This is a genomic window from Neolewinella maritima, from assembly GCF_923081025.1.
In the GTDB taxonomy this organism is placed as follows: Bacteria; Bacteroidota; Bacteroidia; order Chitinophagales; family Saprospiraceae; genus Neolewinella; species Neolewinella maritima.
The window spans coordinates 115,343-230,685 of sequence record NZ_CAKLPZ010000004.1; the positions used below are offsets into that span (position 1 = coordinate 115,343).

Consider the following 115,343-nt stretch of genomic DNA (forward strand, 5'->3'; position numbering starts at 1 on the left):
GACCAGCAGGGCAATACTTACTACCGCGGTGGCAGTGACCTGCGCATCCGCAGTCAGAAAGAAACCTATCATCTGATCAAGCGTTCGCTGGTGGCCGAACAGCAGGAGTTGGAGGCGGGGGAATAGTTATTGTAAACTTGGTACTACTGCCTAGCGTGCGTGGATGGTCCCTTCCCGCCGCCGCAGGGACACGCCGTCCCGCTGCCGAAATACAGCGATGATCTCAGCCACCACGGCCGCGGCGATCTCTTCCGGGTTTTCGGCTCCGATATCCAGTCCGATGGGGGTATAGAGATTCGGATAGTCAAGCAGCTTAAGCCCGGCTGTCTGTCGCAGTTCCGCATCCATTTTCAGGGCGCGCTTGCGGGGACCGAGCAGTCCCAGATAAGGCGGGGATTGCGGAAGAAATACACGTAGCATCTCCGCATCGCGTACAAAATCATGCGACATGCAGGCTACGGCCGTGTAGTCGTCCACCCTAAACTGAGCAGCCTCGTCGTAGTCGTATACCCCTTCGGCCAGTGCGACCGTAGCGGCAGAAAATTTTCGCTTTAGGCCGATGACGTATACCCGCCAGCCCAGCTGGTGTGCCGTAGTGACCATCGGCAGCACATCGTAGTTATCCCCGACCAGGATGAGCCGGATCTCCGGCCGCAGCAGCTCAAATAAACGTTCCGATACCCTACCCTGCTCGTCGGTGAACTGCCGAACTTCGGACCGCCCGTGCGGGAGGGTGACCGTATCCAGTGGCACTTCGCGCAGGGTACCCGGCAGTTCGTCATCGCTTACCGTAGTCACCGTCTGTACTAATAGTAACGGGGTGCGAGTAGCTAGCCGCTGGCGCAGTACCTCGATTTGATTGAGCTGGTCGTCAAAGTCCAGGGGAATGAACAGTACCTCGATCCGACCATTGCAGCCCAGTCCGATGCCGATCTCCCGGTCGTCCTCCTCGAGGGTATCATAGATACGCTTGGCGGGCCGGCCGGCGTGGATGGCGCGTTGCGCCCGGCGCAGGGCATCGCCCTCCAGACAGCCCCCGCTGATGCCGCCCGTGTACCGCCCGTCCGCCCCCACCAGCAGGCGGGCACCGATGCGCCGGTAGGAGGACCCCTCGATGCGTACTACCGTGGCCAGGGCGCAGGCGGTGCCGCTGTCCCGAAACCGGTCGTATAGGTCAATGATGTTCCTGATCTCCTTCATGGCGCCGGTACTCTTCGGGGGTATCCAGATCGTATAGGGGTGTAGTAGGATAGACAAGGTGAACGCGGTCGCGGTTGTTCTTTAGGTAGCTACCGGCACCTGCGTCCCCGGCCAATTCCAGTAGTGCGGGAAAGTCATCCTTAGGGAAGAGTGCCGGCACCCCGGCCCGCTGAGGGTATGCCGTGGCGACGATGGCGGTTTCCGCGAGTCGGTGAGCAGCTAGTATGCGCCGCAGATAGGCCGCATCCACCTCTGGCTGGTCGGCTAGTAGGACGAGTACGGCTGGGGTAGTGGGATCATCATCCAGGATAGTACGCAATCCACAGGCGATACTACTACCCAGTCCGGACTCGTAGGCAGCGTTGTAACAGCTGATCGCGCCGGTATCCGACAGGTGATCGCGCAGTACTTCGTGCGCCGCCCCCAGCACCACGTATACCATCGTCGACACCTGTTGGGCATGTCGTACAGCGTGGCGCAGCAGCGTCGTATCGCCCCAGGGAAGCAACTGCTTAGGTTGCCCCATACGCTTGGAGGCACCGGCGGCTAGTAGGAGTATGGGCACCTGGTCCATGAGCTACTGTAGAATAATCTCTACTATGGGTACGGTATCGGGTACGCTAGCGAGTGGTCCTGCCGGGGCGTTCATTCCTAAGCGATAGGTGAGGCCGTCGTGGGTGGCGTACACCCGGGCTTCTACGCCCGACCCGTAAGGTGCTAGCTGGCCGAGTCGTTCGACAAGCTCTCCGTAGGTGTTACCGACCCGGATGCCATTTTTGGTCACTACGTCCGTGGACCAAATAACGATGTGATCGATTAGCCCCCCCTCCGCTGCGACATACCCCAGGGTGTCGTTGCTGCGTCCGGGGATGTAGCGCACTGCCAATTCTCCATCGCCGGTGCGTAGGGTGCCTGGCCGCAGGTCTACAAAGGGAGCAATGGGCTGACCCGGCTGCATCTCCAGGAAGCTACTATCGTCGATTTCGTAGGGGTCGTCGGGATCCACGTCGTAGATCGCGGTGTTGCCCGCGTTTGGGTATTCGACCGGACGGGTCTCCGGCGTGGTGGGCGGACGATCCGAGCAGGCCAGTAATACCAGCAGGAACGATAGGTAGCGTAGCATACCGGCCAAGATACCGACTTAGCGAATCACGGTGACCGTACCCAGCAGGTTATCCCGCCGTCCGTCAGTATAGGTAACCGTAGCCCGCCAGGTGTAACTACCCTGGGGGACTGGCGACTGCGATCTGGCATCCATACCATCCCAACGGCCCGTAGGAGTAGTTCCCGTTAGCTCATCCGTCAGGAATACCCGCTGACCCGCCGGACTGTAGACCTGTAACTGATACGCAGCCACGCCCAAGCCCTTTGCGCCCCACTGACGAACCTCAGCGACTCCGTTGTCGGGCGATACTGCCGTCGGAACGAAGAAGCGACCAAAGGACTCCGGACGCACTGGCAGCGTCAGGGTATCGCTGCAGGTCGTGCCGCCGGGGTACATATTGCTGGCCGTCAGAGTGACCGTATACGCCCGGTCATCGGGATATATATACAAGGGTGCTACCTCCGTCGTACTGCTGCTGTCACCAAAGGTCCAGAGGAACTGGGCAGCGTCGCTACTGTAGTTGCGGAACTGTACGTCGCCGAGTACGGTCGGGTCTAGGTCTACAATCGCATCAAAATCAGCGACGGGGGGTGTATCAACGGTGACATCCGGTACCGCTGTGGTAGTCGTGCAGCCATCCGCATCCCACACCGTGAGCACCGGCCGGTAGCGGCCCGCCGTGGTGTATTCGTGTACGGGTGCCGGTAGGCTGGATGGTGCGCTGCTGTCGCCGAAGGTCCACTGGTAGGTCAGATCGGCCGGTATGCTATCGTCAAGGCTGAACCGTGCAATGAAGGGTGTGCATCCCAGACTATCTACCACTACCGGAGTCACCACCGGGGCGGGCAGCACCTCGATCACCGCGCTATCTACCGCCATGCAGCCCCCTGCTTCGGTAGGACGGGCGACCAAGTGGACGACCGACTCACCCGGCTGGGTGAAACGGTAGGCGGGTGTACTGAGCGTGCTGGCTGTCCCATCGGGAAATGTCCACCGCAGAGCGTTGGTGGTATCTCCACTGGCGCGCAGCACGAGCGGTGCCGTAGCACATATGCGTTGCGGCGCGAGGATACTGAGATCGGGGGCCGGCAGCGCTTCTACATAGACCGTATCCGCGTCGGTCCCACAACCGCTTACCTGTAGCACGACGGCATACCTGCCGACTACGTCGAGTGTAAAATTAGGGGTGTCATCCGACGACACGGCAAGCTGCCGCCCGGTAGCATCGAGTAGGCTCCAGCGTAGGGGTGCGTCCGGCGTAGCACCACTCTGCAGGCTCGGCGTGAAGGGAGTACACCCCTGCCGATCGTTCAGTACAATAGCCGCTCGGATATCGGATGGCAGCACCTGCAGCTGTCGGCGGACAGTATCGGCACCGCAGGCATTGGCCGCGACCAGTTCAATATCGAAGAATGCGGTGCTGTCCGTAGGGTTGTAGTAGGTAGGCACCTCAGCCTGCTGCCCTACGGTAATGATACCGTTGCCGTAGTCCCACCGATACCTGCTACCACTGCCCAAAGAGGTATTAGTGAGCTGAGGGGAAAAGGGCCCGCAGCCGATACTGCGGTCGGGTGCAAAATTAGCCCGTGGAGGGGCCGTCACGTGTACAGTTTGCTGGCTGTTGGCGGCACCACACAGGTTACTGACCTCCTGCACGACCACCCACTGCGTATCCCTCCGGCTGGGCGGAAGGAGATATCCGGTAGTGGATCCAATCTGTGCGTTGTGGCCAATCCGGTAGGTGACCTGCGTGGCGTAGGTACTACGATCGTCCAGTGAAAGCAGGAAGGGGCTACAGCCTTCCAGACTATCCAGTGCGAAACCCGCGCGGGGCGGATTTACCACCCGCACGGACTGTTGACTGGTGTCCGTGCAGCCCTCTGTACTACGCACGGTTTGGGTTACCAGGTATGTACGGTTACCACGCTGGTAGGTGATAGTGGGGTCAGTTAGATCGCTCTGCTCGCCATTCCCGAAGTCGTAGTGATAGGTTCCCGGAGACCCGGCAGTGGTGATTGGAATGGTAGTGCCTACGCAGACTGAGTCCGGCAGATCGAAATCCGCTGACGGGCGTGGCGCATAGTGGATCGTACGGGTAGCTTGCTCCCTACAGGCTCCGGACTGCCCGACCGTATACGTATAGGTATATGACGTACCCGGCGTAAGCTGATTTAGATCGACCGTACGCCCCTGAAGTGCCGGCCCGGTAAACGTACCACCGCCGGGTGATGCCCCCTCCAGTTTGATGACGTCAGCCGTTCCCTGGCAAACGGTCCGGTCTGGTCCGGCCGTGAGTCCTTCCGGCGAGGCAATAATGGTCAGCGAGACCGTGGCCCTTTGCTCGCAAGTAGTCTCCTCCTGATAGCGGTAGGTGTAGTCGTACGTTCCAGCCTTCGCCCGACGAAGATCTACCGTGCCCGTAGTGGCATCGACGGCAGGGCCACTCCATACTCCCCCGGGTATACTGGCCTGCAGGGTGTAGTGTGCTGTAGAAAGACACTGTGGCTCCGGGACGGTAAGCTGTACGTCGGGCTGGTCTTCCAGCAGCAGCACCATACTGACCGTACGTGTACAATTACCCAGTGTATACGTCAAGCTAACGGGGTACACTCCGCTACCCGGTAGGTCAGCCACAGGGTTAAGTATGCCGGAAGGATTAGCGCGCCCATCGACGCTCCAGTGCAGGCTACCCGCCCGGGGACTGTAGCTCACGCCCGTGAGATCGAGTAGATTCAGCGCCCGGTCTACCGAGCAGACACGCACAGTGTCCGGTGCCGTGACGCGCGGTAACCGTTGCACAACCACGGTGGGTTGGGCGATGATAGTGCATCCCTGCGGAGATCGGTACCCATACGTCGGTCGGTAGGTGCCGGGCCTGACCGACGCCGGATCGAACAGTCCGGTACTTTCAACAATCCCACTGCCCGACCAGCTACCTCCGGTTTGACTTACTTGAATGCTAAATGCTGCCGCCTGCTCACAGACCACCGTATCCTGTGCGCTCAGTTCTTCACTTTGTACTACGGTGAGCGCCAATGTTTCGGAGTATGGACATACTCCGCTCACTACGGTGTACCGTACCCGCGCACTTCCCGAAGATACCGCGCCGGGATCGAAAACACCGCGGGTGGGGTCCGTAATACCGTCGCCGGACCACAGGCCGCCCGGTATGGATGCGGTGAGCATCACCGGGTCGCTTCCACTACAGTAGGGATCGGAAGCGGTCAGCCGGAGGTCTGCTTGCTGCTCGATGGTCACACTCACCCGTTTCTTCAGGGTTTTGCAGCTTGACGCAGCCTGCAGCGTGATCGTACCACTTTGGTCAAACGTATAGGTCCCGAAGTCTTCTCCACAGATTGTGTCCACCGTCGCTCCGGAAGCGAAGATCCAGCATACTTCATCGTAGTTCCCCCGCAGCGTATAGGCTAACGCTTCCGGAGTGAAGGTCAACTGATTGCAGGCTACGGGTGGCTTCCGAAGCGTAACCGAAAAGTTGCACGGGTTACTACTCTGCGCCCGGAGGAGTCCGGTAAGACTACCTACCGCCAGCAACACGGCAAAGAATGTCCTGTACGGACGGTAAGAAAGCTGTAGCATAGCGAGCGATTCTAGTTCCAGATATTGTCGTAGATCCGGTGACCGGAAGTGGAAAAGTTGTAGCAACTGATGCGTCCGGCACGCTGCTGCGTGAAGTCGTTCTCCCGGCCCATCGCCATGCAACTGACGCTGCGGGCAAAACTGAAGGTGGCCGTCAGTTCAAAGGGTGCCTGCACGTAATTCTTAAGACTGCCGTACTGAAACGACCAGCTCAGCCCCAGATCTAGCCGGGTGTAGTCATCGGGCAGTACCGAGCCGAAGACCGTGCGGACGCTCGTCCAGTTGGCCCCCTCGCCCTCCAGCTGGGCTAGATGGTGGTAGACACCGAGCTCTAAATGGCGATTCCACGACACGCCCGTACCGGCCTCTACGTACGACAATTGGTTCTGCCGCTGCACGATGAGTAGCGGATGCACCGACCAGTAGCGGCGGTTGCGCCGGGCCACTACGGCATTGGCCCGCGCACTCGCCACCCATCGCTCGCTTAGCGGCGCGTCGAGTCCAGAGAGCGAACTGGTCTGTCGGGCATCCTCGGTTACCAGCCCGCCCCAGTTGTGTACCGCCAGGCCGACGTCGTAGGTCAGGGGCCGGTCCGTCCGTTTGCCCGGCCGCTGCTTTATTCCTCCCTTGAGCGATACCCCCAAACTGGTCGAGGAGTACCAGGGGCTCTCGTTAGACTGAGTTGCCAGAAAGGCCGACTGTAACGGCCGCCCATCGGCACCCATATTACCGCCTACATTGGTGTACTGATCGAGAAAGGTGAGCCCGGCGTAGTCGATGCGGTGCTGTCCACGGGATAGTCCCAAACCGACACGCAGATTAGTAGCACGCAGGACGCTCCGCTTCAGGATCGGCACGGCTACCGCCAGGCGGCCACCGATCTCAGTGGTAGTGAGTCCTCCGGCGCCCTGCTCGTTCTGCTGCACAAATAGTCCGTAGTCGAAGAACATGCAGGGCAGGGCCTCTTCGTAGGTGAGGTACCGCCCCCGATAGGCATCCGGACCGGTACCTGAGTTGTCAGTGCCCCCCCACTGCGAGCGGACGCCGGCCGTCAGACGGGTCGCGCCGGTCTGCCCGGTGAAGGCGGGATTAAACGATGACTCATTGCCGTAGAACTGTTGGCGAACGGCATCCTGCGCTCGGATACCTACGCTGGCCCCCATCAAAAGGGCCCATACTACTAGTAACCTCATAGTTAAAATGACCTTACACTATACATGCATAAACATGCGTGTTCATGCGCAAGGGCAAAAGCCCTTACTGCAACAAACGGAGGAAGCGCCAAAATGGTACGTTCAGAACTTGTGAGAACTCACATAACTGAAGATCTCCCGTACTACCCGCCGCTTGATCTCGCGCTGCCGCGGCCGGTCCATACTTACTAATCTGAACTGAAACTTGAGCTCCATATAGTCCTTCTTCACCTCTACGATCTTCAGCAGGTAGGTGTCCGGCTCGATGTGGTCGGCGTAGTCGGTCAGGCAGGCCACCAGTTCCGCTTCCAGTACATCGATATTGGGGATGGCCTTGAGGTCCATTTCGAAGTCTACACTCATCAGCCGGATATCCCGCCGCGTATAGTTGATGATCTCATTCGAATAGACCTTACCGTTCGGCAGGATGACCACATCGTCATTGTCGTTCAGAATCTTCACCTTCAGCAGACCGATGTCTGCTACCCTCCCCTTGTAGGTATAGAACTTCACGTAGTCGCCCACCTCGAACACATCGGTGAAGCTGTAGTAGATGCCTACGATCAGGTCGTTCACGAAGTCCTTGGAAACGATCGCGATCGCCGCCGCTACGATACTCAGGGAGGTGAAGAGCGTGCGGAAGTCGATACCGATCAGCGAGAAGATGGTGAACACGACCACCGCGGCCAGCAGGAGCTTCCGGATATTCTCGACGCCGTAGACGAAGTTTTTCGCTCCACGGCGCTTGGCGTAGTTCTGCCGGCGGTACAGCCACTTGACGAAGCGGGTCAGTACGTTCAGCACCGCCACCGTCATGACGAAGTACAGTACCACCCGCCAGAATTCGGGCCGCCCGGTCTGTACCAGCAGCCGGTCGTCGAACTGGATCACGTAGAGTCCCGCACTCAGCACGAGTAATTCAAAGGTGGCCAGCGCCAGGCTACCTGCAGCGGAACGGTCTCTCATCGATTAGGCCCGCCAGCGTTTAAAGGTGTTGATCAGTCCGTTGGTAGAGCTATCGTGGCTACTTACGGCATCATCGCCCCGTAGCTCCGGCAGGATCGCCTTAGCCAGTTGCTTACCCAGTTCCACCCCCCACTGATCGAAGCTGTAGATGTTCCAGATCACCCCCTGCACGAAGATCTTGTGCTCGTATAGAGCGATGAGTTGCCCTAGGGTGTAGGGCGTAAGCTGCTTCACCAGGATACTGTTCGTGGGTTGATTGCCATCAAATACTTTGAAGGGGACCAGCTTCGCGATCTCGCTGTCGTCCATGCCGTCTGCCGCCAATTCATCCTGCACCTGCGCGGCGGTCTTTCCATTCATCAGGGCCTCCGTCTGCGCAAAGAAGTTGCTGAGCAGGATAGCGTGGTGGTCCCCCAGGGGGTTGTGCGAGATCGCGGGTGCGATGAAGTCACAGGGAATGATACGTGTGCCCTGGTGGATCAATTGGTAAAAGGCGTGCTGCCCGTTAGTACCCGGCTCGCCCCAGATGATGGGCCCGGTATCGTAATCCTCGATGGGGTTACCGTCCCGGTCGACGCTCTTGCCGTTGCTCTCCATATTGCCCTGCTGGAAATAGGCCGGAAAGCGGTGCATGTACTGGTCGTAGGGCAGTATCGCTTCGGTCTCCGCATCGAAGAAGTTGGTATACCACAGTCCGATCAGCGCCAGTTTCACCGGCAGGTTCTCGCTCAGCGGGGCGTGGCGGAAGTGCGTGTCCATATTATGCAGGCCGTCGAGTAGTTCGGCGAAGCGGTCGAAACCGACCGTTAGCGCGATGCTCATCCCGATACTCGAGGAGAGGCTGTACCGTCCGCCCACCCAATCCCAGAAGCCGAACATATTGTCCTCGGCAATACCGAAGTCCTTCACTCCTTCCGCATTCGTGGACAGTGCGATGAAGTGCTTGGCTACGTCCTCCTGATTTCCGCCGTGCTGCAGGAACCACTCGCGCGCGCTCCGGGCATTGGTCATGGTCTCCTGGGTGGTGAAGGTCTTGGACGCTACGAGGAACAGGGTGGTTTCTGGGTCTACGTTCTTCAGTACCTCCGCCAGGTGGGTTCCATCGATGTTGGATACGAAGTGTACCTCCCGTCCGTCGATCCAGTAGGGCTTCAGTGCTTCGGTCACCATGACGGGTCCCAGATCGGAGCCACCGATCCCAATATTGACCACCTGCGTGAGCGGCTTGCCCGAATAGCCCGTATGGCTACCGTCGTGGATCTTTTTAGCGAAGGTCTTCATCCGCTCGAGCACGGCGCGGACTTCGGGCATGACGTCCTGCCCGTCTACCAGCACTGCCTCGTCACCCCGATTGCGTAGTGCTACGTGGAGTACGGCACGGCCCTCCGTCCCGTTGATCGTTTCACCGGAGAACATCTGCTCGGTAGCTTGCTTCACTCCACAGTCTTCCGCCAGCTTGTAGAGCAGGTCGAGTGTTTCCTGGGAGAGTATATTCTTGGAATAGTCCAGCAGGATATCCTCATAGTGCTGCGAAAAGTGCTTGAAGCGGTCGGCATCCTGGGCAAACAGGTCCTTCATGTGCCGCTGCTGCATTTCGTGTGCGTGCAGTTCCAGCTCTTTCCAGGCTAGGGTGGTCGTGGGGTTCAGGCTAGAGAGCATACGCGGGGTGGGATTATACTTGAGTGTAGAAACGGGTACGGTTAAATGTACAGCGGGCAAGACAAAATGTGCGGCCCAATACCTATTGGAGGTGCCGCGACCGTAGCGGGACATACGGTACGCGAACATGATTGCTGCAGTGGTGTTATATAGGTACAATACTTACCGGGCTATTGCACGGCCCCTGCGTTTATTAACACAACCAAACCATCAACAATGAAATTTTCTCTCTACAGTCTCCTAGCCTGTCTGGCGGTGATGCTGCTTATGCCAGTATCCGTCTCCGCACAGGAAGATATGGAGCAAAAGACCATCGCTCAACTCGCTAGCGAGAACGGTGATCTAACCATTCTGGTCGCAGCGCTGAACGCCGCTGACCTGGCCGCTACCCTCGAAGGCGAAGGCCCCTTCACCGTATTCGCACCCACCGATGAGGCCTTCCGTGCCCTTCCCCAGGAAGTGTTCCAGGCGCTGCTTAAGGCAGAGAACCGTCAGGCACTGGTCGACATCCTTACCTACCACGTCGCCAATGGCGCCCTGGCTGCCAGTGACGTAACCGCCGCTATCGAAGGCGCCGAGAATGGCGAATTCATGGCCGGCACCATGAACGGCGACTTCACCGCCTCCCTCATGGACGGTACCGTGATGCTGACCGATGCTAAGGGCAACACGGCCAACGTTATTCAGGCCGACGTAATGGCCAGCAATGGCGTCATCCACGTCATCGATGCCGTTCTTCTTCCCGAAAACCTTGACGTAGACGCACTGCTTGCCCCCGCAATGGAGGATGCCGCTGCTATGACCGATGACACTATGGAAGCTGGCGAAGAAGCCGGTGAAGAAGTAGCCGAAGGTGCCGAAGAAATGGTAACGGAAGCTGCTGAGGAGACCGAAGAGGCCATGACCGAGGCCGGCAATGAAATGCAGGAAGCCGGACAGGAAGTTGTCGAAGAAACCGAAGAGGCTATGACCGAAGCTGGTCATGAAGTTCGCGAGGCAGGACAAGAGGTCGAGCAGGAAATGACCGAGACCGCCCAGGACGTGCGTCGCACCACCCAGGAAGTCGGCAGTGACGTCACCCAGATGAATCGCGAGATGGGCGAGAACATGGACGAGGTGGACAACACCCTGATGGACAGCACTGACATGGATATGGACATGGACGTAGATACCGATATGGACATGGACACCGACATGGAGCGCAGCGACATGGACAACGGTACGATGGGTAACACCACCCGCCGTAGCATGAGCCCCGACAACAACACGATTGTCGACGTAGCCGCTGCTAACACCGACTTCCGCACACTGGTTAACGCCGTAGAAACTGCTGAACTGGCCGACGTACTGGCTAGCGACGGTGAATTCACTGTATTTGCCCCCACTGAGGCTGCATTCGGCAAGCTGGAGTCTGGCACCGTAGAAGGTCTGGATAAGGAGCAACTGCAGGGTGTACTCACCTACCACGTAGTAGCATCGAAGATCTCTGCTGCTGATCTGATCAAAGCCATCGAAGCAAACAACGGTTACTTCCGCATCCAGACCATGGGTGGTGGTAGTCTGATCGCTTCCATGCAGGATGGCAACGTCATCCTCACCGATGGAAATGGCGGTGTAGCTACGGTGACCAGCACGGACGTAGAAGCCAGCAACGGTACCATCCACGTCATTGACACGGTCCTGATGCCCCGCATGTAATTTTACCGGACATTCATCAATGTCTTCATTTCGGGCCACTATCCTCACGGATAGTGGCCCGTTTCGTTGTGGCCCTTCCCGGCTTCGACTTACCTTAAGGCCCAGACCAAACCTCCACGATGCGCGCCATTCTACTCTGCCTTCTAGCCATACTTTGCACCTGCGGCCCCGCCCCTACCCTGTCAGCGCAGGACCGGATGAGTGCCTATACCCAGCGCACGCAATTGCAGGAACAGTCCCCCCTGAAGGGCCTGAACTTTACGAATATCGGTCCCAGTGTCATGAGCGGACGGGTAGCGGATATCGCGGTGGACCCCGACGAGCCGACCCATTTCTACGTAGCCTATGCTAGCGGAGGCCTCTGGGAAACCCAGGATAATGGCAACAGCTTCACCCCCCTGTTCGACGACCAGGCCGTGATGACTATCGGAGATATTGACGTACACTGGCCCTCCGGCACCATATATGTAGGCACGGGGGAAGTGAACAGCAGCCGTAGCTCGTACGCCGGTAACGGAGTATACAAAAGCGTGGATGGCGGTGAGAACTGGACTCATCTGGGGCTGAACGAAACCCACCACATCGGCCGTGTGATCGTAGACAGCAAGGACCAGAATACGCTCTGGGTAGCCGCATTGGGTCACTTGTACGGACCCAATCCGGAGCGCGGTGTGTACCGCTCTACGGACGGCGGCAAGAACTGGTCGCATACGCTACAGATCAACGACAGCACCGGGGTGGTAGACCTGATCCGCGATCCCCGCCGACCGCAGGAGTTGTTCGCAGCGGCCTGGCAGCGCGAGCGCAAAGCCTGGAATTTTCGGGAAAGCGGCCCCGGAACCGGCGTTTACCACAGTACCGATGGCGGCAAGACGTGGCAACTGCTCACTACTGAGCAAGGCGGCTTTCCCACCGGGGAGGGTGCCGGTCGCATCGGGCTGGCCGTGAGCTACGACCAGCGTGGCAAGCGCCACCTGTATGCCAGTATAGACAACTACTTCTTGCGTGAAGCAGAGGAGAACGACGACGAGAGCCTGACCAAAAATCAGCTCCGCGATATGCCGAAGGAAGACCTGCTGCGGCTGGAGAATTACCTGCTGGAAGACTTCCTGCGCACCAACGGCTTCCCCAAGGAGCTAGACGCAAAGACCGTCCGCAGCCGCGTAGAATCCGGGGATGTATCCCCCCTACAGCTGGTCGAGTACCTGGAAGACGCCAATGCCGAACTGTACGATACCGAGGTGAAGGGCTTCGAACTCTACCAGAGTACGGACGGCAAACGGTGGACGCGCACTCACGAAGAGTACATCGACAATGTCTATTCCAGCTATGGCTACTACTTCGGTCAGCTCGCCGTGCATCCCGAAGATCCGCAAACCGTCTATGCCATGGGGGTGCCCATCGTAAAGTCTACCGATGGTGGCAAGAGCTGGGCGGGTGCGAATGGCGATAACGTTCATGCTGACCACCACTACATGTGGATCAATCCCAAGAACCCCAATCACCTCATCAACGGTAACGACGGCGGCGTGAACATCAGCTACGACGGCGGCGCTCACTGGCTAAAGTGCAACGTGCCGCCGGTGGCTCAATTCTATGCCGTGGCCGCTGATAACCACCCGGACGGCTACCGGGTCTACGGCGGACTGCAGGACAACGGTACCTGGCGCGGACCCCACGACTACGCCTCGAGTACCCGGTGGCAGCAGAACGGTAAGTACCCCTACGATATGCTCTTTGGCGGCGACGGCATGCAGGTGCAGGTCGATCCCCGCGATAACGAGACGGTCTATGTAGGCTTTCAGTTCGGTAACTACTACCGCCTAAACCCAAAAGAGGAATCCCGTACCTACATCACCCCGAAGCACACCTTCGGCCAGCGGCCCTTCCGCTGGAACTGGCAGACGCCCATCCTACTCAGCGTTCACCAGCCCGATATTCTCTATATGGGCTCCAACCACTTCCACCGCAGTTTCAACCGGGGCGACGACTTCGAGACCCTCGGTGAGGATCTGACCGGCGGCGGCCGGCGGGGTGACGTGACCTACGGCACCCTCACCACTATTGCGGAAAGTCCGCTGCGCTTCGGTCTGCTGTATACGGGCAGTGACGACGGCCTTGTACACCGCAGCAGCGACGGCGGCCAGCAGTGGGAGCAGCTCTCTGGCTTCCCGGCCGACCTATGGGTGTCGCGCATCGAAGCCAGTCACCACGACGAGGCCACTGTCTACCTCTCCCTGAACGGCTACCGCGACGACGACTTTACGAGCTACGTCTACCGCAGCACCGACCGCGGCGGCACTTGGACGCCCATCGGCAGCGACCTCCCCGCTGAACCCGTCAACGTCATCAAGGAAGACCCCAGTAATGCCGCCTTACTCTATGTTGGTACCGATCACGGACTATATATGAGTATGGACACTGGAGCCACCTTCACGGCTGTCACTGACTTACCCGCAGTGGCCGTACACGACGTGGTAGTACAGCAGCAGGCCCACGACCTAATCGTGGGCACCCACGGCCGCAGTCTCTACCGTAGCCATGTAGGCCTGCTCCAGCAGGTAGCCGGCAAGGCCGAGCCGGGCCTCGTACTGGCGGACGTGCCGGAGCAGCGCTATTCCAGCCGCTACGGTAGTCAGAGCTGGTTTACTGACGATACCACGCCGGAGCTACACCTCCAGGCGTATCATCAGGGCGGGTCCGCCGGTGCAACACTTCAGGTGAAGGCAGCGGATAGCACCGTAGTATACCGGCGCGAGGTGGCGCTGACCGACGGCCTCAATACGCTGACGTACGATCTGAGTTTCGACGCCGATCAGGCCGGTAAGTTGGAAGAACTGGCGAATGCGGACCGCAAGGAAGATACCAAGCCCGTACGCATCAAAGAGGCGGACAATGGTGTATACTACCTACGCCCCGGAACGTACACCCTCCTCCTGGAAAGCGGTGATCAACGGGCGCAAACAGTCTTAGAAATTAAGTAGTAGTGGTCCGTTTCGGTCCGCACGCCTATACCGGTGTTCTACACTACCATTCGTGGGAGGTTCGCCCTTCTCCCTACTTACCAATACCCCTATGCAATCAATAGATAATCCCGAAGCTCTAGCCCAGTGTCCATTTCGCGGCACCCGCATCGGCGGCGCCATCGGCAGTGCCCCCACCACCGATGACTGGTGGCCCAACCGCCTACAGGTCGAACTGCTCCACCAAGAATCCCAGCGGGCCAATCCCCTCCGTGACGAAAGCTATTCGGAAGCCTTTAATAAACTGGACTACGCCCAGCTCAAGCAGGACGTGAAGGACGTGCTCGTCGACTCCAAAGACTGGTGGCCGGCTGACTACGGCAACTACGGTCCGCAGATGATCCGGATGGCCTGGCACTCAGCAGGTACCTACCGCATCGCCGACGGGCGCGGCGGTGCAGGGCAGGCGATGCAGCGCTTCGCACCCATCAACTCATGGTGGGATAACGGAAACACCGATAAATCTCGCCGGCTACTCTGGCCCATCAAACGCAAGTATGGCGCCAGCCTTTCCTGGGCCGACCTCATCGTTCTGGCCGGTACCGTAGCCCTGGAGATCATGAACTTCCCCACCACCGGCTTTGCCGGCGGGCGGCGCGATGCCTGGGAACCCGACCGCAGCACCTACTGGGGACCGGAATTTTGGAACGGCAAGCCCTTCGACGAGTCACAGGCAACTGGCGACCACAAAGGCCATCCCGAAGAGATGGTCAGCCCCAAACTGCGCTGGGTCGGCGGCCCCAAAGAGAACTACCACGACCTGGAGAACCCCCTGGCGGCCACCCACTCCAACCTCATCTACGTCAACCCCGAAGGCCCGGGCGGCAACGGTGACCCCATGGACTCGGCCCGCAACATCCGCGAATCCTTCGCCCGGATGGCTATGAACGACGAGGAGACCGTCGCCCTGGTCGCCGGAGGTCACGCCTTTGGTAAGAGCCACGGTATGGTACCGGCCGCGAAGATCGGCTACGCCCCCGAAGCCGCCGGTATCGAAGAAATGGGTCTCGGCTGGCACAATCCCGTAGGCTCCGGAAACGGCCCCGATACCATGACCAACGGTATTGAAGGCTCCTGGACACCTAACCCGACACAGTGGGATAATACCTACCTGATCAATTTGCTTCGCTTCGAATGGAAGAAAGTGGAAAGTCCGGCCGGTGCGGTGCAGTGGACGCCCGTCGACTCCAGTGCACCCAAGACCCCCGATGCCCACCGGGAAGGCGTGATGAACGACCTTATGATGATGACCTCCGACATTGCCCTAAAGGTCGATCCCGCCTACCGAAAGGTTTGCGAACACTTCCTGAACGACTTCGAGGCCTTCACCGTGGCATTCTCTAAGGCTTGGTACAAGCTCACCCATCGCGACATGGGTCCTAAGGATCGCTACCTAGGTCCCGAGGTGGCCCCCGAAGACTTCTTGTGGCAAGATCCCGTGCCCAAACTCGATCATCCAGTCGTAGATGCAGCCGATGTTGCTGATCTCAAGCGGCGCATTTTGGCCACTGGCCTGCCGGTATCGGCATTGATTTCCGCAGCCTGGTCTGCCGCGAGCATCTACCGCGATTCCGACAAGCGCGGAGGTGCCAACGGTGGCCGCATTGGTCTCGAGCCACAAAATAAGTGGGAGCTCAATCGCCCGGCCGAGCTAGACCGGGTACTCACCACTTACTGGGGCATGCGCGATGAGTTTAACGCTGCGCAGTCTGACGGTAAGAAGGTCTCACTGGCGGACCTCGTAGTGCTGGGTGGTTGCGCGGCCGTGGAGCAGGCCGCCGCGGATGCCGGTACCGAGATCACGGTACCCTTCACCCCGGGCCGAATGGACACGACGGCTGAACTGACCGATGCCGAAAGCTTCGATTGGCTGAAGCCCGTGTCCGACGGTTTTAAGAACTACCACAACGACCAGGTCGGCTACCGCGTGCAACCGGAACGCATCTTTCTGGACCGCGCACAGCTGCTCACCCTGAGCGTACCGGAGTGGACCGTACTGACCGGAGGCCTCCGCGTACTCGAACAGAACTGGGATTACTCCAAGCACGGAGTATTCACCGACCGGCCGGGACAATTGACCAACGACTTCTTTCGCGTGCTCACAAGTATGGACTACGAGTGGAAACCTGCCGACCAAGGCAAAACGGTCTTTAACCTAAACGATCGGGCCACCGGGGTAACCAAGTACACGGCTACCCGCTGCGACCTCATCTTCGGGTCTAACGCCCAACTGCGCAATGTAGCCGAGGTATACGCCGCCGACGATGGTCAGCAGCGCTTTATCAAAGATTTTGTCGCAGCCTGGAATAAGGTCATGATGCTCGACCGGTACGATATTAAGGACGCCTAAGCGGAGTCCTACCTCCCGCTTATTACGCAGAAGGGGCCGATACTACACGGTAGTATCGGCCCCTATTCGGTATCTCCTATGTGAGTCGGGTAAAGCGTGAGTACTACTTAGGGCTTTAGTACCACCTTGATACAGCCGTCCTCCTTATCGCGGAACTTCTTGTACATCTCCGGCGCATTTTCCAGCGGCTCGGTGTGGGTGATCATAAAGCTGAGGTCGATCTCTCCCTTGTTGACCTTTTCCAGGAGGGGTTCCAGGTAGCGCTGTACGTGCGTCTGCCCCATCTTGAAGGTCAGTCCCTTGTTCATGGCTGCGCCCATTGGGATGGTAGCGGTAGATCCGTAGACGCCCGGGATCGACAGTGTCCCCCCCTTACGGCACGACATGATGGCCTGTTGTAGTACGTAGGGGTGATCGGTCTGAAGGTGTGCCGTTTGCTTGAGGGTATCGGCGGCTGCGGCTACCATGTTTGAAGCATGTGATTCCGCGCCTACGGCGTCGATGCAGCGATCCGGACCGCGGCCACCGGTCATTTCCTTGAGTTTTTCGAGTACATCGTCTTTGGAGAAGTCGATGGTCTCGACCTTACAGTGCTCGCGGGCCATTTGTAGCCGCTCCGGTACCTGATCGATGGCGATCACTCGTCCGGCACCCATCATCCAGGCGCTCTTCATGGTGAAAAGTCCGACGGGTCCGCAACCCCAAATGGCGACGGTATCGCCGGCTACGATCTGCGCCTGTTCGGCGGCCATGTAGCCGGTGGGGAAAATATCGGAAAGGAATAATACTTTCTCGTCCGGCAGATCGGATTCGATCTTGATGGTACCCAGATCGGCGTAGGGTACGCGCAGAAACTCGGCCTGTCCGCCTGGGATACCGCCGAGCAGGTGACTGTATCCATATACGGCGGCTGGTGAGTGCCCCATCTGCGCCTCGGCGTTCTCCGGCTTTGGATTGGAGTTGTCGCACATCGAGTAGAGCGTCTGCTCGCAGAACCAGCAGTGGCCGCAGCTGATCGTAAAGGAGACCACCACGCGGTCTCCCTTCTTGATGTTCTTGACGGCGGAGCCTACTTCCTCGACGATACCCATCGGCTCATGACCGATAATATCGCCGGCCTTCATCATCGCGATGTAGCCGTCAAAGAGGTGGAGGTCGGACCCACAGATAGCGGTCGAGGTGACGCGAATGATGGCGTCGGTGGGCTTTTCAATTCTGGGGTCGGGGTGGGTGTCGACGCGTACGTCTCCCTGACCGTGGTAGGTTAATGCTCTCATACGTATGGTTTTATACAGTACGGCGGAGCGCTACTTGGGTTCGTACGTGTGCAGTGTTATACAGTCTGCCCCCTAAAAAGGATAGCCGAACGCAATCACCAGTCGGATGGAATCATCCACCGGGTCCCCTACGAATTTCTGGGGAATGGCAAAATCAGCGACGGTTTCCTCGTACGGAATTTGGAATGGCTTAGCCAGATCCAGGCGGAAGATCAGAAAGGTCAGGTCAAAGCGGAAGCCGATGCCTGCATTCATTGCGAGCTGATCGATGAACTCACTTTGCCGAAAGTCCGTGTCGAGTGGTTCCAGTTCCGTCTTGTAAGTCCACAGGTTACCGGCATCTATGAAGGCCGCCAGTTCGATGATCGGGGTGACCTTCTGGCGCAGCTCAATACTGGACTCCAGCATGAGGTTGCCATAGCCTCCCAGCGTCAGTAAGTTATTGTTTACCGGCGCGGTACGCCCGGGTCCAAGTTGCCTTGGTGCAAACCCCCGCAGGCTGTTCGGTCCGCCAATGCTGTAGAGGTCGAAATAGGGTACGATGACTCGCTCTGACAGCGGGAAGGCGATTCCCCCGTGTATGCGGCTAGCCAGGGTGAGCCCACTATTGACCTTCCAGTAGTAGCGTAGATCGGTTTCCAATTGTGGATACAGGCTTCGCACCGTTTCGGCGTCCTCCAGACCGGGACCGATGGGGAACACGTTGTTGACGTTCATCGACAGGTACTGCTGCCAGAAGAAGTTGTGGTTGTCCTCACCGTCCAGCCGGGTGTCGTAGGTAAGGGTGTAGTTGGGAGAGAAGACAACCATGCGATCGAAGCGACTGGTCTGCGCCTCGCCATCCCCCCCCGCACTCACGCCAAGACTTCGCGCGATCTCCAGTACTTCGTCATTACTGATGACGGGGTTTTGGATACGTACGGAGAAGGGGTTGAGCAGGTGGATCTTCTTGACGCGCCGCTGCCAGGTGTAGCCGTACTGCGCCCGTATCTGTAGCAAACTTACCCGTTCGCTCGCTTCGGGGTCCGCTTCCAGTGTGGCGGCCAGATCAGTCAGACTCTGGAGGGCAATCTCCTGCTCGAACTTGCTCAGGGTAAGTGAGAGGCTTTCGAGTTTAGCACCCAGACTGATCACCGTACCGCTGGTCATCAGCCGGGGAATCAACTTACGCCGTGCGGGCAACCACAGACGGGGTACGTTCAGGGTAGCGGTAAGCCCGTAGATGCCGGAAGTGGGTACCCGAATTTGCTCGCTGTTGCCCAGAAAGACGGCGTAGCTGAAGTCTCCTTCGAGTTGGAAGAGTTCTGCACCTCGCAGCAGATTCCGGTTGGTGTATGCTAACCGAACATTGGGCCCTACGTACTGGGCACTATTGTAGGTCAGGCCGATCTCCCCCTCGATGCGCCGCCTCAGCAGCGGATCCATATATGCATTGAGGATCAGCGTAGAGTCCGATCCGGGCACCTGCTCGTAATCCAGACTGATGTAGCGAAAGGTGTTATAGCTGGCCAGCCGCCGTAGCGTCTTCCGGTGGCGTTCCGGATCGTACAGATCGCCGGCTTCCATAGCGAATGCCTCGTCGATGATACTGGGCCGTAGTGGACAGTCCGCACAGCGGATGTTCAGCCCACCTTCTTCGATCTGGGGTAGCTGTTCCAGATTAGACGTATCCGATACGTCGAAGCGGGGGTACACGTTGATCTCCCTGATTCGCTGTGGGATCAAATGCTCTTTGGGTACGTCCGTTTTCAGCTTCGCCAGCAGCTCAACGTCGTGGTCACCGGTGACGGTGTCGGCTAAGAAGAGGAAGTCATCATCGTCCGCATAAAAGTAGCCGTTGTTCTTGAGGGCCTGCTGCCAGCGATAGCGCTCCGCCTTAATGGCATCCAGATCGTAGCGGTCTCCCGGCTCGATAACTGAGGCGGGCTTGATGGGATCGATGATGTGCGCCACGGCTGTATCTCGCCAGAAATAGGTTATCGAGTCAACCGTATACGGGGTACCTACCGCCACGGTGTATGCTGCCTTTATTGCGGGGGGATCCTGTAGGGTATCCAGGGTATAGCTAGCTTCGTTGTTGAAGTAGCCATTGTTGCTGGCCGTATTTTCCAGTAGATTATTTACAGACTCCACTACCGTCTCGTCAAAGAAAATAGGCTTTTCACCCTTGATCTCATCGGGATCGTCCAGGTACTTATACGGCTTGTTGCGCTTCTTTTCCTCAAACTTGTAGTAGCGCCAGATATTCCGATAGCCGATAAGGGGGATCTTAGAATTGGTGGTCTGATTGAGTTTACCCAGCAGCTCGATTTCTAGCTGTTCGGTATCGACACTATCGGCCGCCTCTATGTCCAATGCACTACCCAGGTAGAGGTACTCGTCTTCCGGCAAGTGCTGGGTGATGCTACACCCCATACTCGATACGACCAGCCACACGAATAAAAGTCGTACGCTCATGCTTACTTGTTCTTGCTGCTCCAGCCCAGGGAGTCGAAGTTCTTACTGAAGGTGAGGCGCCCCCCAAAGCGGATCACATTGCCGCCCACCAGTACATCCCGGTCCCGGTCGTTGAAAAACTTGAGGCGGAAGGTGCCGTCGTCGTTGATCAGGTATTCCGCGGTGATGTTGTCCAAATAAGTCTGGCTGGTTCCCGCCGTCTCATCTGCATCGTTACCCGCTACACCGTCTACGCTCACTACTACCCGGTCGTCGAATAGGGTCTTACGCAGACTTACCCGCAGATTCGTATTGGTGGTGCCGTCGCTGTCCTGATAGCTATCCAGACCAAAGTCGAGATCTACAAAGCCGACATAGTCGTTGGCCAGGTTGTTGAGGTAGCCACCCACTGCATTATTTAGCGTAGTGTTAGCCAGACTGGTGCCGTCTCCCCCACCCTGGTCCAGTACGGGGATGTTGAATCCACCAAAAGCAAGTAGCCGGAAGGTGGTCTCGGTCATGCGACTATCGTCCTGGCGTAGCGTACTGAGAGCATCCCCTACGCTACTGATTCCCAGGTTACCGTACGCATCCTCGGGGTATACGACGTTAGTGGTGAGTGTACTGGAGTTCAGTTCACCCTTCAGCCCGATCACTGCGTAGAACGTCTGCTTACGCCGCAGCGTACTGGCATCTCCTATTCCCTGTCCCAGCACACCCTCTACCAACGGCAGGGCGGAGGTACGTACCTCGTTGCGGATCGTCAGGTCCAGGATCGGATTCTCCATGTCGCCGTTGAAGACCACGCTACTACCGGGCACCACCTGGAACTCCCGATTGATCACCTGAATGATGAAGTCGTACTGTCCTTCCACCAGTTCTACCCGACCGGTAGCGGTCTGGCTTCCGTCGGGGGCGATCTGCAGCGTGATGTTCCCGTCCGCGCGGCCTACAAACGTCTGCCCCGTGGTAGGATCTACTACGACGGTGACCTGTAAATTTGGGTCCACGTCCAGGTTGAGCGTGAGATCAAGTCCGGTCCGCGCCGCACCGAGGCTGTCATCACGTACACTGACCGTATCGCGGCGAATGATATCCGCCCACTGATAGCGCTCCTCGAATTCGATGATTCCCTCGTTGTCTACCAGGCCCTCACTGGGTATGGTGTAGATATAGGTGATGTCGCTACCATCGTTGGTCGTAGCATCTACCACGATTACGGGTAGTATCGCCGTCCCCCCGATCTCTACGCGGGCATCGACCGACATATAGCCATAGTAGTCAGGATTATCCTTGTCCGTAGAATTGATCGCTACGAAGTCTTCCGCCTGGACCAGCATATCGAGTTCGATATCCGTCAGGTCGTTCAGTAAGATGTTACCCGTGAGGGTAGCGGTACCATCCTTACTGTCGTAGATCTGGAGGCCATCCGTGAAGGTGATCCGCTGACCGGTAAAGGTGATGGGATTACTACCCACCCGGAAGCGCTCTCCGAGTAGGCTAATTACCAGACTGGCATCCTGAAACGCCACGCTCCCATTCAGTCTGGGAGCCTCGATGGTCCCTCCAATATTTACTATCCCGCTCAGGTACCCTTCGGTGTTTTCCAGGTAGCCCAGGCTGAAGGGCTCTGCACTTTCCAGCATCAGACGGTTGAGGTCCAGTTTTAGGTCCATTGGTCCGTTCAGCGCGTAGGTGCCTGTCACTTCGACATCATTCCCGGCGTCTTCCAATCCAACGTCCAACGTATAGGTCTGCTCGTCTCCGGTAGTGACCACCGCCGTCAGGTTACCGAGGGTAGTACCGTTCCAGGAGAGGCTGTCGATGGATAGATTGGTGCGTATGCCTAGATTAGTCATCACGTTATCCAGCCCCACGGTACCGTTGAGAATACCACCGGCCACTTCCTCCTCCGAGAACACCAGGCGGCTGGGCGTATCCAGATCGAAGTCTTCAAAGGTGATCGTCACATGATTTGGCTCGTTGGTTTCGGCCAGCAGCGCCTGCGACTCGTGCCGCAGGCTGAAGTTATTGATCAGCAGATTCGGACCGGCGAGGGCGATCACGTTAGAAGCCGGTACCGTCCAGGTTTCGAAGTTCAGTATCTGTTCTTCCTCCAGTACTACGGTGAGGCTATCCCCCTGCTGGTCGATAAACGCCCCCAGGTAATGCCGTAGGCTATCCCCAGGGGTGTATAGTTTCAGTTCTACGAGTAGCTCATCGTCTATCGTCTCTCCGGAGATGACGGTGCGGCCCAGCTCGACCTGATTATTGTAGCTCACATCCTCCCAGTCGGCGTGAATGTTCAGCGCCTCCATATCTCCGATCACCTTAAGCTGCAAGCCCTGCGCTTCCAGCCCGGTGAACTCCAATTCCTGTAGGTCCAAATTGAAGAGAAATTCTGGAGATCCGTCGCGGTAAAGCAGCGACATGTTCATGGGCGACAGCTGCGTCAGCCCGTTGATCAGTCCCCCGGTCAGCACCTGCGGTCGCTTCAGCGCGAAGGTCATATCCACTGCGTCTCCATCTTCTACCGGCTCGGGCTGGGGAATGCTCTCATCGACGTAGGCCAGCAGGAAATCCACCATCTTCTGCGGAGTTTTCAGGGGATCGAAGTAGCCTACAACGTCGCCATCCATCACGTCGGATCGCAGGTAGATCTCATTATCCCAGTCGTGCATGGCGGCGGTGAGCAGTAGGCTATCTACGAAACTGCTACCGTCTTCTCCACGGAGAATAAAATCGTCCATCCGCACGACGGCATCCAGATCATAGGGGTCTAGCCCTTCGCTGCGCGCGACCAGCGTACCCTCTACGTCGAGTCGCTGTTCCGTAAGATCCCACTGTTGCAGTTCTAGATGGTCTACATCCACCATAGCCTCCACAAACACGGAGCTATCCGCATTGATGATATAGCGCCCACTGCCATTGGCCAGGAAGGCGGGGTGCAGCAAATCGAACTCGCCGGAGTAGCGGGTGTCTGACACGAGGGCGGTCAGGTTGACCAGCGAATCACCCCCATTCTCCGCCACAAAAGCACTGATGGACAGGTTCATGCTCGGCTCCAGCTGGCCGGTCACCTGCGCCTGTAGATCGATCGGACCCAGACCAATGGTCTCGAGCGTATCTCGGAATCCGCCGGTAAAGAATTCCGGAATACGGACGTTGGTCAGCGAGGCCGTCACATTGGTGTAGGCAGGGTTGTAGACCCCCCCGATGGTCCAGTCACCATTGCTGGTCTGTACCGGAATATCGAAGGTCAGATCAGTCAGCGATCCGCTCAGTCGGGCGTTCTGGATCCGGATGCTGGGTAAATTGATGTTTTCCGGCAGGAGACTATCCGGCAGGATGGAGCGGACATCAGCGATGTTGATACCAAGGTCACTGACCTCCATATCCAGCGTCAGATTATCCGGATCGAGGGCATTGCGGACGTTGCCATTGATGCGGGCGTAGGTGCTATCCCCCGGCAGCGATAGCCGTAGGTTGACGTCCAGATTATCCATGGGTCCGGTCACCGATCCACTGCCCCGCAAAAAGTCCGGAATAGTGTAGTCCTCCGGCAGGGTGCCCGGTGGCACATAGGCCAGTATGGTGGCCCGCGTAGCCAGCAGGGTATCGAGTTTGACGTTCAACCTGGTATTCGGATAGGCGGACACCCCATTGATGATGCCACTGGTTCTTACCCGGCTATTGAGTCCGTTGCCGAATACCCGGTTTTCCAGCGCGTAGAGATCGAGTTCCAGGCGATCGTTGTCGTAGCTGGCACTACCCTCGGCTACAATGCGTTGTGGCCAATCAATATCGGCGGGCAGCATACCATTCGGTACCAGGGGCAGCAGCGGACCGGGTGTTACACTCAGCTCGCGGAGGTACAGCCGCCCCCCTACCCGATTCGGATCCAGTACGTTGTGCGCACGCCCGCTGGCACGCACCTTGATACCAGGGCCGTCGATCTGAATTCTGGCGATATCCAGTTGGGCTACCGTACCATCAGCGCGCACCGAGAAGTCGATCTGCTGCGCCAGGTTACTCGATATCACCTGCTCCGTGGCCAGGTCCGGCGCCAGTAGCGCGATGTCTCTGAGTCCGATGTGTCCGTCTAGTTGGGCCCGCGCAACTAGCTCCTCAAGGTTTGCAGCGGCAAAATCATACTGGACGGCCGTGTTCTCGCTGCGCAGTTCGCTGTTCTTCGTGCGCAGTAGAAAGTCCTCCAGGCCCAGGAAGGTCGGGGCATACTCCACCACACCTTCCGAACGCAGTATAGCCAGACCGCTCTTCTCCACGCCACCCAGTTGCCGCAAACGCAGGTGCAATGAATCGACGATGTAGGCTATATCTGTTGCCTCAGCCTCTACCTCAGACAGCGCCAGGTGATTGAAGTCGATGCCTGGCCCTTTCAGTGGCGGTGCCGGTACGTCCATACGCAGCGCAAACTGACGGATCTGGAACAGTTCGCCGGTAAAGGCGATACTATCGCCCAGGGCAAGATCGGCACCTTCTAGGTTGACGTAGGGCAGCTGGGTACTAACATCCAGACTATCCATCTGCAGTGCCAGGGTACTTGCCGATATGGTCGCACGACCCAGCGTCAGCGCGATGGGCGCGGTCTCGGTCGCCGTAGTGTCTACGGGCAAACTCGATTCACCGATCCCGATCAGAGCCGCGGCTCCGTCGAGTTCGAGGTAGTCGACATCGAAGGTCATCGCAGCGAGATCAGCCTCGTTGATCTCCCCGCCCAGATGGTTGACCTCGAGATCCGCGAGTAGGCCGGCAGGATCGTCCTGGTAGTAGATGTCGGCGCGATCAAGGGTAAGCTGTGCCCCCGCCAAGTCGATCAGCCAACCGCCGGAGGTCGTCGCTACGGAGTCGGCCTGCGGTGATTCCGCTAGCGCTACCGTGTCTACGGGTACCAGGGCATCCAGCAGGAATTGGATGTTACTGGTCGAGTCCGTAGTAACGAGATTGGCATATACATCCTCGATCTCCACGCTGTTGATGGCTACGGTGGAGCGGACCAGCGCCCACATGTCCAGCCCCACCCCGAGGTGTCCGACCCGGGCAATCGTGTCTCCCTCGGGAGTGTTCACGTACACGTCGCGCACGTCGAGTCGGGATGGAAATTGCAGGGATAAGTCCCCGATCCCAACATCCGTACCCAAGGTCGTCCGGGCGATCTTCTCCGCCTGGTCGGTGATCGCCCGCTGTACAAAGGGCAATTGGATGAGCAGAAATACCAGCACCAGCAAGCCGAGCAGCGAGACAATGAACCAGAAGATGAACCGGCCGATTTTTTTTGCTGTGCTTGTAGCCAAAGGGGAACGTACTTGAGGGGAGGGGTATCTATCGTTAACCCCCCGTGCAAAGGAGTGTTCGCTGGAGTAGCGGGCCGGAGGTTCGGCTGCGCACCGTTCGGCTGACTTTAATCAATTCTTAACACCAGCCCCTTCAGGTACTCTCCCTCCGGGTGATAAAGACTCACCGGGTGATCGGGGCCCTGCCCGAGGTGATGCAGCACCCGCACGGGCCGACCAACCTCCAAACCGGCCGCCACGATGGTGTCGTAGAACAACTGACGATCCACCACCCTACTGCAGCTAAACGTAAATAGTAAACCGCCGGGCTTGATGACCTGAATGGCCCGCGCATTGAGCCGTTTGTAGGCCTGCACGGCTTTATGTCGCCGGTGCTTGTTCTTGGCGAAGGCGGGCGGATCTACCACTACGATATCGTAGGAGTCGGCAGCGGCATGCTCCTTCAGCCAGTCCATGACGTCAGCCGTAGCGATCTCCGATCGCTCCGTAAAGTCACCGTTGTCCGACACATTAAGGCCGGTCAGTTCGGTAGCCGTCGCACTTAGGTCGATACTTTGCACCTGCGTGGCCCCGCCCAGCAGCGCGTAGACGGAGAAGCCCCCGGTGTAGCAAAAGGTGTTCAGTACCCGCTTGTCCTTAGCGTAGCTACCCAGTAACCAGCGATTTTCGCGCTGGTCTATGAAAAAGCCCGTTTTCTGCCCGTTCGCGATGTCGATCCGAAACCGCCGCCCGTGCTCCAGCACCCGCAACTCCTGTACGTCGGGGCCTGCGAGGATTCCGTCTTTCAAACTCACGGCGTAGCGTTCGGGCAGTGACTTACTGCTCTTATCGTGGACCGTAGTGATCACGTCCGGCAACAACTGAAGCAGCGCCGCAGCGATCTGCTGCCGCTGGCGATGCATACCTATGCTATGGCACTGAACGACGGCCACGCTACCGTAGCGGTCGATCACCAAGCCGGGCAGCCCATCGCCCGCGGCGTGCACCAGGCGGTAGGTATTGGTCAGGGGATCGTCCGCCAGACCAAGTTGTTGCCGTACGTCGATAGCTTGCTGCAATTGCCGGGTGTAGAAGTTTTCCGGTAGATCTTCGGTTCCGAAGTGCAGCATACGCACGCGGATACTGCCGGCCTGATAGTGCCCTACCCCGAGAGGCTGTCCCTGCTGATCGCTGACGCGCACCAGATCGCCATCGGCCAGTCCGTCCGGCTCATGATGAATGGCACCGGAGAACACCCAGGGGCTACGGCGTACCAGGGCGCTCTCACGTCCTTTACGCAGGGATATAGTTTGCATGCGGCGAAGGTAAGCCTCCGTCGGGCGACTAAGGTGAATTAGCTGTCCGGCGACATACGCAATCACGCACAGCAGTCGTTTGGTGCCTAGCATTCCTTGTTTGTGCAACGAACCGATCGCTATTTCCCGCTTGTGCGCGAAGTAGTCGTTCCACCAGAACTTCTCATGAAACTACCGGTACCCAACTGCTTTTTCGGCCTTCTATTTCTACTGCTCGCGGTCAGCTGTTCCACGACCACCGAGTCTATCGACTACATCCTGGGGGAAGGTCAGCTACGACTCGAAATCGCCAACACGGTCGTTTCGGAGACCACTCCAGCGGTCACCACGGTACTCACGGTCGCCGATGTGCGTATCGACGGGGTATCCCTCCCGGGCTTCCGGCGGCAGACCATACAGTGGGGCGGCGGCGCGCAGGCTGCAGATGTACTCTACAACGGCAGTATCGCCTCGGGCAGCTACGAGCTGGTAGAGCTTATCCTCGACCCCGGCACGGATGACCAGGGCAGCGGACCGGGCTGCTATACCGTCGATGCCAACGGTCAGAAGCATGCACTGGACATTAGAGCCGGCGGACTGCTGAGCATACCTACCTATGAGCTGGTAGTCGACCGCAATGAGTACGTATCCGGCCTACTGTCCATACAATTAGCTAAGGCTTTACAGCCGCAGACTGCGTCCGGCACCTACACGCTGCAGGCCAACCGTTGGCACCGCAAGTGGGCTACTTACATCCCGCAGGAGTCGCAGTTGGCGTCCAGCCGGTAGGTTTACGCGCTATACCAGCTAAATAGTTCGGTCCTTACACCGTATGGACTACCTCATCATCGGACAGGGGCTGGCCGGCACGCTGATCGGATATCGTTTAGAGCAGGCGGGTCATCGGGTACACTATGCGGACGCAGCCGAGCAGACCGCAGCCAGTAGCGTGGCGGCCGGTGTGATCAATCCCATTACCGGCCGACGCTTCGTGCGCAGTTGGCGCATCGATGAGCTACTCCCGGAAGCCCGTGAGCTGTATGCACAGCTTGAGAACACGCTAGGGGTACGTCTCTGGCATGATCTACCGCTGATTCGTACCCTATTCAACCGGGGGGAGCAGAACGACTGGTTGTCCCGTGGCGGCGACCCGGGCTACGCCCAATACCTAGACGATACCCCTAATCTTGGCAGCTTACCTGAGCTCACGTACCCGGCCTTCTCGTACGTAGGGGTGCGGCAGACGGCCCGCGTCGATCTGCGGCGCTTAGTTCAAACATTTCGCAGTCGGATACTGGCTACCGGCCGGTTTACTGCTTCTGTGATCGACTATGGGGCGCTTCCTCCTGGCTACGACCGCTACATTTTCTGTGAGGGATGGCGTGCCAGGTACAACCCCTACTTCAACTACCTCCCCCACGGCGGTACCAAGGGGGAGGCACTGCTGGTCGATACGGGGGACGCACCCGTGCTAAAGCGTATGTTCAAGCACCGCGTATTTCTGGTGCCTCAGATCGAGGGGGGCTACTGGGTGGGCGCCAGTAGTAGCAACGCCTTTACGGACGACGGGCCGACCGGGGCCACTGCCACCTTCCTAGAAGATCGACTACGGGAAGTACTGCGCGTACCCTATACGGTCACGGCTCACTTAGCTGCCGTGCGCCCCACCGTACGCGACCGGCGTATGCTGCTGGGTCGTCATCCGCAACACCCGGAACTGTACATCTTTAATGGCTTGGGAACAAAGGGCGCTAGCTTAGCACCGCTGGGAAGCAAGTGGCTATACGATCTGCTGGAGCGCGGTATACCCGTGCCAGCGGAGGTGTCTATTGATCGGTTTTCAGATCAGGGTGCAGGTTGAAAAGGGTCTGTATTTGAGAAGAATCTTATCTACTGCTGTCTTATGAGAACCAATTGTGCAATTCGTAGTTTCTAACACATTGTTTGATTATGCACAATTTTAAAAAATGCCCCCCTCCCCCGCCCCCTCCGGTGGGTCTTACGACCTTGTAGTATTCTGTCACCTTCGCTGGGACTTCGTTTACCAGCGCCCGCAGCATCTCATAAGCCGCCTCTCCCAAACGTACCGGACCTTATTTGTAGAGGAACCCTGGCGAAGACCAGACCGGCCTGATAGCCCACTGCGAAAGATTACTGAGCGGCTACATGTCTTACAGCCCAATGTCGATCACATCGATGAGATTTCAAACGTACTTGCGGACTATCTCCCCGGGGGCCGGACTGACATCGCCTGGTTCTACTCCCCCTCCTTCTTCCCTTTACTGGCAGACTTACGCTGTGATACCGTAGTGTATGATTGCATGGACGAGCTTAGTCTTTTCCGCGGCGCTCCGGCCTCACTGGTGCAGTTGGAGGACCGGCTACTGCTGCGCGCGGATGTAGTTTTTACAGGAGGCCGCTCTCTTTACGAAGCCAAGGCATCACGCAACGCGTCCGTACACTGCTTCCCTAGTTCGGTCGACCAGGACCATTTCAGCTCTGCCCAGCGGAGCTTACCCGTACCGGCCGATATCGCCGCCGTAAAGTCACCCATTGTAGGCTATTTCGGAGTGATCGACGAGCGTATCGACCTGGAGCTACTGGCTGCTACCGGGGATCTACTACCTGAGGTGAACTTTGTCATGATCGGCCCGATAGCGAAAATCGCACTGGAGGATCTGCCCCAACGGGAGAACATCCACTACCTGGGCATGCGTGACTATCAGGAATTACCCAACTTTCTGCAGCGGTTCGACGTGGCGATGATGCCCTTTGCACTTAACGACGCGACCAAATTCATCAGCCCCACCAAAACGCTCGAGTATATGGCTGCGGGTAAGCCCATCGTCTCTACCGCCATCCGGGATGTAGTGCGGGAATACGCCGACTCGGTTGCAATTGTAGACAGCCCGGACAGTTTCGCAGACGCGATCCGCAGGGCGCTGGCTACCTCTACCCCACCCGACTACACTACTATTCTTGACAACACCTCCTGGGATGCTACCGCCAAACGGATGCGCGCACTCCTGGAAAAAACCCTGGTATGAACACCGCAGATATCGTAATCATTGGCGCGGGAATTTCCGGTGCCGTCCTAGCCGAGCGCTACGCCAACAACGGCAAACGGGTCACTATACTCGAAAAACGGGATCACATTGCCGGTAATTGCTACGACTATATAGACGACAACGGCATTCTGGTATCTAAGTACGGAGCTCACCTGTTCCACACCAATTATGAAGAGGTTTGGGCGTACGTCAACCAGTTTTCGGAGTGGTACCCCTGGGAGCATAAGGTATTGGCACAGGTCGAGGACAAACTCGTGCCCATTCCCGTAAACATCACCACGGTAAATACTCTGTACGGTACTAAATTGGAGACCGATCAGGACATGCGTGATTGGCTGGACGCCAATCGCCAGGATATCCCGGATGCTAAGAATGGACGGGACGCCGTGCTCCATAAAGTAGGCGATGACCTGTACGAGAAAATGTTTCGCCACTACACCAAGAAGCAGTGGGACAAGTACCCCGAAGAACTCGATGCGTCGGTCCTCAATCGAATCCCGGTGCGCACCAACTTTGACGATCGCTACTTTTCCGATAAGTATCAGGCGCTGCCGAAGGGCGGATATACCCAGCTCTTCGCAGCCATCCTGGATCATCCTAACATCAGCGTACACCTCGGCACGGATTACTTCGACGTGAAGGATGAACTCGGCAGCTATGAGAAGCTGTTTTACACCGGCCCCATCGACCGCTTCTTCGAGTTCAAGCACAGCCTGACGGAGAAGCTGGAGTACCGATCCATCAACTTCGTTTCCGAGACGGTACAGCAGGAATACTTCCAGCACAATTCCGTAGTCAACTACCCCGGCCGCGAGGTGGACTATACCCGCATCGTAGAGTACCGGCACTTTGGCAATCAGACCGGTCCGCAGGTCACCACCATTGTCAAGGAATACACCACTGACGAGGGTGATCCCTATTACCCAGTCCCTAATGCGCGTAATCAGGCCATCTACGAACGCTACCGTGCTGAAGCCGAAGCCCTGAAGGACGTGTACTTCGTGGGACGGCTAGCCAACTACAAGTACTTCAACATGGATCAGGCCTTTAAGAATGCGCTTGCCCTATACGATGAGCTGGAACAGCCAGCTCGACCGGTAGACGCCGCTACAACAAATCAGGTAGCTGCCGAATGATTCCTGACCTACCGTCCTTTTTGATGGGTGGCTACGAATGTGCCGACCACATCAATCGCTCGGGCGAACGAATCAATCTGCTACAAACTACCGAGCACGACCGCCGCGCCGCCGAAGATTTTGCTGCCCTGGCCGCACTCGACATTCGGGTTGCGCGGGAGGGGATCTGCTGGAGCGCTGTGGAGGTTGCCCCCCAACAGTTCGACTTCACTGAAGTAGCCTACCGGCTACGGGCTGCTCACGCCGCCGGTGTTGAAGTGATGTGGGACCTGTGTCACTTCGGCTACCCCGACGGACTCTTTCCCACTCACCCTCAGTTCCTGCCTCGCTTCGTAGCCCTGTGTCGTGCCTTCGCTGCGTTTCACCAGCGGGTGACCACTGCCGTGCTCTACGTAGTGCCCATCAACGAGATCAGTTTCCTTTCCTGGCATTCCGGTGATGTACGCGGTACCGTTCCTTTTGCAACCAACGCGGGGTGGGATATGAAGTGGCACCTTTGTCGGGCAGCCATCCAAGGGATCGTGGCATTAAAGGCCACCGCCCCGACCTGCCGCATCGTCACGATCGAGCCGCTCATACGCGTACACGGCCACGACGGCTCCGACTCCGGTCACATCGCGCGGATGAACAACGATCAGTTCCAGGCGATGGACATCATCGGGGGGCGCTTATGCCCCGAACTAGGCGGACGGGAAGAATACCTCGACCTACTCGGTTTCAACTACTACTACAACGGACAGTGGACCGACGGAGTAGTACCCCTGCCCTGGCCAGAACCGGAAGATGCTATGCGTCGCGTGCCGCTACATCGACTACTACTAAACGCCTACGACCGCTACCGCCGTCCATTTTTTCTCGCTGAGACCGGGCACTTCGGTACCGACCGTGCCCGCTGGCTAATCGAAGTAGCCTATGAGATCGAGCTCGTTCGGCAGCACACCGCCGATTTTTTCGGGGTGTGCATTTACCCTATCGTCGACCGTCCCGATTGGGACGACCTTACCTCCTACTCCAACTGCGGACTGTACGACCTCGACGCGGAGAATAATCGGATTCCACACTACTCCAGTATCGAGACCGTACACCGTTTACAGGAACTGTGGAGTAGGTAAACTAAAAAGCCCGCCGACCTATTGGTCGACGGGCTTTGTATCATGAAGAAGCGGGGCGCTTACTTGCCCTCTACCTCTTCGAATTCTACATCCTGGACGTCGTCCGCTCCAGAGCTACCCGTCCCGGCGCCGTTCGCGTCCGCTCCGGGTGCACCTCCGTCGGCGGTGGGATCACCCTCCTGTCCGGCTTGGTACATATCCTGACTGGCAGCATTCCACGCGGCAGTAAGAGCTTCGGTAGCGCTTTCGATGGCGCTCAGGTCTTCGGCCTTGTGTGCTTCGCGGAGCTTCTCGAGGTTCTCCTCGATGGGCTGCTTTTTCTCATCCGAGATTTTCTCGCCAAACTCCTTGAGTTGCTTCTCCGTCTGGAAGACCAGCTGATCGGCACCATTAAGCTTCTCGACACGGTCACGGGCTTCCTTGTCCGTTTCCTCGTTAGCAGCGGCCTCGGCCTTCATGCGCTCGATGTCCTCCTTGCTCAGTCCGGTACCGGCTTCGATCTTGATCGACTGCTCCTTACCCGTACCCTTGTCCTTTGAAGTTACACTGAGTACACCATTGGCATCCATGTCGAAGGTTACTTCGATCTGGGGTACACCGCGGGGGGCTGGGGGAATATCACCGAGTACGAAGCGTCCGATGGGACGGTTGTCCTTGGCCATCTGACGAGCTCCCTGTAGGACGTGAATCTCCACGGAAGGCTGGTTGTCGGATGCGGTAGAGTATACCTTCGACTTCTTGACGGGGATCGTGCTATTTGCTTCGATCACCGTATCGAAGATGCCACCCATTGTTTCGATACCCAGGCTGAGTGGGGTTACGTCCAGCAGCAGTACATCCTGTACGTCTCCGCTGAGTACACCACCCTGAATGGCGGCACCTACGGCAACCACCTCATCGGGGTTCACACTCTTGTTGGCCTTCTTACCGAAGAACTTCTCTACGGCCTCCTGAATAGCGGGGATACGGGTAGAGCCACCTACGAGGATGACCTCATCAATCTCGCTCTTGCTGATACCGGCATCGTTCATGGCCTTTTCGCAGGGCTTGAGCGTACGCTGGACGAGCTCGTCGGCCAGTTGCTCGAACTTGGCGCGGCTGATCTTCACGACCAGGTGCTTGGGTACACCATCTACGGCCGTAATGTAGGGTAGGTTAACTTCGGTCTCCGTTGTGCTGGAGAGCTCGATCTTGGCCTTCTCGGCGGCCTCCTTAAGACGCTGAAGTGCCATGGGATCCTTCTTCAGGTCCATGTTCTCCTGGTTCTTGAACTCGTCGGCCAGGAAGTCGATCAGTACGCGGTCGAAGTCGTCACCACCCAGGTGAGTATCGCCATTGGTAGACTTCACTTCGAATACGCCCTCACCCAGATCGAGGATCGAGATATCGAACGTGCCGCCACCAAGGTCATACACCGCGATGGTCATGTCCTTACTACGCTTGTCCAGACCGTAGGCCAGGGCAGCCGCAGTGGGCTCGTTGATGATCCGGCGGACGTTCAGTCCGGCGACCTCACCGGCCTCTTTCGTGGCCTGTCGCTGGGAGTCATTGAAGTAGGCGGGTACCGTCACGACGGCCTCCGTTACTTCGGTGCCCAGGAAGTCCTCGGCGATCTTCTTCATCTTCTGCAGCACCATGGCGCTGATCTCCTGGGGGGTGTACTTCCGCCCGTCGATCTCCACCTGGGCCAGACCGTTGTCGCCCTTGACGACCTTATAGGCCGAACGGTCCACTTCATTCTTTACTTCATCGAAGCGCTGTCCCATGTACCGCTTAATGGAAGCGACCGTACGCGTGGGGTTCGTGATGGCCTGCCGCTTGGCGGGCTCGCCGATCTTGCGTTCACCGGCGTCCAGGAAGGCTACGATGGAAGGAGTAGTGTTGCGACCCTCGTCGTTGTAGATCACGGTGGGCTCGTTGCCCTCCATCACCGCCACACATGAGTTGGTCGTTCCTAAATCTATTCCGATAATCTTGCTCATTCGTTGCTTATTGTATACGTTGATTGACATTGATGTCGACCCCAATAATGCAAGCTGCGTGCCAGAGCCACTGCTGGACAAATTCTGCCGCTTTTTCGGGCGGGGCCGCGGGTGCAACGCCAATATGCGAAGGGCGCTGTCACGTAGTTGACATTTTGGCAGACGTCCGTGCCTCCATGGCTCCGCCCCCAAACAACAAAGCGGCCTTCCGACACGCCGATTGGATAGCTATCCAGCCGGAGGTTCGGAAGACCGCTTCGTACGAACGGTTAATCGTGAGGTGCTACTGCACCACGACCCGCGCGGTGTTGATGAGCCGGCCGTCGCTGTTGCGCAGCATCAGGAAGTAGGTGCCGCTCGGCAGCGACGACATGTCCACCGCTACGCGTTGCTCACCCACCCGGGCGTCCACCACCCGGTCCTGTTGCAACTGCCCCAGCTGGGTGTACAGCAGCAACCGACCCGTGAACGCTTCATGGGTAGCGATCTCGTAGGTGAGCGACTGTCCCTCCCGCAGGGGGTTGGGGTAGGCGCGTACCGCAAAGCCCAGGGGCAGGAAGTCGCGGGTGCCTACGATACTGTCGCGGCCCAGCTTGATGCTCACCCCGGCGCTGGGGCGGTAGTTGCTGCCGTCACTGGCCAGTACCCGGTGGTACAGCGTAGCCGTATCCCCCAGATTCACCCCGGCGCTATCGAGCAGCGTCGCTACGGTACCGAAATTGGTCTCGAAGAAGGTGTCCCGACCCGTGTTAGCGGCAAACAGTACCGAGTCGAAGTCCGCATCGGCGGCCAGCTGCCAGACGTAGATGACCGTGTCCCCGTCGGGGTCGGTGGTCGGTGCGTAGTTCACGCGGAAGGGCTGCTGGTTCGACCCGCCGATGGCCAACGTATCGCCGTCCAGGGGAGCCAGGATGCGCGAGGCCAGGGGCGGCAGGTTGAGCTCGCCACGGATCTGACCGCGGGCTTCGCCGCTGCCCACCTCGGTGGTGTGGATGTTCGCGTAGACGCGACCGCTGCGCAGGGCTGTGACCTGTTCGGTCGTCAGCATGTAGGTGTTGCTGTCCACGCTGAAGATCGCACTGCGCCCCGCGTCGAGGGTGTCGGCCGACAGCGGCAGCGTGATGGGTCCGTTCTGGCCGGCGGGGGCCAGGTGCAGGTGGGCGCCTCCGGCAATGGAGTAGTCAAACTCACCCTCCAGCATGGTTACGCTACCCGACAGCATCAGCAGCGAGTCGGTCAGCTCCAGCTTCAGGCCACCCTGGGCCGTAGTCTGGACGTAGTTGGTGGCGTTGGCACCGGAGAAGGTGGTGTGTAGGTAGGTCTGCGCCAGGGGAAGCACCTGGCCGCGGATGGCTCCACTGGGGTAGTCCGCGGTGTGCACGTTGATGTACACCCTGCGGTCCAGCATTTCGGCCAGTTGGGCCTGGGTGAACTGAAAGACGTTGCTGTCGGCCAGTACCACGCCGCTGCGGTTGTCGTCATCGAGCTCGGTAGCCATCGACTGCAGGATGCCGCCGTTGCTTCCGGCGATATTGCGGTGCAGGTGCATGCCGCCGGCGATCGCTTCGTTGAAGTCGCTGTCCAGGTCCTGGAAGGAACCGACCAGCGTGACCGTAGTATCGCGCAGTTCCGCGGCCACCATTCCGGTAGCATCGGTGGGTACGCCCGCCGGTTGGCTGGCGCCCGACAGGGGGGCCAGGAAGTAACTCGTAGCTTCACCTAGTACCTGGCCGCGGATCTCGCCGCCTGGGTGGTCTAGGGAGTGGATGTTGACATACAGAAAGCGATCGGTAAGGGTATCTATTTGTCCTTCGGTAAGTTGGAAGGTGTTTGCTCTGGGGAAGAACCGGCCGCCGCGTGCCGCACTGCTATCGGCCGATACGGTGAGGGGATACAGTACTCCACCACTCTGACCAGGATAGCCGGGATGCAAGTGGGCACCACCGCCAATCGACTTGTTAAGATCACTCTGTAGATCAAAGTAGCTTCCGGTGGCCGTCATGCGGGTGCCCATCAGTTCCACCTTCACCATGCCATGACCGGTAGAAATTACGGAGGGAATCTGCTGGTTACCGTTGAGGAAGGTGGTAAACACAGCCTGTGCTTCGGGTATCATTTGGCCGCGTAGTTCTCCCATGGGGTTGCCTACCGTATGAATATTCAGGTAGACGCCACGGGCAATGAGCAGACTACGCTGCCCCGGAGTCATGGTGTATTTGTTGCTGTCGATGGGGAAGGTTCCGCTCACGGTATCGGTACGTAGGAAGTCCAGCGGAATGATAATTCCCCCATTATCTCCCGCATAACCGGCGTGCAAGTGACTGCCCTTTCGAATAAAGGTGTTGATACGCGATTGCAGTCCGGCGTAGCTACCGATCAGGCGGATCGTATCATCGACTACGTGACTGAGTACCTGTCCCGTTCCCTGCGAAAGGATGGGAGGATACTGATTGGCACCCGAAAGATGGGCCCGTAGGATGATGTTAGCGGGCGGAAGTACCTGTCCGCGGATTTCGCCACTGGGGTACGCACCACTATGAATATTCGCGTAGTAGCGCCCATCGCGCAGATCGGCTACCTGCTTATCGTCCAGGGTAAAGGTATTGTCCTCACTGCGGAACACGCCACTCAGGCCATCGTCCGCTACGGAGGCAGTAAGTGCGATATCAATGCCACCGTTCAGTCCGGGTAATCCCAGGTGCAGGTGAGCGCCTCCGCCGATACTGCTTGCAAAGGTGTCCTTAAGGTCAGCGAATGAGCCGGTGACTACCAGACTATTATCGTCCGCATCGAATTCCATGAGCAAGGCGCCATGAGCGGTAGAAATCACACTGGGCACCTCGTTACTACCCAGTAAGTTGGTGTAGTAAGCCTCCTTACCGTTGCGCACCAGATTGCCACGCAGTTCCCCGCTTGGGTACCGTTCGGTATGGATATTCACGTAAATGCTCCCGACATCAACATCTTCCAGATCGTCCGTCGAGATGATAAAGGTGTTATCCTCTGCATTGATCGTACCGCTGAGACCGTCCTCGCTCAGGCTAAGGGATAGCGGTTGGATGATGCCACCATTGCTCCCAGGGTAAGCGACGTGGATATGACCACCGCCCCTAATGGAGGTAGCCACGGGGGAACTCAGGCGGGCGAAGGAGCCACTCACTACGAACCGCGCGCCGCCATCTACTTCGGTGACGTCCACGGTTACCGAGCCACTAGCCGCAGTAGCTACTGGAAGCGCCTGCTGTTGTCCGCTGAGCATGGCGGTGGCTGAACCATAATTCTGTGCCTGTAGGGAGCACGCTGCAAATAATAAAGCGGTACAGCAAAGGTACCGTAGAGTAGAAAGAATCATTGCGATCGTTGATTAAGCTATATACGTATAAGGATATGCCCCGGTAGGCCATACCCCACCGTTTCTAACTGTACACAGCGGATTTTGTGCAAGGGTTTTTCACTTTATGCTTAGGTAGTGAACATTCTCACGTGGGCGGGCAGCTAGCCTACCTGAACCGGCTACCCATTTAGCCAGGCGATGTATACCTGCCAGGGCCAGTACCATACCGCCGAAAACGCAATTTGGTGCAACTAGAGGAATACGTTACCCCCGATCCTTCGGTATCTCCCCCGCGGCCACCTCCTGCCGCCGGAAGTAGTCCATGACTTTCTTGGCCGTACTCAGATTGGTCACCTCGGCGATCTCGCTGGCCAGGGCGTTTTTGACCTTCTTGGTGCTGCCGAAGTGGGCGATCAGCTTCTGCACGGTCTTCTCCCCTACCCCGGGGATATTGGTGAGCTCGGTCTGCAGCATGCCGATGCTGCGCTTGTTGCGGTGGTGTCGTAGGGAAAAGCGGTGCGCCTCGTCGCGGCACTGCTGAATCAGCCGCAGACTTTCCGACTTCTTGCTGATGTGGATCGGCACGGGATCGTCGGGAAAGTAAATCTCTTCCAGTCGCTTGGCAATTCCCACTACGACCATCTTACCGCGCAGGCCGAGTAGGTCCACACTCTCCATCGCGTGGCTCAGTTGACCCTTACCCCCGTCGATAATAACCAACTGCGGCAACGGCTCCCCTTCTTCCTGTAGCCGGCGGTAGCGGCGGTACACTACTTCGGTCATGCTAGCGAAGTCATCGGGGCCGACGACGGTCTTGATGTTGTAGTGGCGGTAGTCCTTCTTGCTGGGCTTGGCGTTCTTAAATACTACGCAGGCACTGGCCGGATTGGTGCCCTGGATATTGGAGTTGTCGAAGCATTCGATATGCATGGGCAGGTCGTCCATGGACAGATCGGCCTGTAGCTGGCGGAGCACGCGCTCGGCGGGCGTCTGCCGGTTGGCATTGCTGATTCGCTGTTTCTTGCGCTGCAGCAGCATGTACTTGGCGTTCTTTTCGCTGAGCTCCAGTAGCTTCTTTTTGTCGCCAATCTTGGGCACGGTCACCGTAGCCTCCACGCCGGCCAGTTCGAGCTCGTGGTTGAGAATCACCTCGGGCGCAATGCTGTTGAAGCGGTCACGCAGTTCCGGAATAGCGTAGGTAAGTAGGCTTTCCTCGTCATCGTCCAGGTTCATCTCGATCTCCTGGGTGTGGGTATGGATCACGGCCCCGTTGACAATCTTGATGTAATTCAGAAAGGCTTCCTTTTCGTCCATCGCCAGGCCGAATACATCCAGGTCGCGGATGCTGGTACTGACGATGGTCGACTTGCTCTGGTACTTCTCGAAGGCCTTTAGCTTGTCGGCGATCTGCTGCGCCCGCTCGAACTCCAGGTTTTCGGCCAGCTCCTCCATCTCCCCCTGAAAGTGGCGTTTCACCTCGGCGAAGTTGCCCTTCAGGATATTCTTGACCTGTTCGATCTTCTCGTTGTAGTTCTCCTCCGTCTCTTCCCCCACACAGGGCCCCTCGCAATTCTTGATGTGGTACTCCAAGCAGACCTTAAACTTGCCGGTGGCGATATTCTCCTCACTCAGGTTGAGGTTGCATGTCCGCAGGGGAAATAGGGTCTTCACCAGATCCAGAATGATCTTCAACCTTCCCTTACTCGTATACGGGCCGAAGTAGTAGCTACCGTCCCGCCGTACCTGCCGCGTGATGAATACCCGGGGAAAGCGCTCGTCCTTGATGCAGATGTACGAGTAGTTCTTGTCGTCCTTCAGATTGATGTTGTAGCGGGGCTGGTGCGTTTTGATCAGCGCATTTTCCAGCAGTAGCGCGTCGGCCTCCGTTTCTACAATCGTAAATTCCAGGCGGGCGGCATTCTTGACCATCACGCGGGTGCGATTCAGTCGGTCCTTCCGGTCACCGAAGTAGCTGGCTACCCGGTTGCGTAATACCTTGGCCTTACCCACATACAGGATGGCCTCGTCCGGCCCGATAAATCGGTATACCCCGGGCTGTTTTGGTACGGTATCGGCAATACGCTTAAAGTCTTCCGTCTTCATCGCTGCAATAACGGCATCGCGCCCAAATCGTTGGCCGGGGCGCGACGGTCTTTTACGCGCTAGGGCTCCTCACTCAGAAAGCGGTAGAACACGAGGATCAGCGTGACGACCAGTGCTACGATACCGGCCAGTACCAGGTATGCGATGGGTCCGGTACCGCCAAGGATCTGGGGGAAAGCTAAGTAGGGCATACCGGGGAAACACGGCGGACCCGTAAAAGATTGCTCACTCCAGCAGGGACGCCATATCGGTCAGTCCCGACTGCCGTGCGTGATCGGCGGCGGTCAGGCCCTGCTCATCCACAAGCGTAGTATCGGCACCGGATCGCAGCAGCAGCTCCGCTACCTCTACGTGCTTGCCCAGTACGGCAAACATGAGCGCGGTGAATCCCCGCGGACCGCGGATATTGACTGCAGCTCCACGCTCCAGGAGATAGGTAGCCACGGCGACGTGCCCCTTGAAGCTCACCCCCATCAGCGGCGTACTGCCCGTACCATCCTTGACGTTCAGCCCCGCCCCGGCCGCGATGAGCTGTTCGGCGATGGTCAGTTCGTCCAGGTAGCTAGCCAGCACCAAGGGGGTAGCGCCCCGTGCGTCGCGGGCGTGAATGAGCGTGGGATGCTGCTCAAGCAGCTGTACGGCGCCGGTGGCATCAGCACTACGGATGGCCTGAAAGAGTTGTTCGCTGGTGTTCATCCCACAAACATAGGGCGGGGCCGCGGGTGCAGTGCGCCTACCGGTTACCGCCATCACGTTAAGGAATAATAGCGCTAATGTTTGTCCCGTTGGCTTACTGTTGCTATCTTCAGTCCAGATTTAGCATTTAGTTTGTTCAGTTTTACGTCTCTCTCTCATATGAATATACCTACCTTAGTAAGCAGCCCGCTGCCTACTCGCCTGCATACGGGCAACCCCTTCATTCACCGTGGCCTTCACTTACTGCGTGCCTACCGACAGCACGACTGCGAAACCGTGCGCCGGCTTGCGCTCGACTACCTGCAGTTGGCCGAGCAGCACCGCAACTGCGGAAACTACGGCAATGCCATCCATCAGGCGAACATCGTGCTGGGCCTGGTGGCCCTCGAAAACGACCACGTCGATCGCGCCGAGGCATACCTGACCGCAGCGGCCGCCACCCCCGGCTCGGCCCAGCTTACCAGCTTCGGTCCTAATATGCTCCTGGCCAAAAAACTCCTGCTAGCCGGTCGCCGGCGCACCGTGCTGACGTACCTGGATCGCTGCGGAGCATTCTGGAAACTCAGCTTCGGCCGGCTGTGGCGGTGGAAGCTAGAGATCCGCACCGGTCGGATCCCAAACTTTGGGCACAACCTGACGCACCTGCTCGACCCTAAGTCATTCGGCTGAAAATTTTTCCCAGGGGTAGTAATCTATCGCGTAAATTTGGCCACAGTAGATAGTGTCCGATTTATAGCGCGTATGCCGGGACCGTCTTAACGGCGGCCCTTCGTATCATGCAATTTATACAAACCCCTTATGGAAGCTGAATTTGTGTTGCTGGGCCGTAGGCTCCTAAAGGCCTATGCCCGTCGTGATTTTATCAAGGTGAGCCAGATGGCCACCGACTACTTGGCTGCCGCCGAGCGATACCGTGATCATACGAACTACGGAAATGCCATCCACCAGGCCAACACCCTGCTCGGTCTGATGGAGCTGGAGCAAGATCACATCGATCGCGCGGCGGAATACCTCCTCAACTCCGCCCGTACGCCCGGCTCGCGACAGCTGAAGGCCTTCGGACCCAGTATGCTGCTCGCCCAACAACTGCTGGAGCGCAACCAGCGGCGCACCGTCTTACGCTACCTCGACGAGTGCCGCTCCCTGTGGATGCTGAGTTTCGGGAGCCTCTGGAAGTGGCGTCGGCAAATTCTTCAGGGCCGCACCCCTAACTTCGGAGCCAACTTGTCGTACCTCACTGACTATAAATCCTTCGGCTGATCCTCCTGGGTGCAGCGATACACCACGTACTTCTCGTTCTCTACCACTCCTTCGACCCGACGAAATGACCTCCCCAGGTGCGTAGCATAGTTCAGGTGCCGATTGGCTACGACCACGAATACTCCCTCTGGCGCCAGTACCCGCCGCACTTGGTGAAATAGGGCCAAACTCACGTCCAGGTTATTTTCGTGTCCGAAGTGAAATGGTGGATTGGTCACCACCAACTCCTGACTGCCGGCCGCTATCTGCTCCAACCGGTGATCATACAGTACCGAAGATCGATCTGCCGGCAAATTGAGTTTTGCACTGGCTACAGCTAGTATAAAGTCGTCCGTTGCCGTAAGCTGGGCATCCGGATACCGACGCACTAACTGATCGCCGATTACGCCGTTCCCACAGGCTACATCAAGTATGGTTTTAGGGGTAAGGGAAGCGGGTAGCACCTCCTCCCAGTTGTCCAACAGAAACTGAGTAGCATAATCCACGTGCCCCGCTGAGAATACACCGTAGTACTGCCGGTACTCCACGCCAGCGTAGGTCTGGGTGTTCATCAGCACCTGCGGCCCCGCCCCCTCTCCGGTTGGTTTAAAGTCGGACAGTAGAAGCAAGCGGGCCTTCTTTTGTGCACGTGTCTGGGTGACGGTGGCTGCATACTTACCGGCCAGCGTGAGTAAGCGGGGGGTGAAGTGTCGGGTCATAAAACCGATCGCAAGCAGTAAGCCCGGCTGGGCGTGAGTAGCCAGGTAGGCCAGGTAGTACTCCAGCAGGTCCAGCGATTTAGGAAGCCGGAGAACCGCCTGATGGACGGGTTGAGGGTCACTTAGTAGAGACACCGTAGCGGGCAGAGTGCCCGAGGCGTTGCGACGCAGGGCTTCCTCCTGACTGTGATAGGCCGTGATGGACTGTACCGGTTCCCGAAGGCCGTAGGTAAGTACGCCAAAGCGATCGTGCAGTACGGTAGTGGACGTACCGATAGCCAGGTGCTGCTGTGACCATTGCAGCAGCAGCTGGTCGGCCTGACTGCTCACGCGTAGACTGCCGTCGGTGGTGGGGGGATAACGTAGCATGGTTACGGGTTTGGCCTACACCCAAACCCCCGGCAGGCGCGATGTTCGTTACATCAGGGCGAGGACAGCATCCCGGCGCGTGCGGCTTATCGGGATGCAAACGTTACCGATGTGGATACACTCGCGATCATAACGAGACACGTGCTCCAGGTTGACCGCATAACTGCGGTGGGTACGCACGAACACACCGTCTTGTAGCTCCTCCAGCAGATCACCCAGCGTGGCTCGACACACGATGGGGGTATCGTGGTCTTGCAGGTGGATGGCCACGTAGACGTGATCAGACCGTAAGTACTGAATGGTGGACTGGATCAAAATGTGGGTCTCCCGCCCGTCCTTTACCGTGAGGGTGGGTACCGTCTGGGTAGCACGGTAGTTGTGCATCGCGATGTCGATGGTGGTGAGTAAGCTCTTGATCTGTACGGGTTTGGTCAGATAGCCCGCGGGGTAGGTGTTGCGCGCCTGCTGCATGGTCTGCGGATCTATCTGGGAGGTGAGGTAGACGTGCGGGATCGCGGGGGTCTGCTGGCGCAGATAATTGGCTACATCAACGCCGGTTTTCATTCCAGCCAGGCGGATATCCAGCAGCACGAGATCGGGCTGACCCCGGTGGTAGAGGTCGATGGCCTCCTCGTAGGTGAAGGCGTGACCGACCACGGTGTGACCCAGTTTGGTCAACCGCCGGGCGATCATATCACCAATGATAAACTCGTCTTCTACGATGAGAATGCGGAGGGGAAGTGGGTTGATACTGGTGTCCATAATGTCCTAAGTGGTGTAGCATCGGCAAGAAAATATTATGTCATAGCGACCGTACTGGTCGACTGAACCCGGAACCTGATGGTGGTGACGGCACCCTGCTTATTGGTCGTGTGAATTTCGCCCCGCAGTTGGCGGGCCATACCGTGCAGCAGGTAGGCACCCAGTCCGCCGCTTCGGTCTTGTAGTACACCCTGCGGGTAGCCCGGTCCATTGTCCCGGTAGCTCAACTCATATACCCCATCCAGTACGTCTAGCGAGATGTTGATTTTGAGGATCCGGCCCGCCTGCGTGGCGTACTTGTAGCTGTTGGTGAGCAGCTCGTTGAGGATCATCGCCAGGGGAATTACCGTGTCCAATTTAAGCCACAGATCATCCAGGCGGTAGGTATACTGCACGGGCTCGCGCTGCATGGCCATAGCCTCGAAGTGCCGGCACAAGCGCTTGATGTGACTCAGCAGGTTCACTTCCCCGAGCTTTCCCTCCTGATAGAGTGTCTGGTGTACCGAGGCCATGCTGAATACACGTCCGGACATAGATTGCAGGCCCGCCCGGGCCGCCGGGTCGGTAATATCTTCCAGCTGCCGGTCGAGCAGACCGACGATGATCTGCAGGTTATTTTTGACGCGGTGGTGTACCTCCCCGAGCAGAAGTTGTTCGTTGCTCAGAGAGGCCGATAGGGCGTCGTTACGCTGGGATAGCTGCTCGGCGGCACCGGCCAGCGAAGCATTGGCCCGCTGCAGGCGACGGTAGAGCGCCAGCAGGACGGCGGTGCCGAATAGAATAGCTAGCATGACCAGACTGAGCCACCACTCGCGTACCTGCTTGCTGCGTAGGCGCATGCGCTGGGAGGCGATCAGCTGTTGGTTGTATTCACTCGCGTACTCGCTCTCTACTTCCGCAACCCGCTCGGCCGCCAGCTCCTCTGCCAGCTTAAGCTCGCCGGCGTGACTGAGTTGCAGGTAGTAGATGGCTGAATCGTACTCTCCCAACTGCTGAAAGATCTCTCCACGGTATTTATGCAGCGTAGGTGTATAGTGGATGAGTTCCTGTACTTCCTCAGGAGCACTGCGCACAAACTCCATGGCCTTAGTATTCGACTGTAGCGCCTTGCGGTAGGCACCATTCGTTATTTGTACATGGCTGAGGTTGAGGAGTACTACGTAGTAATCGATCTCGCCGCCGGCCTGTAGGTACAGTTCGGCGGCGCGTTCCAGCTGCCGCTCGCTCTCCGCGGTATCCTCCAAGCGCAGTAGAATACTGAGCAACAGGTGGCCAGTCGCCTGATCGGTGGGCTGCGCATGACGCTTGCCCAGGCGCACGCCTTCGTAAGCGTAGAACAGGGCCTGATCGCGGTTTCCGAACATGCGCTCGTAGGAGGCGCTGCGGTTGGCCAGGCGGGCGAGGGGTTCTGTGAGTCCGTAGTCAGCGATGACAGACCGCGCCCGGCCCAGGTACTCCAGGCACCGCTGCGCCTGCCGCTGCTGCTCGTAGATCAGTGCCATATGCAGGTAGGCTTCGGCCAACACCTCACCATCCCGCACCGCGCGCGCCTCATCGACCAGGGGCAGCAGCAAGGCAACGGCCTCCGGGTACTGACCCTTTCGCTCCAGAATATAGGCAAGGTGCAGGCGGGCTTGTAGACCGGTCGCCGTGCTTAGCAATCCGTGCTTATCCAGTCGCGCGTACACGGCGTGCAGGACGTGCTCGGCACTGTCGAAGCGCGCCTGACGGATGAGGCGTGCGGCACGTACCACCTCTTTGCCATGCGCGATCCGGTCCGGGGCAGAGCGTACGGTAGTCCAAGGGGCCAAAAGCAGGCCGATAGCAAAAATAACTACCTGATTGTGCACGAAGAAGGCGTTATAGCATACCTAAAGTAAGACTTACCCAGCGGTTATGCTATAAGCGGACGAACGAACAGGCCCGACAAAAGGACACCCGGATCGATGACGAACCGGGTGTTCCCTTACTTTCCGTGGATCAAATCGTATCCGCCGGTATAAAATCCTGTGTTGTTACGAAGTGTTTGAATATGTGTCTAAGTATGCCTAAGTAGTAGAGAAATCTAAAAACAAAGCTTAACAGGTAAATAATATGCTACAAATGTATCCGCTACTACAAAAGCTACCCCATCTACACCCCCAAATGTTCTGATTGACGCCACCCGTGTGCTAAACGGTAACTAATGGGCGACCCGTAGCTACTTTCAGCCTATGGAATACATCCAATACCTGACCATTCCGGTCGTAGCCACACAGCCACTTGCCGGTGAGGTGTATCAAACCCAACGCCTCACCGATCGCAGTGGAAGGCATTACGTACTCAAGATCGGTGGGGTAGATCAAGATGCGGCCACCTTTCAAGCGGCCTTGCTTCACTACTTAGCGGCTCAGGATTTACCCTTTCACATCCCGCAGCTACTAGAGCAGCATACGGTGGAGGGGCCGGACAGGCCGGTCCAGCTTCGACTCTATTCCTGGCTGCCGGGGCGCTTGCTGGCAGACGTTCGCCCCCGCACCGCGAACCTCTTTCGTTCCTGGGGTAGCAGCTGTGGCGAATTGGCGAAGGCACTACAGGATTTTGACCACCCCCTCGCCCCAGCTACCTCTCCCTGGGATCCCCTGCAATTCGCCACTTCCCGGGATCGACTGGATTATTTAGAGCCTAATGAGAAAACATTGGCTGAGTATTTCTTGGATCGCCTAACTCAGCAGGATTTCACGGTACTGCGCCGGAGCATCAACTACAACGACGCCCACGAACTGAACCTCCTGGTAGGCTCCGACGGAACGGTGAGCGGCGTGATCGATTTCGACGACGCCTGCCGCACCGCCACGGTCTGTGAGCTGGCCATCGCCTGTGCATATGCCGCGGTAGATTTACCCGATCCGCTCGGGGCCATGCGTGAGGTAGTTGCCGGCTACCATGCCGTGTTCCCCCTTCAGGAAGACGAACTGGCCGCGCTCTACGATCTGATCTGCGCCCGCCTGCTGCTCACTGTAACCAAAGCCGCCGAAAACCGCGCGCTGCGGCCCGACAACGACTACCTGACAATCTCTGAAGCGACGGCCTGGTCCCTACTCACCAAGCTGCGCAGCATTCACCCCCACCTAGCCCGGGCACACTTCCGCGTTGCCGCCCAGCTACCCGCCCATCCCAATTGGGACGCCTACCACAGCTGGTGCACCGAAGCCGCCGAGCCTGCGGCAGTCATGCAGTTCTCCAACAGCCGGATGACCCCCCTGGACCTTGGCGTAGGCAGTACCACGCTCGGGATCAACCGCACGTTTGAGGACCTTCCGACCTTCTCTACCCACGTGCGCCGCCACCTGGAAGACCGAGACGCCGACCTGGCCATCGGTGGGTACGGAGAGACCCGCCCCGTCTACACCACCGATGCCTTCCAGAGTATTGGTAACGACGGTCCCCGTTGGCGCAGCGTTCACCTGGGACTGGACGTCTGGTCCCGCCAAGCCGGTCATCCGGTGTATTGCCCGCTCGACGGCACGGTCTACCACTGTGGCGCCGATCCCACCCCGGGGGGTTACGGTGCCACCCTTATTCTCCAGCACTCCCCCACCCCGTCACTCACCTTTTTTACCCTCTACGGTCACCTCAGCGGCTCATTCACCGAGGGGATTCGGGCGGGGGCGCAGGTGCGGTGCGGACAACTGCTGGCTTACGTAGGTGCTACGGATACTAACGGGGGATGGCCTCCCCACCTTCACTTCCAGATCATGCTGGATATGCTGGACCAATCCGTAGACTTTCCCGGAGTGGCCTATCCTGAAGAGCGGGCCGTATGGCTGGGTACCTGTCCGGATCCGCGGACGCTGATTCCCCAGGCGCTACCCGCCGAATCAGTCGCCCCCCCTGCGGTCGAGCAACTGCTCGGCCGTCGAAACCACGTGCTGGGGCCTAGTCTAAGTGTAGCGTACCGCATGCCGCTACACGTGTTGCGCGGAGCCGGCCAGTATCTTTACGATCATACCGGTCGCCGCTACCTGGATACCGTAAATAATGTAGCACATGTCGGACACGAACATCCCAAAGTAGTAGCCGCCGCCCAGGCACAGTCGGGCGTATTGAACACGAATAGCCGCTACCTCCACCCTGCCATCCTCGATCTGGCCGAGCGGCTGTCCGCTACCCTACCCCCGGCGCTCAGCGTAGTGCACTTCGTAAACTCCGGAAGCGAGGCCAACGAACTGGCCCTCCGCATGGCCGAGACCGTAGCCGGTACGCGCCGGACGCTGGCCATGTCCATGGGCTACCACGGCAATACCAGCCGGACCATCGCCGTAAGCGAGTACAAGTTCGCGCGGCGGGGTGGCGGCGGACGACCGGACGACACCCACCTACTCCCCCTGCCGGATCAGCTACGGGGCATCGGTCTCGATCCCACGAGCCACCTCCCTGACCACCGTACCTCCTTTATTCATGAGTCGATCCTGAGTTGCGGGGGCCAGCTTCCCCTCCCTCCGGGCTACCTGCGCCAGGTCTACGCGCACGTACGGCGGCAGGGAGGAATCTGCATCGCGGATGAAGTACAGACCGGGCTGGGCCGGGTAGGCGATCACTGCTGGGCCTTTGAAGGTCAGGGTGTCGTGCCGGACGTGGTGACCATTGGCAAACCCTTCGGTAACGGTCATCCCCTGGCTGCCGTGGTGTGCACGCCGGAAGTAGCCGAGGCCTTTGCCAACGGCATGGAGTACTTCAACACCTTTGGGGGCAACCCGGTGAGTGCTACCATTGGACTGGCTGTCCTGAATGTGATCCGGGAGGAAGAACTACAGGAGCACGCCAGGCACACGGGGGCCTACCTGACTACGCTACTGCGGCAGCTTCAGCAGGAGCACCCTATCATCGCCGACGTGCGTGGGCAGGGCCTGTTTCTGGGTGTCGAGCTTTGTGGGGCTGACCTCGCACCCGCGACCGCGCCCGCCGGCTACCTCATCAACCGGATGCGGGAACTGGGATTTCTGATGAGTACGGACGGACCGTTTGATAACGTATTGAAGATCAAGCCACCACTTTGCTTTAGTGCGCAAAATGGCGACTTCCTGATCGAGTACCTCGATCGAGTACTACGGGAGGACGGCTCCCAAATACACTAACCGATCGTCTTAGAAGCTGCAGTTGCTTTAACGAGATATTACATGTGTTACTTAGCTGGCTACGGTACCGCGCTGGGGCAGCAGGTCGGTTACCTGCATGGCGGGCTCGAACCCTTCGGCCGCGCTGCGCTGGATGGCGATGTAGGTGATCATAAGTCCGTAGATCACCTTGGAGCTCACGTCGGCTACGGTGAAGAATGCCTGCCGGATCACGACGCCGGTGGCACTAGCCTCGAAGTACGGAATGCCGTACGCCAGGGGGTAGAGCGTCCAGGCAAACATCATGAGCCAGAACACCTTACGCATTGGTGAAGCTGCCGTCACGGGCATATCGGGTACCGCCCGGAAGATGCGGGTGCCCACGATCCAGTTCATACCAATAAAGAACACGGTAGAGATCGCTCCCCAGATCATGAGCGTGCTCAGATCGTCTACTTCATACAACTGACCGATGTAGCCGGTGATGATCATGCCCCAGGCTAGCAGGATAAGTAGCGTGGCCGTTCTGAAGAGGTCCGCACCCCGGATGTTGAGCACGATAAGGAGCTGCGTGAGCAGGCAGGGTATCGTGACCATCCAGTTGACGTAACGGAACCCGTTGGAGAATGTAGCCTGCGCGGGTTCGTACACTCCGCTGACGGGGTTGTAGGTAAAGGCTGTCTCCCAGAGGCCAGATTGTCCGTACAGGATCGTGCCAGCCGATACCATCACGATGCAGCTTAGGGCGGTAGCCGTTCGGTAGCGGGGAGCTACAAAGCGGGAGGTGAGGAAGAAGAACACCAGCGCCGCGAAGTGGGCACCGACCCCCATGCTGAGCAAGTGGTCGATGGCCTCGTACTGGCCAACGGTGTAGGTGAAAAGACTTTCGATGTTGACCATAGTATGGATTGATTACAGCAGACAACTTCAGTTTTCTCCTTAATGTTCCGGTACGGCTCGATAGATGATGGGACGGTTTAACTTGTATTGGAAGTAGGGGTCAGGGCACCAGGATGCCGCTACGCGTGAGAAATGTTCGAACCCGGTGGGGTAAATAGAAAAAGGGACATTCGCTACCGCGAATGTCCCAAGTTCAAGTCGGGGCACCAGGATGACGCTACGCGTGAGGGTAGTTCGAACCCGGTGGGGTAAATAGAAAAAGGGACATCCGCTTCCGCGAATGTCCCAAGTTCAAGTCGGGGCACCAGGATTCGAACCTGGGGCCTCCTGCTCCCAAAGCAGGTACGCTAACCGGACTGCGCTATGCCCCGTGGCGGAGACGGCGGGATTCGAACCCGCGGTACCCTGTTAGAGTACGTCGATTTAGCAAACCGGTGGTTTCAGCCACTCACCCACGTCTCCGGATGCGATGCCAACGTCCCTGCAGCTGCGTTTAGTTGCGGGGCGCTGGTGCTAAAGCGACGCAAAGTTACGTAGCCCGTAGCATCCGTAAAAGCATTTACGCTAAAAGTTTGGCGATGCCGGATCGAAGCCCCAGATCAGTGGGAGCAGGAAGTAGCAAAACAGGGTAATCACGGCGATCGAGATCAGATTGAGCCACAAGCCCGCGCGTACCATATCCGGGATCGTGAGGTAGCCCGAACCGAACACCACCGCATTAGGCGGCGTAGCCACCGGCAGCATGAACGCACAGGTAGCGGCCAGGGTAGCCGGCACCATCAGCGCGTAGGGGTGAATACCGAGCGGAATGGCTGCCGCAGCAAACACCGGCATCAACATCGAGGTCGTGGCTACGTTGCTGGTGATCTCCGTTAAGAAGTTGACCGCCGCGGTGATTAGCAGGATGACTACGATGAGGCCTACGTGCTCCGGCACCCGCAATGCATCGCCGATGAAGTCGGCCAATCCGCTACCCCCGAAACCACTAGCTAGCGCAAAGCCCCCTCCCAGCAGCAGGATGATCCCCCACGGCAGTTGCACGGCTTCGGACCAAGTCAGCAGGGGTTCGTCCAGGGACCGGCCCGGGATCAGAAATAGCACGATCCCCCCCACCATAGCGATGATGGGATCGTCAAGTTCCGGAATGAAGGGTTGCAACACACTGGTGCGAAAAATCCACGCCAGGGCGGTCAGCGTGAAAACGATCAGTACCTTCTTTTCTTCCCTGCTCATCGGACCCAACAGCGCCAGCTGCCGCCGCACCTCCTGCCGTCCACCGGCAAAGCCGGCCTGATCGAAGGAGAAGGCCACCCGCGTCAGGTAGTACCAGCAGACTATGAGCAGCAACACCGAGACCGGAAAGCCAATCATGAACCACTGCGCAAAGGTGATCTCCACCCCGAAGGCCTCCTGCACCACCCCCACCAGCACGAGATTGACCGGCGTACCAATAAGACTCGCCATCCCGCCGATCGATGCGCTATACGCAATGGCCAGCATGAAAGCCTTTCCAAACTGACTATTCTCATCCACTTCCGGGGTGGCCGGATCGTCACGCAACTGGGCCACGATGGCCGCCGCGATCGGCAGCATCATCACCGCCGTAGCCGTGTTCGAGATCCACATGGACAGCAACCAGGTGGCTACCATCGCTCCCAGGATGATCAGCCGCACGTTTGACCCAATCAGCGCGATCGTTCCCAGCGCGATGCGGTGGTGTAGGTCCCACTTCTCGATCGTCATCGCGATCAGAAAGCCCCCCAGAAAGAGAAATACGTAGCGGTGACCGTAGGCTGCCGTCGTGGTCTCCAGGTCCAGTCCGCCGGTAAGCGGAAAGAGGGCCACCGGCAGCAGGGCCGTGACGGCGATCGGCACGGCTTCGGTGATCCACCAGACTGCCATCCAGGCTGTCGTGGCCAGCACCGCTACACCAGCCGGCCCCAGCCCTTCCGGACGAAACAGGCCTAAGGTCAAAAAGAACAGCAGGGGCCCCAAGACCAGGCCAATATGCTTTGAAGTCATGCCGGGTGGGGATTAAAGCTCCCGCACCCAGATGTTGCGGTAGGCCACCAGATTGCCGTGGTCCTGTAGCTTGATCACGTCATCGCCGTGCGGCAGGTAGTGCGGCAGACCGATGTACTCCGTAGGACCCTGAATCTCGAAGTGATTAAGTGCTACCACCCCGTTCACCAGCAGCGTCACGGTAGCCGGGTGCACCATGATACCGTCCTTGCTGAACTTCGGTGCGTAGTAGATGATGTCGTAACTCTGCCACTCCCCCATGGGGCGCAGGGCGTTCACCAGCGGCGGGGTCTGCTTATAGACCGAGCCGGCCTGTCCGTTGGTGTAGGTGTCGCTGCCCTCACTTTCCAGTACCTGGATCTCGTAGCGGCCCTGCAGGAAGATGCCACTATTACCCCGGCCCTGTCCTTCCTTATCGGGCTCGTCGGGCGACTTCCACTCCACGTGCAGTTGCACGTCCCCAAACTTGCGTCGGGTAGAAATATAGCCCGATCCAGGCTTCACTACCAGGGCGTCGCCCTCGCTGGTCCACTCCACGGCCCCCTGCGTATCGTCATCGACCCACTCGCTGGCGTCGGCACCGGGGCCGAGCAGCACGATCGCATCGCTCGGCGGGTCGCCTACGGTCTCGCCAGGCTGGACTTTCGGAGGTACCGGCTCGTAGAATTCCGTAGCCTTAGGATCGGTGATCTGTCCGCAGGCTACGGCGGTAGCGAGCAGACCGAATAGAAGAAACGTTTTACGCATGATTTGGCAGTATTGTAGCCGACAAGTTACGCTGTCACGCTCACTACGCCGGCGCTTCCTGTCTGCCCGCATAGAGGACCGCGAAGTGGTACAGGTCCCGCGCCGCCGTACTGTTGGCAAACACCTGCCGGGCTTCCCGTTCATGTTCCACCACATCCCGGTAGCGCGCGCTAAAGTGTCCGAGCAGGAGTTCCTTTGCACCCGCGTCCACCGCCACCTGGGCGGCCTGTTTGGCGGTGGCGTGGCCCTTCTTTGCGGCTTCCTCGGTCATGTCCTCCAGGAAAGTGGCTTCGTGGTACAGCAGATCTACGCCGCGCACGTAGTCCGCCAGCTCGGGGAAGTACACGGTATCCGAGCAGTAGGCGTAGCTCCGGGGCGCGGCCGCGGGTGCGACGAGTTGCGCGTGGGCGATGACCTCCCCGGACGGCAGCCTATGGTCACCCCCCTGCTTGATGGCCGGGATGGCCTGCCAGGGGATGCCGTGGGCGGTGAGTTGATCCTTGCGGATGTTGGGCTCCCGGTCCCGTTCCCGAATCAGGTAACCATTGGTGGGAATACGGTGGCGGAGGGGAAAGCTGTAGATGTCCAGCTCACCGCTACTGGTCAGCAGGCTGTAGTCCGTAGCCGTATGCTCCTCGAAGGTGAGTGGGAAGGGCAGTCGCCAGCGATCGAGCTCGAGGAGCGGGGTGAGTTTGGCCCGCAGGCCGGGCGGACTGATGATGCGCAACGGCATGATGCGGCCTAGTAGAGAAAGGCTGGTGATCAGGCCCGGTAGGCCGAAGTAATGGTCTCCGTGAAGGTGAGAGATCAGGATCGTATCCGTGCGGCCCAGTCCTACGCCGGCGGCCTGGAGTTGCAGCTGGGTGCCCTCGGCGCAGTCGATGAGCAGATCCGTGGCCTCGCTGCGCAGCAGTTGGGCCGAGGCATGGCGCTCCGGTGTGGGCACGGCCCCGTTCGAGCCGAGAATGATCACCTCAAAGCGCATGGGTAGGTAGGCTTACTCGTCGCCGGGCTCGGCCTGCATGTCGCGCTGCAGCTCCTCCATGAAGACGAAGTCTACCGCTTCGCTCTTGGTGGGCAAGATGGTGAGTACGGTATCTACTTTACTGATCTCCACCAGCCGCTTGACGGCGCTGTGCGTTACACCGGTGACGACGAACGTACCCAGGTTGCTCCACAGCCGCCGGGCGGTGAGGATGGCACTCAGTCCGGAGCTATCTACGTACTTGACGTTGCTCAGATCGAGGATCAGGTTAGTGATACCCTCATTGGCCAGGATGACGAATTCTGATTTCAGCTGTGGAGCGACGGCCGAATTGAGGTTCTCCTCGTCGGGGGTGATGACACTGTACCGCTCTTGTTTGTCTATGCTGAATTTCATCTAGGGGTGCTTTGATCGTTGTAGCCGGCAAATGTAGCAAAAAGGACAGTAGGAAAGCCGTCAGCTACCGCTCCTTACTGCCTAACCCGCAGGAAGAAGACACTTACCATCAGCAGGACCAGCATCAGCAGAGCCACCACCCCGAGCCCTACCCGCAAGCCCGCCACGCCGGGAAAAAACGCCATGCCCTGCGGCAGCAGCGCATTCTGGTAGTCTGAGATAAACCCGATGATGGGCGGACCGAACAGAAAGGCCGAGTAGCCGATCGTACTGACGGATGAAATGCCCACCCCCGGCCGCAAACCCGGCACCTTGCTCGCCTCGCTAAATACCACTGGAATAATGTTAGACAGGCCCAAACCCACCAGCGCAAAACCGGCAATCGCCAGCCAGGGAATAGGAAACAGAATCGCCGTCGTAATCCCCACGAAGGCCATAAACGCCCCCACCCGCACCACCTTGATCGAGCCAAAGCGCAGCCGGATCGCGTCGCCCAGACTACGCCCCACCAGCATCCCCCCACTGAGCGCGGCCTGCCCGATTGGGGCCAGGGCTTCCGCACTACCGGTCACTCGCGTCATGTAGATGGGTGACCAGTCCGCCACGCCCCCCTCTCCGATCATCGTGCACAGTGAGGCGATACCCAGCAGGATGATGGCGGTTCCGAACTTACTTACCGACCCAGCGGTCTGCTCGGCGGCATCCGGCTCGTCCTGCAGCAGGTCGCGCCAGGCATACACCGCCACGCACAGCGTAATCGCGGCCACTACCAGCAGGTGCCGGTCTACGTCAAAGCCCAGCTGGATGAAGCCCGCGGCCGCCCCGGCCCCCAGAAACATACCCCCGCTAAAGAAGGCGTGGAAGGAGGATGTGATGGGTGTACCCCAGAGCCGCTCCACATCTACCGCCTGAGCGTTCATCCCCACGTCCATCACACCGGTCGATACCCCCACCAAAGGCATGATGAACAGCAGTACCCAGTAGCCGGGCATCAGGGCGATCAACGGAGCGGTAAGGATAAAGCCCAGGGAGGACAGCACCGTCAGTCGCCGGCTCCCGAAGCGTACGATCAAAAAGCCGGCCAGTGGCATAGCCAGCAGGGCACCTACGGCCAGACAGGTGAGGGCGAAGCCGGTCTGGCCATTGTCCATGCCGTACACCTCCTGCAGGCGCGGCAGCCGACTGGTCCAGTTGGCGTAAATAAATCCGTTGACGGCGAAGAGCAGCGCTACGGCGGTCCGGCTACGAAAGAGGTGGGCGGGGCGTTCGATGCGGCAAAAGTAAATTAAAACGACACCCCCACAAGCTCCCCCGTATGCAGTAGCACGGAATACTTGCGTGTATCGATTCGCTCGATGCGCAGCACCTCCGCCCGGTTGCGCTCCGCCCCCAGATCAATGAATTGTACCGCACCATCGGGATGAAGCAGTTGCAGCGCCGCCGCGTCCTGCCGCCCGATACGTGGCAGTACGTCCAGCTTGTTTCCGCCCAGTAGGAGTCCCATCGGAGTAGGCTCCACCACGTTCAGGGTGGTCGACTGCGCGGCGGTGGGGAGGTCTTGAAGCTCCACTTCACCGTCTGCTCCTACCCGCAACTGCCAGTGCGCCAACGTCACCGCCCGCTGCGGCTCATCGCGCAGGTCCGGGAAGTTCTCTCCGAACGAGCGCCGGCTGAAGGCCCCGTAGCTCAGGTTGTTGCGCCGCCAGGAGGGGAATTGCCGGGTCAGATCATCCTTGTCGGCTAGACTGTACTCCCGCCCGCCCCGCACATAAGTGATCAGAGGATCGATACGACCGTTATCGTCTACATCCTCGCGGTACCGGCGCAGCGGTGCATCCGGGCTGGGCTGACCCAGCGTACTGTTCAGCCCCCAATTGCCTAGCACGAAATTGCGCGGTCCGCTGCGGCTGATAGACTGCCACCAGCCCGTGCTGTTCGCGATCTCCTGCGTGCTCCACACCCCATCCGCTCCGAGTTGACGCACGGTGACCGGCCGCCATAGTCCGGTTTCTAACACCAGACTATCGGATAAATACACCAGTGGCGTTTCGTCTTCCGCACCCGCATAGGGCAGTAGGGGCTGTCGGTCGAACGAGTCGCCGCGGTCGTCGGCTAGCTCGATCGTGTCCAGCACCTCCACTCGGTAGCTCACCTCGTCCCTCACTACCTCACCCCTACCTACACTCCCCAGCGCACCGCGTTCCGACTGCGACATGAATCCCCGCTGCGGCAGACCGACCATTACACCCGCTACGGCAGCAGTCGGCAGACTATCCACTACCCCACTCCCGTCGATCGTACGGTTCTCGTACAGCTGGGCGGGAGCATTGACGTTGTTGACTACCAGGTCCATGTCTCCATCCCGGTCGAAATCGGCCACCGCCGCACCGGTCGAACTACCTACCGCACCCAGTCCCCAATCTGCTTCGGCGTAGGTAAGGGGCGCTTTTTCTACAAACATCTGATTCGCCACATACCCCGTCGGCATCTCGCTGATCACAGCCAGGTTGCTACTTTCCCGGGCCAGGGAGGAGCTGACGAATTTCAGGTAGTCCAGGTCGTTTGGGCGGCGCTCGATGCCGTTGGCAACGAAGACTTCCTGCCGCCCATCCAGATCGAAATCCTCTAATAGTACCGACCAGCTCCAGTCCGTAGCCGCCAGGCCAGCTAGCTCGGCGATATCGGAGAAGTGGCCGCCGCCGCGGTTCCACTGCACGTTGTTGCGCGGTAGCTGGTCGTAGTAGCCGGCCCGGCGCTTGATGCGGTATACATTGTAAGCGTCCGCGCTGGCCGTCGATTTGAGCACCTGCTCGTCGCCCGGTCGCATGTCCAGGGTCACCAGGTCCGGACGACCATCTCTATCCAGATCACCTACGTCGCTACCCATACTGAAGTTGGAGGTATGCCCCGTGCGCTCCCGGATGCTCTCCTTAAACCCCTCCCCTTCCAGGTTCAGGTACAGGTAGTCGTTCTCGGAAAAGTCGTTGCAGACGTAGATATCCGGGTACCCGTTCCCATCGAAGTCCGCCACGGCGGCACTTAGCCCGTAGCCGATCTTCGAACTGTAGAGTCCCATAGCAGCGGTGACATCTACGAAGGTGCCCCCGTCATTGCACAGCAGTTTATCACCGGCCAAGTCGTCGGTGACCTCCCGCGAGCGGGCTTCTCCGTAGCTGGCGTCGTTGTGCACCGAATGCCGCAGCAGATACATGTCCTGGTCACCGTCCAGGTCGTAGTCAAACCAGTAGGCCTGCGTGTTGAAGCCCGTGAACGCCAGACCGTAGTCCGCCGCTTGTTCCAGAAAGGTGCCGTCGGGCTGCTGCACGAACAATTCGTTGCGCCCCGTCAGCTGCTTGTAGCCACCTACGTTGCAGACGTAGATGTCCGGCAGCCCATCGCCACTCACGTCCTCCACGCTCACGCCCGTGGACCAGTTCATCGCACCGGCGACCCCGTCCAGTTCGGTGGCGTCGCGGAAGTGCCAGTCTCCCTCGTTGATGTAATACTTGTTCGGCCCCTGATTATTGGTGAAGTAGAGGTCGGGCAGTCCGTCGCCGCTGATGTCCGTAGCGGCTACTCCTCCACCATTGTAGTAGTACAAGTACTCGATGATGTTAAAGTCCTCAGTAGGAAGGAGTTGATTTACGCTATTTACACCAGTATCTAGCCGTTCTGCAAAGCGCGGCGCGTCTTCGGGGGCGGGGCCGCAGGTGCACAGTAGGAGCACGGGCAGGGCGCATATGGCTAGCGTCCACCTCATTCCAGTACGACGGGGCTAGCGTTGTTGCGCGCAAAGAGGTAGCGGTGGGGGCCTAGTTGGGTGATGGCGCGTACCTCGCCGGGTATGTTGATGCCGCTCGCGGCGGCCGCCTGGCTGGTGAAGTTGGCCGCACCATCATTTAGTAACAATAGGCCGCGGCCGGCGTCGTAGCGGCCGATCTCCGGTTTGGCGTAGTAGAAGTTGCCGCCCAGCAGAAGGTCTGTGTCGCCGTCGCCGTCTACATCATCGGCCAGGATGGCGTGGACGGGGGTTTCTTGAGCAGCTGCGGGTAGGTAGTGCACGTCCCAGCCACCACCTGCAATTTGGAGCAAGGCTAAGGACCGAAACTCCGTAGCGGCGTAGCGCAATCCCCGGTCCAGTGCCTCGGCCCCGAATACATCCTGCATAGTCTGGCTGCCGAAGTCGCTGTACTTGAGGTAGCGCTTGCGTAGTCCGGGCATCTGCTTGACTAGATCATGCAGCAGCGGCATGGGGTATTCCTGTCCGTCCTCGAAGGTGGCGGTGACCTGCTCGGCCGAGCCGTTGCCGTCGAAGTCGTTGACGTACAGCACGACCGGATCGTCCGCGCTGGCGCGAAAGCGGCTGTTGAGTCCGTGGTTGCCGAGGATCAGGTCATCCAGTCCATCACCGTTCAGGTCAGCCACTTCCAGGGCGGTGTACCAGCCGGTGAGGGCGGCGATGTCGTCCGGAAAGGGGACGGGTGTGATCCGCTCGGCTTCGATAGCGTACGCCTGCGGCGGCATGTACTCGCCCACCACCACGAGTTCTTTCTGCCCGTTGCCGTCCACATCGGCCCAGCGGGCGGCGGTGACCATACCGAGCTCCGGCAGGGTACGTTCGCTGAAGTTGCCCCGGCCGTCGTTAATTAGCAGGTAGCTATCGGCGGGGGCCCCGTAGAGACCGGGCCGTAGCCGCGCGCCGACGAACAGATCCACATCACCATCACCGTCCACGTCGTGAGGAGCCACGGTACTGCCGGCTACCGGCTGCTTGCGGGTGGGTAAGATCTGTTCGCTCTTTGTCCAGCGCCCCCTGCCCTGGTTCAGGTACAGCCGGTCGAAGAGTGCCGTAGAGGCCGCTCCGTACTCACTACTGCCGCTGACTACATAGAGGTCCTGATCGCCGTCCCCGTCCGCATCGAAGCAGGCACAGGCTACGTCTTCGCTCGTGCGGTCCGCAGCGAATAGCTCCTCCGCCTGCTGTCGGTACCCGCTGCCGCTGGCGACGTATAGCATACCGCCCTGATTACGTGCACCGCCGATGTAAAAATCTTGCTGCCCGTCGCCGGTGAAGTCAGCCGCACATAGGGCCGGGCCGTCCGCACTCAGCATGTGGTAGATCAGGGGGTCGCGGTCAAAGTCGCTGTAGCGGTTCTCCTGGTGCACAAAATCGATACCCAACTGTGGGGCATCCAGTTGCTGTAGGGCAGCTGTCGGCGCATCGAGGTCACCCTGCCCGGTTTCCACAGCGATCGTCTGGTCTTCGGCTACGGTGATAAGCTGGTCCACGGCCGGACTAATAATGGCCGAACTGCGCCCGTCTGGCCACTCGAGTTCGATGCGGTCGATGGCATCGATCTGGCCGAGGCCGAAGTGCAGGCGGTACTGCATGCTAGACTCGAAGCCACGCATCGGCATGTACTCCAGGTAAAATTTCTGATCACCGGCGATGACCGTAGCCTTCGTGCCTACGCCCAAGGTGTTGCCCCCCTGCCCGCGAAATTCCAGTTGCAGCCAGTGGTTGTCATCGTCGGTATGGTTGCGGTACACGAGGGCCGCGGCGCTGGTGTTGTTGATCACCAGGTCCAGGTCGCCGTCATTATCCAGGTCGCCATACGCCGAGCCATTGGTGAAGCCGCTCAGGTTGAGCCCCCATTCCTTGCCGACCCGGTTGAAGCGGAAGTTGTCCGCCGGCCCCTGATTCTGAAAGGCGATGTTCGGCACCGGATTAGAGGGAATAGCATCGACCAGTACCTGATAATCCACGCTCCCACTAGCGGTCACCCTGCGCTTGAATTCATCGTCGGCGATGTAGTCCAGAAAATCGCGGTTGGTGAGGTCCTGGTAGATGCCGTTGGCTACGTAGAGGTCCTTATAGCCATCGTTGTCCATATCGAAGATGAGTGCCCCCCAGCTCCAGTCGGTGGCTTCTACTCCGCTCAGCCGGCCGATCTCGGTAAAGGTGCCATCCCCGTTGTTGCGCTGCAGCACGTTGCGGGTGAACTGGTGGTAGTAGTCGTTCTTGAGGTTGAGCTGGTAGCGGTTCCAGTTCTCGAAGGTGGTGGCCTCCTTCAGCCGTTGATTGGAGCTCGGCAGCATCTCGGTGACGAAGAGCTCGGAGTAGCCGTCGTTGTCGATGTCCGCCAGATCGGCCCCCATACTGGCTGCGCTGATGGACTGCATAGCTTCGGTGAGCGTCTCCCGGAATGTACCGTCGCGGTTATTCATGTACAGGTAGTCGCGCTCGAAAAAGTCGTTGCTGACGAAGATATCCGGCCAGCCGTCGCGGTCCACATCGCCCACGGTCACCCCCAGTCCGAAGCCGATGATGGATCCGTAGATGCCGGCCTGCTCACTTACGTCATGGTACGTGCCCCCACGGTTCTCATACAGCCGATCCCCCCCCACCGAGTCCCGCTTGGGCCGCTCGTTCTTCTCCAGGTTGAAGGAGCCGATAGCCTGATAGCTATTATTAAGCAGGTAGAAGTCGAGGTCACCGTCGCGGTCGTAGTCGAAGAAGACACCGTGGGTGCTTAGGCCCTCATTGGCCAGACCGTAGTCCGCCGCGGCTTCGGTAAAGGTGCCGTCCTGCTGATTGATGTACAGCTCGTTGCGGCGGTTGTCGCCCGCGATATCGCCGGAATTGCAGACGTAGATATCGAGCCAGCCGTCGGCATTCACGTCGGCCATGGTCACGCCGGTACTCCAGGCCGCGGCACCGGCTACGCCGGCCTGGTCGGTCACGTCCTCGAAGCGCATGTCCCCGCGGTTCAGGAACAGCCGGTTGGCTACCCGATTGCCACTGAGGTAGATATCGGTGAGTCCGTCATTATTGATGTCCCCCAGTGCTACCCCGCCGCCGTTGTAGAAATTTCGGTAGGTATAGATATTGAAGTCTTCGTCGAAGTCGAGCGTGTTAGCAAACGCTACGCCGCTGACTTGTGGGGCTAAAGCTTCAAAGCGGGTTTGTCCGTCCCAGGGGGGTGCATTGTTTTCTATCGTGGAACCTCCGCAGCCCGTCAACAGCACTAGCACCAGCGTCCCCGCCCAGAAAGAAATGAGGGTTTGCATAGGCTACTGTAGAAGTTCCAGGGGGTCGCCGGTGAGGGTAGAAAGGTCCGTGATCATGCCCTTGACTGTACTCTCATCGTCCTTCCAGAGCGCGAGCAGGCGGTTGCCATCGACGGCGGTAAAAAGCCGCTGGAGGCGCGGATGCTGCAGTTCGATAAGGTCCGTGTCGAGGGTATGATGGAAGTATTGCGCCACTTGCGGTAGCAGACTATCGGCATAGGCGCTCTTGTTCCAGGGTGACCACTCGTCGTAGATGAAGCTGAGTTCCAGCGCCTGCAGCGTTCGGGGTTCACCGATGAAGATGGGACTGAACGTCATCATAGCCGGGCGATCCAGCTCGGTGTCCAGTTTGTGGTCTACCGCAGTGCCCCCGCGGCCCATGGTGATGAGCTGCTGCTGGTTAAGCGCGGTGCAGCGGTCGAAAAACTCCCGGGCGGGAATACCCAGTTCAATACCCAACACCGCTTCCGTGGGCGCGGCCGGTGCCTCCAGACCCTCCGCAACGGCGCTACGGTACTGACCTATAGGGCTGGTATCCTCCGGTTGGCAAGCGGCCAGCAGCAGAGCTAGTATGCTGATATAGAACAAACGATACGTCATGGGGTAAGTACTTCAAGCTTCAGTAAAGAATCATCGGATCGGGCGATCCACACCGCCCCGCGTGGAGACGCCGGTGCAAAGGCACGCACGTCCCCACGCAGGTAGATGCCGGACTCTCGTGGTGGCACTGCGTTAAACGTTCCACCGCCCCGATGGATGAGCAAGCTACCAAAGCTACCCGCGTAGATTCCCAGCTCGGGTCGGCCAATCGACTGGTTGCCGGCCGCCAGCAGATCCGGCTGTCCATCTCCATTCAGATCAGTCGCCAGTAAAGCATAGACCGGGGCGAGTTGGGTCTCGGCGGGTAGGTAGACCAGTGAAGGGCCTGCGTCCTCGTTCATCACTACGAGCGAACGAAGCTCTTCCACCCGGTGTACGACGGAGCGCGACAGGATCTCGGGGGGAAAGAGTTCGGCCATGGTCTTACCCTGGTAGTCCGTGTAGCCGGGCACGGTCTTGCGCAGGCCCGGCAACTGTTTGACCAGGTCGTCGCGCAGCACGAGGGGGTACGACCGGCCGTCAGTGGCGTACTGGGTGATGAGTTGCTCGGCCTTCCCGTTGCCATCGAAGTCGTTGATGTACAACTGCAGCGGTTGCTCGGGACTGGCGTGTAGTCGCGAGTTGAGTCCGTGGTTTCCTGCTGCGAGGTCATCGTGGCCATCTCCGTCGAAGTCGGCCGCAGCCAGTGCCGTCCACAGTCCGTAGGTACCGGCTACTGTGTCCGTGCCGATATAGTTCCCATTGGCCGCAACGTGCAGGTAGCGTAGCGGTCCCCACTCTGCGGCTACGGCCAGCTCCAGTTCGGGATCGTCGTCCGTGTTGAGCCAGACGGCTGCGGTCACCATACCCAGTCCCTGGAGCATGGGTAGGTCGGCAGATTTAAAATTGCCTGATCCATCATTGAGGAGCAGATAGCTGTCGGCGGCGATACCGTATGTACCCGGCCGCAGGCGTCCACCGACGAATAGATCCACGTCGCCGTCGCCATCGACATCATGAGGCTGCACGCAGGAGCTGACCACGAAGCGGCGGCGATCCGGCAGCAATTGAGCACTCTTCTCCCAGCGGCTCCCGCCACGATTGAGGTACAGACCGTCGAGCAGGGCGGAGGAAGCCGCCCCGAACTGATTACTGCCATTGGCTACGTAAAGATCCTGATCACCGTCACCGTCGGCGTCGAAAAAAGTAGCCGCTACGTTTTCACTGATCGCATCTTTCGCTAGCAGTTCTTCCATGACCGGCTGGTAGGTACCATCGCTTCTAGCAAGCAGCAATTGACCCGGTGTGCCGGATGCACCGCCCAGGTAGAGATCGCTACGTCCATCACCGTTCAGGTCGGCGGTAGCCAGGGCGGGTCCCTCGTTGTTTATCCCGAGGAACAGCAGGGGGTCGCGGTCGAAGTCGGTCGTAGAGCTTTCCCGGTGCATCACCGATCCGGCTGCCGTTCGAGCCTCGATTATAGCATATGTTACCTGTCCTTCCGCAGTACCTGAAGATAGACCCTGCGCTCGTGAAGTATCCGCAACCTCGGGACTACCGGTCCCCTGTCGGAAGGTGTAGATACTGCTGTCCTGTCGGGGGATGCCGAATACTTCTCGCTGTCCGTCGGGCCACTCGATCAGTAGGTCACTGGCAGCCCGGGAGAAGTGGATGCGTTTATCCACCGTACTCTGAAAGCCACGCATGGGGTGCAGTTCGGTAACGGACTGATCATCAGTGTTTTGGCGTCGCTCGCTTACTCTTGCACCGATGGCATCCGGATTGCCCGGGATAGTACTACGTAGATTCGCCATGGCGGACGCCTCCGTGCTATTGTTCCGGTATACCCCGGCTGGCCCGTCTACATTATTGACTACCAGATCCAGGTCACCGTCGTTGTCCAGATCAGCGTAAGCACTGCCGTTACTGAAGGTCGCTTGATCCAGTCCCCAGTCCGCGGCGACCTCCTCGAACCGCATCTCCCCCGTGTTGCGAAACACCCCATTGATCAGTGCCTCGCTCGGGATCTGGTCAATAATATCCGTGATCCCCTTCCCTTCCTCAAACAACATCCGGCGCACCGCCTCCGGCGAGCCGTTGAAGTTGATGTAGTCCTGGTCCAAAAGGTCCCTGCCCGTACCGTTGGCGACGAAGATGTCCCGCAGTCCGTCGTTATCCATATCGAAGAGCAGGGCACCCCAGCTCCAGTCGGTAGCCGCCACGCCCGCTCCCCGCCCCACCTCGGAGAAGTTCCCTCCGCCGCGGTTCCACTGCAGCACGTTGCGACTGAACTGCTGGTGGTAGCCCTTATCGCGGTACAGCTGATAGCGGTTCCACCCTTCGAAGGCCGCCTTGGTCTTGTAGCGGCGCTCGTCCGCCGGTAGCATCTCGGTCACGAAGAGCTCGGGCAGCCCGTCGTTGTCCAGATCGGCCAGGTCAGCGCCCATACTTCCTTTGCTGATCTCGGGCAGGTGCTCGGTCAGTGCCTCCCGAAAGGTGCCGTCCCGCTGATTGTAGTACAGGTAATCGCGTTCAAAAAAATCGTTGCTTACGAACAGGTCGGGCCAACCGTCCTGATCCACGTCCCCTACCGTCACGCCGAGTCCGAAGCCGATCGCGGAGGAGTAGATGCCCGCTGCCGCCGTCACGTCCTCGAAGCGGGTGGTGCCGGTTTCCGTCAGCAGATTTCTAAAGAGTTTGTTCCCTCCCGCGGTATCCGGCACATTCCGCAGCCCCTCGCGCAGGTCGTAGCCCGTAGTGGCGCGCGTGCTATTGTTAAGTAAGTAGCAATCCAAATCCCCGTCCCGGTCGTAGTCGAAAAAGGCGGCGTGGACGGATAGTCCTACCACGTCGAGCCCGTATTCCGCACCAGCTTCCCGGAAAGTCAGGTCGCCCTGGTTGATGAATAGCTCGTTGTGTCGCACGCCCGTCATACCCGCAATTTGCTCCCCGGCGGGTGGGCCGGCCTTACAGACGTACAGATCCTGCAATCCATCGGCGTTCACGTCCACCACGGCCACCCCGGTCGACCAGCTGTCGGCACACGCTACTCCAGCTGCTGCTGTGATGTCTTCAAACTGAAAGTCCCCTAGGTTGCGGTATAGTTTGTTCTCCACCAGGTTACCGGTGAAGTACACATCCACCAGTCCGTCGTTGTCAAAATCCCCGATGCCTACACCCCCGCCGTTGTAGAAATTGCGGTAGGTGTAGGGGTTGAGCGCATCCGTATACCGCAGGTCGTTGCGGAAGTCAATACCGGTGCGGGTCATGCCCGGGGCCGTCAACCAGCTGAAGCGCTTCGTCGCATCTACAGTAGGTTCGACGGCGGGGCCGCAGGTGCAGAGCAGAAGTGAGGCAAAGACAGCTGCCCACGGTGACCAAGACCGGTAGTCGTGCAGGGGGGTGGACATAGCAAGCGGCTGGGTGAGCGGCGAAGGTAGGACTATTGCAGCGGCGGCAGATGATGCGGAAGATCGGTGGAATCACAAATTTTTTGCGTTCGGGTACCAAAGATTATTTATCTTGTCACGCGCATTTTATCATCAACAACAATCTCCTGTCGGTCTGATGCACGATAGAATGTAGTGTTAACCCATAGCATCGGATCGCTAACTACCCAACTCTTTATATATGCTATTTAACGATATTCCATCGTTTGGCGGACGCTTAGCCCGCCCAACCCCCCGTGCGGTCCTTACCGCCGTGCTGTTCCCCCTCCTGTTCACCGCTTGTGTAGAAGACACCGACGAGGTCATCACCCCGCAGGCCGACGTAGAACAGCCTTCTCTCATCCAGCTTGCTCCCACCCCGGAGAAGTGGATCACCCTGGAGGGTGTGGAGTCGGAGTACGTCGCCACCGAGAAGCGCGCTACCCGTGCCCCCGGCATCGACCGTGGCCGCTACAATATTGACTTCAAGTACGTCGTCCCCGTGACGGCCGAGCAGGAAGCCGTCTTCGAAGCTGCCGCCGCCCGCTGGGAGCGCATCATCATTAAGGATGTTCCCTCCTTTACCGGTACGGTACCTTCAGCCTTCACCGGGTTTCCTCCCGCCATCGACGGCACAATCGATGACATCGTCATCGAGGTAGCCCTTGCACCCATCGACGGACCAGGTGGTATCCTCGGACAAGCGGGTCCCCGCTTTGTACGCACCAGCGATTTGCTGACCCTGACTGGTGTCATGTTCTTCGACGTGGACGACCTCGCATTTCTCGACGAGATCGGCCTCTTTGAGGAAGTCATCATTCACGAGATGGGCCACGTACTCGGCGTAGGTACCCTGTGGGACATTGGCGACCGCGACCTGCGGCGCGACGAAGAAACCGATCCCTTCTTCATTGGTCGTCAGGCCAACGTATTCTGGAACGCCGAAGGTGGTACGGACAAGCTACCCGTAGAAGATATGGGTGGCCCTGGTACCCGCCTCAGCCACTGGCGTGAGTCCGTTCTGCGCAACGAGCTGATGACCGGCTTCCTGAACCTGGGCGAAAACCCACTGAGCCGCATTACGGCCGGTTCCATGCGTGACCTCGGTTACGGAGCCGCTATGGTCGGTGAGCAGTACGACCTGCCCAAGGGCGCTCCCGGTGTAGAGCACAAGAGCCACGGTGAAGGCATCGACATCGCTGCACGCGAGATCATGCTCAGCCCCATTGGCTCGGTGACCACCAAGTAGTCTAACTAGCCGCACGCTGCGGTAGGTACCTACTTGACTAAGAAACCCCCGTACGGATGCTTCCGTGCGGGGGTTTTGTATTTGCTTCGCAGCGCTAGCTTTCTAGATTCCGGACCACTCAGTAGCGCCACATATCGAGCAGCTTACGGAATACCTTGACGGTGTTCTCCGCGTCGTCCAGTGCACGGTGCTGGGCGCCGGTCCACTCGAATCCTTCGTGGCGCACCGCGGCGGCCAGCCCCCGCTTTTTGGGCAGCTTGCGGAGTTCGCGGTATTGTAATTTAAGGTTGATGGATGGATCGAGCCAGTAGTCATCCAGCCGGTGGAGCGCGCAGTCGCGCCGCAACTGGGCTTCGTCGAACTTACCCCAGGCGGCCAGGGTGTAGGGCTCGCCATCTACGTCGATCCAGTTCTGGAAGTCGCGGATGACCCGCGTGAAATCCTTCGCGCGGTTAATGTCGGGCTGCTCGATGTGGGTGAGCCGCCGGCAGAAGTGACTCAGCTGTGGATGAAGAATGGGCTTGATGAGCCGGCTGAAGCAGGGACCCACCTGCCCGTACGAGTCGACCTGGTAGGCACCGATCTCGATGGTTTCCTGCACGGTAGCGGGGGGGCGGCCCTCCCAGCAGGTGGCTTCGATATCGTAGACAATAAACTTCACGCTGCAAGAACGGGTGGCGGGGCATTACGTTGCACGCTGCCCCGCCACCCGGTGGCTCACTAGAGTCGGGGCATGCGGCTTTTGATGTCGGCGTGGTAGGCTTTGCCCATTTTGAGCTGGTGGTCGTTGAGCTCAATGACGCCATCGGCGAAACTGATGCGGTTGACCTGGCTGAAGTTGACCAGCAGGCCGCGGCTGGCCCGTACGAAATCGGTCGATTCCAATTCCTCGGCGATCGTCGACAGGCTACGCTTTACGGCAAAGCGCTTGTCGTTAGTCTGGATGTAGGCGTAGTTACCATCGGCCTGAATGTAGTGGATGTCAGTCAGCGGGATTTTGGTGTAGTCGGTGCCTTCTCGCAGGAAAAGGTGATCCATGGTGTACTGGGAGTTAAACGAGTTCATAACTGGTGGAATCTTGAATTTTACCGGCAACGGTCACAAGGCTGTTGCGCTTAGGACGAAGGGCCCGACGTTTAGTCACGCCGAATATCCTTTAAGTGTACGACAAAGTTCGCTTACTGGATTTATCCCCCCAAAAAGACCCTTAGTATCGGGCTACTTTTTGCAATATTCGCTACACTTGCGACCGCGGTCACTTCACCCCCCTCCATCTCCCCCCCCTCACCTGCCCCCATGCTAAATCTTCCCCTGTACCAGGTTGACGCCTTTACCGACCGGCTTTTCGGTGGCAATCCCGCCGCCGTAGTCCCCGTTCCAGAGTTTCCGGCAGACGCTCTGATGCAGTCGATCGCGACGGAAAATAATCTGTCAGAAACCGCTTTCGTAGTCATCCGCGGCAAGGGCAAGTTTGACATCCGCTGGTTCACGCCTACGCAGGAAGTGCGGCTGTGCGGACACGCCACCCTGGCAGCGGCCCACGTGCTCTATAAATCGGGGGGCAAGGACCTCGATAAGCTACGCTTTCGCACCACCTCTGCTGGTACCATTGCCGTCACCCCGCTGGCGGAAGCAGGGACGTACCGTATGGCATTCCCCACTGACGTGCCGGAAAAGACGCGTGCCGGCAAGAAACTACGGGGCGCCCTGGCTGGCCTCAATCCGAAGGAAGTCTATAAGGGGACCGACGATCTAATCGTTGTGCTCAAGAACGAACGGCAGGTCCGTAGCCTGCAGCCCAATTTCCATATCGTCGCTCAGCTCAAGCGCCGTGGCCTGATCGTGACCGCGCCCGGCGACGAGGTAGACTTCGTCAGCCGCTGCTTCTACCCCGCCTACGGCATCGATGAGGATCCCGTCACGGGCTCGGCTCACACCGTGCTCACGCCCCTGTGGGCGAAAAAATTGAAGAAAAAACACCTTACTGCCCGGCAGGTTTCTACCCGTGGAGGGCAGATCACTTGCGAACTTCGGGGCAAGAAGGTCCACCTGACCGGACAAGCCATCACTTACCTGGCCGGCCAGCTCCTACTTGATCGGCTGGACTGAGCTATTCTGCCAAGCCCCGCAACTCGGCCAGTAGCTCGGCAGATACCACCTGCACGGGCCGATCGATAGCCTGTTCCAGGGAGATGAAGGTCTCCGTCCGTTGAATACCATCAAAGGCCTGTATGCGCTGCAGCACGTCGCGTAGGTGATCCGTATCCCGGCACACGACCCGGGCGAAGATGCTGTACACCCCCGTGGTGTAGTGCGCCATCACCACCTCCTGAATACCCTGTAGGTACTCCGCCGCCTGACTGTACAGCCCACTCCCCTTCAGGTAAATGCCCAGAAAGGCCGATACATCGTAGCCCAATCGGGTGTGGTCGATGCGGAGGGTCTGCCCCTGAACTACACCGGCAGCGATCAGCTTATTCATGCGCACGTGGATCGTGCCGCCCGATACGAAGAGCTTACTCCCCAGCTCCGTGTACGGCTGCTTGGCGTTTTCCATCAGCAGGGCCAGGATCTTGCGGTCCAGGTCATCGAGTACATAGTCAGCGGGCATAGGCGGGGGGGGGCAGTCTGTTATCCCCAATAGTAAGCAACATGCTCAGGCTATCCCAACGACCCGCACCTCTATCGGTGATTTTTCGTCCACTGCCGCTCGGCTACGTGCAGTATGTTGCCCGGCTCGATCCACTCCCCCAGGGCATCGGTGGTCGCCCGCTCGTAGTGCGCATTCCACTCGGGCGTTTCCAGCCAGAGCAGACAGGTCACCTGCCGGGGAGACTGCAATCGCCGCTCCGCCTCCATCCAGAACCAGTAGGTAGATACGGGCCGCCCCGGTAGCCATCGGGGCGGGGCCAGGGTCCACCACCAGCGCAGCACCCCCGTGTACCAAGTCCGTTGGATCGCCCGGTTGACGATGCGGATCAGGCGTTTCGTATCTACGAATTTCTTTCCCACCTGTGCGGCGAGTCCTTCAGGATTGCGCCGCACGATTGCATGACGTCCGGCGCGCAGGCGGAAATTCTTGACCTCGATCAACCACAGGTCACCCTCCCCCACCAGACACAAAAAGTCAACCCCCTTAAGGCCGTGCCCGCTCACACTACGGTAGGCAGCGGTGCGGTCGAAACGGCGCACGATCCAGTCCTCCGGGAAAGTAAATTCCAGATCACTCTCCAGGAATGTAGCCATACGCCGGGTTCCTCTCGCCTATGCTACCACGAAGTTGACCATGCGGCCGGGCACTACGATGACCTTGCGTACGGACTTGCCATCCAGGTAGCCCTGCACCTGCGTATCCGCCCGGGCCCCTGCCTCTACATCCTCGCGGGACGCCCCGGCCGGAAAGTCCAGCGTAAGCCGCGTCTTACCGTTGAAGGCGATGGGATAGGTAAAGCTATCCTCCACCAAGTACTTGTCTACCGCCTCCGGCCAGTTGGCATGGTGTACGCTCCCTGACCCCCCGAGGGCGGCGTGCAGTTCTTCGGCCACGTGCGGCGCAAAGGGTGCGATAAGGCGTACGGTAGGCTCCAGGATGGCGCGCTTGTTGCACCCCAATTTGGTGAGCTCATTGGTGGCTACCATGAAGGCGCTTATGCAGGTATTGAAGCTAAGCTTGTCGATGTCCTCTCCCACCTTCTTCAGCAGCGTATGCAGCACCTTGAGCTCCTCCTTCGTGGCCTCGCCTTCGCTCACGTTGAGCTGGTCGTCGTTGCCCACGAATAGGTTCCAGTAGCGGCGCAGGAAGCGGTAGACCCCGTCGATGCCCGACACGCTCCAGGGCTTGGCCTGATCGATGGGGCCCAGGAACATCTCGTACATCCGGAAGCAGTCGGCCCCGTAGCGCGCGCAGATGTCGTCGGGATTGACCGCATTATACTTGCGCTTCGACATCTTGCCCTGCTCTACGCTGAGCTCGAGGTACGGACGGCCTTCCTTGTCGAGCGTCCAGGCAAAGGCACCGGCCTGCTGCAGGATGGTGCGGAAGTAAGCGGCATCCTGTTGGTCCGATTGCTGGGCTTCCTCTACGGCGTGCTTGTAGAGCCGGAAGCTACTCTCGTTGTTGACGGAGGTCTCGGTGACAAACCGGATGGGCGTAAGCCGCGTGCCACTGCTCTCGTCGAGCACCAGGTAGCCCTTACCTACGCCGGGTACGTCCAGCGGAGTTCCCTCCGCCACGTCACTACCCACCCAGATGGGATGGCGCTGCCCGTCGTCGGCCAGCAGGACACCCAGGTGTACGTAGCTGATCGGTCCCCCGATCATACCCTGATTGAGGAGTTTTTTGTAGGGCTCCCGCGTCGGCACCTTGTCGAGATCGAAGAGAAACTTGTGGATCAGACGGCTGTACAGAATGTGACTCACAGCGTGCTCGGCTCCACCCACGTACAGGTCCACGTCTCGCCAGTAGTCCACGGCTTCCTTGCTGACGAACTCCCCCGGATTATGGGGGTCCATATAGCGCAGGTAGTACCAGTTGGAGCCGGCTGTAGCGGGCATCGTATCGGTCTCCCGTCGTCCACTGGGGGTGTTGATCCAGTCGGTGGCCCGCTCCAGGGGGGACGCACCGCTGACGGCCCGGAAGTCGTCCATCTCCGGTAGGGTGACGGGCAGCTCCTCCGTCGGCACCAGTTGCGGTACGTCATCGGCGTCGTACACGATGGGCCAAGGCTCGCCCCAGTAGCGCTGCCGGCTGAAGACCAGGTCGCGGATGCGGTAGTTGATCTGCCGCTCCCCCCGACCGAGCGTTTCGATGCGTTGGGTAGCCGCCTCGATGGCTTCCGGCACCTCCATCCCGTCCAGGAAGCCGGAGTTGATGAGCTTGCCCAGCTTGTCCTTGAGGCTGGCCCCCGGGTAGTCGGTCTTATCGACTACCTCAATGATGTCAATACCGAACTTTTGGGCAAAGCGCTTGTCCCGCTCGTCGTCGCTCGGTACGGCCATGATGGCTCCGGTGCCGTAGTCCTTGAGGACGTACTCGGCAATATAGATCGGCACGCGGGCCTCGTTCAGCGGATTGATGGCGTAGGCGCCCGTGAAGGCTCCGGTAACTTTGTTCTCACTCATCCGGTCGACCTCGCTACGTCGGCCTACGTAGGCCAGGTAGTCGTCGATCTCCTGCCGCTGCGCGGGGGTCGTGAGTTCGTCGACCAGCTCCAGCTCGGGTGCGATGACCATGAAGGTAGTACCGAAAATAGTATCGGGGCGAGTCGTAAAGACGTCCAGCTGCCGGTCATGCCCCTCGATGTCGAAGTGGACCAGGGCACCGGTCGACTTACCGATCCAGTTGACCTGCTGCGCCTTCAGTCCCTCGCTGTAGTCGACGGTGTCCAGTCCGGCCAGCAGGCGCTCGGCGTAGGCGGTAATGCGCAGACTCCACTGTAGCATGGGGCGCTGCTCTACGGGGTGGTTACCGCGCTCGCTACGGCCGTCCTTTACCTCATCGTTAGCCAGTACGGTCCCCAAGGCTTCGCACCAGTTGACGTAGCTGACGCTGCGAAAGGCCAGGCGGTAGTTCATCAGCAGGTCGCTGCGTTCCTTCGGGCCCATGCCGCGGAAGTCTTCGGCAGTGACATCTAGCGGCTCCGTTTCAGCGGCACGTACGCCGGAAGTCCCTTCCTGTTCCAGCAGGTCGATCAGTTCGGCGATCGGACGGGCGCGGTCCTGTTCGGTATCGTACCAGTGCTCGAACACTTGTCCGATGATCCACTGCGTCCACTTAAAGTAGTCCGGGTCGGAGGTATTGACGCTACGGTCCCAGTCGAAGCTGAGTCCCAGCGTCTCCATTTGCTCACGGTAGCGGGCGGTATTGACGGCCGTGCTCTCGGAGGGGTGTACGCCGGTATCGATGGCATACTGCTCGGCGGGTAGTCCGAAGGCATCGAAGCCCATGGGGTGTAGCACGTTATAGCCGGCCTGCCGCTTCTGCCGGGCGACGATATCGGAGCCGATGTAACCCAGGGGGTGACCTACGTGCAGACCGGAGCCCGAGGGGTAGGGAAACATGTCCAGTACGTAGTACTTCGGCTTGCCGGTGGTCGTAGCCGTCCGGTAGGTTTTATGTTCCTTCCAGTAGCGCTGCCACTTACGGTCGAGGGCCTGTACGTCAAATTTCATCTGCAACTACTTAGTGAGGTTGCAAAGGTACCACCGGGGGGCGGGGCCGCGGGTGCGAAGGTTTTTACCAGAGGTAGACGCGCCGACGCCGGTAGTCGATACCTACCGTATACTGACTCAGAAAATCCGAGCCGAGGATGCCGGCTAGTACCGGTCCGCGTTCCGTCTGCAGGTGGGCCAGATCCATGGCCACCAGCGTAGTAGACAACTGATCGGTAGCAGGGAAGCCGGTAGGTAGGGGCACATTGACCAGCGGACAATCCTGCGGTACGCCATCCAATCCCTGTACGTTGAGCGACTGGCCGGTCGCGGTAGCGGCAACCGCCTCTACGAGTCCGGCCTCGATCACACTCGTACCGGCACCGGTGTCGAGTGCGAAATAGTAAGTGCGCCCATCGAGTCGGATCGCTACGATCGGCAGATGATCGAGCAGGGTAAATTTGAGTACCGCCCGGGGGGCTTGTGTTCCGTGGGTGGGCCGCCGTACGGACCGTAGTAACTGAAAGGTCTCGCGCTGGTAGTCGATGCGCAGTTCGCCCCGATTCAGCAGGTCGTAACCTACGAAACCATCGATGCGGCGTGCGGTGCGGTCTTCGAATTCCCGCAGGTCCAGGCCGATCGCCCAGTAGTTTTCTACACTGCGCCCGCCCATCTCGAAGCGGTCTACCCGTAGTTCACTTAGGGCTACCTCTCCACCCGTACCGAGTCCGGTATGATTAGCGGGTGCGCCGCCCTGTCCCCGGTCATTCATGATCAGGGAGGGTGCCCCGGTATCGAGGACGAATTTACCCGGCCGGCCGTCCACCAAAGCATCGAAAAAGATCAGGTTGCGCTCGAAGGTGAACGACTGTAGCGGGCCCGCCGAGCGCAAACGTTCCTTTGCCGATCCGCCCGGATCGCTGGAGGTGCGCAGAAGACCTACGGATTGCTGCCCATAACTGACTGATGTACACAGTAGTAGCGCGACCCAGAGGGCAGCATAAGTACGGAGTATGTAGCGCAGGCTTAACATTATAGGGCAGGCAGTTACCCCAAGTTAACCATTTATTTACACACAGTTAACATGGCAGTGTGTTTACTAACTCACTAGCACATCAGATTGTTGCCTTTCCAAAGGCTTTAGGGAGGCCTGATCACCCCCTGCATACTGGGTCAGACACCGCACCCGCGAGCGCGCCCTGATCTGCCTACCGTTCGTTTAAGGAAATACGGCAGTACACCCCGGCCCCTATCACCCTACACGCTACCTTTGCATCCCGTAACCATAGAATATGACTAAGTATATTTTTGTTACGGGTGGAGTCACCTCCTCACTCGGCAAGGGCATCATCGCCGCTTCACTGGCTAAGCTCCTGCAGGCCCGCGGCCTTACCGTAACGATCCAGAAGTTCGATCCCTACCTGAACGTGGACCCCGGCACGCTCAATCCCTACGAGCACGGAGAGTGCTACGTGACCGACGACGGGGCCGAGACCGACCTGGATCTGGGCCACTACGAACGGTTCCTGAACACCCCCACCAGTCAGGCCAATAACGTGACCACCGGGCGGATCTACCAGACCGTGATCGAGAACGAGCGCAAGGGCGACTACCTGGGCAAGACCGTGCAGGTCATCCCCCACGTCACCGACGAGATCAAACGCCGTATTCAGCTGCTCGGTAATTCGGGTGACTTCGACATCGTCATCACAGAGATCGGCGGTACGGTGGGTGACATCGAGTCCCTACCCTACCTCGAGAGCCTGCGGCAGTTGCGCTGGGAGCTGGGGGGTGACAACTGTATCACGGTACACCTCACCCTGATCCCCTACCTGGCCGCCGCCAAGGAGCTCAAGACCAAACCGACCCAACACAGCGTCAAGGAGCTGCTGCAGACCGGTATTCAGCCCGATATCCTGGTGGTGCGCACCGAGCACCCGATCGACGATTCGATCCGCCGAAAGCTGGCCCTGTTCTGCAACGTGGAGAAAAGCTGTATCGTCGAAGCGATCGACGCCAGCACGATCTACGATGTACCGCTGATGATGCTCAAGGAAGGATTAGATACGACCGTAATCAGCAAGCTGCGCCTGCCCGACCGCAGGAATCCCGATCTGCGGCGCTGGAAGGACTTCCTGGGCCGACTGAAGAACAGTACCCATGAGGTAACCATTGGTCTGGTGGGTAAGTACAACGAACTACAGGACGCCTACAAATCGATCTACGAATCCTTCATCCACGCCGGTGCGGTCAATGAGTGTAAGGTAAAGGTCGTGCCCATCCACTCCGAGCAACTGGAGGGGGAGCAACGTGTCGTACACGAGTTCCTGGAGCGCTTCGACGGTATCCTGGTGGCTCCGGGCTTCGGCGAGCGGGGTATCGAGGGCAAGATCGAGGCGGTGCGCTATGTGCGCGAGCACGATATCCCCTTCTTCGGGATCTGCCTGGGCATGCAGTGTGCCGTGGTGGAGTTCAGTCGCAATGTGGCCGGCATCGCTACGGCTACGTCCTCCGAGGTAGACGAGCTCTCTGACTATGCCGTCATCGATCTGATGGACGATCAGAAGAACCTGGCCACCAAGGGCGGCACCATGCGCCTAGGTGCATATGACTGTAATCTGGTCGCCGGCAGCCATACGGCCCAGGCCTACGGCGTCACTGAGATCAGCGAGCGTCACCGCCATCGCTACGAGTTCAACAACGCCTACCTGGAACAGCTACAGGACGCCGGACTCACCATTGCCGGCACCAACCCGGAGACTGGCCTGGTGGAGGTCATCGAGCTCAAGGACCATCCCTACTTCGTAGGTGTACAGTATCATCCAGAGTTGAAAAGCACGGTGGAGAATCCTCACCCACTGTTCGTCTCCTTCGTGGCTGCTGCTATGCGGAAGCGGTCGCCTGCGGCGAGGTTGTAGGTGGACCGCTGTCGCAAGTAAACGTATTACCCGTTTGAAAAACGGTCTACTTTGCCGGTAGGCAGTCTACCCGCGACAGCGGTCTACTTAAGGCCAAAGGCCCCCCTAATCTTATCCACATAGTCCAGCTTTTCCCAGGTAAAGGTCTCCACCGTCAGGGTCTTTTCCTCCCCGGAGCCGTTGCGGAAGGTGATGGTCTTGGTTTCCGGTTCGCGGCCCATGTGCCCGTAGGCGGCGGTATCAAGGTAGATCGGGTTGCGGAGTTTGAGCCGCTGCTCGATGGCGTAGGGCCGCAGGTCGAAGAGCTCGGCGACGCGCCGGGCGATGACGGAGTCCGGCAGGTCCACTTTGGCACTGCCGTAAGTATTTACGTACACGTTGGTGGGGTGAGCCACGCCGATGGCGTAGCTGACCTGTACGAGCACCTCGTCGGCCACACCGGCCGCTACCAGGTTCTTGGCGATGTGGCGGGTGGCGTAGGCGGCCGAGCGGTCTACTTTACTGGGGTCTTTACCGCTGAAGGCACCACCGCCGTGGGCACCCTTACCGCCGTAGGTGTCGACGATGATCTTACGGCCGGTAAGGCCGGTATCCCCGTGGGGGCCGCCGATGACGAACTTACCGGTCGGATTGACGTGGTACGTGATATTATCGGTAAAAAGGGCCTGTAAGTCGGGCTTGAGTTGGTCGCGGACGGCGGGGATGACCAGCTCGATCACATCCTGACGAATCCGGGCTAGCATTTCCTCGTCCGCGCCAAAGTCATCGTGCTGGGTAGACACGACAATACTGTCGATACGGACGGGGCGGTGCGTGTCGTCGTACTCAATGGTGACCTGCGACTTGGCATCGGGGCGGAGGTAATCCATACGACCATTTCCCCGGCGCATCTCGGCGAGCTTCCGTAGGATTCGGTGACTCAGATCGAGTGCCAGGGGCATATAATTTTCCGTCTCATTGGTGGCGTAGCCGAACATCATGCCCTGGTCACCGGCCCCTTGCTCTTCGTCGGTTTGCCGTTCTACGCCCTGGTTGATCTCAGGAGATTGTTCATGAATGGCAGAGAGGACCCCACAGCTATTGGCCTCAAACATGTACTCCGACTTGGTGTAGCCGATCTTGCGGATCACGTCGCGGGCCAGCGTCTGTACATCCAGGTAAGTGCTGGACTTGACCTCACCGGCCAGCACGACCTGTCCGGTAGTCACTAGCGTTTCACAGGCGACTTTAGAGGATGGATCAAAGGCTAGAAAATGATCGACGAGGGTATCACTGATCTGATCGGATACCTTGTCGGGGTGCCCCTCGGAGACGGACTCGGAGGTGAAGAGGTAGGGCATGGAGTACGGCTTGGTCAGAAAGTGGCGCAAGGTAGGAATTCAGCAGTGAACCAATGCCGGCTGACCTACCTTAACCAAGGTCACTAAACCATCCCGCCCGTGCCTACCGTATACCCGTTCAATGGAGTGATCCAGCATTACGCCTGGGGCGGCTACACCTACCTCCCGGAGCTCCTCGGAAAATCCAACCAACAGCAGGAACCCTGGGCGGAGCTCTGGATGGGGACCCACGCGAAGGGTCCCGGCCAGCTACTGGGTAGTGTACACACACTGGACGAAATCATTGCGAAGGCTCCAGCTACGGTACTCGGGAAGGAGGTGGCTTCCCGTTTTGATGACCGTCTACCCTTTTTGTTCAAGATTCTCGATGTACGGGAAATGCTTAGCATCCAGGTGCACCCCACAAAAAAAGCGGCGGAGAGAGGCTTCGCCCGGGAGGAGGAGAACGGTCCGGCACGCGACGCCCCGGATCGCAACTACCGCGACGACAATCACAAACCGGAGCTCGGGGTAGCGCTCACCGATTTTTATCTGCTGCATGGTTTTCGCTCGCCGGAAGACATCCGCCGGACGCTCACTGAGGTGCCCGGTTGGGACTCGCTACTTTCCACCTTCGATCAGGGCGGGACCAAGGCCCTATACGCCCGGGTCATGCACGCCGATCAGGCGGAGGTAGATCGGCTACTGCAACCGCTTACCGATCGACTCGTGGACAAGGACTACCATAGAGATTCAGCCGATTTTTGGGCTCAGCGGGCGGTGGATCAGCACACCCACGACGGCCACCACGACCGGGGCATGTTCTCCATCTATTGGTTCAACCTGGTCCACCTGCGGCCGGGAGAGGGCATCTTTCAGGATGCCGGTATCCCCCATGCCTACCTCGAGGGGGTTTGCATCGAGTTGATGGCTAACAGCGACAATGTCCTGCGCGGGGGCCTTACCCCCAAGCACATCGACGTGCCGGAATTACTCGATAAGACGCAGTTCACCCCGGTGGACCCCGATGTGCTCCTCCCGGTAGCGGGTCCGAGAACGTGGCAGCATTACCCTAGCCCCGCGCCGGACTTTCAACTACTGCGGATTGCGCCCGGCGCCGGCACTACATTCACCGTCGACACCGCCGGGACGCCGGCGATCTTACTGTTGCTACGTGGCGCGGTAGCCGGAGACGGGCTGGCACTCGACGCGCAGGCCCGGACTACCTTTCTGCCCGCTGACGGCAACTGGACGGTAGAGGCCGCGGACGACAGTGAGATCTATATGGCGACGGCCGGGCACCAAAATTAAAGGCCTGCCGGATCCGGCAGGCCTCTGAGAAACGAGATAAAATAGTCTACTCCAGGCCTCCGATGTCACCGCAATAGGGTGACATCGCCGGTAAATACCTGGCTGGTTCCGTCGACAAAGTCGATTTCTGCAGCCCAGATGTAGACGCTACTTTCTAGAAGTTTGCCACCCAGCCGGCCATCCCAGCCGTTGTTGATGGAGCCGGTACTGCAGTCATGGCATTCGTACACCATGGCCCCGTTGCGCGACATGATCCGCATGGACTGAATGCCGGCCACGGTGTTGTCTTTGACCTCGAGTCCAAAGGTCTCGTTGTGCCCATCACCGTTAGGACTAAACACGTTGGGGGCGTAAATACGATCTTCGTAATTTTTGTCCACCCGTACCCGGATAGAATCCGTCGCCGAACAACCGTGCTCATCCAGTAGCGCGACTTCGTAAAGGCCGTCGTTGATGGGCTGCGCAAGTGTGTATGCCGCATTAGGGTTTACAATGGAGTCGCCCGACCAGACGATTTCGGTAATGTTCCGGGCCGGGTAAATATTGACACTCAGGTTGAGCATGTCACCCAGGTCCACGATGGTGTCGGTGGCCGTGGTCTGAATTTCGGCCTCGAAGCTAGGGAATACCGTCACAATTACATTAGAGTCGATACTGCACCCATTGGCCGAGGTGACTTCCAGATTCACTACGTAGTCACCCAGATCGAAGTAAGGGATCTCGATCGGTGCATCCCCTACCAGGCCGTTACCGTAGTCGAAGGACCAGCCCGTCAGTGGCGCACGCAGATCCATCAGGAAGGGGGTATTGCTGCAGGTGGTTGTCGGCATCTCAAAGTCCATAGCCGCGCCGTTGTACTCGCCGATGTCGACCTGGAAGCTATCGATCGCGCTACATCCGTTCGAACTGGTGACCTCGCAGTAAGTCATGTAGCTTCCCGGGCGCTCGTAGGCATAGCTCGGACTGCTTTCCTGTGATTCGCCCTGATCACCGAACGACCAGTCGATTGCAAAAGCATTGGGATCATTGTTGGGGGTGAAGAGCATATCGAGATCTACGCAGTTCGCCTCAGCAGCAAGGACGGTATAGGAGGCGTCCGGTGTGGGCCGCACCGTGATGTCGTGCCGGAAGGTGTCGATACCACAGAGTTGAGCGACAATCTCAATGGTGTAGGCCGTATCCTTGGTCACGTCGTAGTAGTGGGTAAGGCTCTCCAACTCGTCGATGAACTGTGGCGTAGACTCATCGCCCCAGTACACAAAAGTGAGCGCACCCGGTGTGGAGCTATTATCAAGTACGACCTCGGCGCTGGAGCAGACATCGTCATAGTTCAGTCCGAAGGCGGCTTCCGTAGTGATGGGTAGTACATACATCGTATCGACGGCGGTCTGATCCGGGCAGCTCTGATTGGAGCCCCGTAACGTGACCGGGTAGCGGAGCACATCTTCCGCCTCGTTACGCAGGATCAGAAACTCAGGCAGCTCCGTGCCCGCCCGCCCATCCGGGTAGGTGACCAAAAAGTTGTCAGCGTTGACGGAGGTGTTGGATAGGAAGATGGTATCGTCGGAACAGACGGTATTGTTGTCATTCAAAAAGTCGAAGGACACGCGGAACCGCAGGGGCAGCACAATGCCGAAGGTATCTTCCGTTGTATAACAAGCGTTGGTCAGCGAAGCATTCACGCCAAACACCTCCGGGGCGAGCGGGCGGATCAGCTCGACCAGTGGAGTCGCCTCCTGGCTGGTCTGAAAGTTGCTGAACGACCAGTTGTAGGCCATGTCGGCCGGCTGGTCACCAAGGGTAAGGTTGATGGATAAGGAATCACAAACCGTACTGTCCATACTATAGGCAAAGTCGATAACCGGTGGTAATTGTACCCGAAAAGTCTTGCGTAGCGTATCGTTACACTGTCCGTTCGGAAAGGCCACGACTTGCTGCAGGGTGTAGGTACCCGCCTGTTGCACTTTGAATTTGGCCTTCTCGCGACTGCAGGCCTTCTGCCCCGTCTCCAGAATTTCGTAGCACAGGGCGCGGGCGCTGGAGCGGTTCTCAATATTAATTTCACTCAGGCCCGCATAGATTGGCACGTCGCCGGCACTGGGTCCGCTACACGAGTCGGTAACGATGTCGAAGGCAGCCCGGGGGAATTCCTGTACGGTCACCGTCAGGCTATCCTCCCCGCCACAGAACGTGCGGCTGAAGAAGCGAATCTTGTAGGAGCCGATGCCTACCTTGCCTGAGTCAAAGATGTTGTCGGCTACTCCCTCACCGCGGTAATCCGCCGCCTGTAGCGCAAACAGATCGATGGTTTCGCCCTCACACAGTACTACATCCGTTCCCTCGTAGAATTCCTGAGGGATAACGTGGAAGTTCAGGGGGTAAATGGCGCCGCAACTGTCTACTACGGTGACCTCCACATCGCCCTCCACCAGGGAGGGGTTGAAGATGTTGTCGCCCACACCTGGACCATAGATTTCCCGCACCTTATAGTTGGGTTGAATGTAGTCCAGCAGGGCGATGGGGTCTTCGGTCACACAGACCGTGTCGACTGCAGAGATGTCGATTTCCAGTGCAGAGCCGTCACGCACCCGTACATTGATCGGTATTTCGAACACTTCACCGCACACGTCGCTACCCGTAGCAGTGAGTACGTACTCACCCAGCGTGTCGAAGCGGATGAAGGGACAGGTAGCAGTGACATCATCGAAGTGAACGCCGGGTTTATCCGATGTCCATTCGATATTATCCGGGGTAGGTAAGTACTGTAGGTTATCACAAAGGTCCAGGGTGTACTCGGTACAGGTCACGATATTTTCCTGTGCCTGAATGGTCTGCCCCCGCAGGGTAGTGATCCGGATGGTATCGGCTACATCCGAGCAGTATGCATTTGCAATATTTACGATGATAGTACGGATGCCCGCCCTACTGTTTTCAATATTGATAACGGGGTTGGCAATGGTTGGATCGCTAAAGGTAACACCCGGTGATGTACTAGTCCAGCTGAAGGTTTCCGCATACTGGTAGGTGCTATTGGTAATGATTTGAAGATTGGGATTACATAGCTCTGCGGTATCAAGATCGTAGCTCAAATCAATCGTTGGCGTAGGAAAGATCTGGAACGGCTTTTCGTAGATATACTTATCACATCCTTTGAAGGTGGATACTTCAAGCTTAGCGACGTGTGTGCCGGGGCCTTCAAATTCGAACCCCTTCAGAAATTTAGTGACTTCGCCATCCAGCTTGACACCGTCCATGTACCACTGGTAGGACTCGACGAGCTTCTCGCTACACATCTTTCCCTCGAAGTTGACCGTAAAGGGTGCTTCGATACACGTCAGATCGCTCGTTTTAATGTCTACGATGGGATTGGGTACGACACGGAAATCGTAGGACCCCCGCTGGTTGTCGCCACGATCGTCCACACAATCCAGCCGAGTGATATCCAGGGCACTCTGGTATTCATAGAACAGTGCGCCGGGCTTAGGGGGCAGGGGCTTACCCGGAGGCGATCCGCAGTCAAACATAAACTCCTTGATTACCGAAACCGTGTTCGTCACCTGCGTATAAATGGTATCGCTTCCGTCGGGAAAGGTGACCTTATAAGTACCCGGGTCTCCGTTGTTGTAAATCTTGAATTGGATCTCCACATTGCCGAGGCTATCGGCACAGAACGTGCTGGTAGGTGGCAGGAGAAACGGTTCGTCTGTTCCACACGGTCCCTGAGCAGAAAGCCAGACAGTGGGTACGCAGAATAACAGTAGTGTGAAAAGCTTCAATCGAGACATAACACGGAGGTGTTTTCGCTCAATTACGACAGCATGCTCATCGGAATTCCGCCGCTAACAAGCTACGGAGAGTAGGCTTACCGACAGAGTATCGGTACAAGCCTATAGGTTTTTTCTGAGAGAAACGCTGACAATAATTGACCAGGAAAAAAGAAAACTTAACTGGTGGCCAAGGGGCCAAACACAACACAATGACGGATACATCACCCGTACGGCTATACAACCGTTGCGCCCCCCCGTCTTATTGCCGCTGGTCTACAAACTTTAACACACGAAGCAAAGCACCGGAAGCTAAGGGCGCGCGGCGGAGGTCCTCTAATACCGGCTGAATGCGCGCACAATACGCTCAGGCAACTTCCCCTCCTGACCAGTCTGCAAGTAGTCCTGATAGCTGCAGGCAACTAAGTAGTTCCGCATTTCCCCGGAGAGCTCAGTGACACCGGGCACCTGGATCCACCAGCGGTTACTGCGCGGGGAGCGCCAGAACGTCATTCGCTGGGGCAGCTTCGCGTCCACTACGTATTCTGTCATGCCTTCGGTGGTGGCCGGGAAATCACCCGCCCGCCGGCTCAGGCCGTGTAGGAAGTACCAGACCAACTGTGCGTAAGCAGCGGCCGTAAGGCGCTCGGCCGTGGTAGCCTGCTCCGTACCAAGCTCCAGGCCATAGACCCCGAAGGAGGCTAGCCGGTCGCTGTTGCCCGCATAGTAGCAAAGTTGCCCGGCTTCCTGCAGACTCAGCCCGGAGGGGTGATAGCCCCGTTGGGCGGGTGCCTCGGCATGTAGCACACTGGCAATGTCTATCAGCGCGACATCCGCATCACGAATACAGGGTTCCAGATCCCCGGGCTGAGCCCGGGCCTCACCTAGCGTGTATCGTTCGAAGTACCGCCGCTGAATCAGCGCATCCAGTGCGGGATCTACCATCTGCCGCTGGGATCCGATGTGCGACAGGTGATACGCCGGCGCATCAGTGCGGTGTACGGCAGCATCTAGGACCTGCAGGCCGGAGGTAGTAGGGCTCAGTGCCAGCTGTTGGTCTACCTGAAGTAAGTTGATCCGTCGGTGAAGACTGCCGAATGCCAGGTACTGAGCCTGTGGAATAGCAGTTCCAACCCCACCCAAAAGAACCGGGACGATCCCCGCCTCATGCAACTCGCGCAGTAAAGGAATAGCAAACTCGGTGGTGGTCTTGCGCAGGTTGCCTAAATCTACGCACGACAACTGTCCGTGGTCCCACTGCAACGGAAAAAGGTGACGGCGTACTTCGTCGGCGGTTGCCGCGTGCACACCAATGAAGGCTACCCGGATGGCCGGATTGGGCCACCTACTAAGGTGACTACCCAGACAAGAGGTGGAAAGTACGGGCGAAACAGAAGATGACCGGAGCCAGGAAGTGAACATACGCAGGGTACAAAGGTAGTTCAGCCCCGATTGGTATAAAAACAACTAGGTATAGTAAACAACCACTACATTTGGTCCTTCAATGAAAAATAGACTACGTCGGGCCGGAAGCCGTTTCTAACCAGTCTCTTCGAAGCTGACTTTATTCGGTGCGCCCCCCCCTAGGGAACCCATCCAGTAAACTTACCTCTAGATTTACCGCTATGCGAATACTCTTACTCCCTCTCTTATGCATGACCCTTTCGAGCGCTTTCGTTGCCGCTCAGGGTACTCCAGTGCCCGCCGCCACGGTGGATAGTACTGGAGCAATGGAAATGGACGCCCCGGTCGATCGGCGCAATCAACCCTCCATGATTGAGTTCGGCATTTCACCCTACTATTCCTTCGTCGCCGGTGATGTCACCGCCAAAGGAGGATACGGAGCCGGAATTCACCTGCGCAAGTCATTGGATCATCTTTTCTCGGTCCGCCTAGACGCGCTCTATGCCCGTTCCAAAGGCGATAACGAGAATGATGTCATCACTCAGGGCAACCGCCGTCACGATACGGATTGGTACAGCGGTACCGCCTATGGTGTGGTAACCCTTAATAACTTCAAGTACAAGGGCGACATCCGTAACTGGAATGTCTTACTGATGGCCGGTGCAGGATTCAACTACTTTTCTACTGAATTCCAGTGTACTGAAGATGGTCGGCGCTTTGGATGTACGGGTACCAATCAGCCTTTCGTAGAAGGTCGCAACGGCGAACTACCCCTAGAGTTTCAGACGCACGCCGCCTTCGGTCTGGCACTTAACCGCCGCCTCAGTGAGCGGATCAATATCGGCATAGAGTACCAGGCATTCGTACCGCTGGGCAATCGCGCTGACTTGGTCGATGGATACGATCCCGTGGGTGGAACAAGCGACTTCCGTGACGTACAAAACGTAGCCGGCATCTCCATCAACATCAACCTGGGCAACACCAACACACGCAGCGAGCCCCGCTACTGGGTCAACGCCTTTACTCCACTCAAGGACGATATCTCCACCCTCAATAGCCGCGTAGACGAAGCTACTATGGACACCGACGGTGACGGCATCGTCAACAGCGTAGATCAGGAGAACGACACCCCCGCCGGTGTACCCGTCGATAGCCGTGGCCGTACCCTAGACAGCGACAAGGACGGTGTGCCCGACTTCCGCGATCTGGAACCCTTCTTCCCTCCCCGCCAGGGTGAGGTAGTTGACGCGGATGGTGTAGTAACCAAGCGCAACGATGCCCCCCTCACGCAGAATGAGATCCAAACGCTGATCGATACCAGCATCGCTCGCGCAATTGCCGAGGGCAACATGGGTAACAACACCACCCGGATCAACTCCGCTGGCGGTGCGATCTACCTGCCCATGATCTACTTCAACCTGAACTCATCCGAGATCAAGTACGAAGACTACGGACAGCTAGCCTCCATCTCTCGTGTCCTGACGGCCAATCCGGAGATGCGCCTTATCGTACGTGGTTACACCGACCGTACGGGCAACACGACCATCAACCAACGCCTGTCCTACTTACGGGCCCGCAACACCATCGATCACCTGGTCGAAGTGGGTGGTATCGACCGCACCCGCCTGGTACTTCAGTACCGTGGGGACGAAGAAGCCATCGTTCCCCTCGACCGCAGTCGTGTCAACCGACGCGTAGAGTTCCTGACCGGTATGGGTGATGTCACGGAAGACGAAGCACCCGAAGGAGTTATGCCCCAGAGTGATGGCAACTAGGCCACACGCCTCATAGCGATCCGTTAAGACGCCCCCCAGCTTACCCGCTGGGGGGCGTTTTGTTGGTACCTTTCACCGTCACTACGTACTCACCTAGCGGTTCTATCGATGCGCACACTTACCCTACTCATTCTACTGGCTCTCACGCCAGCCGTCGTAAAGGCTCAATTAGCCGACGACCTGTCGGGGACCTGGAGCGGGCTGTTGCTACAGAATGAGGGGGGCATCGCAGACAAATTCGAGCTATTCTTTGACCTGCAGCAGATCGGACTGGCCGTTAAGGGTACCGCCTTCGTTAAGCTCGGCGAACTACAGGCGGAGATGAAGCTGAGCGGCTACCGTGCGCCGAGTGGGAATTGGCGTATCACCGAGACAAAGATTCTCAGAAATAATAAGGCAGGACTGGCGATCAGCTGGTGTATGAAAGATTACGACCTGCGTGTAGACTACCGGAAGGGGGAACTAGTCCTTACCGGCCCTTGGTGGGGCAACAGTGAGTACGGCCCGTGTATTCCAGGATCCATTACACTAAAGCGCCGCGTGCGCGTGGCATCACTCCTCCTGGGCCGCCAGGACGCCGTTGATGTCCAGCCGCATGGCTAGGTCCATTACCGTGACCACACCCTCTACGGGAGCCTCACGGTCCGGGGCGATGAGCATGCTGTAGCCCGTTCCGGCACGCGCCTGTAGCTGAGCTTCGAGTTCGGGGGCACTGATGCGGCGGTTGTTGAAGAAGAAGCCACCCTGATCGTCGATGCGTACTTCGTCCAGCCGGTCCGTATTTGGACTGCTGGGAGTATCTGCCCGCCCGGGAAGCTTCAGGTTCAGGGCATTCGGTGCTACCACCGTTGAGGTGAGCATGAAGAAAATGAGGAGGAGGAAGATGATGTCCGTCAGGGACGACATATTGAACTCCGCACTAACCTTAGATCGCTTTTTGAGGGCCATAGCAGCTGATTTAACCCTGCCGGGGTTGGGTGGCGATAATGGCCCGGGCGCGGCGCTGCGCTGCCAAATTCATGATGGGTGTGATACGGCTGAAGGGCACCCCGGTCTCGGCGACGATCGTAACGGTCGCATCCTTTTGGTTGTTGGTCTGCTCCAGCGCATCGCTCAACGCAGCGAGTACCGATGCCTGAGAGACCTCAATGTTGTTAACGCGGAGCCCACCGGATTTTTCTAGCTCTACCACGATATTGGTGGGGGCTACGGTCTGGCTGTCAGATTTAGGCAGGTCGAAGGGACGGATCTGCACAAAATTGGACGTGAGCATGAAAAAGATGAGCAGCAGAAAGATGATGTCCGTCAGCGACGACATATTAAACTGTGCATTCGCCCGGTTCGATCGTTTTAAGCCCATCCTGTTTGCATTTTAAATTTGAACCGTTGTACCTGCTTCGATAACCATCGGGGCGCCCATACTACCGTGCCGCTACCCGGGCTCCTGTAGCAGGTCCATGAACTCAGTGGTAGAACGCTCCATCTTGTACACCACGCGCTCTACCTGGGCCACGAGCAGGTTGTACCCTACGAAGGCGAGGATACCGATAAAGAGACCGGCGGCGGTAGTAAGTAGTGCAGAGTAGATACCACCAGCCAGGACGTCGGGCGTGATGTTCTGTGCGTTAGACATCTCGTAAAAGGCGTTGATCATACCGGTGACGGTGCCGAAGAAGCCGATCATGGGAGCGGCACCGGCAATGCTGGCCAGGGTGCTCAGGCCGCGTTCCAGTCGGAAAACTTCGAGATTACCTACGTTCTCCACCGCGGCGTCGATGTCGCGCAGGGGCCTACCGATGCGCTGGAGGCCCTTATCGACCATTCGGGCGACCGGACTGTCGGTAGTAGTGCAAAGGGCTCGGGCGTTGGCCATGTTTCCGGTGGAAATCTCGCGACGGATACGTTCCATGAAGCCTTCGTCGTCGGAACCGGCGGCCTTGATGGTGATGTAGCGCTCGGAGAAGATGTATACGGCGATCACGAACAGCACCAGCAGGATACCTACGATGATCATGGTCAGGGTGCCAGACTCCAACAGAACGTCGAGGAGGCTCTCACTGGCCATGGGTGCAGCGTCGGCGGCCGAATCAAGGGTAGCGGTGCCCTGCGCCTGCAGGAGAAGGGGAAAAGCGTCAGGTAGCATCAAGGTGTGTTTAGCGGGTGGGTAACGCGATCCGGAAGGTGGATATGTTGGTGCGTGGGTGCAAATGTAAAATTATCTGAGTGGAGCGTGGCGCGTGCCGTCGTTCAACCATCCCCTAGCCCGTCGGTTACCTAGCTGCTAACTTTACCGCATGGATACTTTAATCACCGTAGGGCAACTGGTCCTGAGCCTATCGATCCTGATCGTGCTCCACGAGTTCGGACACTTTCTGCCCGCCCGTTTATTCGGTACGCGGGTGGAGAAGTTCTACCTCTTCTTCGATCCCGGCTTCAGCCTGTTCAAAAAGCAGATCGGTGAGACGGAATACGGTATCGGCTGGCTCCCCCTGGGGGGCTACGTGAAGATCAGCGGGATGATCGACGAAAGCTTCGACAAGGAGCAAATGGACCAGGAGCCACAGCCCTATGAGTTCCGATCCAAGCCGGCCTGGCAACGTCTGATCATCATGCTCGGCGGAGTCACCGTTAACTTTATCCTCGGTTTTCTGATCTACGCCCTGGTCCTGTTTGGCTACGGAGAGGAGTACTTCCCGGCAGAGAATATCACCGCCGGGATCGCGGTAGATAGCCTCGGTCAGGAGATCGGCCTGCAGAGCGGCGACAAGATCCTACGGGTCGGTGACGTACCCTTTGAGCGCTTCAACGACCGTATCGTACTGCGGGAAATCGCGATCAACAACGCCCGGACCATCGAGGTCGAACGTAACAATACCCAGACCACCGTAGCGGTAGACCCCAAGTGGGTAGATCTACTGACCCGCTACGAGAACAAGAGCGCCCGGCTCTTCGGCCCCCGGGTACCCCTGGTGGTAGCCCGTGTATCTAAGGATAGCCCCGCCGAACAATCCGGCCTGAAGTTGGAAGACCGCATTGTAAGCGTCAACGGTACGCCAACACCTTATTTCGACCAGGTGACCGTAGCGCTACAGGAACAGAAAGGACAGCAAGTGCGCCTCGGTATCAAGCCTAAGGAAAGCGAGCGGGTCCGTGAGGTTAATCTGACCCTGACCGAAGAAGGCACGATGGGCGTAGCGGTCGCACCCCCCGATTATTTCTACGATACCGAACGACAGGATTACACGCTAGGTGAAGCAATCCCCGCAGGCATTAATCAGGGCGTCAACTTCCTCGGGGATCAGTTCAAGGCCTTCGGACAGATGTTTGCCGGCAAGATCAAGGTGACCGAGAGCCTCGGCGGCTTCGCCAGCATCGGGGGCATGTTCGGTAAGACCTGGGTCTGGGAACGCTTCTGGTACATGACCGCCTCGCTGTCCCTCATCCTGGCGTTCATGAACCTGCTGCCGATTCCTGCCCTGGACGGCGGACACGTCATGTTCCTGCTTTACGAAGTCGTCAGCGGTCGCAAACCCAGCGATACATTCATGGAGCGGGCCACGATGGTCGGCTTCGTCATCGTGCTCGGACTGGTCGTACTAGCTAACGGATTGGATATTTGGCGCTGGATCAACGGATAATGACAGACTACTTCAGTTTCTTCGGACTGCGCCCCTCCCCCACCCTGGATGAGGCGGCCCTCAGGAAGACCTTTTACGCCAATAGCAAACGCTTCCACCCCGACTTCCACACCCTGGAGGATGAAGAGACGCAACAGCGCGTCCTGGAGCAAAGCACCCTGAATAACCAGGGCTATAAGGTGCTTTCCGATAAGGACCTGCGCCTCAAGCACCTACTGCAAGTAAAGGGGGTATTGGGCGCCGAAGGTACCAATGAGGTACCCCAGGACTTCCTGCTCGAGATCATGGAAGTCAATGAGGCCCTGATGGAACTGGAGTTCGAAGACGATCCGCTCGTGCGTATTCAGGTCACCGGTCTGATCGACCGGCTCGAGGCCGAGTTGCACGCTGAGGTAGCCGACGTGTGGGACAGCTACGACGACAGCAGTATCACGCCCGCCCAATTGGAACAACTCAAAGCGTACTACCTCAAGCGCCGGTACCTGCTACGCCTACGCGAGAAAATCTAAGCCATGCTCATTCTTCTTTCGCCGGCTAAGACGCTCGACATGTCTCCGGTAGACGCCACCGTGACCCAACCCCGCCTACTCTCCCACACAGGCGAACTGGCCGACACCCTACGGGGAAAGTCCGCCGCGGAACTCGGTCGCCTCATGTCCATCAGCGACAAGCTGGCCGAGCTCAATTACGGGCGCTACCAGGACTTCACCCTGCCCCTGACCACTGACCGCGCCAAGGCCGCCCTACTAGCCTTTAAGGGAGATGTGTACCAGGACCTGCAAGCTGATGACTTCACCGAACGTGAGCTCTCCTTTGCTGACCGGCAGATCCGCATCCTATCCGGTTTATACGGCATCCTGCGACCGCGCGACCTTATGCACCCCTACCGCCTGGAGATGGGTACTAAGCTGCGCACTGAGCGCGGGAAGGACCTGTACGCCTTCTGGGGCGACAAACTCACGGATCAACTTAACAACGACCTGGCCGAAGACCCTACGAAACTGGTCCTTAACCTAGCCAGTCAGGAGTACTTTAAGAGCCTACAACCCGAACAAATAGCTGGACGCGTACTCACTGTCCACTTCCGTGAACTACGCGACGGTCGCTACAAGTGTATCACCTTCAACGCCAAGCGAGCGCGGGGTCGCCTCGCGCGGCTGATCACTCTGGAGGGGATTACTACGGCTGATCCCCTAAAGGAATTGGCAGTAAATGACTACGTGTATAATGATGCGCTGAGCGAAGCCGACGACTGGGTATTCACCCGCGACTAATCCGCTACCTCCTGCCAGTATCCCAGCAGCTGCTCTGCACGGTGCGACGTGGTGTGGGACGCTAGTACTCGCGCCCGGGCGTACGACCCGACCTTGCGTCGTGTAGCCTCGTCCGTCCCGTAGAGTACATCGAGTACGTCCTGCTCACCGTCGACGCAGAACAACTCTCGTTTGACTTCGAAGAAATCGTCCAGTCCATCCCAGGGAGCAGTCAGGACCGGTACCCCACAGGCAGCCGCGGAGAGAAGCTGCCGCGAAGGCGTATAGCCCAGTTGCCTGCGGTCATTGCGCCCCAGTACCAGGCTGCACGCCTGCCGGTTGTAGAAGTCTACGTGGTTGGTACCCGGCAGGTGCTCCAGGTACGTGATGTTGTGGGGCCATGCCTGGCTATCGGGGTAGCTATCCCCCGCTACTACGAACTGTCGATTAGGTGTAGTGCGGGCCGGTTGGATCAACAAATTATCCAGGAGCTCACTGCGTTCCGCCTTATAGTTACCCAGAAAACCCAGGTCGTACGAGCGTTCAATGTCCATGCGGTAGAAGGCAAAGGGGTCGATACTCTCGTAGAGCGGACGGGCGTGCTGTAAGCCGTAGTTACGGGCAAGTTCGTTGAGGGCAGGTCCTCCGGTAGTGGACAGGTACAGTTGAAAAGCACCGATCGTGCAGCGGCTCAGGCAATTGCTACACGCTTCCAGAGAGGCCAGGACATGGGCGGTGCGCGCCAGGTCCGTATCGTAGTATACGGTAATACCGCGCGCCTCGGCACAGATCCACTGCGCGATCCGGTTGGTTTCGGGCACATCACTAGCCAGCAGGACCAGATCGGCGCTCTGGATGGCGGGCAGGTATTCCTCCAGTAGGGTATCGACATCTCCGTAGGTCCATACCTCGCAGTAGGGGGAGCGCAGCATATCGCGGTGCGCGATGCCACCGAAATCGTAGGGTTCCAGGTAGGTAGTCCGGTGGCCGTGGTGAGCCAGCTCGTTGATCAGTCCGCGGTATAGTTCCGCCACCGGATTGCGCGCACTGCTCAGGATCGAGCGACCGACCATGACGATGTCGAGAGTATGGGTACCTATGGTCACTAGTGCAAGGTACAATGATTGTGCGCTTTAGCACATAGTATATGTGCTGGTCTACGGCAGTTGGGCGGGGCCGCAGGTGCACAGCGTATACAAGAAATACTAATCAGCGTGCACCACGACGGGTACTACTACGGTTTCTTGCGGAAGCTTCGAAAAGGGCTCGTGTGCGATCAAGGCCACCCGCTGCGCACCAACGTGCAGTAGCCAGGCACCAAGGGCGGTGGTTCCGGCAGCTATGACTAGCATGACGGGCAGGCCGTAGGGATCGTCCGCAGACTCATCAAAGAATTTACTCGCGTAGGCAACGCCGTTATTAACTACGTGCAGCAGGATCACCAGGCCTAGCGAGCGGGTACGGTAGTAGACATATCCCAGCGCCAGCCCCGCAAAGAAGGCAGCAAAAATATGGGCCGGTATGATGTGCATCACCCCGAACAGTAGCGCGGAAAGAAAGATAGCGAGTTGGGGGCTACGTTGCTGCAACATCCGGTCGAGTAGCAATCCACGCAGAAGATATTCTTCCAATACTGGAGCCAGAAAGACAATAGCCAGAAAGGTACCGATTCCAATCTCCAGATTATCAATGGCAGCGTCGAGGTAGTCAGCGGTGGGTAAGTAGCCGGCCACAATCCCCATCCCAAAACTGATTAGCAGTATAGCAATACTCAGTACCGCCACCCACCTAGGAGATAGGGTCGACACATTGTGCACAGACACACGGGGCCGATCCAATCTACGCCATGTATAGTACAGGGCCGGCGCAAGACCTACTATATAGATGATGGGGAACATCCAGTCGGGCGGATCGCTGTCTATCGATCCAGTAGATACCCCCGTGAACACCATGGCCACGAGGCCTGCGATCATTTGACCCACGATGAGTAGCAGAAATACGGCAAAAAGGTTACGCTTGCGCGGAAATACGGTGAGAGACATTCGGATGGTGTTTTAGTGTAGGGCAAAGATCGGAGGAGCACGACGCGAAAAACAGGACAGTTACCACTCCCGAACACCACCGAAATTAAACCACCAAATGCGCTTAAATTTTATACTTAGCTGACTATTAACACCTTATATGTAATTCAGCTGCCGTCGAAGACGACCAGATAGTCAACTATTTGATTACACCATATGGTTGCCACTGATCTATGGATACCCATCGCCGGTCGATTAAAGTAGTATAGAACAATACCGCTAGGATATATTAGTGGATAATAAACTTCCATTGTCACCATGGGCATCGTAAGCCGCTACTTCCTCTATCTACTCGACTGTCTCGTTATGCTCCTCGTACTGGGTATACAGATGTACCTGTTCTACGGGGAGGGATTCCTACAGAGCAGTCCCGATACCTACCTAGAGCGGCTGCTCGGAGACTACGGCCCCGCCTGGCTATGGTCCGTGCTGCTCGGAGCGGCCTACTGGCTGATCGTAGACTACCATCCTGTTCTTGCCGGACGGCGGGGCCGGGTGGTCGATGTGTCGAGTGGACACCGCCCTAGCCTAGATAAGCGGGTACTGCGCTCTTTATTGAAGGCCCTCACACTCTTCGGGGCTACCTTCCTGCTGCTCTTCGCCCTGTTCAGTAAGGATCACCGCCTACTACATGACTACGTCGCGGGCACGGATCGGCTGAAAGTCCGCTAAACATACCTAGGTAGACTAGCATAAGAACGCCCTCCGTACGGGGTACGGAGGGCGTGAAAATGGACTACAATGTGTAATCTAGTGCATCTTGTCCGGCATTACATTCCGTAGCTGATACCGAAGCTTAGTTCCCGGCCCCGCTCGTAGCTCTGGAAGATATACGTACGGTCAAATTCAGAGTACGCTTCGTAGGCAGGGTTCAGCAGGTTGCGGCCCCGCAGACTCAGTTTGAACCGGTTGATCTGTTTGGACACGGATAGATCCAACTGCGCGCGGCCCCGTTCGAAGATGTCGGGGCTACCTACCGCGCCGATGCTCTGTAGGCGGTCATCGAAGTAGTTGTAGGCCACCATCGCATCCCATCCGCGTTCGGCGTCGGTGTAGCTTAGGTTGGCATTGACGATGTAATCAGACTGTCCGTTGAAGGAGCGCGTAGCGCTATAGGTGGGGTCCACCGTGCGGGCTACCCGTACTTCCTCGGCATCCACCCGCTGCTCGGACTGGATGTAAGCCAGGTTCGTACTGACCGTGAACCGATCCAGCTTAGAAGTGAGGAAGCCGAGTGACTTGCGAAATTCCAGCTCCACGCCGTACAGTTCCGCGCTTTCCGAGTTGGTCCAGGTGAACTGCTGCTCTCCAGCGTTACGGAAGGTCTGTACAATGGGGTCGCGAAACTTCTTATAGAACATACTGAAGGCGATGACCTCCCCCGCATCGGGGAACACCTCGTAGCGTAGGTCGTAGTTGTCTACACTCGTCAGCGCCAGGTTGGGGTTACCAAACACAGGGGGCTCTCCAAGGAAGCCGAACGAGCCGAAGGGCGCTACTTCCCGCATATTGGGTCGCGCCACGGTCTGGGTGAAACTACCCCGCAGGTTGCTGCTCTCCGTCAGATTATAGACCAGGTTCACGGCGGGCATGAAGCTGATCGTATCGATGCGGGCGGTATTGTCGTCGATCCGGTCCTGACTGGGATTGTCCCGGGCCCGTTGGATCTCTACTACCTTACTTTCCACGAGGATATCGGTGGTCTCGGCACGTAGTCCGACGATCGCCTTTAGTTTGGGCAGTACCTGATAGGTAAACATACCGTAGGCCGCGCCTACCGCATAGCTACCGGTGTAGCTGTTAGGATCTGCACTATTGTCGAAAATGTAGGCACCGATAGTGTTACGCTGGTTGGGTGCCTGCTCGATCACGCCCAGATTATCCGGACCGTAGAAAACGGAAAAGTCTCCACCGGCCTGACTGAAGGACAGTCCTCTGCTATTGCCGTATGCGTAGATACGCTCGTTGAAAACGCGATCCTTCATGGAGTAGCTTCCACCGAACTTGAGAGCATTGGCCCGATTGCGGGTTTGCAGTACCGGAACGGTGATGTCTAGATTACCCTGGTAGGTATCGTCCGTCAGGTCACGGAAGAAGCGGCTCGGGCGGGTAAACTGACTTTGGTCATTGATGTAGTTCTCTCCCTGCTTGATGTACTCGGCGAAGCGCAGGTCGGGCTCGTCCTGTCCGCTGCTCACGTAGTTGGCCGTCCAATTGATGTTGATATTTCCCAGGCCGGTGAGGGTGTGGTCACCCTGGGCAACGTAATCGATCAGCTCGCGCTCCATGAAAGTACTGGCCTGGGAGCGGTAGAAGTTATCTTCGGTACCGGCGGCACCCTTGCTCTCGTTGCTTCCCTGCAGGATACGGCCCTCCTGGTAGCCCTGATGGCTATAGAGCGTGTACAGTGTGATATTATTGGAGGGGGAAGGCCGTAGGGTGACCGCCAGCATACCGCCCAGCATGCCGCTTTGTACGCTCTTGCTATCCTGTAGGTCATACACCTCCTGCAGGCTGGTAAAGCCTCCGCTGGGGAAGAGGTAATTGCCCCGTACACCATTCTGGTACTGGTCGAAACTGCGGCTGTAGTTGACCGAAGCGAATACACCCAGCGGCATCGTACCCACGTTGAACTGATTGCCGATGTTAGCACTCAGGCTGTAATCTGGTCCGGACTTGATCCGGTCGATGGTAAAGGCATTACCGAATTCATTGGCGACGTCTTCGACCAGTCCGGCAAGCTCCTGATCCCGGCGTGCCCGGCGGTCTGCGTTGGCGGCCAGTACATCGAGGTCAGCCAGGCGGGGGTCATTGAGGATCGAAGGTCCGTCGAGGGTGCCATCGTTATAGCCTAGTCCTACGCGGTCACCGCCATCGAAGCTGAGAAAGTCGTTTCGGAAGTTTCCCTGGCTGTTGTAGCTGCCGGACGCACTCACGCCCCAGGTAAAACGCTCGGGAAGGGCCTTCATCTTGATGTTGACACTACCCCCCGTGAAGTCACCCGGCAGGTCGGGAGTGAAGGTCTTGCTTGCTACGATGTTATCTAAGATATTAGTTGGGATAAGGTCCAACTGTGCAGAGTTGCGGTAGGGGTCGATACTGGGAATCCGCAGTCCGTTCAGGGTGGTGGCACTGTAGCGATCGCCGAGTCCTCGAACGTACACGTACTTGCCGTCCACAACCGTCGTGCCGGTCACTTTAGTCAGTGCCGCAGCGGCCGTACCTGCACCCAGCCGCTGAATCTCCTGGCTGGAGATGACGTCCTGCACCTTATCGCTGTTCTGACGCAGCTTCATCACGGCAACCTCCCCGCGCTGTAGCGCCTGGGCGGTGACGGTGACATCCACATCGAGCTCTACGCCGGTATCTTCAGAAAATGCGATATCTAGTACGGTGGTCTCGTTTCCCTTTACAACGACGCCCTCGATGACCTGATTTTGGTATCCTACGTAGGAGGCAACCAGGTTGTAGGTACCAGCAGCTACCTGAAACTGGTACTTGCCCTCGATGAAGTCCGTCTGCGCACCGTCGCCGGTGCCCTGGATGACGACATTCGCTCCCAGCATGGGAAAGCCATCCTCGTCATAAACGGTACCCGAAATAGCTCCCCGTTGGGCGAGCAGTGCGGTCGTTGCCAGAAGCAACAAAGCCAGCATGTGGGTGATGCGGTAAAGCATAGAATCAATGAATTATGTGTGCACTAGAAAAATTGAGCTCATCGGTATAGTCGCCCGGTCAGCCAGTAGTAGTCGTTGCAGTGATCGGCTCACGCGGGCCGATCACTAGTGGGCTACCACCATTTTTTGCAGTAAGCGGCCACCGGCCACGTCGAGAATGAGCAGGTAGGTTCCACTTGGCAGATTGGCTACGCTTATCGACTCTTGCTGCGCACCGGCAGCATACTGTCCGGTATGTACTGCCAGGGGACGCCCCATGAAGTCCATCACCGTCAGGGTAGCCCGCCCGGCACGGGGCAGTTCGAAGCGTACGGTTGTCCGCTCACTTGCGGGGTTCGGAGCAGGTGAATCCAGTGAGAAGCCGGCTACCGTTTGCGGACCCACGCTGTTCGTTATGTCCCCCACGAGGCCGAGGGTAGATAGGCTGGTCCAGCCACTAAGCCAGGTCCGATTGGACCCGGAGTACGCCCCGGGCTCGAAGGCGCCGTAGTAGGGCACCGACGTAAAGCCGGCTTCCGCCGCCGGAGCGCCCTGCGTGGCAACCGTGTCGAAGCGATAGGGTCGGGGGTCGAGTAGACCGCCCTGATCCCGATCAGCCACGGCGTTTAACATGGGATCGACGATCCGATTACCGCAGGCTTCAATAGCCGCTGCGAAGCTCGCGCTGGCCGTGGGGTTAACCTCATCCTGGGCGTCGATCACCAGGAAGAGGTCGGAGAAAGAAGCCCCCCCACCGAAGCCGAAAAAGATGCTGTTGCAGACGGAAAGGTCGCCGGCCTGAAAGCGAGCGTAGGCATCGTCAGTAGTGGTTTCGGCCAGATCCTCTACTGCTACGGCGGCCCCGTTGAAGTCCGTAAAAATGGAGTTGTTGTAGTGTCCGCCGGCGTTGTCGCGGAACAGCACCGCCAGGGGGAGCGCGCGGTTGGCATCCCCCCCGGTGGCGGTAGCGTTCTGACCGATCCCTACGTAGGTAGCATTATAGATCGTTGGCTCACTAAAGGGGGTTTGCCCGTCAGGATTAGCCCCGTCGTGCTCCCCCGCCCGGCCAGTGGCGGAGTTCGCAGCCTGCAGGACGAACCAGAATTGCCCGCCCCCGCGCCAGCCGTAATCGTAGTCCATCCCGTCGTCCCCGCAGTAAGAAACCACGGCGTGATCCACCCGTACGGTACCGCCAAACCATTCGATCCCGTCGTCGGCGTTTGCGAATACCTCTATGTAGTCGATCGTAGTGCCGGAACCTACACCGCCCAGGGTAAGTCCGTTGATCTCGTTGTCCGTACTCAGCTGCGCACCGCCGTGGCGAATGGACACGTAGCGGAGTACCCCACTATTATCTTCATCGTCGGTGCCACCGAAGGTGGCACGCGTTTCGTCCGCATCGATGCCTTCGATATTGTCGGTGCCACCGGGTCGTGCGATGGTCGCGTTGCCCAGTAAGATGAGTCCGCCCCACTCCCCGCGGTCAGTCTCGTCAAAATCGCCCGGATCGTCAAGGTCATCGTCTGCAGCCGTGAATACCACCGGGGCCGAAGCAGTACCCTGCGCAAATATTTGCGCACCGCGAGCGATGATCAGGGCCGAGGTATTATCGCCGGTCGTGATCGAGTTGGAAGGAAGCCCCTCTACTTTTACCCCGGCCTCGATGTTGAGCCGACCACCGGCCTCGAGGTATACCAGCCCGTCTAGGGTGTAGCAATTATTTGCCGTCCAGGTGTAGGTGTCGGTCTGTAGATCGCCGTCCTCGATGACGATGCAGTCGCCCACTTCTACCTCGGTGACCAAATCGCCTAAGTAGCCGTATTCATCGAGTGCCGTCCAACCGCTCAGCCAGTTGGTTCGGTTACCAAAGGCACCACGGTAGGAGACCAGGCTGAAGAACTCATCGTCGCCGATGGGCGCGCCGCCGTCCAGGGCCGCCCCTTCCGCATCGATCCGGGGATCGAGTCCTCCGTCGGGGTCCCGGCTAATACTTGCGATTCCCGATTCACCTAGTTCATTTCTCTCCCGCAGCGCCGTAGCCAGGGCGGTAGTAGCGGCAAGATTCAGGCGATCGTCAGCACCAAGAGCGATGAATAGCTCCTCCGTAGAATCGATACCGGCAAAGTCCTCAAAGAGGTTGTTCCGCAGATCTAGGTCACCGGCCAAGAAGCGAGCATAGGAGTCTTCGGTGGTGGTGGAGGGAAGGTCTTCTACCGCAACGGCCGCACCATTGAAGCCAGTAAACAGTGAGTTGTAGTAATAGCCCGCCGCATTATCGCGGAAAAGTACGGAGAGCGGCTTGGCGCGCGCGGCATCCCCGCCGGACGCCGTAGCGTCCTGCCCGATACCGATGTAGGTAGCGTTGTAGATCGTGGGCTGACTAAAGGGCGACTGCCCGTCGGGGCTGGCTCCGTCGTGCTCGCCGGACCGTCCGGTACCGTCGCCGGGTTCCTGGATCACAAACCAGAACTGCCCCTTCCCGCGCCAGCCGAAGTCGTAGTCCATGCCATCATCTCCACAGAAAGCTACCGAAGCATACTTGACATTGACCGTTCCGCCGAACCACTCGATGCCGTCGTCCGCATTGGCGAATACTTCGATGTACTCTACGGTGGTACCCGACCCCACCCCACCCAGGGTGAGCCCGTTGATTTCGTTATCGGTGCTGAGTTGCTGTCCGCCGTGCCGAATGGAGACATACCGCAGCACCCCGCTATTATCCTCATCGTTCGTTCCCCCGAAGGTGGCCCGTGCTTCGTCCGCGTCAATACCCTCGATGTTGTCGCTACCACCGGGTCGCGCGATGGTTGCGTTTCCCAGCACGATCAGGCCGCCCCACTCTCCGCGGTCGAAGCTGGTGAAATCGTCCGGGTCGGTCACGTCGTCGTCCGCAGCGGTAAAAATGATGGGCTGAGCGGCCGTGCCTTCGGCAAATAGCTGTGCACCCCGGGCGATGATCAGCGCGGAGGTGTTGTCGCCGGTAGTGACCTGAGTAGCTCCCCGCCCCTTGATTACGGTACCCGCAGCGATATTAAGTACACCGCCTTCCTCCAGATAGACCAGTCCGTCGAGAATGTATTCGGTATTGGCCGTCCAATTATAGGTCTGTCCGCCAAGCAGGTCACCGTCTTCGATCACTACGGTGTTCTGGGCCGAAGCTAGTACCGAAACCAGAATGAATACGAAAGACAGTGTAGACTTCACGGACATAGCAAGCAGGCTTGTGGGGCATTAATGCTCCGCAAAGGTCTCCTCACCCCATAAACTCAGGGTACCGATCGCGTTAAGTTATTGTTACCTCTAGGGTAGCCACTCGTTACGCTGTGGCGCTGAGTAGTTCCATCGCCCGCCGGAGTGCTTCAGCGTTATCCCTGTAGTGCTCATTTGCTCCCGTGACCTTGTCCGTCAGTCCGATCAGGTAGCAACCGGCGGCTAGCGCCGCCTCGCCCCCCGGTGCACTATCCTCGATAGCAATACACTCTGCGGCCGGTAGCCCGAGCCGCTTGGCGGCCAGCAGGTAGATATCCGGGGCGGGCTTCATGTGCTCCACGTCGGAGGCCGTCACGCTGATACTTGTGTAGCGGTCCAGGCGCGTTGCGTGGATCATCACGTCGGCATCCATGCGGCCGCTATTGGTAGCGATGGCCAGAGGAAAGCCGGCCTCCGCGATCTGGGCGAGGGCACGATCTACGCCGGTGAAGGTCTTGCCGTGGCTGTTTACCGCCGCATGGAAACGCTGCTGCTTCAGGGCAATTAGTGCGCCGTCCGAACTATCCAGTCCGTCGTGCGCCACGACATGCTGTGCCAGCACCCGGTCGCTGGTTCCGATCCACTGCTCGAACCACTGCGCATCGTACGCAAGACCGAATTCCCGCAGCGTCTCTAGCCATGCGGTGCAGTGGAGGGGCTCGGAATCTGTCAGTGTGCCATCCAGATCGCACAGCAATCCCCGCAGGGTACGAATTACCATCAATGTGTGTATTTATTGGCTTGCGCCGGCGTAGCCTTACCGCAGAATAACGCGCTTGACCACCTCTATGCCGCGGTGCACGATAGTGCCAGCATCGACCAGTTGCTCCCCAATCTCGTGCAGCTGCTCGAACTTACCCTCTTCGTGCAGCCGTACGGTACGTCCGACCAGAAAGCCGGAACTGCTCGCACTCAGGATCACGAGTACGGCCAGTACGGAGAGCAATTTAAGTTTGCTGCGTTGCATAGTGGCTGCGAATATAGTGGCATCGGCTCACATGGCCAAATGTGGGATAGAAAATCGAGCGTGCTAGAATGCCTTCATCACGTTCACCAGGGTCTCTACCCCCTCGTACGGCATACTGTTGTAGATACTGGCCCGAAAGCCGCCCACACTTCGATGACCGACGATACCGTCGCAGCCAGCGGCCGCGGCAGCCTCCTTGAAGCGATCGGTATCCGACTCATCCGTACAGACGAAGGTCACATTCATCAGGCTCCGACTAAAGGGGTTCGCCACGGTGCCACTAAACTTAGGATTGCGGTCGATCTCGTCGTACAGCAGCTTGGCCTTACGCTCGTTGTGCTTTTCCATAGCAGCTACCCCACCCTGTTCCTTGATCCAGCGTAGTGTGAGCATCATCACGTAGATGGGATATACCGGCGGCGTATTGAAGGTGCTGCTCTTCGCGATATGTACGCGGTAGTCCAGCATACTAGGGAGCTCACGCTGTACGGTACCGAGCAGGTCCTTACGTACGATGACTAGCGTCACCCCGGCCGGACCCAGGTTCTTCTGGGCCCCGGCGTAGATCACGGCGAATTTCTCCAGTGGGATCTTCCGGCTGAAAATATCCGACGACATATCGGCCACCAGCGGTGTGGTCGTCTCCGGCCACTCCTTAAACTGGGTGCCGAAGATGGTATTGTTACTCGTTACGTGGACGTACTTGAGCCCGTCGGGTACCGTATAGCCGGTCGGGATGTGGTCGTAGTTCGACGCTTTCGAGCTAGCGATCACGTTCACCTTGCCGAACAGTTTAGTCTCCTTGATGGCTTTGGCAGACCAGGCGCCGGTGTCCAGAAAACCGGCTGTCTCGTCTGGGTTCAGCAGGTTCATGGCCGTGTAGAAGAACTGGGTGCTGGCCCCGCCGGACAAAAACAGTACGCCGTAGTCGTCTCCCACGCTCAGCAGCTCACGCACGAGTGCTTCGGCTTCCGTGAGGGCGGCGTCGAAAGCGGCCGATCGGTGACTGATCTCCAGGATGGATAGTCCACTGCCGTCGAGGTCCGCTACGGCGGCAGAGGCTTGCTGGAGTACCGAAGCAGGCAGGATGGCCGGGCCGGCACTGAAATTGATCTTCTTCATGGGGCTTGCATTCATGGGGCGAAAGTAGACAAATGCCACACAGCAGCGAAAGTTTTTTCGGGCGCGTACGCGGGTGCAAATGTCCGTAGCCAGCGCAATCGACCTACCCACCACGACCAGCCAACTTTGCATCCTTATATTGCCAATCCTAAGCGTTATTACCCCATGATCCGTATCCTTTCTCTTCTACTGACTTGTACCCTACTGGCCCTGATCTTCCTCGGCTGTACGCCCAAAGCAGCCGGCCCAGCTACCACCGGCACCGCACCCGCGACCACGGCCACTACCCCGAAAAAGCCAGCCGGCGGGGATGAGGCGCTGAGTCCCTGCCGCAAGTTTAGCGATGCACGCAGTCCGGACGACGCGGAAACCAATTACGTCATCTACCGTGCGGCGCTGAAGTCAAAGGAAACGGAGCGGGCCTTCAAGACCTGGCGACAGGTATACGCCGAGAGTCCCGCCGCCGACGGCCGCCGCCCCACCGTATACACCGACGGGGTAGCCTTCTACAACCAGCTCATTCAGGAGTACCCGGAGCGCAAGGCGGCCTACGGCGACACCATCATTCAGCTGTACCAGCAGGCGCGGGAGTGCTATCCTGGCGACGGCTTCATGGCCGGTATGCAGGCCTTCGACAGTTACTACACCTACCCGGGCTCGGCTACGGATGAGGAGATCTACCAGCTATTCAAGGAAAGCATCGAGACGGACGGACCGGAGGACCTACAGTACTTCGTGGTCAACCCCATGTCGCGACTAGTCGTAGATATGCACGAGGCCGGCAAGATCGACAATGCCGAGGCGAAGGAGGTAGCTACCGCACTGATGACCCGCCTCGAAAAAGGACTGGAAGAATGCGAGGGCGAGATGTGCGAAGCCTGGAAAACCATCCAGGCCTACGCCCCCAGCAGCCTGCAGTACTTCGAGACCGTGAAGGGTTTCTACGACTGCCAGTACTTCGTGGATGCTTACTACCCGGACTACACGGAGAACCCCGACGATGTGGACGTGATCACCACCACTTACAGCCGCCTGCGGTGGGCCGACTGCGCCGAAGACCTGCCAGAATACCAGGCCGTAGCCGCAGCTTACGAGAAAAAGCGCCAGGAGATCGCAGCCGCCAATCCTACCAATAGCGGTGGCGGGAATATCCTGCGGCAGGCCTACGATGCCCTACAGAACGGTAACTCCAGTCAGGCCGTAAAGCTCTTCGAGCAGGCCGGCGACGAGGCCACCGACAACGAGCGAAAGGCGCGCTACTACCTCACCGCCGCCAAGGTCTACTACAGCAACCTGCGCAACTTCAGTCAGGCCCGCGCGATGGCCCGTAAGTCGATCGCGGCCAACCCGAACTCCGGAGAGCCCTATATGCTAATCGGCACGCTGTACGCCAGTAGCGGCCCCCTGTGTGGGCCCGGCACCGGCTTCGACTCCCAGGTAGTGACCTGGCCGGCCATCGATATGTGGCAGCGCGCCAAGTCGGTCGACGGCAGCGTAGCGGGCAAGGCCAACAGCCTGATCAATCGCTACACCCAGTACATGCCCTCGAAGTCGGACATCTTCCAGCGGGGCATCTCGGAGGGGCAGTCCTACACCGTAGGCTGCTGGATCCAGGAGACCACCCGGGTACGTACGCCATAGCATGACAGATCCGTTATATTTATCCGTATTCCACTGCTATCGCTACCACTTAGTCAGAATCCCGTGAACCACCCCCTCTTCCGCCGCTCCGCCGTGCTCGCGCTACTAGTCCTGTCCGGTATAGCTACTACCCTCCTCACTAGCCTTACCGCCGTAGCGCCGCCACCTCCTCCGGGCGGTGCCCCGCAGCTGAGTGGTAACGCCTTTCCCATCGTAGAGCCCACCGTGCGCTACGGATTGGCTATGGACACCTTCGCCATCACGCTGGATACGATCGAGTACGGACAGACGCTTTCTGACATCCTGCTGGCTACGGGGATGAGCCCGGAAGACGCCTACGTCACCGCCGGCACCTTCAACGACATGCTGGACGTGCGTAACCTGCGCGCCGGCCGCACCTATGAGCTGCTCGACGATGCGGACACCGAGGGGCCGGACTTCCTGATCTATGCCCCTAGCGTATACCGCTACCTGCGCCTGGACCTGCAACAAACCGGCCGCGATGAATACGTAGAAAACCCCGTAGTCCTGCGCGAAGCCCTGGCTGCCGGAAAGATTGAAAGCTCGCTCTGGAATGCCATGGTGGGCTCCGGACACAGCTTCGCCCTGACCGACAAGATGGAGGATGCCCTGCAGTGGTCGGTCGACTTCTATCATGTGCAGAAGGGCGATGCCTTCCAACTGGTGTACGAGCAGGAGTACGTGCACAAGAAAGAAGCGGGATTCGGTAAGGTGCGCGCCGCTCGCTACAGCACCGGCGGCAAGGATATCTACGCCTTCTACTTCGAGAGTGCCGACAGTACCCAGGCAGGCTACTTCGGCCTGGACGGCCAACCCATGAAGTCGACGTTCCTGAAGGCCCCGGTACGCTACAGCCGCATCAGTAGCAAGTACAATTTGCGCCGCTTCCATCCGGTACAGCGCCGCGTCAAGCCCCACCTGGGCACGGACTATGCGGCCCCCTACGGTACGCCCATCGTGGCGGTAGCGGACGGTACGGTGAGCCGCTCCGGACGGACCCGCGGCAACGGCATCTTCGTCAAACTGCACCACGACAAGCGCTTCGATACCCAGTACCTGCACATGCAGAAGCGGGCTGCCGGCATGACCGTCGGTCGCCGGGTCAAGCAGGGCGAGGTGATTGGGTACGTCGGCAGCACCGGTCTGGCTACCGGTCCCCACGTCTGCTTCCGCTTCTGGGACGGCGGCAAGCAAGTCGACCATACGAAGATGGACTTTCAGGACAATACACCGATGCCGGAAACTTACCTCCCGGAGTTCTTTGCCGTACGGGATGCATACCTGGAAAAGCTAAATAGTGTAGGGTCGCCGATCGAAGGGCCGGCGAAGTAAGCTGTACTACAGCAACAGATCCATATCCACGTGTTCCTCGATCAGCTCCACGGCGCGGCGGATCTTCCAGGGGGTCTTTAGGTTGATCTTTACCTCCATCTGACTGATGCGAACGGCCGCGCCATAGGTATCCAGCGGACAGGCTACCACCGGGATATTATGGGCATTCAAAAAATCAGTGTGGGGGAGATTAGAGGCTTCGTCGGTGAGACCGGTGACTACGACACCGGAGATAGTACTGCCGGGTAGTCCGCGGTCCTGTAGAATCCCCTGTAGCGCGCTCAGTGCTTCTTCCAGGCGACGGTGACTGACAATCACCAGCAGATTACGCAGGTTCTCTACTTCTTCCTGGGCCAGCAGGCTGCCGCTGGCGATGTGCTCTACCTGATTGTCCAGCCCGTCCTTATTGAGCAGCGTGCGTCCCTTGAGTGATTCACGGACGGAGGCCATGATGGGATTGCTCAGAATCTTCTCGAATGGCAGTACACCGAGTAGGGGGATGCCGGTTTTCTGCAGGTACTTACTCACGTAGTGCCGCACCTTGTCCATCTTGTCCGGACGGGTCTTATTGACGATCACGCCCCGCACGGGCACGCGGCGCTCGCGAAACAGTGCCAGGTTCAGGTTGAGCTTGTCGATCGTGTTACCAATGCCGCCTTCTACGACCATCACTACGGGCGCGTTGAGTAGCTGGGCCACCTGAGCGTTGCTTACATCGCAGACGCTGCCCACTCCGGGGTGCCCCGTGCCTTCGTAGATGACCAGGTCGTTATTGTTCTGCAGCTTCCGGCTTGCCTTAGTGATTGCGCGATTGAAGCCATATTCCGCAGGATCGTCGAGGTAGCTGGCCGTCACCCCCCGACCGATGATGACGGGGCTATGCAGCTCGGCCTTGAGCTCGAAGTCCATCCCACGGGCGAAGAGCAAGGCATCCTTGTCTACCTGCAGGCCGCCCATCTCTACCCACTCCTGGCCGACCGGCTTACAGTAGCTCACCTTGTGGCCGCGTTCGCGAATGGCTGCCATAAGGCCGAGCGTACAGGTGGTCTTGCCGACGTGCTGGGAAGTAGCGGCGATGTAGATACGGTCGAGCATGAGCAGGGGGGGGCGGGTTTACGGATACGCAGTAGGCCCGTAAGGTAGTGCCTGCGTACGAGCTAGCTCCGTGGCTCATTCCAGGTACACCCGCTCGTAGCCGCCGTAGCGTACGCTATAGCCGAAGGTGACCTTGCGCTCGGTACCGGCCGGCAGGTCGAGCTGCCAGCTGATTTCCCCGGTCTCTTCGTCCAGCCGACCGCTGCCCGCTAGGTCTGTCTCTACGTCAATATTACCCTGTGCGCTGACCGGCACCTGGTCGAGGAGCGTCAGACGGATCGGCTGGGTCTTCGTGTTGCGCACGGAGATGGTCCAGCCGCGACTCGCCACCTGCTTACCGCCAAAAAGACCGCTCCGCTGCCGGTACTCCTGGTTAGGTTCCCGACTGACGATCACTCCGGCGTCCCGACCGAGCGAAATGCTCAGGCTGTCCGCGGTCTTGTCTACATCCAGCCGGGAAGTACCCAGGTAAGTGCCCTCGAAGAATAACTGCAGGTCACCGCTGATCAGGTCGTACTGCTCCCAGTCACGGATGGTAGCGGAGAGGTATACGTCCTCCGTCCGCTTGGGCACCGCGATATGCTGGTAAGCAGCCGGTATGGCATACCGTTGAATTTCCACCCGTCGCGCCTTGCCGTCGGAGGGGATACTGTACGGCAGTTCGATAGCGAAGGTGACCGTAGTGGCCCTCCGCTGGGTTTGGGTAGGCACGGGAGCTGAGGGGAAGGGGTTGTTGGGTCGCTGCCGTTTAATATTACTATTATCAATATTTATTCCGGCCGCCCTGCCCTGTATACCGTAAGCAGTGACGACTACTTCGTCCAACATGGTGGTTGCTTCTAAAAGCGTGATAGTGAGCGTTTCGGAAGTAATCGGAATAGTTTGCTCATCAAAGCCTGTGTAATTGATGACCAGTGCACTAGCCTCATCAGGTAACTCCAGCTGGAATTGGCCGTCGATATCGGTAGCTGTACCGATCGTAGTCCCCACCACCCGGACGGACGCACCGATCATGGACACTCCCTCCTCGTCCGTCACCGTACCCGTCACCTGGCGGATCGCTACCGCATTACCCTTCGGCAGCACCGTCTCGTACGTTGGTGGCAGTTGCCCCTCCCGCAGCCGCCAGGTTTGCAGCACGGGCACTACGGCAGACTCACTCGGATCGCCCGTCGAGAGGCTGAGCTGCACGTCCGTCCAGTCTTCGCCGCTGCTCTGCCGTACGCTGGCGTGGTACTGCAGGTCGAGCGGCTCGTCGGTAGCTTCTACGCGCACGTCGTACTGGGGGGTCCAACTGGCATCCGCCACGAGGTAGGTCAGGGTCAATGGACTGCGCACCGCACGCTCGGCTTCTACGATCACGATGACTTCGCTGGTAGCGGGTACCCGTGTGTCTTGCGCGCGTTCGGCCAGTTGCCGCTGCAGCGCTTCGCGCCGGTCCGCGTTGGTCCGCAGACTATCTCTCAGGACTAGATAGCTGCGCTTGATGGCCGTGATCCGCTCGCGGTGAAAGCGTACGCCGGCTGCTAAGTCCGCCGCGCTGAGCCCCTGGTCTTCGCCGCCGAGTTTGCGGTTCTCGCGCAGCAGCGCTTCTTCTTCCTTGGCGATCTCTACCTCGGTCAGTAGGTGCCGGCGACGGTCTTCCAGCCGGTCGATCCGTGCGTAGATATCATCCTGTGCCGCACTCGTATCCACTTCAGGAAAGTGCAGGCGATGACTTACGCTCAGGATCAGTAGCCCGTCAGCGTCCGCCGTAACCTGCACGCTCGCTGGGTCAAGTGTACTGGTCAAGCCTTTGAATACTAACATAGTACGCCCCTCCGGCAAGTCCGCCTGTCCACTTCGTTGCACCTGCGCACCCGCCAGATAGACGGTTGCGTGATCGATCGTGGAGGGTACAGTTAGCTCGTCCTGCGCCAGCAGAAGGGCGGGGACGCAGGTGCAAAGGATTAGCGATAGGTAAACTAGGAGTCGCATGAACTGGGATTTACTATTTGATGCATAGCTGGGGCGGAATACACAAGTCGTCACGCAAAATCTTCTGCTTTACGTGCGGTATCGAATCAATATTCACGGTATGCCCGGGTACGCTCCACGTAGCTAGTACTGCACCTTATTGACGAAGTAGGCTCCGTGCCCGGATAATCACCCCGAAGGTACCGAAGTGCGTAACGCCCCGGAATCCAATGATTTCATCGGCTTCAATCCCTACCCCTTTTGTGTAATCGACCTACGCGAATACACTCGCGTATGGGCACAAAGTAATAGCAAGAAATACATACCGGATAAACATCGGGAACTGAATCAACAATGCTGAATATCTTAATTCAAGCATCCACTGAATTGGCGAATGTACTTAGATATGGAATAGCTAAGCTAATAAATGGTGACTATTACAAATCGACAATGAGACTACAAGCGGCGCGTACCACACTAAATACCGATTAAGGAGTTCTAAGCGACCAGATCAGCGTACGAACTGAACCTTATGCCCCGGATATGATTATGAAGGCTGAACTCAGCCCGCAACTGAATGACGTATGCGTACATGCTACACGCTCTTCTGTCTGTGCCTGTTTATTTCCTATTCCACCCTACCGGGGCAAACACTAGTGGAGGATGACGACACCCCCGGGGTGCTCATTCCGGAGGGCTTCGACCTGAAGCTAGCCGTAAGTGGTCTGGACTACCCCAGCAACATCGCTACCGGCGACGGGCGGTACTGGATCAGCGAAGCGGGTATCGACCCGCAGATCGCCCCCACCGTCAAAGAGATCAGCCTGCCGGCCAGCGGACCGGGGGTGGCTAATGTCATCCTCACACCGGCCCTTCTCCCCGTGGGTACCCTCGCCCCACCCTTCACGGATGTCTCGTACCACGACGGCCTGCTGTACCTGGCCCACCGGCAGGTAGGAACGAACGGCGAGCTGGTTGGTGCCTATAGCCGGTTCGCACCGGACGATCCCGTCAATACCTTCGAAACCGTCATCACGAACCTGCCCTCCACCGGCGATCACAGCAACAATGTACTGGTCTTCGGGGCGGACGGACGGGCCTACTTCGGGCAGGGTTCCGCCACCAACTCCGGGGTCGTAGGTGCGGACAATGCCGACTGGGTTGCAGTAGCCCCCGATTTTCGGGAAATCCCCCCGGTCGATGTGATCCTGAACGGCACGGAATACACCGCGCGCGTGGGTACCCCCGTTGATCCGGACAGCAATGCCGTGACGGCCCCCTACCGCATTTTCAATTCCGGTCCGATCGACTCCGGGCTCCTCATACGCGGAGCCTCCCCCCTGTCGCCGGTGGATGGCTACATCATCGGTACGGGTACGGTGTACTCCTTCGATCCGGCGGCTACCAACGTGAGCCAGACCCTCCGGCTGGAAGCCTGGGGCCTACGCAATCCCTTCGGCCTGACCTTCGACGCACTGGACGGTACCCGCCTATTCGTGACCAATAACGGCACGGATATCCGGGGCCGGGCGGGCAACCCGGACGCTCCCTTCGATACAAGCAGCTACGTGCTGGTGGGAAATCGGCCCATTGCCAATGACCATGACGACCTGTTCGAGCTCACCGTGGGCGGGGAGGCAGAGTATTTCGGCTGGCCGGAGTTTATCCACGACAGTATGACGCTACAGGCACGGGGAGTGACCAGCACGGTATTCTGCCGTTCACCAGTCATGATGCAGGAGGATTGTCCGGGCTTCATCTTTACCCCCGACTTCAGACTGTCGCTAAGCATCGAGCCCGCCTTCGCCCAACTGGGTCCGAATGTATCCGCGACGGGACTGACGGCCATACAGAGCGATACCTTCGGCTACCGCAACGATCTGCTGGTGACCGAGTCGGGCTCCTTCGGTCCGCAGACGGGCATCTTTCGCTTCACGGGCTACCGCATCACGCGCGTGGAGACGTCCTCCGGACAGCGCTTCCCCTTCGTAGTCAATCAGGGAAGTACAGCCGCGGAGCTACTGGCTCCCGGGGGGTTCAATAAGCCAGTGGAGAACGTATTCATCGGCGATACGCTAGCTATAGTAGACCTAGGGGTATTGGAGCCAGGCATCAACCTGTTCCAGTCCGGCACGGGTAAGGTTTGGCTACTGCGTCCATCGGTCACTAACCCGACATCGGTAGACCTTGAGCGAGACTTCGGTGCGAGCTTCTCCGCCGTAGCGCCTAACCCTACTTCCGGTCCCGCACGGTTCAGCGTACGGCTTACGCGGGCGATGGACGGAGCAATCACGGTATTGGATATGAATGGTCGGCTGGTACAGACGGTCTATACCGGCGTCCTGAGTGCGGGAACCAGGCAGTTTCAGTTCGAGGCCGCCGACCTACCCTCCGGCACCTACCTCGTACGCCTGACCGCGCGGGGCGGGGTGCTTTCGCAGCGGTTCGTGGTGTGGTAGACAGGCCGCAGGTATTGTGCTGATACTGTCTGCTTACGGTGGTTAGCCGTGGGTAGCTCCGCCAGCCCCGCTGGGTATTCGGATCGTCTCTACCATCTCCTGTACCTCTACAGGTGGTGGTGGAGTCATCCGGCTTACGAGCAGTGCCACGACCAAGTTCACCACCATTGCCACGCTACCGAAACCCTCCGGGCTGATGCCGAACCACCATTCGCTTTCGGGCGGTACGGCGTCGACGAACCAGCCCAGTCGGTACACGGCCATGTAGCCGAACATGAGTACTATACCCACGACCATACCGGCCACGGCGCCCTCGCGGTTCATCCGCTTATCGAACACCCCGAGTACGATGGCGGGGAAGAAACTGGCCGCCGCTAGTCCGAAGGCCAGGGCCACGGTCGCCGCTACGAAGCCGGGCGGATTGACGCCGAAGTAAGCCGCCACCACTACGGCCGCCGCCGCCCCACCCCGGGCCCACCAGAGTTCTTCGGCCTCGCTCATATCGGGTTTGATCTGCTTGCGCATGAGGTCGCGACTGACGGCCGTGGAGATGACCAGTAGCAAACCGGCAGCGGTAGACAGCGCGGCGGCCAGTCCGCCGGCAGCCACCAGGGCAATGATCCAGGCGGGCAGGCCGGCGATCTCGGGGTTAGCCAGTACCATGATGTCGCGGTCGATGTACACCTCATTGGGGTTATCGGTGGCTACATTGGTGAGTAGCGCTTCCCCGTAAGTGCCCTGCACCCGCGCGCCGCCGCCCGCTGCCGTCTGCTGTATCGGACTACCCACGAAGGGTGGACCGGGGTGGTACTGCAACTTCCCGTCCTCATTCTTATCCACCCAGGCCACCAGCGCCGTTTCTTCCCACTTGCTGAACCAGGGGGGTAGCTCCGTGTATGGCCGCTCGCTGATGGTCGTGATGAGGTTCGTACGCGCAAAGGCCGCGATCGCAGGTGCGGTGGTGTAGAGAACGGCGATGAACAGCAAGGCCCAGCCGGCACTGATGCGCGCGTCCTTCACGCGGGGCACGGTGAAGAAACGTACGATCACGTGGGGCAGTCCTGCCGTACCGGCCATGAGCGCCAGCGTGATGGCGAAGACGTCTACAGTAGACTTGCTGCCGTCGGTATAGGCCGCAAAGCCGAGGTCGCGGTGCAGGGTGTCGAGCTTATCGAGCAGGGCTACGCCGGAGCCGTCGCTTACTTCGGACAGGAAGCCAAGCTGGGGGATGATGTGGTCCGTCATCTGCAGCGAGATGAAGATAGCCGGCACCATGTAGGCGAAAATGAGCACGCAGTACTGGGCTACCTGGGTGTAGGTGATGCCCTTCATGCCCCCCATAATGGCGTAGAAGAAGACGACCACCGTGCCGATGTACACGCCGGTATTGATCTCTACTTCGAGGAAGCGGCTGAATACGAGTCCTACGCCGCGCATTTGTCCGGCTACGTAGGTGAAGCTCACTACGATCGCGCAGACGACGGCCACTGTGCGGGCCACATTGGAGTAGTAGCGGTCGCCGATGAAGTCCGGTACGGTGAACTTGCCAAATTTACGCAAGTATGGAGCTAGCAGTAAGGCTAAGAGCACGTAGCCGCCCGTCCAACCCATCAGGTACACCGCCCCATCGTAGCCCGCAAAGCTGATGATGCCAGCCATGGAGATGAAGCTGGCCGCGCTCATCCAGTCGGCCGCCGTAGCCATGCCGTTGGCGATGGGGTGCACGCCGCCGCCGGCTACGTAGAATTCCTGGGTAGAGCCCGCACGTGCCCATACGGCGATGGCGATGTAGAGGAGGAAGGTTGCGCCTACGATTAGGTAGGTCCAGGTTTTTACGTCCATGGTAGATTGCCTTCGGCTGGTTAGATCGCCTTCGGCTTGGTAGACGGCCCTCGGCTTGGTTAGACCGCTGACGCGGGTAGACTGCCTGCGGCAGGTAGACTGCCTGCGGCGGGTGGGGTGAGGGCCTATTCGTTGACGCCGTGTTTGGTGTCCAGGCGGTTCATGAGGTAGACGTAGATGAAGATGAGCAAGACGAAGACGTAGATACTACCCTGCTGGGCGAACCAGAAGCCTAGTTTGGCGCCGCCGATGCGGTAGTGATTGAGGGCGTCGACGAAGAGGATGCCGCAGCCGAAGCTGACTAGGAACCAGACGGTGAGCAGGATGGCGAGGTAGCGGAGGTTCGTCTGCCAGTACTGGCGGTGATCGGAGGAGATGGGCATGGGGCGGCTGTGTAGGCGGTACAATATAGGTGTACGGCGGGCCACAACAATTGGCGGGGAATGACCTTAGATCAGTTCACCCCGACAAACTACCCCCGTATGAGCGCCTGGCACGAAGGATGGACCGACGTTACCTACCCCATTTTCGAGAACATGACCGGCTGGCCCGGACAGCCGAATACCCATCTGGAAACGCTGAGCTGTATTCACTGCGGAGACACCGCAAAGGTATCGGTGCTGCACATGAGCGTGCACAGTGGGAGCCACATGGATGCGCCCAACCACTTTATGGCCGAGGGGATCGACATCTCACGATCGCCCTTCGAGGTGGGTTTGGGTCCGGTGCGCATCGCGCGGATCGACTGCGCGGCGGAGGTCACCCCCCAGGATCTGGAAGACTACGAAGCCCGTACCCGCCCGCTGGAGGCCGGTGAGCGACTGATCCTGCGCACGCCCAATAGCGATAAGGGACTCTGGCTGCAGCACCCCTTCGACAAGGACTACCACGGGATCGGGCCGGCCGCAGCTGCGGTGATCGCCAAGCGCAAGCTGGCGCTGATCGGAGTGGATTACCTATCCGTAGGTCCATTCTACGAGGGCAATCCACAGACGCACCGTACGCTACTGGGCGGTGATGTGTGGATCATCGAGGGGGTAGATCTGCGCCGCGTGACGGAGGGCGACTACGAGATGATCTGTCTGCCGCTGAAGATCGTGGGGTCGGACGCTTCTCCTATCCGGATTCTAATCCGGCCTGCGGCTGCTCAGTAAAACAACATTATTTGTTTTAAATAATTTGCTAGTTCCAACAAACCGTACTAACTTTGTCAGGCGTCGCAATTACTGGGCGCGGTTGCAAAAAATACGTTTATGTCTCGCTCTACTACCCCCACCCATACGGCTGGTCAACAAATCTTCACCATCAATTGGTCGCTGCTCCTGCGGCGACTGCGCCTGCGCGGCGGTCAGGTACTGACCTCCGCCCGCCACCGGGCTAACACCACCGAATACATCCCCCCTGTATGGATGAGTCAGCTCCGGCTTACCTGGTTTCGCCTGGGACTGATCGTACTCTGCGCGTTTGTCTTTACGCAGAAGCAGATCGACTTCACCTTCACGGTGGGCGCGAACGGTGTAGGTACGCAGACCTCCGAGCAGCAGTCGACCGCCGCCACGCAGATATCCGCTCTGAGTATGTTACCTACGGGTGGAAGTAGTGCGGTCGTTGCGGCCACCCCGGCCTGGACCGTAGCCCAGTTGGATGCCTCGGCGGTGCGCGACTACATCAATCGCTTCGAGCGGGTAGCCCGCACGGAGGAGGAGAAGTACGGCATCCCCGCCGCGGCTAAACTCGCCATGGCCATTCTGGAAAGTGAGGCCGGTCAGGCTACGGCAGCCATCAAGGACAACAACCACTTCGCCGCTACCATCGCCACGGAGTATTACGACAATGCATGGACCAGTTGGCGCGCCCACAGCCAGCTCGTCACCGAACGCTTTCCCGCACTAGCCCATGAGACCGTGAACTACCAGCAGTGGATCGCTGCCCTGGCTAGGACCTCCTACAGTAGCGACCCGCAGTACAGCCAGAAGTTGCTGGACATCATCGCGGCGTACGACCTGAAGCACCTCTAGGTTCCCCAAGACCTTTTTTTCTCTAAGTGGTTTTCTCGGCCGCCTTCCGTCTACGGAAGGCGGTCCTTTATTGTCAACTGCCTACCCGCTTTCACCGTTCGCCTAGCGTGCTACCTACTGACGACGTCCTCGAACAGGAATACCATCGCTTTGTCGAATTCGGCCCCCTGCTGGACCGGAGGACCCGCCGCTACCTGGTCGAGTACCTCAAGGCCAAGGTTACCGGGCACCCCTACCAGGGCGAAGGGCTCAGCGATCGCTACGCGGAGTACTTCCAGCGGGCGCTCGACGAAGTATTTCAGATCGATCACCTGCTCTTCGTCTGCGAGAACAACGAGAGCATCACCCGGCAGATCGTACTAGACACCCTGTACTGGATCAAGAAGACCTTCGCCAAGGTAGCCGCCAAGCATCCCTTCGATAAGGAAGCGGATATGCTGCAGAGCTGGAGCGTGACACCGGCCAAGGCCTTTCAGACCCGCTATAGCTACCTTCTGCAATTCCTCGGTACCACCTACACCCGCGAAGAGCTTGACACCGCCTTCTACCAGGATCGGCTAGGGACCTACTTCGCTAAAGACTTTCAGGAGTGGACGGACGAGGACCGCCGCAACTTCGAGCGCGTACTCACCGATCTGCTCAGTCAGTGGGATGCCCTACTGCAGGCTAAGATCCTGGAATACCAACTCCGCAAGTTCAATGAGTCGAAGGAAGACTATGTAGATCTTCTGGGCCAAAAGGTCGAAGAGTACCGCCGCCTTAAGTCAATCCTCAATCCCTTTACCGATTACCTGGGTTGGGACATGAGCCGCGATCTCTGGCAGTCTACCAGTTTCGATACGCTGAAGGCATACGACGAGCTGCTCACCGATGAAGACAGTCTGCGCCGCCTGGCCGATCTGCTCGGCAAGCTGCGCGAGGCCGAAATAGAGATTGAGGAGGAAACCTTCGAGAAGACCATCGTCCGTCAGGAATGGCGAGTAGACCCACTGGCACGCTCCGAGATCGTGGGGATTCATGAAAGTCAGGACCTTAATCACCTGCTCAGCTCGGAGGCTGCGCTGCTCAGTCACGACGTCACGGAGACCGTCTTCCTTAAGAAGTATGCTGACAGTAGTCTGCTGACCCTGCGCTACGAGGATCGCCGCTTAGTGCGCAGTGAAGATCAGGTCATGGAGGTCAACCAGCGCATCAAGCAGCGGGAGCGCGGCCCGTTTATCGTGTGTGTGGATACCAGCCAGTCTATGATGGGCCGTGCGGAAGAGATCGCCAAAGTCCTCACCTTGGGTATTCTCAAGATGGCCATCAACAGCAACCGGCGCGCCTACCTGATCAGCTTCAGCACTGGCATCAAGACGATCGACCTGCACGATATCGCCAACTCGATCGACGAGCTAGCCAGCTTTCTCAATATGTCGTTCTACGGCGGCACGGACGCTACCCTGGCGCTGTACGAGGCCCTGCGGCAACTCAAGTCGCACGACTATCAGGACGCCGACGTGCTAATGATCTCTGACTTCGTGATGTACAAGATCGATCAGGACATCCTCAACGAAGTGTCCTTCTACCAGCACAACAAGAGCACGGAGTTTCACAGCCTGGCGTTGGCCCGGGAGGCCAACGCCGAACTGCTCAGTCGCTTTGATACCAACTGGATCTACGACCCTGAACGCAAGGGGATCATCCGCGAACTGAGTCGCGGACTGGCCACCATTCAGGGCAGACCCTAGGCCGGCTTAGGCAGCCTTACGGCGCGTAAGCACGATCAGCAGAATGAAGAATCCCGCTACGACTACCCATAGGATGGGATTTTCGTACCACTCGGTCTTATCGATGTCGATGTCGATCAGGGCATCGCCCTGGGCAGCGGCGGCAGTGGTGAAAAGGAGGGCGGCTAGCGCGGTTAGGAAACGTACTTGCATGAATGGTGAGTAATCTTGCTCAGTGAGCGGGGGTGAATGATGCGGCGACCCGTCACATACGGAATCACACTTTCACGAAAACGCGTTTGCGGTACAGGTAAGTACCCAGCAGCAGATAGATAACGACCAACGTAAGTGCATACAGCAGGCTAGACAGCTTATCCGGCAGTACGTCATGCACGTAAACGGTTTCGTAGATCCACCCGTGCAGGGAAGTATCCCCCACCCGGATCAAGCCGAACACCTTCGCAAAGAAGCTGGATAGAAAGTACAGCAGCAAGGCATTCGCACCAGCACGAATAAACACCCCACCCCAGCGCATACCGCGCACGTCGCTCAGGTAGTAAATGACCGCCAGCATCAC

General features: G+C 58.5%; 82 protein-coding genes and 2 tRNA genes (2 of these 84 running past the window's edge). 28 read left to right on the forward strand and 56 right to left on the reverse strand.

The genetic code is table 11. The features are described from left to right. Positions 1-126, forward strand: the 3' end of a protein-coding gene (gene ppk1 / locus MJQ68_RS14695) for a polyphosphate kinase 1 (RefSeq protein ID WP_238751891.1). 1,953 nt of this gene lie to the left of the window's left edge; 126 of the gene's 2,079 nt are visible here — the last part of the coding sequence; its start codon lies off the left edge, out of view; the stop codon is at positions 124-126. A gap of 24 nt (positions 127-150) precedes the next feature. Here the strand turns inward: ppk1 and MJQ68_RS14700 are convergent, their stop codons facing one another. The 7 genes from MJQ68_RS14700 to pgi all read right to left on the reverse strand — a co-directional run bounded on the left by MJQ68_RS14700 (position 151) and on the right by pgi (position 9,720). After that, positions 151-1,257 (reverse strand): XdhC family protein, encoded by a 1,107-nt coding sequence (locus MJQ68_RS14700; RefSeq protein WP_238751892.1) that lies wholly within the window; start codon positions 1,255-1,257, stop codon positions 151-153. After that, on the reverse strand, positions 1,175-1,765 hold the full coding sequence (locus MJQ68_RS14705; protein ID WP_238751893.1) for a nucleotidyltransferase family protein: 591 nt from the start codon (positions 1,763-1,765) through the stop codon (positions 1,175-1,177). Before MJQ68_RS14705 ends, MJQ68_RS14700 begins: the two co-directional genes overlap by 83 nt. A 12-nt stretch (positions 1,766-1,777) precedes the next feature. After that, positions 1,778-2,323 (reverse strand): hypothetical protein, encoded by a 546-nt coding sequence (locus MJQ68_RS14710; protein ID WP_238751894.1) that lies wholly within the window; start codon positions 2,321-2,323, stop codon positions 1,778-1,780. Positions 2,324-2,341: 18 nt separating this feature from the next. After that, on the reverse strand, positions 2,342-5,902 hold the full coding sequence (locus MJQ68_RS14715; protein WP_238751895.1) for a PKD domain-containing protein: 3,561 nt from the start codon (positions 5,900-5,902) through the stop codon (positions 2,342-2,344). A gap of 11 nt (positions 5,903-5,913) precedes the next feature. Next, positions 5,914-7,095 (reverse strand): type IX secretion system membrane protein PorP/SprF, encoded by a 1,182-nt coding sequence (locus MJQ68_RS14720; protein ID WP_238751896.1) that lies wholly within the window; start codon positions 7,093-7,095, stop codon positions 5,914-5,916. A gap of 102 nt (positions 7,096-7,197) precedes the next feature. Then, a complete protein-coding gene (locus MJQ68_RS14725) occupies positions 7,198-8,061 on the reverse strand; it encodes a mechanosensitive ion channel family protein (RefSeq protein ID WP_238751897.1) in 864 nt (287 codons plus the stop codon). A 3-nt stretch (positions 8,062-8,064) separates the two neighbouring features. Further along, a complete protein-coding gene (gene pgi, locus MJQ68_RS14730) occupies positions 8,065-9,720 on the reverse strand; it encodes a glucose-6-phosphate isomerase (protein ID WP_238751898.1) in 1,656 nt (551 codons plus the stop codon). 216 nt (positions 9,721-9,936) lie between these two features. On the opposite strand from pgi, the gene MJQ68_RS14735 reads away from it, so the two are divergent. The 3 genes from MJQ68_RS14735 to katG all read left to right on the forward strand — a co-directional run bounded on the left by MJQ68_RS14735 (position 9,937) and on the right by katG (position 16,791). Next, entirely contained in the window at positions 9,937-11,418 is a 1,482-nt protein-coding gene (locus MJQ68_RS14735; protein ID WP_238751899.1) for a fasciclin domain-containing protein, read from the forward strand. Between the two features lie 119 nt (positions 11,419-11,537). After that, complete coding sequence (locus tag MJQ68_RS14740; RefSeq protein ID WP_238751900.1) at positions 11,538-14,402, forward strand: WD40/YVTN/BNR-like repeat-containing protein; 2,865 nt, start codon at positions 11,538-11,540, stop codon at positions 14,400-14,402. Positions 14,403-14,493: 91 nt separating this feature from the next. Further along, on the forward strand, positions 14,494-16,791 hold the full coding sequence (katG, locus tag MJQ68_RS14745) for a catalase/peroxidase HPI (RefSeq protein WP_238751901.1): 2,298 nt from the start codon (positions 14,494-14,496) through the stop codon (positions 16,789-16,791). Positions 16,792-16,898: 107 nt separating this feature from the next. Here the strand turns inward: katG and MJQ68_RS14750 are convergent, their stop codons facing one another. The 4 genes from MJQ68_RS14750 to MJQ68_RS14765 all read right to left on the reverse strand — a co-directional run bounded on the left by MJQ68_RS14750 (position 16,899) and on the right by MJQ68_RS14765 (position 27,114). Beyond that, a complete protein-coding gene (locus tag MJQ68_RS14750; RefSeq protein ID WP_238751902.1) occupies positions 16,899-18,068 on the reverse strand; it encodes a zinc-dependent alcohol dehydrogenase in 1,170 nt (389 codons plus the stop codon). 72 nt (positions 18,069-18,140) lie between these two features. Then, complete coding sequence (gene tamL / locus MJQ68_RS14755) at positions 18,141-20,525, reverse strand: translocation and assembly module lipoprotein TamL (RefSeq protein ID WP_238751903.1); 2,385 nt, start codon at positions 20,523-20,525, stop codon at positions 18,141-18,143. A gap of 2 nt (positions 20,526-20,527) precedes the next feature. Continuing rightward, positions 20,528-25,819 (reverse strand): translocation/assembly module TamB domain-containing protein, encoded by a 5,292-nt coding sequence (locus MJQ68_RS14760; RefSeq protein WP_238751904.1) that lies wholly within the window; start codon positions 25,817-25,819, stop codon positions 20,528-20,530. Positions 25,820-25,926: 107 nt separating this feature from the next. Further along, entirely contained in the window at positions 25,927-27,114 is a 1,188-nt protein-coding gene (locus tag MJQ68_RS14765) for a class I SAM-dependent rRNA methyltransferase (RefSeq protein ID WP_238751905.1), read from the reverse strand. Between the two features lie 165 nt (positions 27,115-27,279). Between MJQ68_RS14765 and MJQ68_RS14770 the strand changes: the two genes are divergently transcribed. The 5 genes from MJQ68_RS14770 (at position 27,280) to MJQ68_RS14790 (ending at position 32,409) form a co-directional block, all read left to right on the forward strand. Beyond that, complete coding sequence (locus MJQ68_RS14770) at positions 27,280-27,882, forward strand: hypothetical protein (RefSeq protein WP_238751906.1); 603 nt, start codon at positions 27,280-27,282, stop codon at positions 27,880-27,882. A gap of 43 nt (positions 27,883-27,925) precedes the next feature. Further along, on the forward strand, positions 27,926-28,954 hold the full coding sequence (locus tag MJQ68_RS14775) for an NAD(P)/FAD-dependent oxidoreductase (protein ID WP_238751907.1): 1,029 nt from the start codon (positions 27,926-27,928) through the stop codon (positions 28,952-28,954). A gap of 460 nt (positions 28,955-29,414) precedes the next feature. Next, the gene (locus MJQ68_RS14780) at positions 29,415-30,140 is read left to right on the forward strand and encodes a glycosyltransferase (RefSeq protein ID WP_238751908.1); all 726 of its coding nucleotides are present in this window, start codon (positions 29,415-29,417) and stop codon (positions 30,138-30,140) included. Continuing rightward, positions 30,137-31,297: a UDP-galactopyranose mutase gene (glf, locus tag MJQ68_RS14785; protein ID WP_238751909.1), complete on the forward strand. Its 1,161-nt coding sequence runs from the start codon at positions 30,137-30,139 to the stop codon at positions 31,295-31,297. The genes MJQ68_RS14780 and glf overlap by 4 nt, the downstream gene beginning before the upstream one ends. Beyond that, complete coding sequence (locus MJQ68_RS14790; protein WP_238751910.1) at positions 31,294-32,409, forward strand: glycoside hydrolase family protein; 1,116 nt, start codon at positions 31,294-31,296, stop codon at positions 32,407-32,409. The genes glf and MJQ68_RS14790 overlap by 4 nt, the downstream gene beginning before the upstream one ends. 59 nt (positions 32,410-32,468) lie before the next feature. On the opposite strand, the gene dnaK is transcribed toward MJQ68_RS14790, so the two are convergent. From dnaK to MJQ68_RS14810, 5 genes are all read right to left on the reverse strand, one after another. Then, complete coding sequence (gene dnaK, locus MJQ68_RS14795; RefSeq protein WP_238751911.1) at positions 32,469-34,391, reverse strand: molecular chaperone DnaK; 1,923 nt, start codon at positions 34,389-34,391, stop codon at positions 32,469-32,471. A gap of 283 nt (positions 34,392-34,674) precedes the next feature. Beyond that, a complete protein-coding gene (locus MJQ68_RS14800; RefSeq protein ID WP_238751912.1) occupies positions 34,675-37,650 on the reverse strand; it encodes a CHRD domain-containing protein in 2,976 nt (991 codons plus the stop codon). Positions 37,651-37,989: 339 nt separating this feature from the next. After that, the gene (gene uvrC / locus MJQ68_RS14805; protein WP_238751913.1) at positions 37,990-39,828 is read right to left on the reverse strand and encodes an excinuclease ABC subunit UvrC; all 1,839 of its coding nucleotides are present in this window, start codon (positions 39,826-39,828) and stop codon (positions 37,990-37,992) included. 59 nt (positions 39,829-39,887) lie between these two features. After that, the gene (locus MJQ68_RS17950) at positions 39,888-40,019 is read right to left on the reverse strand and encodes a hypothetical protein (protein WP_264759014.1); all 132 of its coding nucleotides are present in this window, start codon (positions 40,017-40,019) and stop codon (positions 39,888-39,890) included. 34 nt (positions 40,020-40,053) lie between these two features. Then, a complete protein-coding gene (locus MJQ68_RS14810; protein WP_238751914.1) occupies positions 40,054-40,524 on the reverse strand; it encodes an ankyrin repeat domain-containing protein in 471 nt (156 codons plus the stop codon). Between the two features lie 159 nt (positions 40,525-40,683). Here MJQ68_RS14810 and MJQ68_RS14815 point away from each other — a divergent pair, with 159 nt between their 5' ends. Together MJQ68_RS14815 and MJQ68_RS14820 are read left to right on the forward strand one after the other, a co-directional pair. Then, a complete protein-coding gene (locus MJQ68_RS14815) occupies positions 40,684-41,193 on the forward strand; it encodes a hypothetical protein (protein WP_238751915.1) in 510 nt (169 codons plus the stop codon). Positions 41,194-41,322: 129 nt separating this feature from the next. Next, on the forward strand, positions 41,323-41,784 hold the full coding sequence (locus tag MJQ68_RS14820; RefSeq protein WP_238751916.1) for a hypothetical protein: 462 nt from the start codon (positions 41,323-41,325) through the stop codon (positions 41,782-41,784). Here MJQ68_RS14820 and MJQ68_RS14825 read toward each other — a convergent pair. The 3 genes from MJQ68_RS14825 to MJQ68_RS14835 are packed head-to-tail and all read right to left on the reverse strand — an operon-like array spanning position 41,766 to position 45,424. Further along, complete coding sequence (locus tag MJQ68_RS14825; RefSeq protein ID WP_238751917.1) at positions 41,766-42,851, reverse strand: class I SAM-dependent methyltransferase; 1,086 nt, start codon at positions 42,849-42,851, stop codon at positions 41,766-41,768. The two genes, MJQ68_RS14820 and MJQ68_RS14825, sit on opposite strands and share 19 nt — an antisense overlap. A 48-nt stretch (positions 42,852-42,899) precedes the next feature. Continuing rightward, complete coding sequence (locus tag MJQ68_RS14830) at positions 42,900-43,613, reverse strand: LytR/AlgR family response regulator transcription factor (RefSeq protein ID WP_238751918.1); 714 nt, start codon at positions 43,611-43,613, stop codon at positions 42,900-42,902. A gap of 35 nt (positions 43,614-43,648) precedes the next feature. Then, positions 43,649-45,424 carry a sensor histidine kinase gene (locus MJQ68_RS14835; protein WP_238751919.1) on the reverse strand — a complete coding sequence of 592 codons (1,776 nt, stop codon included), beginning with the start codon at positions 45,422-45,424 and terminating at the stop codon, positions 43,649-43,651. 402 nt (positions 45,425-45,826) lie between these two features. On the opposite strand from MJQ68_RS14835, the gene MJQ68_RS14840 reads away from it, so the two are divergent. Further along, on the forward strand, positions 45,827-48,730 hold the full coding sequence (locus MJQ68_RS14840; RefSeq protein ID WP_238751920.1) for an aminotransferase class III-fold pyridoxal phosphate-dependent enzyme: 2,904 nt from the start codon (positions 45,827-45,829) through the stop codon (positions 48,728-48,730). 51 nt (positions 48,731-48,781) lie between these two features. Here MJQ68_RS14840 and MJQ68_RS14845 read toward each other — a convergent pair whose 3' ends face one another. From MJQ68_RS14845 to MJQ68_RS14900, 12 genes are all read right to left on the reverse strand, one after another. Next, complete coding sequence (locus MJQ68_RS14845; RefSeq protein WP_238751921.1) at positions 48,782-49,609, reverse strand: bacteriorhodopsin; 828 nt, start codon at positions 49,607-49,609, stop codon at positions 48,782-48,784. 296 nt (positions 49,610-49,905) lie between these two features. Then, a tRNA-Pro gene (locus tag MJQ68_RS14850) sits at positions 49,906-49,980 on the reverse strand. Next, a tRNA-Ser gene (locus MJQ68_RS14855) sits at positions 49,981-50,071 on the reverse strand. It abuts the tRNA gene before it with no gap. A 102-nt stretch (positions 50,072-50,173) separates the two neighbouring features. After that, positions 50,174-51,631 carry an SLC13 family permease gene (locus tag MJQ68_RS14860; RefSeq protein ID WP_238751922.1) on the reverse strand — a complete coding sequence of 486 codons (1,458 nt, stop codon included), beginning with the start codon at positions 51,629-51,631 and terminating at the stop codon, positions 50,174-50,176. A gap of 12 nt (positions 51,632-51,643) precedes the next feature. Continuing rightward, positions 51,644-52,378 (reverse strand): 3-keto-disaccharide hydrolase, encoded by a 735-nt coding sequence (locus MJQ68_RS14865; protein ID WP_238751923.1) that lies wholly within the window; start codon positions 52,376-52,378, stop codon positions 51,644-51,646. Positions 52,379-52,421: 43 nt separating this feature from the next. Next, entirely contained in the window at positions 52,422-53,363 is a 942-nt protein-coding gene (locus MJQ68_RS14870) for a ribonuclease Z (protein ID WP_238751924.1), read from the reverse strand. A gap of 12 nt (positions 53,364-53,375) precedes the next feature. After that, entirely contained in the window at positions 53,376-53,759 is a 384-nt protein-coding gene (locus MJQ68_RS14875) for an STAS domain-containing protein (RefSeq protein WP_238751925.1), read from the reverse strand. Positions 53,760-53,833: 74 nt separating this feature from the next. Then, complete coding sequence (locus MJQ68_RS14880; protein ID WP_319937478.1) at positions 53,834-55,045, reverse strand: MFS transporter; 1,212 nt, start codon at positions 55,043-55,045, stop codon at positions 53,834-53,836. Further along, complete coding sequence (locus MJQ68_RS14885; RefSeq protein WP_238751926.1) at positions 55,045-57,519, reverse strand: FG-GAP repeat domain-containing protein; 2,475 nt, start codon at positions 57,517-57,519, stop codon at positions 55,045-55,047. The genes MJQ68_RS14880 and MJQ68_RS14885 overlap by 1 nt, the downstream gene beginning before the upstream one ends. Beyond that, entirely contained in the window at positions 57,516-60,830 is a 3,315-nt protein-coding gene (locus MJQ68_RS14890; protein ID WP_238751927.1) for a CRTAC1 family protein, read from the reverse strand. The genes MJQ68_RS14885 and MJQ68_RS14890 overlap by 4 nt, the downstream gene beginning before the upstream one ends. Positions 60,831-60,833: 3 nt before the next feature. After that, the gene (locus MJQ68_RS14895; protein ID WP_238751928.1) at positions 60,834-61,430 is read right to left on the reverse strand and encodes a hypothetical protein; all 597 of its coding nucleotides are present in this window, start codon (positions 61,428-61,430) and stop codon (positions 60,834-60,836) included. Beyond that, positions 61,427-64,819: an FG-GAP-like repeat-containing protein gene (locus tag MJQ68_RS14900; protein ID WP_238751929.1), complete on the reverse strand. Its 3,393-nt coding sequence runs from the start codon at positions 64,817-64,819 to the stop codon at positions 61,427-61,429. The genes MJQ68_RS14895 and MJQ68_RS14900 overlap by 4 nt, the downstream gene beginning before the upstream one ends. 220 nt (positions 64,820-65,039) lie before the next feature. Here MJQ68_RS14900 and MJQ68_RS14905 point away from each other — a divergent pair, with 220 nt between their 5' ends. Continuing rightward, on the forward strand, positions 65,040-66,086 hold the full coding sequence (locus tag MJQ68_RS14905) for a leishmanolysin-related zinc metalloendopeptidase (protein WP_238751930.1): 1,047 nt from the start codon (positions 65,040-65,042) through the stop codon (positions 66,084-66,086). A 118-nt stretch (positions 66,087-66,204) separates the two neighbouring features. On the opposite strand, the gene MJQ68_RS14910 is transcribed toward MJQ68_RS14905, so the two are convergent. Continuing rightward, the gene (locus MJQ68_RS14910; RefSeq protein ID WP_238751931.1) at positions 66,205-66,747 is read right to left on the reverse strand and encodes a 3'-5' exonuclease; all 543 of its coding nucleotides are present in this window, start codon (positions 66,745-66,747) and stop codon (positions 66,205-66,207) included. A 59-nt stretch (positions 66,748-66,806) separates the two neighbouring features. Then, positions 66,807-67,124 carry a LytR/AlgR family response regulator transcription factor gene (locus MJQ68_RS14915; protein WP_238751932.1) on the reverse strand — a complete coding sequence of 106 codons (318 nt, stop codon included), beginning with the start codon at positions 67,122-67,124 and terminating at the stop codon, positions 66,807-66,809. Between the two features lie 258 nt (positions 67,125-67,382). Here MJQ68_RS14915 and MJQ68_RS14920 point away from each other — a divergent pair, with 258 nt between their 5' ends. After that, complete coding sequence (locus MJQ68_RS14920; RefSeq protein ID WP_238751933.1) at positions 67,383-68,195, forward strand: PhzF family phenazine biosynthesis protein; 813 nt, start codon at positions 67,383-67,385, stop codon at positions 68,193-68,195. Position 68,196: 1 nt separating this feature from the next. On the opposite strand, the gene MJQ68_RS14925 is transcribed toward MJQ68_RS14920, so the two are convergent. The 4 genes from MJQ68_RS14925 to MJQ68_RS14945 form a co-directional block, all read right to left on the reverse strand. Then, entirely contained in the window at positions 68,197-68,697 is a 501-nt protein-coding gene (locus MJQ68_RS14925) for an Lrp/AsnC ligand binding domain-containing protein (protein ID WP_238751934.1), read from the reverse strand. Between the two features lie 71 nt (positions 68,698-68,768). Continuing rightward, on the reverse strand, positions 68,769-69,332 hold the full coding sequence (locus tag MJQ68_RS14930) for a hypothetical protein (RefSeq protein ID WP_238751935.1): 564 nt from the start codon (positions 69,330-69,332) through the stop codon (positions 68,769-68,771). A gap of 18 nt (positions 69,333-69,350) precedes the next feature. Continuing rightward, complete coding sequence (locus tag MJQ68_RS14940; RefSeq protein ID WP_319937477.1) at positions 69,351-72,257, reverse strand: leucine--tRNA ligase; 2,907 nt, start codon at positions 72,255-72,257, stop codon at positions 69,351-69,353. 64 nt (positions 72,258-72,321) lie between these two features. Next, positions 72,322-73,269 (reverse strand): pepsin/retropepsin-like aspartic protease family protein, encoded by a 948-nt coding sequence (locus MJQ68_RS14945; RefSeq protein WP_238751936.1) that lies wholly within the window; start codon positions 73,267-73,269, stop codon positions 72,322-72,324. Positions 73,270-73,528: 259 nt separating this feature from the next. Between MJQ68_RS14945 and MJQ68_RS14950 the strand changes: the two genes are divergently transcribed. Continuing rightward, a complete protein-coding gene (locus MJQ68_RS14950; RefSeq protein WP_238751937.1) occupies positions 73,529-75,154 on the forward strand; it encodes a CTP synthase in 1,626 nt (541 codons plus the stop codon). An 83-nt stretch (positions 75,155-75,237) separates the two neighbouring features. Here the strand turns inward: MJQ68_RS14950 and metK are convergent, their stop codons facing one another. Beyond that, positions 75,238-76,494 (reverse strand): methionine adenosyltransferase, encoded by a 1,257-nt coding sequence (metK, locus tag MJQ68_RS14955; RefSeq protein WP_238751938.1) that lies wholly within the window; start codon positions 76,492-76,494, stop codon positions 75,238-75,240. A 99-nt stretch (positions 76,495-76,593) separates the two neighbouring features. On the opposite strand from metK, the gene manA reads away from it, so the two are divergent. After that, entirely contained in the window at positions 76,594-77,784 is a 1,191-nt protein-coding gene (gene manA / locus MJQ68_RS14960) for a mannose-6-phosphate isomerase, class I (protein WP_238751939.1), read from the forward strand. A 65-nt stretch (positions 77,785-77,849) separates the two neighbouring features. On the opposite strand, the gene MJQ68_RS14965 is transcribed toward manA, so the two are convergent. Both MJQ68_RS14965 and MJQ68_RS14970 read right to left on the reverse strand, forming a co-directional pair. Then, positions 77,850-81,431 carry a PKD domain-containing protein gene (locus MJQ68_RS14965; RefSeq protein WP_238751940.1) on the reverse strand — a complete coding sequence of 1,194 codons (3,582 nt, stop codon included), beginning with the start codon at positions 81,429-81,431 and terminating at the stop codon, positions 77,850-77,852. Between the two features lie 453 nt (positions 81,432-81,884). Then, positions 81,885-82,970, reverse strand: a complete 1,086-nt coding sequence (locus MJQ68_RS14970) for an arginase family protein (protein WP_238751941.1) — start codon at positions 82,968-82,970, stop codon at positions 81,885-81,887. A 233-nt stretch (positions 82,971-83,203) separates the two neighbouring features. On the opposite strand from MJQ68_RS14970, the gene MJQ68_RS14975 reads away from it, so the two are divergent. Continuing rightward, positions 83,204-84,727: an OmpA family protein gene (locus MJQ68_RS14975; RefSeq protein WP_238751942.1), complete on the forward strand. Its 1,524-nt coding sequence runs from the start codon at positions 83,204-83,206 to the stop codon at positions 84,725-84,727. A gap of 108 nt (positions 84,728-84,835) precedes the next feature. Continuing rightward, positions 84,836-85,330 (forward strand): hypothetical protein, encoded by a 495-nt coding sequence (locus tag MJQ68_RS14980; RefSeq protein ID WP_238751943.1) that lies wholly within the window; start codon positions 84,836-84,838, stop codon positions 85,328-85,330. Here MJQ68_RS14980 and MJQ68_RS14985 read toward each other — a convergent pair. The 3 genes from MJQ68_RS14985 to MJQ68_RS14995 all read right to left on the reverse strand — a co-directional run bounded on the left by MJQ68_RS14985 (position 85,280) and on the right by MJQ68_RS14995 (position 86,870). Continuing rightward, positions 85,280-85,675: an ExbD/TolR family protein gene (locus tag MJQ68_RS14985; protein WP_238751944.1), complete on the reverse strand. Its 396-nt coding sequence runs from the start codon at positions 85,673-85,675 to the stop codon at positions 85,280-85,282. The two genes, MJQ68_RS14980 and MJQ68_RS14985, sit on opposite strands and share 51 nt — an antisense overlap. A 10-nt stretch (positions 85,676-85,685) precedes the next feature. Continuing rightward, positions 85,686-86,087: an ExbD/TolR family protein gene (locus tag MJQ68_RS14990; RefSeq protein ID WP_238751945.1), complete on the reverse strand. Its 402-nt coding sequence runs from the start codon at positions 86,085-86,087 to the stop codon at positions 85,686-85,688. 72 nt (positions 86,088-86,159) lie between these two features. After that, complete coding sequence (locus MJQ68_RS14995) at positions 86,160-86,870, reverse strand: MotA/TolQ/ExbB proton channel family protein (RefSeq protein WP_238751946.1); 711 nt, start codon at positions 86,868-86,870, stop codon at positions 86,160-86,162. 151 nt (positions 86,871-87,021) lie between these two features. Here MJQ68_RS14995 and rseP point away from each other — a divergent pair, with 151 nt between their 5' ends. The 3 genes from rseP to yaaA are packed head-to-tail and all read left to right on the forward strand — an operon-like array spanning position 87,022 to position 89,639. Next, the gene (rseP, locus tag MJQ68_RS15000; RefSeq protein ID WP_238751947.1) at positions 87,022-88,365 is read left to right on the forward strand and encodes an RIP metalloprotease RseP; all 1,344 of its coding nucleotides are present in this window, start codon (positions 87,022-87,024) and stop codon (positions 88,363-88,365) included. Then, entirely contained in the window at positions 88,365-88,874 is a 510-nt protein-coding gene (locus MJQ68_RS15005) for an iron-sulfur cluster co-chaperone HscB C-terminal domain-containing protein (protein ID WP_238751948.1), read from the forward strand. The genes rseP and MJQ68_RS15005 overlap by 1 nt, the downstream gene beginning before the upstream one ends. Before the next feature lie 3 nt (positions 88,875-88,877). Beyond that, complete coding sequence (gene yaaA / locus MJQ68_RS15010; protein ID WP_238751949.1) at positions 88,878-89,639, forward strand: peroxide stress protein YaaA; 762 nt, start codon at positions 88,878-88,880, stop codon at positions 89,637-89,639. On the opposite strand, the gene MJQ68_RS15015 is transcribed toward yaaA, so the two are convergent. Beyond that, entirely contained in the window at positions 89,636-90,724 is a 1,089-nt protein-coding gene (locus MJQ68_RS15015; RefSeq protein ID WP_238751950.1) for a CgeB family protein, read from the reverse strand. The two genes, yaaA and MJQ68_RS15015, sit on opposite strands and share 4 nt — an antisense overlap. A gap of 99 nt (positions 90,725-90,823) precedes the next feature. Continuing rightward, the gene (locus tag MJQ68_RS15020) at positions 90,824-91,660 is read right to left on the reverse strand and encodes a CPBP family intramembrane glutamic endopeptidase (protein ID WP_238751951.1); all 837 of its coding nucleotides are present in this window, start codon (positions 91,658-91,660) and stop codon (positions 90,824-90,826) included. Between the two features lie 297 nt (positions 91,661-91,957). Here MJQ68_RS15020 and MJQ68_RS15025 point away from each other — a divergent pair, with 297 nt between their 5' ends. Then, on the forward strand, positions 91,958-92,371 hold the full coding sequence (locus MJQ68_RS15025) for an RDD family protein (protein ID WP_238751952.1): 414 nt from the start codon (positions 91,958-91,960) through the stop codon (positions 92,369-92,371). 98 nt (positions 92,372-92,469) lie between these two features. On the opposite strand, the gene MJQ68_RS15030 is transcribed toward MJQ68_RS15025, so the two are convergent. The 5 genes from MJQ68_RS15030 to serC all read right to left on the reverse strand — a co-directional run bounded on the left by MJQ68_RS15030 (position 92,470) and on the right by serC (position 100,693). Further along, positions 92,470-95,376 (reverse strand): TonB-dependent receptor, encoded by a 2,907-nt coding sequence (locus tag MJQ68_RS15030; RefSeq protein ID WP_238751953.1) that lies wholly within the window; start codon positions 95,374-95,376, stop codon positions 92,470-92,472. A gap of 105 nt (positions 95,377-95,481) precedes the next feature. Further along, entirely contained in the window at positions 95,482-98,565 is a 3,084-nt protein-coding gene (locus tag MJQ68_RS15035; RefSeq protein WP_238751954.1) for a T9SS type A sorting domain-containing protein, read from the reverse strand. A 106-nt stretch (positions 98,566-98,671) separates the two neighbouring features. Beyond that, the gene (locus MJQ68_RS15040; protein ID WP_238751955.1) at positions 98,672-99,325 is read right to left on the reverse strand and encodes an HAD family hydrolase; all 654 of its coding nucleotides are present in this window, start codon (positions 99,323-99,325) and stop codon (positions 98,672-98,674) included. 36 nt (positions 99,326-99,361) lie between these two features. Further along, positions 99,362-99,571 (reverse strand): hypothetical protein, encoded by a 210-nt coding sequence (locus MJQ68_RS15045; protein ID WP_238751956.1) that lies wholly within the window; start codon positions 99,569-99,571, stop codon positions 99,362-99,364. Between the two features lie 63 nt (positions 99,572-99,634). Next, positions 99,635-100,693 carry a 3-phosphoserine/phosphohydroxythreonine transaminase gene (gene serC / locus MJQ68_RS15050; protein ID WP_406613067.1) on the reverse strand — a complete coding sequence of 353 codons (1,059 nt, stop codon included), beginning with the start codon at positions 100,691-100,693 and terminating at the stop codon, positions 99,635-99,637. 165 nt (positions 100,694-100,858) lie between these two features. Here serC and MJQ68_RS15055 point away from each other — a divergent pair, with 165 nt between their 5' ends. Both MJQ68_RS15055 and MJQ68_RS15060 read left to right on the forward strand, forming a co-directional pair. Next, positions 100,859-102,334 (forward strand): tetratricopeptide repeat protein, encoded by a 1,476-nt coding sequence (locus tag MJQ68_RS15055; RefSeq protein WP_238751958.1) that lies wholly within the window; start codon positions 100,859-100,861, stop codon positions 102,332-102,334. A 63-nt stretch (positions 102,335-102,397) separates the two neighbouring features. After that, positions 102,398-103,687 (forward strand): peptidoglycan DD-metalloendopeptidase family protein, encoded by a 1,290-nt coding sequence (locus MJQ68_RS15060; RefSeq protein WP_238751959.1) that lies wholly within the window; start codon positions 102,398-102,400, stop codon positions 103,685-103,687. A 6-nt stretch (positions 103,688-103,693) separates the two neighbouring features. Here the strand turns inward: MJQ68_RS15060 and MJQ68_RS15065 are convergent, their stop codons facing one another. Both MJQ68_RS15065 and MJQ68_RS15070 read right to left on the reverse strand, forming a co-directional pair. Beyond that, positions 103,694-104,782: an AAA family ATPase gene (locus MJQ68_RS15065; RefSeq protein ID WP_238751960.1), complete on the reverse strand. Its 1,089-nt coding sequence runs from the start codon at positions 104,780-104,782 to the stop codon at positions 103,694-103,696. Between the two features lie 75 nt (positions 104,783-104,857). Then, the gene (locus tag MJQ68_RS15070; RefSeq protein WP_238751961.1) at positions 104,858-106,759 is read right to left on the reverse strand and encodes a DUF4139 domain-containing protein; all 1,902 of its coding nucleotides are present in this window, start codon (positions 106,757-106,759) and stop codon (positions 104,858-104,860) included. Between the two features lie 563 nt (positions 106,760-107,322). On the opposite strand from MJQ68_RS15070, the gene MJQ68_RS15075 reads away from it, so the two are divergent. After that, positions 107,323-109,197, forward strand: a complete 1,875-nt coding sequence (locus MJQ68_RS15075) for a T9SS type A sorting domain-containing protein (RefSeq protein WP_238751962.1) — start codon at positions 107,323-107,325, stop codon at positions 109,195-109,197. A 42-nt stretch (positions 109,198-109,239) separates the two neighbouring features. On the opposite strand, the gene MJQ68_RS15080 is transcribed toward MJQ68_RS15075, so the two are convergent. Both MJQ68_RS15080 and MJQ68_RS15085 read right to left on the reverse strand, forming a co-directional pair. Further along, the gene (locus MJQ68_RS15080) at positions 109,240-111,039 is read right to left on the reverse strand and encodes a sodium:solute symporter family protein (protein WP_238751963.1); all 1,800 of its coding nucleotides are present in this window, start codon (positions 111,037-111,039) and stop codon (positions 109,240-109,242) included. A gap of 125 nt (positions 111,040-111,164) precedes the next feature. Continuing rightward, the gene (locus MJQ68_RS15085; protein WP_238751964.1) at positions 111,165-111,422 is read right to left on the reverse strand and encodes a DUF4212 domain-containing protein; all 258 of its coding nucleotides are present in this window, start codon (positions 111,420-111,422) and stop codon (positions 111,165-111,167) included. A 99-nt stretch (positions 111,423-111,521) separates the two neighbouring features. Between MJQ68_RS15085 and MJQ68_RS15090 the strand changes: the two genes are divergently transcribed. The 3 genes from MJQ68_RS15090 (at position 111,522) to MJQ68_RS15100 (ending at position 114,787) form a co-directional block, all read left to right on the forward strand. Beyond that, positions 111,522-112,193, forward strand: coding sequence for a cyclase family protein (locus MJQ68_RS15090; RefSeq protein ID WP_238751965.1), 672 nt, complete (start codon positions 111,522-111,524; stop codon positions 112,191-112,193). 99 nt (positions 112,194-112,292) lie between these two features. Then, positions 112,293-113,057, forward strand: a complete 765-nt coding sequence (locus MJQ68_RS15095) for a glucosaminidase domain-containing protein (RefSeq protein WP_238751966.1) — start codon at positions 112,293-112,295, stop codon at positions 113,055-113,057. Positions 113,058-113,164: 107 nt separating this feature from the next. Then, positions 113,165-114,787 carry a VWA domain-containing protein gene (locus tag MJQ68_RS15100; protein WP_238751967.1) on the forward strand — a complete coding sequence of 541 codons (1,623 nt, stop codon included), beginning with the start codon at positions 113,165-113,167 and terminating at the stop codon, positions 114,785-114,787. Positions 114,788-114,793: 6 nt separating this feature from the next. On the opposite strand, the gene MJQ68_RS15105 is transcribed toward MJQ68_RS15100, so the two are convergent. Both MJQ68_RS15105 and MJQ68_RS15110 read right to left on the reverse strand, forming a co-directional pair. Continuing rightward, the gene (locus MJQ68_RS15105) at positions 114,794-114,979 is read right to left on the reverse strand and encodes a hypothetical protein (RefSeq protein ID WP_238751968.1); all 186 of its coding nucleotides are present in this window, start codon (positions 114,977-114,979) and stop codon (positions 114,794-114,796) included. 64 nt (positions 114,980-115,043) lie between these two features. After that, positions 115,044-115,343, reverse strand: partial view of an acyltransferase family protein gene (locus MJQ68_RS15110; protein ID WP_238751969.1) — the 3' end only. The gene runs 825 nt beyond the window's last position; 300 of the gene's 1,125 nt are visible here — the last part of the coding sequence; the start codon falls outside the window, past its right edge; its stop codon occupies positions 115,044-115,046.

What these genes read in the sequence shown, in the direction of transcription:
- MJQ68_RS14975 (WP_238751942.1), top strand. Translation starts at nt 83,204, where the DNA reads ATGACCCTTTCGAGCGCTTTCGTTGCCGCTCAGGGTACTCCAGTGCCC.
- MJQ68_RS14845 (WP_238751921.1), bottom strand. Translation starts at nt 49,609, where the DNA reads ATGGTCAACATCGAAAGTCTTTTCACCTACACCGTTGGCCAGTACGAG.
- MJQ68_RS15025 (WP_238751952.1), top strand. Translation starts at nt 91,958, where the DNA reads ATGGGCATCGTAAGCCGCTACTTCCTCTATCTACTCGACTGTCTCGTT.
- MJQ68_RS14945 (WP_238751936.1), bottom strand. Translation starts at nt 73,269, where the DNA reads ATGTTAAGCCTGCGCTACATACTCCGTACTTATGCTGCCCTCTGGGTC.
- MJQ68_RS14790 (WP_238751910.1), top strand. Translation starts at nt 31,294, where the DNA reads ATGATTCCTGACCTACCGTCCTTTTTGATGGGTGGCTACGAATGTGCC.
- MJQ68_RS14720 (WP_238751896.1), bottom strand. Translation starts at nt 7,095, where the DNA reads ATGAGGTTACTAGTAGTATGGGCCCTTTTGATGGGGGCCAGCGTAGGT.
- MJQ68_RS17950 (WP_264759014.1), bottom strand. Translation starts at nt 40,019, where the DNA reads ATGCCCTACTTAGCTTTCCCCCAGATCCTTGGCGGTACCGGACCCATC.
- uvrC (WP_238751913.1), bottom strand. Translation starts at nt 39,828, where the DNA reads ATGAAGACGGAAGACTTTAAGCGTATTGCCGATACCGTACCAAAACAG.
- MJQ68_RS14735 (WP_238751899.1), top strand. Translation starts at nt 9,937, where the DNA reads ATGAAATTTTCTCTCTACAGTCTCCTAGCCTGTCTGGCGGTGATGCTG.
- tamL (WP_238751903.1), bottom strand. Translation starts at nt 20,525, where the DNA reads ATGAGCGTACGACTTTTATTCGTGTGGCTGGTCGTATCGAGTATGGGG.
- MJQ68_RS15035 (WP_238751954.1), bottom strand. Translation starts at nt 98,565, where the DNA reads ATGTCCGTGAAGTCTACACTGTCTTTCGTATTCATTCTGGTTTCGGTA.
- MJQ68_RS14865 (WP_238751923.1), bottom strand. Translation starts at nt 52,378, where the DNA reads ATGCGTAAAACGTTTCTTCTATTCGGTCTGCTCGCTACCGCCGTAGCC.
- MJQ68_RS14930 (WP_238751935.1), bottom strand. Translation starts at nt 69,332, where the DNA reads ATGGCTACATTCCTGGAGAGTGATCTGGAATTTACTTTCCCGGAGGAC.
- serC (WP_406613067.1), bottom strand. Translation starts at nt 100,693, where the DNA reads ATGAAGAAGATCAATTTCAGTGCCGGCCCGGCCATCCTGCCTGCTTCG.
- MJQ68_RS14940 (WP_319937477.1), bottom strand. Translation starts at nt 72,257, where the DNA reads ATGAAATTTGACGTACAGGCCCTCGACCGTAAGTGGCAGCGCTACTGG.
- MJQ68_RS14750 (WP_238751902.1), bottom strand. Translation starts at nt 18,068, where the DNA reads ATGAGAGCATTAACCTACCACGGTCAGGGAGACGTACGCGTCGACACC.
- MJQ68_RS14895 (WP_238751928.1), bottom strand. Translation starts at nt 61,430, where the DNA reads ATGACGTATCGTTTGTTCTATATCAGCATACTAGCTCTGCTGCTGGCC.
- MJQ68_RS15045 (WP_238751956.1), bottom strand. Translation starts at nt 99,571, where the DNA reads ATGCAACGCAGCAAACTTAAATTGCTCTCCGTACTGGCCGTACTCGTG.
- MJQ68_RS15005 (WP_238751948.1), top strand. Translation starts at nt 88,365, where the DNA reads ATGACAGACTACTTCAGTTTCTTCGGACTGCGCCCCTCCCCCACCCTG.
- MJQ68_RS15030 (WP_238751953.1), bottom strand. Translation starts at nt 95,376, where the DNA reads ATGCTTTACCGCATCACCCACATGCTGGCTTTGTTGCTTCTGGCAACG.
- dnaK (WP_238751911.1), bottom strand. Translation starts at nt 34,391, where the DNA reads ATGAGCAAGATTATCGGAATAGATTTAGGAACGACCAACTCATGTGTG.
- MJQ68_RS14990 (WP_238751945.1), bottom strand. Translation starts at nt 86,087, where the DNA reads ATGGGCTTAAAACGATCGAACCGGGCGAATGCACAGTTTAATATGTCG.
- MJQ68_RS14950 (WP_238751937.1), top strand. Translation starts at nt 73,529, where the DNA reads ATGACTAAGTATATTTTTGTTACGGGTGGAGTCACCTCCTCACTCGGC.
- MJQ68_RS14740 (WP_238751900.1), top strand. Translation starts at nt 11,538, where the DNA reads ATGCGCGCCATTCTACTCTGCCTTCTAGCCATACTTTGCACCTGCGGC.
- MJQ68_RS14980 (WP_238751943.1), top strand. Translation starts at nt 84,836, where the DNA reads ATGCGCACACTTACCCTACTCATTCTACTGGCTCTCACGCCAGCCGTC.
- MJQ68_RS14840 (WP_238751920.1), top strand. Translation starts at nt 45,827, where the DNA reads ATGGAATACATCCAATACCTGACCATTCCGGTCGTAGCCACACAGCCA.
- MJQ68_RS14915 (WP_238751932.1), bottom strand. Translation starts at nt 67,124, where the DNA reads ATGGATCACCTTTTCCTGCGAGAAGGCACCGACTACACCAAAATCCCG.
- MJQ68_RS14830 (WP_238751918.1), bottom strand. Translation starts at nt 43,613, where the DNA reads ATGGACACCAGTATCAACCCACTTCCCCTCCGCATTCTCATCGTAGAA.
- MJQ68_RS15055 (WP_238751958.1), top strand. Translation starts at nt 100,859, where the DNA reads ATGATCCGTATCCTTTCTCTTCTACTGACTTGTACCCTACTGGCCCTG.
- yaaA (WP_238751949.1), top strand. Translation starts at nt 88,878, where the DNA reads ATGCTCATTCTTCTTTCGCCGGCTAAGACGCTCGACATGTCTCCGGTA.
- MJQ68_RS14870 (WP_238751924.1), bottom strand. Translation starts at nt 53,363, where the DNA reads ATGCGCTTTGAGGTGATCATTCTCGGCTCGAACGGGGCCGTGCCCACA.
- MJQ68_RS14825 (WP_238751917.1), bottom strand. Translation starts at nt 42,851, where the DNA reads ATGCTACGTTATCCCCCCACCACCGACGGCAGTCTACGCGTGAGCAGT.
- rseP (WP_238751947.1), top strand. Translation starts at nt 87,022, where the DNA reads ATGGATACTTTAATCACCGTAGGGCAACTGGTCCTGAGCCTATCGATC.
- MJQ68_RS14715 (WP_238751895.1), bottom strand. Translation starts at nt 5,902, where the DNA reads ATGCTACAGCTTTCTTACCGTCCGTACAGGACATTCTTTGCCGTGTTG.
- MJQ68_RS14925 (WP_238751934.1), bottom strand. Translation starts at nt 68,697, where the DNA reads ATGCCCGCTGACTATGTACTCGATGACCTGGACCGCAAGATCCTGGCC.
- metK (WP_238751938.1), bottom strand. Translation starts at nt 76,494, where the DNA reads ATGCCCTACCTCTTCACCTCCGAGTCCGTCTCCGAGGGGCACCCCGAC.
- glf (WP_238751909.1), top strand. Translation starts at nt 30,137, where the DNA reads ATGAACACCGCAGATATCGTAATCATTGGCGCGGGAATTTCCGGTGCC.
- MJQ68_RS14780 (WP_238751908.1), top strand. Translation starts at nt 29,415, where the DNA reads ATGGACGAGCTTAGTCTTTTCCGCGGCGCTCCGGCCTCACTGGTGCAG.
- MJQ68_RS14920 (WP_238751933.1), top strand. Translation starts at nt 67,383, where the DNA reads ATGCTAAATCTTCCCCTGTACCAGGTTGACGCCTTTACCGACCGGCTT.
- MJQ68_RS14970 (WP_238751941.1), bottom strand. Translation starts at nt 82,970, where the DNA reads ATGTTCACTTCCTGGCTCCGGTCATCTTCTGTTTCGCCCGTACTTTCC.
- MJQ68_RS14765 (WP_238751905.1), bottom strand. Translation starts at nt 27,114, where the DNA reads ATGCAAACTATATCCCTGCGTAAAGGACGTGAGAGCGCCCTGGTACGC.
- MJQ68_RS15070 (WP_238751961.1), bottom strand. Translation starts at nt 106,759, where the DNA reads ATGCGACTCCTAGTTTACCTATCGCTAATCCTTTGCACCTGCGTCCCC.
- MJQ68_RS15075 (WP_238751962.1), top strand. Translation starts at nt 107,323, where the DNA reads ATGCGTACATGCTACACGCTCTTCTGTCTGTGCCTGTTTATTTCCTAT.
- MJQ68_RS15090 (WP_238751965.1), top strand. Translation starts at nt 111,522, where the DNA reads ATGAGCGCCTGGCACGAAGGATGGACCGACGTTACCTACCCCATTTTC.
- MJQ68_RS14900 (WP_238751929.1), bottom strand. Translation starts at nt 64,819, where the DNA reads ATGTCCACCCCCCTGCACGACTACCGGTCTTGGTCACCGTGGGCAGCT.
- MJQ68_RS14810 (WP_238751914.1), bottom strand. Translation starts at nt 40,524, where the DNA reads ATGAACACCAGCGAACAACTCTTTCAGGCCATCCGTAGTGCTGATGCC.
- MJQ68_RS15085 (WP_238751964.1), bottom strand. Translation starts at nt 111,422, where the DNA reads ATGCCCATCTCCTCCGATCACCGCCAGTACTGGCAGACGAACCTCCGC.
- MJQ68_RS14725 (WP_238751897.1), bottom strand. Translation starts at nt 8,061, where the DNA reads ATGAGAGACCGTTCCGCTGCAGGTAGCCTGGCGCTGGCCACCTTTGAA.
- MJQ68_RS15105 (WP_238751968.1), bottom strand. Translation starts at nt 114,979, where the DNA reads ATGCAAGTACGTTTCCTAACCGCGCTAGCCGCCCTCCTTTTCACCACT.
- MJQ68_RS15095 (WP_238751966.1), top strand. Translation starts at nt 112,293, where the DNA reads ATGTCTCGCTCTACTACCCCCACCCATACGGCTGGTCAACAAATCTTC.
- MJQ68_RS14885 (WP_238751926.1), bottom strand. Translation starts at nt 57,519, where the DNA reads ATGAGGTGGACGCTAGCCATATGCGCCCTGCCCGTGCTCCTACTGTGC.
- MJQ68_RS14800 (WP_238751912.1), bottom strand. Translation starts at nt 37,650, where the DNA reads ATGCTCAGCGGACAACAGCAGGCGCTTCCAGTAGCTACTGCGGCTAGT.
- MJQ68_RS15020 (WP_238751951.1), bottom strand. Translation starts at nt 91,660, where the DNA reads ATGTCTCTCACCGTATTTCCGCGCAAGCGTAACCTTTTTGCCGTATTT.
- MJQ68_RS14995 (WP_238751946.1), bottom strand. Translation starts at nt 86,870, where the DNA reads ATGCTACCTGACGCTTTTCCCCTTCTCCTGCAGGCGCAGGGCACCGCT.
- MJQ68_RS14815 (WP_238751915.1), top strand. Translation starts at nt 40,684, where the DNA reads ATGAATATACCTACCTTAGTAAGCAGCCCGCTGCCTACTCGCCTGCAT.
- katG (WP_238751901.1), top strand. Translation starts at nt 14,494, where the DNA reads ATGCAATCAATAGATAATCCCGAAGCTCTAGCCCAGTGTCCATTTCGC.
- MJQ68_RS15065 (WP_238751960.1), bottom strand. Translation starts at nt 104,782, where the DNA reads ATGCTCGACCGTATCTACATCGCCGCTACTTCCCAGCACGTCGGCAAG.
- MJQ68_RS14710 (WP_238751894.1), bottom strand. Translation starts at nt 2,323, where the DNA reads ATGCTACGCTACCTATCGTTCCTGCTGGTATTACTGGCCTGCTCGGAT.
- MJQ68_RS14820 (WP_238751916.1), top strand. Translation starts at nt 41,323, where the DNA reads ATGGAAGCTGAATTTGTGTTGCTGGGCCGTAGGCTCCTAAAGGCCTAT.
- MJQ68_RS15040 (WP_238751955.1), bottom strand. Translation starts at nt 99,325, where the DNA reads ATGGTAATTCGTACCCTGCGGGGATTGCTGTGCGATCTGGATGGCACA.
- MJQ68_RS14775 (WP_238751907.1), top strand. Translation starts at nt 27,926, where the DNA reads ATGGACTACCTCATCATCGGACAGGGGCTGGCCGGCACGCTGATCGGA.
- MJQ68_RS15080 (WP_238751963.1), bottom strand. Translation starts at nt 111,039, where the DNA reads ATGGACGTAAAAACCTGGACCTACCTAATCGTAGGCGCAACCTTCCTC.
- MJQ68_RS14905 (WP_238751930.1), top strand. Translation starts at nt 65,040, where the DNA reads ATGCTATTTAACGATATTCCATCGTTTGGCGGACGCTTAGCCCGCCCA.
- MJQ68_RS14860 (WP_238751922.1), bottom strand. Translation starts at nt 51,631, where the DNA reads ATGACTTCAAAGCATATTGGCCTGGTCTTGGGGCCCCTGCTGTTCTTT.
- MJQ68_RS14890 (WP_238751927.1), bottom strand. Translation starts at nt 60,830, where the DNA reads ATGCAAACCCTCATTTCTTTCTGGGCGGGGACGCTGGTGCTAGTGCTG.
- MJQ68_RS14985 (WP_238751944.1), bottom strand. Translation starts at nt 85,675, where the DNA reads ATGGCCCTCAAAAAGCGATCTAAGGTTAGTGCGGAGTTCAATATGTCG.
- pgi (WP_238751898.1), bottom strand. Translation starts at nt 9,720, where the DNA reads ATGCTCTCTAGCCTGAACCCCACGACCACCCTAGCCTGGAAAGAGCTG.
- MJQ68_RS14875 (WP_238751925.1), bottom strand. Translation starts at nt 53,759, where the DNA reads ATGAAATTCAGCATAGACAAACAAGAGCGGTACAGTGTCATCACCCCC.
- MJQ68_RS14770 (WP_238751906.1), top strand. Translation starts at nt 27,280, where the DNA reads ATGAAACTACCGGTACCCAACTGCTTTTTCGGCCTTCTATTTCTACTG.